Origin of the sequence: Celeribacter sp. (genome assembly GCF_048266405.1) — a bacterium.
Classification (GTDB): domain Bacteria; phylum Pseudomonadota; class Alphaproteobacteria; order Rhodobacterales; family Rhodobacteraceae; genus Celeribacter.
The window spans coordinates 223,055-336,518 of record NZ_JBLWZO010000001.1 but is presented as its reverse complement, the minus strand read 5'-3'; the positions used below and the strand labels follow the sequence as shown (position 1 = coordinate 336,518).

Genomic DNA, 113,464 nt, shown 5'->3' with positions numbered 1-113,464 from the left:
TGCTTGGCGCAAAAGTTTTCGTGTTTCTTGACGCTGTCTTTGGAGATGCCAAACACCAGTGTCCCCGCCGCCGCGAACGCGTCTTTGAGCGCCGTGAAGTCCAAGGCCTCTGTGGTGCAGCCGGGGGTATTGTCTTTGGGGTAGAAATATAAGACGACCTTTTGGCCGCGCAGGTCGGAAAGGGTGACGTTTTCGCCACCATCGCGAGGCAAAGTGAAATCGGGGGCGGTTTGGCCTGTCTCCAACATGTCGTTTTCTTTCTCTTTTGATCTGTTTGGCGTTGCTTGCTGTTGAGGTTTAGTTTTATGCGCAGATCAGACAAGATGAAACCATGCGCGACACATCCTGTGCGCCAAATCCTGAAACTGTCAGGATTGAGTAAGGTAAGGGAGCGATCAGTTCCAACACTATGAGTGACGCACCGGACGACACAGCCAAGGCGAAGACGGACGCCCCGTCTCCCACGCCGCCCCTCGGGGCCGGTGTGGACGATACGCCTGTGCGTCCCAGAGGGCGCAAGCGCAAGCATGCTTTCCGCTTTTTTGTCTGGATGTTCAGTGGCCTGACCATCATTGCCGTGGCCTTGGGGCTTGTCATCCTGTCTCTGACCGAACGCGAGTTGATCGTTCCTGCGGCTCTGACGGAAAAGGTTGAGGCGCGAGTGAACCGTGATCTCGGTGGGGCTAAGGTGTCCATCGGCCAACTGGTGGTGCGCGTCGATGAATACTATGTGCCGCGCATCACCGCCCGCCATGTGGGCATTGTCGATGGCTCTGGCGCGGAACTGGCGCGTCTCAATTCGCTGCGCGCGGTTCTGACCAAAGAGGGCGTGATGGCGGGGGATTTCACCCCGAACACCCTGCGTATGTCAGGGGCGCAGATCACGGTGCGTCGCTCGGTCGATGGCACCTTCGCTCTGGCCTTTGGCGGGGCAGGGGCGGCTGTTGGATCGGCCGCCGAAGTGTTGGAAAATATCGATGCAGTCTTTGCCAAAGAGCCTCTCTCGGAGGTGTCCACGGTGGAAGCGCGCGACATTACCGTCACTTTGGAGGACGCCCGCACAGGACGTATCTGGCAGGCCACTGATGCCATCGTTACGCTCAAAAATAGCGATTCCGCTATTGATATCGCTTTGGATTTCGACCTGTTCAACGGCACCGAAGACCTTGCCTCTGTGCGGTTCCAGTTCCAATCGCGCAAAGGGTCACTGGCCTCGACCATTGCATTGCAAATGACCGACGCTCCAACTCAGGATTTCGCGCTGCAATCGCCCGCCCTGTCGTTTTTGTCACTAGTCAATGCGCCAGTGTCCGCCTCTATGCGGGCCAAGATCGACGGCTCTGGCGTGCTGGCCTCCTATTCAGGCGCTCTGGAGATCGGTGCGGGCGAATTTCGCGGTGGTGCAGGGGCCACGCCGCTGACGTTTGACGGGGCCAAAGGGTATTTTAACTATGATCCTGACGCGGAACGGATCGAGTTTGCCGAGCTTTCGGTTGCCACCGACGCGTTGAATTTCAAAGGACACGGGGCGATGCTATTGCGCGAGTTTGCGGGGAACTGGCCACAGCGCTTTGTCGGGCAATTGCAGGTCGATGAATTGGTCGTCTCCCCTGAGGGGATGTTTGCCGAGCCGCTGCGCTTTGACGAAGGGTCTGTCGATCTGTCGTTTTCCTCGACCCCGTTTGAGGCAAACATCGGTCAAGTGGCCCTGCGACACGGTGATGTGTGGCTGCGTGGGGCAGGATCGGCGCGTGCACTTGAGGATGGGTGGCACGCGGGGTTGGATGCCCATGTCGACAGCCTGACAATCGACGATCTGTTGGCGCTCTGGCCTCAAGGGGCCATCGTCAAGACCCGCGATTGGTTCGTTCAGAATATGACCAAGGCGCGGTTTGACGGTCTTGATCTCGCGCTGCGCTTCTCGCCTGAACGCTCTTTGCCGGATGCCTATCTGGATTGGAGACTTGAAGACTCGACTGTGACTTTTATCAAAGGGTTGCCCCCTGTGACAGGCGGGTCGGGCTACGGCACCATCTCCCATAACGAGATGACCTTTGCCGTTGATGGCGGTGTGATTGCGGCCCCTCAAGGGGGAGATATTGCGGTGGCGGGCACGGTGATGCACATCCCCGACATCACACAGCTTCCCGCGACGATGACTGTCGGTCTTGAAACCGCATCACCCATTGAGGCGGCACTTTCCTTGATGGCGCAAAAGCCGTTTTCCATTCTGCGGGGCGCCAGTTTCGGCCCCGACGTGGCGCAGGGGCGCTCGCAGTTACAGGGGCAAATCGCCTTTCCGCTCAAGAAAAAGGTGTTGATGGAGGATGTGGAGTTTACCCTGACGGGGACCATGTACGATGTGGTGTCTACGAAACTGATGCCGGGGCAGACTTTGAAAGCCGAGGCACTGGACTTGGCGGTGGATGGCACGGGCCTGACGATCAAGGGACCAACCCAAATCGACACGGCGCGCTTTGACGGCCAATGGCGCAAGGATTTCGGCGCTGAACATGCGGGAAAATCCTACATTTCGGGACGCGCGACACTCGATCAAGCCTTCCTCGACACCTTTAAAATCGCGCTGCCCAAGGGCTCCGTGACGGGCGCTGCGGTGGCGGATATGACCGTGGCGCTGCGCAAAGGGCAACCACCCGCCTTTGTGCTGACCTCTGATCTCAAAGGGGCGGGGCTATCCATTGCGCCGCTTGGATGGCGCAAATCGGCAGGGCAAACAGGCAGCTTGCGCGTCGAAGGGACGGCAGGAGATGTGCCCGAGGTTACGGCGCTTTCGGTAGAGGCGGCAGGGCTTGCGGCCACGGGGGGAACGGTCAAACTGCAACGTGGTGGCGGGTTGGATCGTTTGCGGTTTGAGCGGGTCAAGCTCGGCAACTGGCTTGATGTCAGCGCGACGCTTGTCGGGCGTGGCGCAGGGAAACCTGTGGGAATTGAAATTTCGGGCGGATCGCTTGATCTGCGCCGCGCCACTTTTGGCGGGACGGGTGCAGGGGGATCGGGCAATGGCGGACCTATTGTGGCCGTTCTGGATACCCTACGCGTCACTGACGGTCAGCGTCTCACGGGTGTGTCGGCCAAACTGTCACAATCGGGCGGCTTGCGCGGAACCTATGCGGGGCAGCTCAACGGTAAGGCGGCGGTATCTGGGGCGATTGAGCCAGGGCGCTATGGGCCAACAGTGACGCTCACCTCCAAAAACGCAGGCCTCGCGGTGCAAGCCGCAGGGCTGTTGGAGAAGGGGGCGGGTGGCGAATTGACCATGATCCTCGAAAGCCTGCCCGAAAAGGACAGCTATGCGGGAAGCGCGACCATCACCAATATTCGGGCTCAATCGGCTCCAGAATTGGCGGAATTGCTGTCGTTGATTTCTGTTATTGGGCTGCTTGAACAAATGATTGGCGGGGAGGGGATCTTGTTCACTCATTCCGAGGCGAAGTTCACCATCAAACCCGGCCGCGTCCTGATCCATAGCGCCTCTGCGGAGGGACCGTCCCTTGGCATTTCGCTCGATGGCACCTATGACACCACCGCGTCGACAATGGACTTGCAAGGCGTGGTGTCTCCTGTCTATTTCCTCAACGGATTGGGGCAAATCGTGGCTAAAAAGGGCGAAGGGTTGTTTGGTTTTAACTTTACGCTCACAGGGGCTTCGGATGATCCCAAGATCGGGGTGAACCCGCTGTCGATCCTGACGCCGGGGGCCTTGCGCGGCATTTTCCGCACGCGCGGTGCGCCGACGGTCGACGACTAAGACACAGCACGACACAATGAGCGATTTCGAAGCGCAGATCATCGCGCAGACAAGGGTATGGACATGAAACTATCTGACTTCGACTTTGACCTTCCCGAGGCCTTGATTGCCACGCGTCCCGCCAAACCGCGCTCGTCTGCGCGTCTTTTGGTGGCCACGCCCGAGACGATCACCGATGGCGTTGTGACTGATCTGGTGGACTGGTTTCGTGCGGGCGACCGCCTTGTGCTCAACGATACCAAAGTGTTGCCTGCGCGTCTGACGGGCAAACGCGGGCGTGACACCGCTCAGGGCTACCAAGAGGCCAAGATCGAAGTCACATTGTTGGAGCCACAGGCCGACGGCGGCGTCTGGCGCGCGCTGATCAAGCCGCTCAAAAAGGTCAAAGAGGGCGAGGTCATCCGCTTTTCCGACGACCTGTCCGCGACACTCACCGCCAAGGAGGACGGGGCCGCCTATGTCGCCTTTAACCTGACGGGTGAGGATTTCGACCGCGCACTCAACGCCGCAGGCTCCATGCCCTTGCCTCCCTATATTGAGGCCAAGCGCAAGGCCGATGCGCAGGACAAGGAAGACTACCAAACCGTCTGGGCTCGCAATCTCGGGGCTGTCGCAGCCCCGACCGCCTCGTTGCATTTCGATGAGGCGCTTCTCGCGGCTTTGGCGGCCAAGGGCGTCGAGATCACCCATGTGACGCTGCATGTGGGGGCGGGGACGTTCCTGCCTGTCAAAGTGGACAATGTGGATGACCACAAGATGCACGCCGAATGGGGCGAGGTGACACCCGAAGCCGCCGCCGAGATTGCCGCGACCAAAGCTGCGGGCGGGCGCGTGATCCCCGTGGGCACGACCGCGCTACGCCTGATCGAGAGTGCCGCGCGCGAGACAGGGGCCATCGCGGCCTTTCTGGGGGAGACCGATATTTTCATCAAACCCGGTTTCGAGTTTGCTGTGACTGATGCGCTGATGACCAACTTTCACCTGCCCAAATCGACGCTGCTGATGTTGGTGTCCGCCCTGATGGGCGTCGAGCCTATGCGCAGGATATATGATCACGCGGTGGCCGAGAAATACCGCTTCTTTTCCTACGGGGATGCCTCGCTGCTCTTGCCTCATGGTGCCTGATTTAGTCTGAAGATCGCGTGTCAGATTAGGATCATTCACTTTCCCCTGCGCGGCGAATCTGTCAGGGCTGTGGAATGAAACAAGTTCTCTCTTCCTCCTCCGCGCTGCTTTTCGGCGTCTTGCTCCTGATGGTCGGCAACGGCTTGCAAGGCTCTCTCTTGGGCGTGCGCGCAGGGCTTGAGGGGTTTTCGACCTTTCATATCTCGATCATCATGTCGGGCTATTTCGCGGGGTTCTTGGGCGGGTCGCGCACCACGCCGTGGATGATCCGCCGTGTGGGCCATGTGCGGGTCTTTGCGGCACTTGCCTCCTTCATTTCTGCTGCTTTGATCCTGTTCCCCGTGGTGACACATCCCGTGGCGTGGACGGTGCTGCGCGTGGTCTTGGGCTTTTGTTTCTCAGGCGTGTATGTCACGGCGGAAAGCTGGCTTAACAATGCCTCCACCAACGAAGTACGCGGCAAGGCGCTGTCGGCCTATATGGTTGTGCAGATGGTTGGCATTGTCGTGGCACAGGCGATCCTGTCGCAAGGCGATCCATCGGGGTGGGTCTTGTTCATCATCCCCTCCGTACTCGTGTCGGTCTCCTTCGCGCCGATTTTGCTTTCTGTGACACCGACGCCGCCGTTCGAGACCTCCAAGCCGATGACGCTCAAACGTCTGTATGAGGTCTCGCCCTTGGGCTGCGTTGGGATGTTTTTCATGGGCGGGGTATTTGCCGCACAAATGGGGATGGCGGCGGTTTATGCAACTCAGGCGGGCTTTACCCTTGGGCAGATTTCGACCTTTATCGCGGTGATTTATATCGGCGCGGTGATGTTGCAACTGCCCATCGGGTGGATTTCAGACCGCATGGATCGCCGTGTGGTGATCCTTGTTGTGGCGTTTGTCGGTGCAACTTCGGCGCTGGCAGGGGTCGTATTTGGCAGCTCACTCACTGTGGTTCTGATTGCCGCCTTTATGACAGGGGGGATGGCCAACCCGCTGTATTCACTGTTGATTGCTCATACCAATGACTACCTTGATCCCGATGATATGGCGGCGTCTTCAGGTGGGCTGATCTTTATCAATGGGGTCGGGGCCGTGGGCGGTCCTGTGGTTGCGGGCTATCTCATGGGGATGATGGGGCCGCATGGCTATTGGGTCTTGCAGGCGGTCTTGATGTTCTTGGTGGCGGGCTATGCCGCCTATCGCACGACACGTCGCGCCGCAATCCCGATCGAGGAGACCTCGCACTACGTTACGGTTCTGCCATCGACCTCGCCTGTGGCGTCTGAAGTGGCGCAGGAGGTGGCGATTGAATTGGCCGAGGCTGATGATCCGTCAACTGGTGGCGAAACGGGGTCTATTACCCCGTCGGTGTGAGCCTGCGCGGGGCGCCGCGCTCTGCTCCAGACCTGATAAAATGTTTCAAATGCGCAACAATGTTACCGCTGACATGGGGTATGTTTTAATTTACTTGCGTCATGTGGTGGGTTTTGTAACAGTTCTATTAACTGGAGCCAGAGATGGAGTGAGAACATGGCCCCCATTCACGCACAACAGTCCGAAAAGACTCCCGAAGAGATTCTGGCCTTTTGGCTCGACGAGTTGCAACCAAAGGACTGGTACAACAGCAGTGAGGAACTGGATACCCGTATTCGCGAGGAGTTCGAGTTCACATGGCAACGTGCGCAGGAGGGAGCCTATTCGTTGTGGCTGACCTACCCGACGGGGGCGTTGGCCTATATCATTCTGAACGACCAGATGCCGCGCAACATGTTTCGTGGGTCGGGCAAATCCTTTGCCTCCGACCGCACCGCGTTGGCGGCCGCGAAAGCGGTGATCGAAAAGCGGTGGGATATGCGCGTGGATGGGCTTGCGCGGCAATTTTTCTACCTGCCTTTGATGCATTCCGAATGCCAAACCGATCAGGATCGTTGTGTGCGACTGATGTGCGAGCGCTTGAAAGGGCAGGACAACAACCTGCTCCACGCCCGTGTTCACCGTGAAGTGATCCGCATGTTTGGCCGTTTTCCCTATCGTAACGAGGCACTTGGCCGTCGCACCACCGAGGCTGAAGCGCAGTTTATGGCCGAGGGGGGCTATGCCGCCTTGCTCAAGGAGCTTGATAAACTCGCCGCATAAGCATCGAAATTGCGTGGCAGAGGCCAAATGCAGACTGTTGCGCATTGCGCAGCAGGTATGCGCCTAGTGGGTATCAGGATTTCGGCGCTGCAAACGTCAGCGTCGTTGCTCTGATTTTCAAATTAGTTTAGCATCAAACTAATTTGAAAATCTGGAGGACCTCATGGCAGATCAAACCTTCGACATCGTTGTAATCGGTGCCGGCCCTGGCGGCTACGTGGCCGCAATTCGCGCCGCTCAACTTGGCCTGAGTGTGGCCTGTGTCGAGCGTGAGAACCTTGGGGGCATCTGCCTGAACTGGGGCTGTATCCCGACCAAAGCGCTGTTGCGCTCGGCTGAGGTCTATCACAACATGGAGCGGGCCAAGGAATTTGGTCTCTCCGCTGATAAATTCTCCTTTGATCTCGACGCCATTGTGAAGCGTTCGCGCGGCGTGGCCAATCAGATGAACGGCGGTATCAAAACCCTGTTCAAGAAGAACAAAGTGACCTCGATCATGGGCGAGGCCAAAATCGCTGCCAAAGGCAAGGTTGTGGTCAAGACCGAGAAGGGCGAAGAAACGCTATTGGCCAAGAATATCATCGTAGCCACAGGGGCGCGCGCTCGTGAACTTCCCGGTCTTGAGGCCGATGGCGATCTGGTGTGGACCTACCGCCATGCGCTTGTCCCCAAACGGATGCCTAAAAAGCTGCTCGTGATTGGGTCAGGGGCTATCGGTATCGAATTTGCAAGCTTCTTCAACACCTTCGGCGCAGATACCACTGTGGTCGAGGTCATGGATCGCGTGCTGCCCGTCGAGGACAAAGACATCTCGGCCTTTGCGAAAAAGCAGTTCGTAAAACAAGGGATCACCATTCTGGAGAAAACCACGGTCAAGAAACTGGACCGCTCCGCAGGCAAGGTTGTTGCCCATTTTGAGGACGCGAAAGGTACGACCACGCAAGAGTTCGACACAGTGATTTCCGCTGTCGGAATCGTCGGCAATGTTGAGGGGATCGGCCTCGAAGAACTTGGCGTGAAAATCGACCGCACCCATGTCGTAACGGACGAGTATTGCCGCACGGGCGTCGAGGGCGTGTTTGCCATTGGCGACATCGCGGGCGCGCCTTGGCTGGCCCACAAGGCCTCCCACGAAGGTGTTATGGTCGCGGAATTGATCGCGGGCCAGAAACCGCACCCGATCAAACCCAATTCCATCGCGGGCTGCACCTATTGTCACCCACAGGTGGCCTCCGTCGGTCTGACCGAGGAAAAGGCCAAAGAGGCGGGTTACAGCGTCAAGGTTGGCAAATTCCCGTTCATCGGCAACGGCAAAGCGGTCGCCATGGGCGAGGCCGAGGGGCTGGTCAAAACCATTTTCGACGAGAAAACGGGCGAGCTTTTGGGCGCACATATGGTTGGCGCGGAAGTCACCGAGATGATTCAGGGCTTTGTGATCGGCAGGACATTGGAAACCACCGAAGAAGACCTGATGCACACTGTCTTCCCACACCCGACCATGTCGGAAATGATGCACGAATCCGTGTTGGCCGCTTACGGTCGCGCACTCCACATCTAAGTGTTTTATTATAGAACCTGCGAAAGCCCTGCCTTTGGTGGGGCTTTTTGCTGTTGTGGGCCGTGTTATGCGTGAGGGACGATGCGGACATTGACCATATGCGGAAAAACGCAAAGGTGGGCGCGGCCCCTTGTGCGTTTGCGCTCATCTGTTAGCCTATCTCAATGACTGATTGGGATTCTCTTAGATATATACTCGCTGTCGCCCGTGAGGGCGGCTTATCCGGTGCCGCACGTGTGCTTGGGGTGAACCACGCGACCGTGTCACGGCAGTTGGCCAAGGCGGAGGATGTCGCAGGCGTGCGCTTCTTCACCCGCCTAGCCTCTGGTCTTCAGCCGACCGAAGCGGGTCAGGTGGCTATTGCACATGCCGAGGAGGTCGAGGCGCGTATGGTTGCGCTCGATATGGCTTTGGCGTCGCGTGACGAAAACGAACAAGGTGAGTTGAAAATCACCATTCCGCCTTTGCTCGCGGATGATCATTTTGCCTCGGACCTCAAAGAATTCAAGGCCTTGCACCCCGGAATCGAGATTTCGATTTTGGGCGCGACCGAGGTGTTGAACCTGCACCGCCGTGAGGCAGACGTGGCCATTCGCGTCACCCGCAACCCCGAGGAAAGCCTTTGGGGGCGGATGATGACCGCGCAGCGGGCAGGGTGGTTTGCTTCGCCTGCCTTCGTTGAGCGCTACGCAGATGTCCTGAACGGCACCGATGTGGAAACGCGGTTGCCGTTCATTTCCTTTACGCCGGCCGCACAAATATGCCCCTCGACGCTCTTTGCCGATCTACCGTCGTGCCGTGTGGCGATCCATACCGATGATATGGTGTCGGCGCTGTCCTTGGCGCGTCAGGGCGTTGGTATTGTGCGCTGTTCGCATTTCTTGGGCGACCCCGATCCGGGGTTGGTGCGGGTGCCGAATGTGGCGCTCACCGATCATATGCCGATCTGGGTGTTGACCCATCCCGACCTGCGCCATGTGCCGCGGGTCACTGAATTTATGCGCTTTATCGCGGGTCGGTTTTCGGCGCGTCGCAGCCTATATGTCGGGCCAGAAAACGACACTACGGGCAATACCATGCGCCCTGATGGGGCCAAGTTCGAGGGCACATTTACCGAAGTGACCGAACCCGCGGAATGATCCGCCACGCAAAGAAAAGGCGCGTCTCCTCGTTTGGGTGGCGCGCCTTTTTTGTGTTTTGTCCGACATTTAGACGTGTTCGATTTCGCCGCCGCCGTGTGTCCAATCGTACAAGCCACCCAAGTTGTCGACCGTCTCGTGTCCAAACTGGCGCAGCATCCGCGCCGCTCCAGACGAGCGGGCCCCTGAGGCGCAATAGAGCACGATGCGCTTGCCCTGTTTGAACTCGGGCAGGCATTCGGGCGATGACGGGTTGGCCCTCATTTGCAACGCGACCAAGGGTACATTAATCGCGCCCTTTGCCTTGCCAGAGCCGCGTAATTCCAACGTGTCACGCACGTCAACGAGCACGATATCGCCCGCAGCCATGCCCGCTTTGACCTCGTCAACGGAGACCTTTGGCGCAGAGTTAAACAGTCCAAACATGGGTGATTCCTTTGTAATCTTGTGCTTGTGTTGAGGTTGAAATACGAGGTGCGCGGCGGGGCGTCTGTGATGAAATCACCAAAACCATTGGGGCGTAGGCCAAGGAGCGGGCCTTGGAGGCGTGATGGGTGAAAAAGTGGCCTAATGCGCCCAAGTTCACACTTTGTTCTCACTTTTGTGTTGGAAGCCCCGCGCCAACCCACTAGATATGAATGGGCCGTCGAGGCGCGGAAATTCTAAGGGTGTGTAGGGCAGATGGCCGATCTTAAATCAATCGAAGTGCGCGGGGCGCGTGAGCATAACCTCAAAAACATTGATGTGGATATTCCGCGCGACCAATTGGTGGTGATTACGGGGCTGTCGGGGTCAGGCAAATCATCGCTTGCCTTTGATACCGTCTACGCCGAAGGGCAGCGCCGCTATGTCGAGAGCTTGAGCGCCTATGCGCGTCAGTTCCTTGATATGATGGGAAAACCCGATGTTGATCACATCTCCGGCCTGTCGCCCGCCATTTCCATCGAGCAGAAAACCACTTCGAAAAACCCGCGCTCCACGGTGGGCACGGTCACGGAAATCTACGACTATATGCGTCTGCTATTTGCTCGCGCAGGCACGCCCTATTCCCCGACCACGGGAGAGCCGATCGAGGCGCAGCAGGTTCAGGATATGGTCGATATCATCATGGCGATGGAGGAGGGCACACGCGGCTATCTCCTCGCGCCGATTGTGCGCGACAGAAAAGGCGAATACCGCAAGGACTTCCTTGAGTTACGCAAGCAAGGGTTCCAGAGGGTCAAGGTCAACGGCGAATTCTACGAGCTGGATGAACCGCCCACGCTGGACAAGAAATTCCGCCACAACATCGACGTTGTTGTTGACCGTCTGGTGGTGCGCGAGGGGTTGGAGACGCGGCTGGCCGACAGTCTGCGCACGGCTCTTGATCTGGCCGACGGAATTGCCATTCTGGAAACCGCGCCGAGGGACGGCGAAGACCCCGTGCGAACGACCTTCTCGGAGAATTTCGCCTGTCCCGTGAGTGGCTTTACGATCCCCGAGATTGAACCGCGGCTGTTCTCGTTCAACGCGCCGTTCGGGGCCTGTCCGACCTGTGATGGACTTGGCATGGAGCTGTTTTTCGACGAACGCCTCGTGGTGCCTGATCACGCGCTGAAAGTGGCTGACGGGGCGATTGCGCCGTGGCGCAAGGGGAAAACGCCGTTTTTCCTGCAAACCATCGAAGCCCTTGCCAAACACTACGAATTTGACGCCAAGACCCCGTGGAAAGACCTGCCTGCGCATGTCCAACAGGTGTTTCTCTACGGCTCTGGGACGGAAGAAATTCCGTTCCGCTACGACGAGGGAGGGCGCGTCTACGAAGTCACGCGCAGCTTTGAGGGCGTGGTGCCGAACATGGAGCGCCGCTACCGTGAAACGGATAGCAATTGGGTGCGCGAAGAGTTCGAACGCTACCAAAACAACCGCCCCTGTGGAGCTTGTGGCGGCTACCGTCTTCGCGAGGAGGCTTTGGCCGTCAAAATCGGCCCGCTCGGTGGCAAACCCGAGGAATTGCTGCACATCGGTCAAGTGGTCAACATGTCGATCCGTGAGGCCTATGCGTGGATTGATAATGTGATGGGTCAGATGACCCGCCAGAAACAGGACATCGCCCGCGCTATCGTCAAAGAGATCCGTGAGCGCCTCGGATTTCTCAATAATGTCGGTCTTGAATACCTGACAATGAGCCGCAATGCGGGGACCTTATCGGGTGGGGAAAGCCAACGTATCCGTCTGGCGAGCCAGATCGGATCGGGCCTTCAGGGCGTGCTTTACGTGTTGGACGAGCCGTCAATCGGGCTGCACCAACGCGACAATGACCGTCTGATCGGGACGCTGAAAAATCTGCGCGATCAGGGGAACACGGTGATCGTGGTTGAACACGATGAGGATATGATCCGCGAGGCCGATTACGTCTTCGATCTCGGCCCGGGCGCAGGGGTCCACGGTGGTCAGGTGGTTGCCAAAGGGACGCCTGCCGATATTGAGGCTGACCCAGCCTCCCTGACGGGGCAGTACCTCACAGGGACGCGCGAGATTGCCATTCCCGTCAAGCGGCGCAAGGGCAACAAGAAGAAGATCAAAGTGGTCAAGGCCACGGGCAACAACCTCAAGGAGGTCACGGCAGAGTTCCCCTTGGGTCAGTTTGTCTGTGTCTCTGGCGTGTCGGGCGGGGGCAAATCTACGCTCACCATCGAAACCCTGTTCAAGACCGCTTCAATGCGCCTGAACGGTGCGCGGCAAACGCCTGCGCCCTGCGAGACGATCAAAGGGCTGGAACACCTCGACAAGGTGATCGACATCGACCAACGGCCCATCGGGCGCACCCCGCGTTCCAACCCCGCGACTTACACGGGCGCCTTCACCCCGATCCGTGATTGGTTCGCGGGCCTGCCCGAAGCTAAGGCGCGTGGATACAAGCCGGGACGGTTCTCGTTCAACGTCAAAGGTGGGCGGTGTGAGGCCTGTAAAGGCGATGGTGTGATCAAGATCGAGATGCACTTTTTGCCCGATGTCTACGTCGAATGCGAGACCTGTCAGGGCAAGCGCTACAATCGCGAGACACTCGAAATTAAGTTTAAAGGCAAGAGTATAGCCGATGTTCTTGATATGACGGTTGAGGATGCGCAGACCTTCTTTGCCGCTGTGCCGAGCATCCGTGAAAAGATGGATGCGCTGATGCGGGTTGGCCTTGGTTATATCAAGGTTGGCCAACAGGCGACGACGCTTTCGGGCGGTGAGGCGCAGCGGGTGAAGCTCTCGAAAGAACTGGCAAAACGCTCCACGGGGCGCACGCTTTATATCCTTGATGAGCCGACCACGGGTCTGCATTTCGAGGATGTGAAAAAGCTGCTCGAAGTGCTGCACGAGTTGGTGGATCAGGGCAATTCGATGATCGTGATCGAGCACAATCTCGACGTGATCAAAACCGCCGACCACATTATCGACATCGGTCCCGAGGGCGGTGACGGCGGTGGTGAGATCGTGGCCACTGGCACGCCCGAAGAGGTGGCCGAGATCGAAGCCTCCCACACGGGTCGCTATCTCAAGCCGATGCTTGAGAAAAATGCAGCCCGCAAACGAGGCGGGAAATGACGTCACCCAGCCCAAAACTCGGGGCTTTGGCGGTTGTGGTGCGCGACGGCTGCGCGCTTTTGGTGCAACGCAGAAATCCGCCTGACGCGGGGACGTGGGGCTTTGCGGGCGGACATGTGGAGTTTGGCGAGAGTTTTGCCGAGGCGGCGGTGCGTGAATTGACCGAGGAAACAGGCGTCATTGCCACGGCTAATCAACTTATTGATACCGCTGAGTTTATCCATCGAAACGGGCAGGGAGATGTGACCCATCATTTCGTGCTAGGAGCTGTGTTATGCGTCTATGTTTCGGGTGATCCCGTGGCTGCCGATGACGCGCTTGATGCGGCTTGGGTGCCGCTCAATGACATCTATGCCAAACGCCTGCCGATGTCTGACAGGGTTGATGAGGTCGCGCGTCGTGCGGAGGCGTTGCTCACTGTGTCTGGCTGCTAGGTGCGGTGTTCGGCCCATCGTTGTGCGGTGAGTTTGTGTTGGTCGTAGGCCAAATATGTGAGGACGAGGAGTATGCCCGCACCGAGGGCTGCTACACTCGCCACGCCCCAGTGGCTTCCCCAGTTTTGCACCGTGATGGCGATCAGCGCCCAAGCGACGCCTAGCGGGTAAAGCGGCGCATCAGGGCGTAGAACGAGGGTTCCATAGAGGGCGACGATAAAGGCCCCAATCAGACACAGGTAGGCCCAGCCGACTTGGCCCAGCCCAAGACCGTAGCCTGCACCAAGGAGCCCCAATCCCGCAAAGGAGGCGGCGGTGAGCCATCCTGCGTAGAGTGCGATCGGTGCGCGTGCGAACCACGGGTCGGTTCTTGGGACGCGGCCAAGGGCCATGAGCGCGGTGGCGAGCATGGCAAAGATCATGATCACCGCCCATACAGGCGAAACCATCGCCACGGGCAACCATGCGGCTCCGATGACGAGCGAGACGATCAGGGGGCTGCGCATGGCACGCCATTCACGCGCGTCTGCGCGTTTGATGAGCCCGAACCCCGCCGAGACCAGCAACCACAGATAAATCACACCCCAGATCGCAAATGCATAGCCTGCGGGCTGCACGGGCGGGTCGATTTGCGGGATCGGGTAAAGGTCGGGATCAAATCCACCGAAATCGGGCGTCATGAATGGCCCAAGCACAAAGGCGAGGGTCGCGGCGAAGGTGAGCAGAGGTTTTATCTGTGTCATTGGGGGGATACGCGTGGGGTGGAGATGTGGATCACAAAAAGATGAAACGACGCCCCGAAGGGCGCCGTCTTTGTCTGTCTGGAATGGTCGCAGTTACGCGAGGGTGCCCTCGACAGTCAGGGTCAGTTTGCCACCAAGGTAGGGGGCGAGTGCGGCGGGCAAGGTCACCGAGCCATCGGCGTTCTGGCCGTTTTCCAACACCGCAATCAATGTCCGTCCCACGGCCAAACCGGAGCCGTTGAGCGTATGCACGAACTGCGGCTTGCCACCATCTGCGGGTTTGAAACGTGCATTCATGCGGCGGGCCTGAAACGCGCCTGTGGTCGATACGGACGAGATTTCGCGGTAGGCGTCCTGACCTGGCAACCACGCCTCAATATCAAAGGTGCGGCGCGCGCCAAAGCCCATGTCGCCTGTGCAAAGCTCAACGGTGCGATAGGGCACGCCGAGCTTTTCGAGCAATCCTTCGGCACAGCCAAGCATCCGCTTTTGTTCGTCCTCAGAGGCATCAGGATGGGTGATCGAGACCATCTCGACCTTTTCAAACTGGTGTTGGCGCAACATGCCAGAGGTGTCGCGGCCTGCGCTGCCCGCCTCGGAGCGGAAACACAGAGAGTGCGCGGTCATACGGATGGGCAGGGCGGATTCGTCGAGCGTCTCGCCTGCGACCGAGTAGGTCAGCGGCACTTCGGAGGTCGGGATGAGCCACCACCCGTTGGTGGTCTGGTAGCTGTCCTCGCCGAATTTCGGCAGCTTATCAGTGCCATACATCGCCTCGTCGCGCACCAGAACGGGCGTGTTGATCTCCGTGAGACCGTTTTCGTCCACATGGGTGTCGATCATGAATTGCGACAAAGCGCGGTGAATGCGGGCCACGGCCCCTTTGAGCATCACAAACCGTGCGCCAGAGGTTTTGGCCCCCGTGGCGAAGTCCATCGACGCGGCCACGCTTGCCAATTCGAAATGCTCTTTGGGTGCGAAGTCGAATTTCGGCACATCGCCCCAACGTTTGATCTCGACGTTGTCGGCCTCGTCGGCCCCCTCGGGCACGTCGTCGGCGGGGATGTTGGGGATGCGGGCCAACAGGTCGGTGAGTTTGTCGTCCTCGGCCTTGGCCTCGTCATTGAGGCGGGCAACTTCGGCCTTTTTCTCGGCTACGAGGGCGCGCAGGCGCTCGAACTCTGCCTCGTCGCCACGGCCTTTGGCGGCGCCCACTTCTTTGGACGCGCGGTTCTGTTCGGCTTTGGCCTCTTCGGCAGCGCCGATCTTGGCGCGGCGCGACTCGTCGATGGCAAGCACCTGTGCAGAGAGGCCAGACAGCCCACGGCGTGCCATAGCGGCGTCAAAAGCGTCAGGGTTTTCGCGGATGGCCTTGATGTCGTGCATCTGTGGAAGTCCTTACAATACGAGGTCACTTTGACACAGCTTATGCAATAGGGCGCGGGCGGGATCAACGGGGGTCTTGTTCTCCGCTCCACTGTCTTGTTTGTGAATCCTCCAGCTCCTTATGTGAACTACACCTGCCGCCGTGAAAAGGGACGGGTGGTCGACACATATGTGTGATTTGCGGTGCAACTTATGGCCGCCTTATAGAATTGGGCACGTGTTCACACCTGTGCGGTATCACATGCCCGTTAAAAATAGAGCAGGCTTTCTTGCCAAGGTCACAGGCCACAGATAGGGTGCGCGGCGACTTGGGGGGTGTGTCCTCCCGCGACTTCAATCAAAAAGGACGACCAGATGTTCGTAACCCCCGCATATGCACAAGCCGCCGGTGGCGCTGCTGCTAACCCCATCATGCAATTCGCGCCGCTGATCCTGATCTTTGCGATCATGTATTTCCTCATGATCCGCCCACAGCAAAAGAAAGCCAAAGCGCATCAGGCGATGATCGCAGCTGTGCGTCGCGGCGACGAAGTTGTGACCGCGGGCGGCATGTACGGAAAAGTGACCAAAGTGCGCGAAGACGGCACGCTCGACGTCGAAGTGGCCGATGGCGTGAAGGTCCGCATCGTGGGGGCCACCCTCCATAACGTGATCTCGAAAACCGAGCCTGCGTCCTAAGAGGCGCTGCGTTAACGACAAGGCCCGCCCGATAGTGAGCGGGCCTTGTCCGCTTTTGACCACAGACTGCCGCGTCCTGACCAAGGGCGCTCCCTAAAACGGGCTCGTGCCCAAACCGACAGGCAAAGATATTATGCTGCAAATCTCGCTTTGGAAAAAGATTGTGATCTGGGGGCTTGTGGCCCTTGGGCTCTATGCTGCGTTGCCCAATGCGTTTTACGCACGGGTTGAGGGGCACAATGATGCCGTAGCTGCAATCGAGAGCGCGGGCGAGACACCCGAACGGGCCGCAGCCCGTGATGCGTGGCCGTCGTTTTTGCCGTCGAACCTCGTGAACCTCGGGCTTGATTTGCGCGGGGGGGCACATTTGCTCGGTGAGGTTGAGGTCGAAGAAGTCTATGCGGCGCGGATTGATGCGCTGTGGCCTGATGTGCGCGATGCCCTGCGTGACGAGCGCGCCACGGTGGGTACCATTCGCCGCCTTGATGCGCCTGACGGTGTGCTGCGTGTGCGTATTTCCCAAGCGGAGGGGATGGAAGCGGCTCTGGCTGCTGTGCGTAAATTGTCCTCACCTGTGGTCTCTTTGACCGCTGCGGGGCAGAACGATTACGTGGTTTCTGCCACTAATGACGTGCTGACCGTTGAGCTGTCGGAGGCTGAAAAATCCGCCACCGATGCCCGCACCATGCAGCAGTCGCTCGAAATTATCCGCCGTCGTGTGGATGAGGTCGGCACCCGTGAGCCAACCATCCAGCGCCAAGGCGACGACCGTATTCTCATTCAGGTGCCCGGCATTGGGTCGGCTGCCGAATTGAAATCCCTGATAGGCACCACCGCGAAGCTGACGTTCAACCCTGTTGTTGGCCAGACGACGAACCCTGACCAAGCCCCTGGTGCGCGGAACTTCATCGCGCCGTCGCTCGATCAGGCGGGTGTCTATTACATTCTCGAAGAGACCCCAGTTGTGTCTGGCGATGAGTTGACGGACAGCCAACCTGCGTTTGACCAAAACGGACGGCCCGCTGTGACCTTCCGCTTCAATCCATCGGGGGCGCGTAAATTCGGCGAATACACCGCTGCGAATGTCGGTGCGCCATTTGCCATCGTACTTGATAATGAGGTGATTTCCGCGCCGCGTATCAATGAGGCGATCCGTGGCGGTTCCGGCCAGATCACGGGGAATTTCACCGTTGAGGAAAGCACCGAATTGTCCGTGTTGCTGCGCGCAGGGGCGCTTCCAGCAAAGATCAACTTCCTCGAAGAACGCACCATCGGTCCCGAGCTTGGGGCCGATAGTATCGAGGCGGGTAAAATGGCGACGATGGTGGCCTTTGCTGCTGTGCTGATCTTTATGGCTGTGTCCTACGGGTTATTTGGTATCTTTGCCAACATCGCCCTGATCATCAACGTCGGGTTGCTGTTCGGGCTGTTGTCGATGATCGGTGCGACGCTGACCCTTCCTGGTATAGCGGGGATCGTGTTGACGGTCGGTATGGCCGTGGACGCCAACGTGCTGGTGTTTGAACGTATCCGCGAAGAGTTGAGAACCGCCAAAGGGGCAGGGCGTGCGATTGAGTTGGGCTATGAAAAGGCGCTCTCGGCCATCATCGACGCCAATATCACCACCTTCCTCACTGCGGCGATCTTGTTCGTTATGGGGTCGGGGCCTGTCAAAGGCTTTGCCGTGACGCTTGCCCTCGGGATTTTGACCTCCGTGTTTACCGCTATCTATGTGACCCGCGCGATTGTGGTCGTGTGGTATGGCCGCAAAAACCGCAAAGGGTGGACGCTCGGTGGGCTCAAACTTGTGCGCGACAACACGACGGTCGATTTCTTTAAAACGGGCAAGATCACCTTTGGCTTCTCTGGCCTTCTGGTGGTGGTGTCCTTGGTGTCCTTCCTGCTTATGGGGCTCAACTTTGGTATTGATTTCCGTGGCGGGACAACCATTCGGACCCAGTCCGAAACGGCTGTGGACGTAGGCGAATACCGTGCCGCACTCGCGCCTTTGGGCTTTGGCGATGTGTCGATCACCGAAGTGTTCGACCCGAACTTTGCCGAGAACCAACACGTCGCGATGATCCGCATTGAAGCTCAAGACGATGTGGCATCTATTGCGCCAGAGACGATCCAATTGGTTGAGGACACACTCAAGCAGGTGGATGAGAGCATCACATTCCCATCGGTGGAATCGGTCGGGCCAAAGGTGTCGGGCGAGTTGATCAAGACCGCCGTTTACGCCGTGGCCGCCGCTATGGCCGCCGTGTTGTTCTACATCTGGTTGAGGTTCGAATGGCAGTTCGCGCTTGGTGCCGTGGTGGCACTTATCCACGACATCGCCATCACAATCGGGATATTTGCGATCTTCAAAATCCAGTTCGACCTGACCATCATTGCGGCACTGTTGACCATCGTGGGCTACTCGCTCAACGATACGGTGGTGGTGTTCGACCGTGTGCGTGAGAACCTGCGCAAGTATAAGAAAATGGATCTGGCGGGTGTGCTGAACATGTCGATCAACGAGACATTGTCGCGCACGATCATGACCTCTGGAACCACGCTTGTGGCGCTCATCGCGCTGTTGGTTTTGGGCGGCGATGTGATCCGTGGCTTTGTCTTTGCGATGACGCTCGGTATCGTGGTCGGGACTTGGTCCTCTGTCTTTATCGCCTCCAACATCTTGCTGTGGCTCGGTGTGAAACGCGATTGGGAGAAGAAAGACCTCGCCCCCGGCATTCAGGCTGACGGCAGTTCTGTCTAAGGATTTCGACCCGTAACACCGTCCAGGGAGGCGTGCAGATGCAGATCAACGATATGCCATTTGAGGACGCGGTGCCGATTGACGGCTATGGTCCGAACTTCTTTCGGGTGAATGGCGAAGTGCATGAGGGGGCCATGCTCTTGATTGGCCCTACACCTGCGGCGTGGGGCGGCTATGACGATGCCGCCTCGCTCTTGGCGCTTGCGGAGCGGGTCGATTTCATCCTGTTCGGCACAGGGCCGGAGATGGCGCATATTCCAACCGCTCTGCGTCGCCAACTCGACGCCGCAGGGATCGGAGCCGAGGTCATGGCCACGCCCACCGCGTGCCGCAGCTATAACATTCTCGCCTCTGAGGGACGCCGCATTGCTGTGGCTCTTTTGCCTGTTTGATCCGTGTCAGTTCACCTGACGCCGTATCCTCTATAGAGTGGGCGCCATGAGTTTGATTTCAGTTCACAACCTGACTGTCTCGCGCGGCGGGATGCCTGTGCTTGAGGGGCTGTCCTTCGCCGTCTCGGCGGGGGAGGTTCTGGTGTTGCGCGGGCCGAACGGGTCGGGCAAGACCACGCTGTTGCGCACCCTTGCGCGGCTGCAACCGCCCTATGCGGGGCAGGTCGATTGTGATCCAGAAACGGTGGCCTACGCGGCGCACGCTGACGGGTTGAAGACCACATTGACCGTGACCGAGAACCTCGCCTTTTGGGCAGGGGTTTACGGCGGCCATGACATTGAATCCGCACTTGAAAAGTTTGACCTCGACGGGTTGCGCGACCGTCTTGCGGGGAACCTCTCGGCAGGACAAAAGCGCCGCTTGGGCCTTGCCCGTCTGCTTGTGACGGGACGCCCTGTCTGGGTTCTTGACGAGCCGACGGTGTCGCTGGATACGGCGTCTGTCGCGCTGTTCGGGGCGGCCGTGAAAGCCCATGTGGCCGCAGGGGGCGCGGCGGTAATCGCCACGCATATCGACCTCGGGTTTGACGAGACGGTGTTCGATGTGACCCCGTTTAAGGCGCGTCCAGACACTGTGCATAACGATTTCGATGAGGCCTTCTTATGATCCGGTTGCTGTGGCGCGATTTGACGCTCGCAGTGCGGGCAGGGGGCGGGTTCGGTCTTGGCCTTGGGTTCTTTTTGATCCTCGTGACACTGATCCCCTTTGGTGTTGGTCCCAATTCCGAACGTCTTGCCGCGATTGCGCCGGGGATCTTGTGGGTCGGGGCGCTGTTGGCCTGTCTGCTGTCGCTTGATCGCATTTTCGCGCTCGATTTCGAGGATGGCTCGCTCGACCTTTTGGCTACGGCTCCGATCCCGCTTGAGGGCGTTGTCGCGATGAAGGCCTTGGCGCATTGGATCACCACGGGCTTGCCGCTTGTGATTGCGGCCCCTGCGCTCGGGTTCTTGCTGCACCTTGATGGGGCGGCTTACAAATGGCTGATCATTACGCTGTTGATCGGCACGCCCGCGCTGTCCTTTATCGGCGCGTTTGGTGCGGCGATCACGGTCGGATTGAAACGCGGCGGGTTGTTGATGAGCCTTTTGGTTCTCCCGCTCTACATTCCGACACTGATTTTCGGCGCTGAAGTGGTGCGGCGTGGTGCGGAAGGGTTTCTTGTCACCACACCGCTGATGATGCAGGCGGGGATATCGGCGGGTTCGGTGGCCTTGCTGCCCTTTGCCGCAGCCGCAGCCATTCGGATCGCGTTGAGGTGAGTTGAGGCTTAGGGTCGTCTGACATACTGTGGCGGGTGACAAAGGGAGAATGAGATGGCATCAGGTTGGAACGCAATCTGGGAATGGGCGAACCCCCGCAAGTTTATGGGGTGGACGGATAAGGCGCTGCCCGTGGTGGCCGTCTTGGCCGCTGTCGTGTTTGCTGGCGGATTGTTCTGGGGCTTTTTCCTGACGCCTGACGATTATCGCCAAGGGGCCACAGTCAAGATTTTCTACCTCCACGTGCCCTCTGCGATGATGGCGATCAATATCTGGGTGATGATGCTCATCACCTCTCTGATCTGGATTGTGCGCCGTCACCATGTCTCCGCGCTTGCGGCCAAAGCCGCAGCCCCCATCGGCGCGGTAATGACCTTGATCGCACTGGTGACAGGGGCAATCTGGGGTAAGCCGATGTGGGGCACCTATTGGGAATGGGACCCGCGTCTGACGTCGTTTCTTATCTTGCTGCTGTTCTACATTGGCTACATGGCGCTTTGGGAGGCGATTGAGAACCCCGACACCGCCGCCGATCTCACGTCGGTGTTGTGCCTTGTCGGTTCGGTCTTCGCACTGTTGTCGCGCTACGCGGTGCTGTTCTGGAACCAAGGCCTGCACCAAGGGGCCTCGCTGTCGATGGACGCGGAGGAAAACGTGGCCGATGTCTTTTGGTATCCCGCTTTGATGGCAATTGCGGGGTTTGTTCTGTTATTCATTGCGCTTGTTTTGTTGCGGACACGGACCGAAATCCGTCAGCGCCGTCTGCAAGCCATTGAAATGCGCGAAAGGGTTCAAGGCTGATGATGCCCGACCTCGGAAAATACGCAGGCGATGTCTTTGCCGCATATGGCATATCGCTGCTTTTGTTGGCTCTGTTGATCTGGCGTTCTTTGGCGCGATCACGGGCTGTGAAAAAACGTCTCAAAGATGCGGAAGCGCGTAAAGCGGCCCGCACACAAGGACACTGAAATGGCTAAAATCTCTCCTCTTATGGTGGTCCCACCAGTCTTGTTTGCCGTGCTTGCGGGCCTGTTCATCTTTGGCATGGGGCGCGATGATGCGCGTCGGTTGCCTACGGCGCAGGCGGGCAAGGACGCGCCTTCAATTGCGTCGATCACACCGCTTGGTGATTTGCCGCCTCTGACCGATGATCTGCTGGACGCAGAGGGTGTGAAGCTTGTGAACTACTGGGCGTCATGGTGTGCGCCGTGCCGTGCCGAGCATCCGCAACTGGAAGCCATGTCCGCCGAGGGCATCACCATTTACGGCATCAACTACAAAGACGAAGCTCCCGCTGCGCGTGGATTTCTGGATGAGATGGGCAACCCCTATGCGGCGATTGGCCAAGACGAGCCTGGCCGCACAGCGCTCGAATGGGGTGTCTACGGCGTGCCTGAGACCTATGTGATCGACGGGAAGGGACGCATCGCCTATCGCTTTGCGGGGCCGATTACCGTCGAGGTGTTGGACAAATACATCCGTCCAGAGATCGCGAAAGCCGCAGCAGAGTAGAGCGTTCCGCGCTGTGGCAACGAGATATGAAAAAGGCCGCCCTGTTGGGGCGGCCTTTCGCGTGCTTGGGGGGGAGCGCGTTTAGCTCAACGCTTGGTCCAGATCCCAAATCAGGTCTTCGACATCTTCGATCCCGATGGACAGACGCAAGACGTTGCGGCCCACGCCCGCGCTTTCTTGCTCTTCGGGTGTCAACTGGCGGTGGGTGGTCGATGCAGGGTGAATCACCAGCGAGCGCGTGTCGCCAAGGTTGGCCACGTGGCTGAACAGGGTCAGTTTGCTGACGGTGTCGATACAGCCTTCGTAACCGCTCTTGAGCGCGATCGTGAAGAGCGCACCTGCACCGCGTGGACAGATGTGCGTCATGCGGTCGTAGTAGGGCGAGGAGGGCAGACCTGCGTAGGTCACTTCCTCAATACGGTCGTCGCCCTCAAGCCATGTTGCGATTTCGCGCGCGTTTTTGACGTGTTTTTGCATCCGCAGGCTGAGGGTTTCGATCCCCATCAGCGTGTAGTGAGCGGCCTGTGGGTTCATGGTCATGCCCAGATCGCGCAGGCCTACGGCGATGGAGTGGAAGGTGAAGGCCATCGGGCCGAAGGTCTCGGTGAAGGTCAGACCGTGATAGGCAGGCTCAGGAGCGGAGAGAGACGGGAATTTGCCCGAAGCGGCCCAGTCGAATTTGCCGCTGTCGACCACGGCGCCGCCTGTGACGGTGCCGTTGCCCGTTAGGTATTTCGTCGTGGAATGGACGACCAGAGTGGCCCCGTGTTTGATCGGGTTGCACAGGTAGGGAGTCGCAGTGGTGTTGTCGACGACCAGAGGAATACCAGCTTTGTCCGCGATTTTGCCGATGGCGTCGAGGTCGGTGATCACACCGCCGGGGTTGGCGATGGTCTCGCAGAAGATCGCGCGGGTGTCATCGTCGATGGCGTCACGCACTGCGTCGAGATCGTCAAAGTCGATGAATTTTGCGGACCAACCAAAGCGTTTGAAGGTCTGGGCGAACTGCGTGTGGGTGCCGCCGTAGAGACGTGTCGAGGCGATGATGTTGCAGCCGGGCTGCATGAGCGGGAACAGCGCCATGATCTGAGCCGCGTGACCCGAGGAACATGCGATGCCGCCGACACCGCCCTCAAGGGCAACGATGCGATTGGCGAGCGCCATGACGGTGGGGTTGGTGAGACGGGAATAGATGTAGCCCACTTCTTCGAGATTGAAGAGGCGCGCAGCGTGATCCGCGTCTTTGAAAACGTAGGATGTGGTTTGATAGATTGGAACCTGACGTGCGCCTGTTGCGGCGTCAGGTTCGGTGCCTGCATGGACTTGCAGGGTCTCAAAGCTCAGAGTTCTGTCCGACATGGTGTTCTCCCTAGGTAAGGTTCGAGGGGAACTTACGCGCTCACTCTTGTCGGCGCAATGTCACAGCGATCTAATATGCAGGTTATAAAAGGACCAAAACCAAGAGCGGCAAAAGCAGCAGCATCTCGCTCCAAGGGAGAAGCGTTGAGGCCAGACTTCGCGTGGGTGCGTCTGTGGCCTGTGTGTCGATCTGGCCTGTTTCTCGGGCGTGCTGTTCGCGGCAATGATTTGTCATGTTGTGAACCGTAGAGAGGAATGGTTAACAAAAGATGAGGATGCGTCAGAAACGGGTCTTTTTCGGAGCCGCTTTCGCGTTGCGTCCCGCGACGACACGCGCCACACTTGCGCCAACGACAGTCCCCAGACAACAGGTCCAGTTATGGTCACGATCTATCACAATCCACGCTGCTCAAAGTCCCGTGAAACCCTCGCCCTGATCGAAGACGCAGGGTTCACCCCCGAAGTGGTCGCCTATCTGGACACGCCAGTGTCCCGCGCGACGCTCGCCGATTGGGTCGCGCGCTCGGGCCTGCATGCTTCGGCGTTTTTGCGCCCTAAGGAAGCAGAGGCCAAAGCTCTCGGAATCACCGCTTCATCCGACGCCGATGCCATTCTCGACGCCATCGCCGCGCATCCTAAATTGATGGAGCGCCCCGTGGTGGTCGCGGCCAAAGGCGTGGCTTTGGGACGTCCCCCTGAATCTGTAAAAGACATTCTATAAGGCTCTGATATGACTGACCTTCCCGGTGTAAATCTCGATTTTCTTTCCCCGATTGATCCTGCGGAATACTGCACCGCCGATGACGATCACCACGCCCCGCGTTTGCTGGTGTTGTACGGCTCTCTGCGCGAGCGGTCGTTTTCACGTCTGGCGGCCGAAGAAGGCGTGCGGATATTGCGTCACCTCGGCGCCGAAGTGCGGGTGTTTGACCCGCGTGATCTGCCCTTGCCCGACAGTGTCGAACCAGACCATCCCAAAGTGGCCGAACTGCGCGAATTGGCGATGTGGTCGGAGGGTATGGTGTGGTCCTCGCCCGAACGCCACGGTGCGATGACGGGCATTATGAAAACCCAGATTGACTGGTTGCCGCTGAGCTTGGGCGGGGTGCGCCCGACACAGGGAAAAACCCTCGCCGTGATGCAGGTCTGTGGCGGCTCGCAGAGCTTTAATGCCGTCAATCAGATGCGCATTCTGGGCCGTTGGATGCGGATGGTGACGATCCCCAACCAAAGTTCGGTGGCCAAGGCATGGGACGAATTTGACGCACAGGGCCGTATGAAACCCTCTCCCTATCTCAACCGCATTGTCGATGTGATGGAGGAGTTGGTGAAGTTTACTTACATGACCCGTGGCCGCCCCGCGCTGACCGACCGCTATTCCGAGCGGGTCGAGAGCGCAGAAGAGTTGTCCAAACGGGTCAATCAACCCAAACTTTAAAGGGAAACATATGGCTGTTGGATCATGTCTGTGCGGTGCTGTGACCGTGACGTTTGAGGGCGCACTGCCCGCACCTGTGGCCTGTCATTGTACGCTGTGCCGTATCCAGTCGGGGCATGTCTGGGCGAGCGTCAACCTCCCGCGGGCGAACACCACGATTGCGGGTGAGGACCATGTGGCGTGGTTCAGGGCAACACCCGATGTGCGACGCGGGTTTTGCCCGACCTGCGGCACGGTGTTGTTTTTCCATCCAGATGGCGACGATCATATCGCGGTCTCGGCGGGTCTGTTTGCCAACCCTACGGGCATGGTGTTGAAAAAACACATCTTTACCGCCGACAAGGGCGACTATTACGCGATCCCTGAGGGAGAACAACAGGAGTGACGAAGCGCAAAAGCCGCCCCGAGGGACGGCTTTGTGTCTGTGTTGACCTGTGGTCGTCTTACGCGGGCATAGCCGCAAGTGGGGCGGTGCTTGCGTTTTTCTTGCGACGGCGCAGGAGCATCGGCAGCGCAAAGGCCCCTGCCAAAAGCGGCAATGAGGCGGGCAGCGGCACAGCAGGAACGCCGTCCACAATCAGGTTCTCGCCCGTCATTGTGATCTGGTAATTATAGGTGGCCTCAACCGTACCGTTCTGGGGCAGGTCGTTCCAGTTTGCGGTCATGGCATAGAGGTTGCCGTCCACAATCCCTGTGCCGTAATCAAGGCCATTAGCCCCATTGTTTTCGCCCCAAATCCATTGACCAACCACGGCGAAATAATCGCCTGCGGCCAATGTGGTGGACAGATAAGAATCCAGATTATCGGGGTAAGAGATATCGTCATTTTGGGCGATCAGGTCTCGGCTGCTCAGACGGCCATCATCTTCAAAGACATAGATGTAGGGGTCAAACGCATCGTTTTCGGCCTCGACGCCAAACGAAAACCCACCGTCATCGACGCTGAATGAGAACACAGACATTTGTGAATAGATGTCCGTGCTTCCAAGGACCAAGAAGGACCTGGTTTGCGACATGGTTGCGACGGAACCGTCAAAGGTCGTCGAAACCGGGAGCGCATTCGCACCGCTTGCAACCATAGAAATGGCTGTGGCGAGTAGACTGGGAACAAGGACATTACGTTTCATAACTATGGGCTTTCCGTTTGGCGGAGATCGGGTGTGTGATGGGAATTAATGCTTAATAAATGTGGCGCGATTGCGCCTTAACAAAGGATTAACCATGAAACTTGAACGCGGTTATGTGCCCTCGGGCTGGTGCTCACGGGCGCCTAAAACGGCGATGTAGTCCCGCAAAAGAGGCACGCGGCGCGGGCGGAAGCTCTCGTCTGTGCGGCGTGCGTTCTCGATCCGATCCGCGATGAACTTGCGAAAATCCTGGCGCAGACCGCACCATGCGAGGATCATCACGCGATGGTCGAGATAGACAATCGCCAGCGGGTAAATACGTCTTTCGCTCCTGCGCCCCTCCGCGTCGCAATAGGTGATATCGAGCGCGGTTTCCGTCCATGTCGCCTCACGCAACACGGTCATATCGACCTTTGGCACCTCAGGTTCATAGAAGCGATGCACAAGGTTCACGGCATGAGCCGCCTGCCGCTGTTGGCGCTCGTTCAGGGTCGCGGTGATCTTTGTCAGCGCATCCGCCGCCGCCTCCGAGAGTGCCGCATCGCCACGCGACTGCACCTCCGACAATCCCAGAACCAATGCCTCGATTTCCAGTTGCGAGAATGTCTGCGGCGGTAGGGCGGGGTCTTCGGTCATGGTGTAGCCCACACCCGCTTCCCCTTCGATCCGTGCGCCCGCAACCCTCAGAGCCTCAATGTCGCGGTAGATCGTGCGCTCGGATACCTCCATCGCCCCCGCCAGACGCGCAGCGGTCACGGGCGGCGCGAGGCCGCGGATCAGATGGAGCAGGCGAAAGAGGCGGTCGGATTTGGACATGCGGAGATCATCGGCGAATGCTACTGACAGAAATTGACAGGATAACCGTGTCAGTTTGTCCCCGTAACGTCAACTTAGGAGATACCCAGATGCTCACCCTCTACCACGCCCCCAATTCCCGCTCGACCCGCATCGTGAGCCTGATCGACGCGATGGACATCCGCGATCATGTCGAGATCGTCACCGTAACCGTCGCGCGTCAGGATGGCTCGGGCGGCAAAGACCCTGCCAACCCGCACTCCGAGGGCAAGGTGCCGCTGCTTGTCACCGAGGAGGGCGAGCAGATCCGCGAAAGCAATGCGATCATGATCTACCTCACCGACCGTTTCGGCTCCCATGGCCGTGCAGTTGGCGAGAGTGGACGCGGCACCTACCTGTCGTGGATGACGTGGTATGGCAATGTCTTTGAACCCGTCTATGTGCTGGGATTTGCACAGGCCGAACATCCCGTTTTCACCACGACATGGCGCGGCATTCCTGAAGCTGTCGCGGTGCTACAAGAGGCGCTTTCGGACGGGCGTCCGTTCCTCATGGGCGATGACATGACCGCCGCCGACCTGCTCATTTCCTCGACCTATTTCTGGTTCCGCGACGGCGTGCCCGCTGTGCCCGAAATCGCGGCATGGGTAGACCGCTGCGCCGCGCTCGACTGTGTGAATACGGCGACGGCCTTTGATGCAGCGGAGCTGGAAAGGCTTAAGCAAAGCGCCTGACGGTGAAATCGGGCAGCGCGTCTTCTTCGCTGCAACATACTCAAAGAAAAGGCCCCGCCAGATGGCGGGGCCTTTCCCTGTCTTGAACCGAATGTCGTCTTACGACTTGGCGAGATTGCGCAGCACGTAGTGCAGAACGCCGCCGTTTTCGATGTATTCGATCTCAGGCGCCGTATCGATGCGGCACTTGACGGTGATGTCCTTGGTGCTGCCATCTTCATAGGTGATGGTTGCGGTCAACTCTTGCAGAGGTTTCACGCTGTCCAGACCCAGGATGGTCACGGTTTCATTGCCCGTGATGCCCAGAGACTTGCGGTTGTCGCCACCTGTGAATTCGAACGGAACCACACCCATGCCAACGAGGTTGGAACGGTGAATACGCTCGAAGCTTTCGGCGATGACGGCCTTGACGCCCAACAGCGCCGTGCCTTTGGCCGCCCAGTCACGCGAGGAGCCCGCGCCGTACTGTTCGCCCGCAAAGATCACAAGCGGTGTGCCGGCCTCTTGGTAAGCCATGGACGCGTCGTAGATCGCGGCTTGTTCGCCATCTGGACCCTTGGTGTAGCCACCTTCGACCCCGTCGAGCATCTCGTTCTTGATGCGGATGTTGGCAAATGTGCCGCGCATCATGATCTCGTGGTTGCCGCGACGCGAGCCGTAGGAGTTGAACTCACGCGGAGCTACTTGGCGTTCGATGAGATACTTGCCAGCGGGTGTTGTCTGGGCAAAGGAGCCAGCAGGCGAGATGTGGTCGGTAGTGACCATATCGCCCAAGACCGCAAGAACCTTGGCGTCTTTGACGTTGTGGATCGTGCCTTTCTCCGCTGCCATCCCTTGGAAGTAGGGTGGGTTCTGGATGTAGGTCGAGGTTGGTGGCCAATCGTAGGTTTCGCCGCCAGACACTTCGACCGCCTGCCATTTTTCGTCGCCTTTGAACACATCGGCGTATTTTTTGAGGAAGGCTTCGCGGGTCACGGTCTTTTCGACCAGTTCCGCGATTTCGGCATTCGATGGCCAGATGTCTTTGAGGTAGACGTCATTGCCATCTTTGTCCTGACCAAGTGGCTCGGTCGTGATGTCGATGGTCATGTCGCCAGCAAGGGCATAGGCCACTACGAGGGGTGGCGAGGCGAGGTAGTTGGCGCGCACATCGGGGGAGATACGGCCCTCGAAGTTGCGGTTGCCCGACAGCACAGCCGTGGCCACCAGATCACCTTCGGCAATCGCCTCGGAAATCTCGGGCTGGATCGGACCGGAGTTCCCGATACAGGTCGTACAGCCGTAGCCCACGAGGTTGAAGCCGATCGCGTCCAGATCCTCTTGCAGACCTGCGGCCTCCAGATACTCGGTCACAACCTGCGAACCAGGGGCCAGCGAGGTTTTGACCCACGGTTTGCGGTTCAGACCCAGAGCGCGCGCTTTGCGTGCCACGAGACCCGCCCCGATCATCACGTAGGGGTTGGATGTGTTGGTGCACGATGTGATGGAGGCAATCACGACTTTCCCGGAGGTCATGTCGTAGTTTTCGCCCTTCACAGGCACAGCCTTCGCCATGTCGCGTTTGAAGGTCTCGGCCATCTCGTTTGCGAATGCAGATTTCGCCTCGGTGAGCGCCACGTAGTCTTGTGGGCGTTTCGGACCGGAGATCGCAGGGACGATGGTGGCCATGTCGAGTTCGAGCGTCGAGGTGTAGATCGGCGCGTAATCCGCACCACGCCAGAAGCCGTTCTCTTTGGCGTAGGCTTCGACCAGAGCGATACGATCTTCGTCGCGACCTGTTTGCTTGAGGTAGCGCAGGGTCTCGTTGTCGATAGGGAAGAAGCCGCATGTCGCGCCGTATTCGGGTGCCATGTTGGCGATTGTCGCACGCTGTGCCAGTGGCAGGTTGTCGAGGCCGTCGCCGTAGAATTCGACGAATTTGCCAACAACACCGTGGGCGCGCAGCATTTCCACAACTTTGAGCACAAGGTCGGTGCCTGTGGTGCCTTCGACCATTTCGCCTGTCAGTTTGAAACCAACAACCTCAGGGATCAGCATGGAGATCGGCTGACCGAGCATAGCAGCTTCGGCCTCGATGCCGCCAACACCCCAACCAAGAACGGCCATGCCGTTGACCATTGTGGTGTGGCTGTCTGTGCCGACGAGCGTGTCGGGGTAGGCCACTTCAACGCCGTTTTGGTCTTTGTCTGTCCAAACGGTTTGCGCGAGGTATTCCACGTTCACCTGGTGACAGATGCCTGTGCCGGGTGGCACAACGCGGAAGTTTTCAAACGCGGTCTGACCCCATTTGAGGAACTGGTAGCGCTCCATGTTGCGCTCGTATTCACGGTCCACGTTCATCTGGAACGCACGCGGGTTGCCGAACTCGTCGATCATGACCGAGTGGTCAATCACGAGGTCAACGGGAACCAGCGGGTTAATCTTCTTGGCGTCGCCACCGAGGGCTTTGATACCGTCGCGCATCGCGGCGAGGTCAACCACGGCAGGAACACCGGTGAAGTCTTGCATCAGCACGCGGGCAGGGCGGTAGGCAATCTCGCGTGGGTTCTTGCCACCTTTGGCGCCCCACTCGGCGAAGGCCTTGATGTCGTCGGTGGAGACGGAGAAGCCGCCATCCTCGAACCGCAGAATGTTTTCGAGCACCACTTTGAGCGATGCGGGGAGTTTGGAGAAATCACCAAATCCGGCCTCTTGCGCGGCGGGGATTGAGTAATATGCGAGTGTCTTACCGTTTACGTCGAGCGTACGGCGTGTTTTGGCGGTGTCATTACCGACTACAACTGTCATGGGGCTTGGCCTCCCTGGCTGGATGAGGGGTTTCGCTAGCGTGCTTTTGACGGGTTTTGCGAGTCCAATCAAGGGGTCGATTGCGCTTTTGTATACTATTGCACACAAAAAGATGAGAGAGGCGCGAAAAACCGAATGGAGTTTGCGCTAACAGCATCGGAAATTCGTAATCGAGAGGCGTATGGGGGTGTATCAGATGGGACTTGGCAAGCTGTGATTCAGATATTTGATCCGAGGGCGAAACAAAATGGTCCGGATTAATCAGGTGGTAAGACTTCCTGCGCACAATGCTCAAGACTATGAAAGGGAAACGCACATGGTTAAGGCCTTCTCATCGCTATACCGTCTTGCTTTGGCTTTGTTCGCCTCGGTTGCGATCTGTGTCATGGCGGTCCCTTCAATGGCCGCCGAAGAGAATAATGACAACGAATTCGCGCCACATATGACACTCTATATGACGCACACGGTGTCGGAGTGGGTTCATAATCGCATCTTGATTGAGGCCATTCGCGCCCAGAACCTCGTCACCGTCGGTTTGTCGGAGGAAGAGATTATCGCGCTCGATAATGAATGGCGGGCCACAGGACGTACAGGGACGCTTCGCAGTCAGGTTCTCGACGGCGCTGCGGGTGACTTCTTGCGTATGATTGTCGAGGCCTCGGACGAGATGATTACAGAAGTGTTCGTGACCGATGCCCTCGGCCTGAATGTCGCTGCCTCCGTTGCGACCTCCGATTATTGGCAGGGTGACGAAGACAAATTTTCCAAGACCTTCGGGGTCGGTGTCGGTGCGATCCACATCGGGAATATGGAAGTCGACCGATCAACGGGCGCTTATCAAGGGCAGGCCTCAATGACCATTACCGATCCTGATTCCGGCCTTCCTATCGGGTCTGTCACCGTGGGGCTGCTCCCCGACATGTTCTAAGAAACGCTTTCATTCCACTTGGCCGCTTCGGTTCAAGGTACGCGCGCCGAGTTTCCCTCACGGCGCGCGTTTTTTATGGAACGTTGCGTTCCATAATGCCGCGCCAAGTGATTGTAACAGCTTCTCGCAAATGCTTGATTGGCGTGTGTGCCTGCGCTTGGCTAGAACAGGTAGGGAAACGGGAGACTTGGATGCGACAGATTCTGACTGGATTGGCGATGGTAGCCCTCATGACGGGGGGCGCTCAGGCGCAAGAGACGGCACAGCCCTCTCCCCCCCTTGTGGTGATTGAACTGTTCACATCTCAGGGCTGTTCCTCATGTCCGCCCGCCGATGCGCTCATGGCTGAATTGTCCGATCTCGATGGTATTTTGCCGCTGTCACTACATGTGGATTACTGGGATTACATCGGATGGAAAGATGTGTTTGCCCAAGCTCAATTCACCGACCGTCAACGCGCCTATGCCCGTGCCGCAGGGAAGCGGTCGATCTACACGCCGCAAATGATTGTGCAAGGCGTCGACCATGTGGTCGGGTTCAAGCCGATGAAACTGGTTGATCAAATCAAGCGGCGGCAATCTCAACTGTCCCAAATCCCAATATCCCTCAGCGTTATGAAACGAGACGGGATGCTCGAAATTCTGGCGCAGGCAACAGGCGCGTTGCCCCCGCATATGGTCGTGCAACTCGTACGCTTCGATCCCCATGAGCGGGTCGAAATCCGTCGTGGCGAGAATGCGGGGCGCGTGGTCGATTACACAAATATCGTGACCGAATGGATGCCCGTGGCCGATTGGAATGGAAAGGCGCCGCTGCTGATCGAAGTTCCTGTGACAGGTCCGGAACAGACCGCCGTCGTGGTTCAGTCGCGTGACGCCGGAGCGATTGTTGCTGCCGCTTTGGCGCAGTAACGCGGGGTCTTAACGCCTCGCTGTTTCCGATTTCCACCGGTTGTGGATAAAGAAATACTGCTCTGGGCGGGCGCGGGCCTGCCGTTCCAGACTGTCGTTGATTTCTTGCATCATGGTGACGGGATCACTGTGTTCGATGGGCGGTTCAATCACCAATTCATATGTCCCGCGCTGATCAAGGCGGATGCCATAAGTTGGCACCAACAACAGATCGTATTTTAGCGCCATTTCCGCCGCTGACAGGGCGGTTTTGGCGCGTTTGTCGAAGAATTTCAGCACCTTACCTGAGCCGAAATGCACATCCGTCAACATGCCGATCATGCCGCCTTTTTTGAGAAAGCGGATCATATGTTTGAGGCTGGCGCTGTCTTTGCTCGGAATAATGGGCTGTGAAATCGCGCCAATGAGCTTGCGGTAATAGGCGTCGAAAAACGGATTGGTGAAGGGTTTGTAGACAGCCCCCACGGGGAAGTCGCGTTCGGAGAGAACGGCGCGGGGCACATCGTAATTGCCGAAATGACCCGAGACGAAAATCACCCCGCGTTTGTCCGCCATGGCTTGCTCAAGGGCTGCAAGCCCCCCGCCCGTGATCTCAGCCTTGCGGGCACGAGCCTTGAACTCTGGCCCCGAGAAAACTTCGACCAACGTGCGGCCCGCGTTCGCGGGAACGGCGCGCATCAGGTGTTTGACCTCCGCCTCCGTCAGGTCGGGCATCACAAGGGCGAGGTTGTTGCGGACCCGTTTGTCATAGCCTGCAAAGGGCGCGATCAAACGGGAGGTGACGGCCCCGAAAAAACCGAGCCGCTGAGTATAGGGCAAGGTTTTGGCGATGCCGATCAACGCACGAAGCACGAGGTATTGAAGGTAATCGGTTCCCGATCCTTCTATGTCGCCACGTTTGATCTTCATCGGGGGATTGGCCTGACGTTTTGAGTTTAACTTTGGGGCGGCCGTGGGGCCTGTGTTTCGCGGTGCCACACATAAAGGCCCGCCGAGACGATCACAAGTGCGCCGAGGACAGTGTAGGTGTCAGGCCATGCGTCGAAAATCAGCACACTCCAAAGCGATGCTGTGATCAATCCTGCATAGGAAAACGGCGCGACAGCTGAGGCTTCGCCGCTTGAATAGGCTTGGATCATCATCAGCTGCGCGAAGGTGCCGATCACGCCGATCAAGGCGATCAAAGTCCATGCCGTGCCGTCAGGCGAAACCCAGCGGAACGGAATGATGAGGGCCATAACGGCTGTGCCGAAAATTCCGGAATAGAGCAACGCAGTTTGCGGTGGCTCCGATTTGCCGATGTAGCGCGTTGCCAGTGCGTAGCCCGAAAGGCACAGGGCAGACCCGAGCGGCCAAAGGGAGGCAGGGGTAAAGACCGCGCCAGTGGGGCGGATCACGATCAGCGCGCCGACCATGGCCGCGGCAATCCCAAAGGCACGCCGTGGACCGACGCGTTCCTTGAGGATCAGGGCGGCGCCTAAGGTGATCATTACGGGGGCCAAATCCGCCACGGCCGTGGCCTCGGGCAGGCCTACCGATTTGAGCGCGATGAAGAAGCAGGCGGCAGCGGCCAGTTGGAACATGCCGCGTATCCATTGCAGGCGCGGATAGTCCGTGCGCAGTAGCCGTGGAAGGCTGTTCCTGAACAGAACGAGGACAATGATCAATTGCCCTCCGTAGCGGGCAAATAGCACTTGGCTGACATCAATCCGCTGACCGAGCAGCTTTGCAACCGCATCCATAAGCGAGAAACTCGTCACGGAGACGAGCATAAACAAGATGCCTTTGGTGGCATCCGGGAGGCGGGAAAACCAAATCATTCAGGGACGGTAGGCCCGCGCTTCTCGTTTGTCCATATGGTCAAAGGGGCGCAATTTTGCACGGCACGGGGGACGGAAGATCACACCTGAGTGATGGGCGTGCCCTTATTCATCGTCGCCCGTCAAAAGGATGAGGTCGCCGTCGGTTTCCAGATCCCTTATCGTGCTAACCACCGCGTTCATGGCCTCTTCTGCTTCTGTGTCCTTGATTGCGCCGAGGGCGTCCATCTCTTCGCGCAATCCGTCGGCCATCCGTTTGGACATGTTCCCCAAAATGAAATCGCGTGAGGCCTCCGCGTCACCTTTTGCGCCGGCAAGCGCTTTGATCAGCATCTCTTGTTCGACGGCGCGTGTAATCTTGGAGACGTCGCGGGCATCGACGCGGGTGGCGATGTTGGCGAAGGTAAAGATGTTCTTGCGCACTTCCTCTGCGAATTCCTTGTCGCGTTCGTCCAAACCTTCGAGCACGCCATCGCGGGTGGAAGCATTGGAGAAATTGAGGATTGCGCCGACCCGTTCGGTCGGGGCGTCGGAAAAGGCCTTGGGCGGTTGGCTGTCGAGCTGTCCGGCCACCGAAATCCCGATGCGTTGCACCACGCCGGGGGAGACGGAGGCGGTTTTGGAAATGGCGTAGGCCACGCGACGGGCGCGATCTCCGGGGATCATTGACAAAAGGGCAGCGGCCTTGGCCACTTTGAGTTTGGAGAGAATGACGGCACAGACCTCGACGCTTTCGGTCTCCAAGATCGGCAAGAGGCGTTCAGCGTCAATTTCCGCGATGCGTTCCCACGGGTCGCCTGTCAGCGAGAAGCCCGCCTGTTTGCGCAGTTTGGCGGCAGTGTCGGGCGAAATGGTCCCGTCGAGCAGGTTCAATGCCCCCTCAAGACCACCGGGAAAGCTGACGCCAATGGCTTCGAGTTCCTGAAGAAATTCCTCGACCACTGCAACCATCGTGTTACGGTCGATATGGCGCAGATCGGTCATCTGGCGGGCCAGTTCGACCTGCGTTTTTTCGGGGAAGTGGGCGAGGGACAGTTTGACATTTTCCGAGGCAAGAATGCGCACGATCACTGCGGCCTTTGCCTTGCGCGACATCGGCGTTGGCATCCGCGAAACGGTTGAGGGAAATTCCATCCCGTCAATGCCCCCGTCGCCCGAACCGCCCTCCATATCCGGCAGGTCGCTCAGGGCAGGCAGGTCGCCCATATCATCGGAAATTTGCGGTAGCCCGTCCACGCGTCTTGCTCACCATTGTCTACTCGTTGGGCACTGGTGTAGCGCGAGAGCCTTAACGCTTCGCTACTTGTGGTGAGATTTCTTGTCGTTTTGAGCATAAAAAAGCCCCCGCATCCTGATGGGCGCGGGGGCAATTCTTGCTGTGTTTGAACGGTTTATTCGCCGAACACGCGTTTGAAAATCGTATCGACATGTTTGGTGTGGTAGCCCATGTCGAATTTTTCATTGATGGCATCTTCGCCAAGGGCCTTAACCACATCCTCATCGGCGAGAAGCTGTTCGCGGAAATCGACGCGATCTTCCCAAACTTTCAAGGCGTTGCGCTGCACCATCGCATAGGCGTCTTCGCGCGACACACCTGCCTGTGTCAGGGCGAGCAGAACACGCTGTGACATCACGAGGCCCGGGAATTTGTTCATATTGTCGAGCATGTTGTCGGGGAAAATCAACATTTTGTCGATTACACCGGTCAGGCGGTTGAGGGCAAAGTCCAAGGTCACGGTGCTGTCGGGACCAATGGCGCGTTCGACCGACGAGTGCGAAATATCGCGCTCGTGCCAAAGGGCGACGTTTTCCATCGCGGGAATAACAGACATGCGGACCAAGCGGGCCAGACCCGTGAGGTTCTCGGTCAGCACAGGATTTTTCTTGTGCGGCATGGCCGAAGAGCCTTTTTGGCCCATGGAGAAAAACTCTGCGCCTTCAAGCACTTCCGTGCGCTGCATGTGGCGGATCTCGATGGCGACGTTTTCAATCGAGGAGGCAATCACACCAAGCGTGGCAAAGAACATGGCGTGACGATCACGCGGGATGACTTGGGTCGAGATCGGCTCGGGCGAGAGGCCCAGTTGCGCACAGACATGTTCTTCGACGCGGGGGTCGATATTGGCAAATGTGCCAACCGCACCGGAGATGGCGCCCGTCGCGATCTCTTCGCGGGCCTGTTTGAGACGCGTGAGGTTGCGATCCATTTCGGCGTAGAACCGTGCAAAGGTCAGGCCCATTGTGGTGGGTTCGGCGTGGATGCCGTGCGAGCGGCCAACGCGGACGGTGTCCTTATGCTCAAGGGCGCGTTTTTTGAGCGCGGCGAGCAGGGCGGTCACGTCTTTGATCAGGATGTCGGAGGCGCGTACAAGCTGTACGTTGAAGCAAGTGTCCAGAACATCCGACGAGGTCATGCCCTGGTGGACAAAACGCGCTTCCTCGGAGCCGACATGTTCGGCGAGGTGGGTGAGGAAGGCGATGACGTCGTGTTTGGTGACGGCTTCGATTTCGTCGATGCGGGCCACGTCGAACTCGACGTCTTTGGCTTTCCATACAGCTTCGGCGTTTTCACGTGGGATCACACCAAGATCAGCCATCGCATCACAGGCGTGGGCCTCGATCTCGTACCAGATTTTGAATTTGGTGGCGGGTTCCCAGATGTCGACCATCTCTTTACGGGCATAGCGGGGGATCATCGGCGGACCTTTCCGTTTGAGCAGGGATTTCGCTCGCGTCTTTACGCGGGGGGAGGGCAAAGGGCAAGAGTGGCCCTTGCTGTGGGGCGTAGGCGTGGCTATTTTCCCGCCAAAGAGGCGAAGGGGCGCGTGATGCGAAGGCTATCCGACTTTGAGGGCGCGTGGGACATCACCCGTGAGATTACCGATTTTTCGGGCGGGCCGAATGCACACCTCACAGGGCGGTGCGATTTTGTGGCAGAGGGCGCGGGGCTGACACAGACCGAGGTTGGCACGTTGCAGGTCATGGGCAGTTCAACAGCGCTCAAGGCCGAGCGGCGCTACCGATGGCAGGCCCAAGGCGATGAGATCGCCGTGTTCTTTGACGACGGGCGGTTCTTTCACGCCTTTGACCCGCGGGGCGAGGAGGCACAGGCCGAGCATGATTGTCCGCCCGACCGTTATGAGGTGCGCTATACTTTTGGTGTGGGGGAGCTGACTGCATGGACGGTCGAGTGGCGTGTACGCGGCCCGCGCAAGGATTACCTGTCGGTGACGCACTTCTCGCGCGCAGTTGCGCATGGGGTTTGAGGGGCGTGCTGTACGGTTTGCAAATTGCAGGGTTGGCTTTGCATTGAGTTTGCGAATTTTCCCGAAAGTGGTCGGGGATGCCGTCAATGAGCTTGCCCTTGAGGCACGCATGGGGCAAAAACAACGCAACACGATATTCAACGCGGGAAAGGAACGATCCAATGGCGATTGCAATGACTGACAAAGTTCTAGCCGAGGCTTTCGGCGCCACCGAAGGCGCTGCGCTGCGGGCAAAACAAGTGGCGCTCGTCGTCGCTGGCGTGATGATCCTTGCGATCTCCGCAAAAATTGCTGTGCCAATGTGGCCAGTTCCGATCACTATGGGCACATTCGCTGTGCTGTCCTTGGGCGCTGCTTACGGTCCACGCCTTGGCCTTGCCACCATCGCGCTTTACATGCTCGTCGGTGCCGCAGGCTTTGACGTGTTCGCAGGTTCCTCTGCCGAAGCAAACGGTCTTACCTACATGATGGGCGGCACAGGCGGCTACCTCGTCGGTTACGTTCTCGCAACTGTTGCGCTCGGCATGGCCGCACGTGCAGGTTGGGATCGCTCGCCGCTGAAAATGGCGGGCGCTATGCTCCTCGGCAACGCCATCATCTACGTTCCCGGCCTGATCTGGCTCGCTGTTCTTTACGGCGTCGACAAGCCAATCCTCGCATGGGGCCTGACACCCTTCCTCATCGGTGACGCGCTGAAACTTGCACTGGCTGCAATGGTTCTGCCCGCTGCATGGAAGTTCGTTGGCAAAGCCCGCGGCTAAGCCCTTGCGACAAGTCATGTGAGAAGGGCGTCCCGTTTGGGGCGCCCTTTTCGGTTTAGGCGAGAGCCTGGAATGGGGGGGCGCTGCCCCATGCGTCCAAATGTCCTGACGCGACTTGTGCGCACAGCTGTTAACGAGGACCTACAACGGACGCGCGACAGGTCATAATTGTGATGACCGAGACCGCAAGCACACCGCTGGTCGCACTGCGGGCCATTTGGCCTTTGCAATGAGCGCCGCCATTCGTGCTTGACCCTCTCCGCCGCGCGTCGTGTTTTGTACCCCATCTGTGGTTGGCTTTGCGGGCGACGTATTCGTCTTGCTGTCCCGACCGCGCGTAGTTTTTGAACATGACAACGGATTACCGAGGCAATAGTTTCGACCATGAAACCCAAAATTCTCACTACCATGCCCGACTATACCCGCGGGCTATTTCTCCAAGACACCCTCGCAGGCATTACCGTTGCGATGGTGGCCCTGCCGCTGAGCCTTGCGATTGCCATCGCCTCGGGGGCGGACCCGTCCAAAGGTCTGGTCACCGCCATCGTCGCGGGCTTTCTCGTCTCGCTCTTGGGCGGTAGCCGTGTGCAAATCGGGGGGCCGACGGGGGCGTTTATCGTCGTTGTTTTTGGCGTCGTCGCGCAATACGGCTATGATGGCTTGGTTCTGGCGACCCTCATGGCGGGGGTGATCCTGCTCATTGCGGGGTATTTCCGCGCGGGGAACCTGATCCGTCTCATTCCCGAAGCGGTCATCAACGGCTTTACCATCGGGATCGCTATCATCATCGCAACCAGTCAGCTTAAAGACCTGTTCGGGTTGAGCCTTGCTCATGAACCCTCTGAATTCATTGAAAAGGTCGAGGCGCTTTGGTCCGTCAAGGACAGCTTCTCATTGGCGTCATTCCTTGTGGGATTGGCCACGATGGTTCTGATTGTCTTTTTCCGCCGTGCGGCGCCCAAACTGCCCGGTTTGATCGTGGCGATTGCCATCACTTCCGTGATCGCCGCTGTGGCGCATCTGCCCGTCGAGACGATCCACTCGCGGTTTGGCGATTTGCCCAACACCTTGCCGTGGCCCGAGCTGCCCGAGATGAGCGTGTCCCGTATGGTCGAGCTTCTCCCGTCAGCACTGATCATCGCCTTTCTGGCTGCTGTTGAATCGCTGTTGTCTGCGATGGTCGCGGACCGGATGATTGCGGGTAAGCACCGCCCCAATGCCGAACTTCTCGCCCAAGGTGCCGCCAATATAGGCTCCGCGTTTTTTGGTGGGATGCCCGCGACAGGGGCCATCGCGCGGACTGCCACCAATGTGCGGGCAGGGGGCAAGACCCCCGTGGCGGGGATGGTCCATGCGCTGACCATCTTGGTGGTGATGTTGGTGGCTGCTCCGCTCGTGGGCTATATGCCGCTGCCCACTTTGGCAGGGCTGCTTTTGTTGACCGCGTGGAATATGAGCGAGCCACATAAGTGGCGCGGGTACCTTGCCGAGCGTAAATCGGATGTGTTCCTGTTGTTCCTCACGGTGCTGCTGACCGTTGTGGCAGACCTCACCGTCGCCATCGGTGTCGGCGTCGCCCTCGGCCTCGCCTTCCGCCTCCAACGCCGCAACGTGCCTGATTCAAAATGGTCTGATCCCGAGCGGTGAAGGGGCAGGGGATGCGCCGCGTGGTGTCCACAGACGTCACCTGCGACCCGCTTCTCGACCCACGCAAACAAGTCAGAAGGGCGCACTGGTCAGGCGCGCCCTTTTCGTTGGAGCGTAGTGTGAAAAGGCGGCTCGTTTGAGCCCGAAGTGACTGATGATGCGTTTCGCTTTAAGGGGCGCAATGAGACCCATGCGGTATGTGAACGATCAGGGTTTGGTCGTGAACTGTTCGAGCACACGGATCGCATCCATTTCTCTGCCATCGGGTACAAAAAGATGATCGTGGAAAAAACCTGAAACAGGGTTTACCCCCATGTCATGTTTGGCGAGCGCCGTTGTAATCCTTGCCAGAAACCCCACTGCGTCGAGCGATGAATGGATGTTCAGAGTGATCATGTGGCAGGGGAACTCGTAAGCCAGCCCATTTTCTTCTGCCTCTTCTTTCAGCAAAATGAGTGTCATCCCTTCAGCTTCGTGGAACATCATTCTGGGGCGAACTCCAGTCGGAACCACACCATCGGGAACGGTTGCAAACACATATAGACCGTCGACAAGTTCCGCTGCCATACTGCCCAAGAGTGTGTCTAAATTCGTCTCACCTACCATTGTTTTCTTCCTGTTCTTTGGGAGTTTCAAGGCTAACAAGAAACGTGCAGAGTATCAGGCAGGCAAATCCGGCAATGCCCAAAACGCTGATCTTGTTCTCGAAGACTGTGATTACGATAACATCGAACCCGACAGATCCGATGCTAATCCAGATTGGATAGGTGCGCCCTAAAATGCAAGGAGCAGATCGGCCAAATCAAAGCGCGGCAACCTGCGATTATTAAAGCCGTTGTCGCGATGAGTGCGCTAGATCCGAAGCCCTCGGAGCGGGATTATTTTTGACTGGTCCGAATATTTTCCACCCACGCAAAAAAGGGCCACGCAAATGCGCGGCCCTTTCCATTTTGGTCTGACTGCTGCTGATTAGCAGGAGTAGTACATTTTGTACTCGATGGGGTGAGGTGTGTGCTCGTAGGCGTAGACCTCGTCCCATTTGAGATCCATGTAGCCTTCGATCTGGTCCTTGGTGAACACGTCGCCTGCAAGCAGGAAGTCCATGTCTTTTTCAAGCTCGTCGAGGGCTTCACGCAGCGAGGCGCAAACCGTTGGGATGCCAGCCAGTTCTTCGGCGGGGAGATCGTAGAGGTCTTTGTCCGATGCGGGGCCTGGATCGATCTTGTTCTTGATGCCGTCGAGGCCAGCCATCAGCAGGGCAGCGAAGCACAGGTAGGGGTTGGCGGATGGGTCGGGGAAACGAGCCTCGACGCGTTTTGCCTTGGGGGATTCTGCCCATGGAATACGCACACAACCCGAACGGTTCGACGCGGAATAGGCGCGCAGAACGGGGGCTTCAAACCCGGGGATCAAACGCTTGTAGGAGTTTGTCGACGGGTTGGTGAAGGCGTTGAGTGCTTTCGCGTGTTTCAGGATGCCGCCGATGAACCACAGGGCTTCGTCGGAGAGATCAGCGTATTTGTCGCCTGCGAACAATGGTTTGCCATCTTTCCAGATGGACATGTTCACGTGCATGCCTGTGCCGTTGTCGCCTGCGATTGGCTTCGGCATGAAGGTGGCGGTTTTGCCGTAGGCATGTGCCACGTTGTGCACAACGTATTTGTATTTCTGAAGCTCGTCCGCCTGTTTGGTCAGCGAACCAAAGATGAGGCCAAGCTCGTGCTGGCAGGAGGCCACTTCGTGGTGGTGTTTGTCGACCTTCATGCCCATGTCGGCCATTGTGGTCAGCATTTCACCGCGGATGTCTTGGCCGTCGTCGATTGGGTTGACGGGGAAGTAACCGCCTTTGATGCCGGGACGGTGGCCCGTGTTGCCCATTTCATACTCGGTGTCCGAGTTCCACGACGCGTCGATTGCGTCCACTTGGTAGGACACTTTGTTCATTTCAACGGAGAAACGCACGTCGTCGAAGAGGAAGAATTCAGCCTCTGGACCACAGTAGAATACGTCACCGATGCCGGAGGATTTGAGGTAGGCTTCGGCTTTTTCGGCCGTGCCGCGTGGGTCGCGGTCGTAGGCTTCGCCCGTGTCAGGCTCGACAACCGAACAGTGCACGCAGAGGGTTTTCTCGGCGTAGAACGGGTCGATGTAGGCGGAGGCAGGATCAAGGATCAGTTTCATGTCTGATTGATCAATGGACTTCCAGCCTGCGATGGACGAGCCATCGAACATGAAGCCGTCTTCGAAGAAATCTTCGTCCACTTCGGTGTGGCGCAGTGTGACGTGCTGCAGCTTGCCGCGTGGGTCGGTGAAACGGACGTCGACGTATTGTACGTCTTCGTCTTTGATGGTCTTGAGAACGTCCTTGATGCTCATGATGACCTTGTCCCTTTAGTTATGAGTGTTTCGTGTGAAGGTGTGTGGAATGGCGCAGCGGAAAACCGCCGCGTGCCAGTTCCTTAAAGCGCGTCTTCGCCAAACTCGCCTGTACGGATGCGGATCGCCTGTTCGACGGGCGATACGAAAATTTTGCCATCGCCGATTTTGTCGGTTTTGGCGGCTGCAATGATCGCCTCACAGGCGCCATCAACCTGGTCGTCCGAGAGAACGACTTCGATTTTAACTTTTGGCAGGAAGTCCACGACGTATTCCGCACCGCGGTAAAGTTCCGTGTGGCCTTTTTGGCGCCCGAACCCTTTGACTTCGACTACGGAAAGACCCTGTACGCCAATCTCTTGGAGGGCTTCTTTCACTTCGTCGAGTTTGAAAGGCTTGATGATCGCTTCGATCTTTTTCATGGACCTTTGACTCCTAATCAGTGTTCGCAGACCGTCAGACCACTTCTCAAATGCAGCTACAATCGGCTAGGCTTTGGACAAGCGGAGCCGACCATTGGATTTCCTCTGTTTGCCTATTATTTGTGCAAAGTGGATTCTTAATGGGCGGTTTGAAAACTTTTAAGGCGTTTGTAAAATGGATCTCCTCACTTCTGCTCAAATGCGCGCCGTTGAGCGTGCCGCAATCGACGCTGGTGCGGTAACGGGATTGGCGCTTATGGAGCGGGCAGGGCGCGGTGTTGTCGATGCGGTTCTGGCACAGTGGCCCGAGTTGGCACAGACGTCCCACCACGCCGTGGTTTTATGCGGTCCCGGCAATAATGGTGGCGACGGATTTGTTGTCGCGCGGTTGTTGAGGCAACGCGGTTGGGAGGTCGAGGTGTTCCTCTTTGGCGATGCCGACCGATTGCCCGCTGATGCACGTAAGATGCACGATCTTTGGGTGCAAATAGGTGAGGTCAGCGCCATGACGCCCGCTGCGGCGGGGCAGGGACAGCGGCCCGCGTTGCTCGTGGATGCGGTGTTTGGCACGGGGCTGTCGCGCCCCATCCCGCGCGATTGTGCCCTGTCATTTCAAGCTGTCGCCCGTCGCACGGATGAGGCCACAATCCACACGCGTGTTGTCGCGGTGGATGTGCCGTCAGGTATGGATGCCGACAGTGGCGCGGTGCTTTTGCCGCCCTGTCCCGTAGGGGACGCGGAACAGGTCGCGCAGTGGCAGGCGGAGGTGCAGCCCTATATCCTGCCTTGTGATCTCTGCGTGACCTTTCATCGCGCCAAGCCTGCCCATTACCTGACCGAGGTGGGGGAGTGCCGCCCTGTCATCGTGGATATTGGCCTGCCTGAAGGGCGCGCGGTCGAGGATATGTTGCCTTTAAGTAAGTTGGCGGGTGATGGCCGTGTGCGTCTGATCTGTACCGCCACGGAGGCGCAAGGGAGCAATGTGGCCGCATGGCTCAAGAAAACCGCCTACAGCCACCTGCGTGGCGGCCATAAATATGACCGTGGTCATGCGTTGATATTGGGCGGAGGCACGGGGCATGGCGGTGCGGCGCGGCTTGCGGCGCGGGCAGCATTGCGCGTTGGCGCGGGCTTGGCCACGCTTGGTGTGCCGCATGAGGCCTTGGCCGAGAACGCCGCGCAACTCAACGCGATCATGCTGCGCGAAATCGGGGATGCGACAGCGCTGACCAAGACGCTTGAGGACGACCGCCTCACTGCGCTTTGCATAGGGCCAGGATTGGGCGTGGGGCAAGGGCGCGAGCGGGATGTGCGCGATCTCGTCTCAGCGGCTCTTGCGGCGTCTGATCTGCCTCAGGGCAAACGCCGCTACGTTCTCGATGCCGATGCGCTGACCGCGTTTAGGGATGATCCCGAGGCCTTGTTCGCGATGCTGCATGAGGCCTGTGTGTTGACGCCGCATGAGGGGGAGTTCGCGCGGCTGTTCCCCGATCTGGCGGAGCGCAACCGTCATCAAGACTGCTCGACCCCGCCAATGTCCAAAGTCGAGGCCGTCCAGCAGGCCGCCAAGCGGGCGGGCTGCACGATTTTGCTCAAGGGGCCGGCAACGGTTATCGCTTCGCCTGACGGAACGGTCTCCATCCACGCCGCTCTGTATGATCGCCGCGCTGACTGGCTTGGCACCGCGGGGGCGGGTGATGTGCTTGCGGGTATGATAACGGGGTTGATGGCCAATGGCAGGGCGGGCGGCCATATCCACCAAATCGTCGAAGTCGCAACCTATTTGCATGTCGAGGCGGCACGGTCCTTTGGTGCGGGGCTTGTTGCCGAAGATTTGCCTGAGGAACTGCCCAAGGTCTTTCGTGCGATTGGTCTCTAACAGGCACGCCAAAACCGCCCCGTAGCACATACATCGGAGCGGTTCATTTCCTGTCAGGTTGGTCCTGTGTTTACGCGGTGCCGATCATCAGCTCGCGAACACTTTCCCCGTGTCGCTCTGGACCTGAATGCCATCAGCATAAATCACTTCAGTACGATCGAACGTTAGCTGAAAGAGATGCGGTGCGGGTGTATCAATGTTGCGAAGCACCTTCATGCCAGAGCGCGTGATAATGCGATCCCCTGGCTCGAGATACTCGACAGGGAGTGCACCGTCGGAGGTCATGATCGTTGTGCCCTTTGGCAGACCTGCAGTGAAATCGGGTAGAAAATCGGAAATTCGCAACCTTACGGACGGAGTCCGCCCGTGGTCACGACGCGTGTCTTTTTCAGACATGTCGTCCTCGCTCGTTTTTTACTGCCTCATTTTTTTTCCAAGCTTAGGTTAATAAATCATTAACGCCTAAAGGCTTTTGAAGGGCGATTGCATTTTTCTGACGTGGGTTGGCGAAAATGCAACTCCATTTCAGGGGGATGGCCAGCGGACGAGAGGTCATTTTGCAAAGCTGCGGAATTGATCTTGTGCCTTGCCGCATCGCACGGTATTTGTCGCCCAATCGGATGCGGGTGTGGCGGAATTGGTAGACGCACCAGATTTAGGTTCTGGCGCCTTTGGCGTGGGGGTTCGAGTCCCTTCACCCGCACCACTTTGATTTCTTTGGAAAATGTATCGAGTTGCCAGACATGAGAAAAGCGCCGTCCAAAGAGGAGGCGCTTTGGTTTTTTGTCTAGCGGGCGTCGTCTCCGAGAGCGTTATCCGCTTTTGGGAATGATCGCTTTGTCGCAATTGGCGGCGTTGACGGGGATGGACCGTGTGTCGACGCGCTTGTGGCTGGCCGCAGGGCGGGCGGTTTTGCGTGGCAGGGGTGGATTTCCTTTTGGAGCGTCTGCCGTGTGGGGCTTGGCCTCATTGTGAAGGATGTTCGGTAGGTCGGGCAGGGCTTCCCCTGTCATAGGGGTGAGCTTCTTGCAGACCCTTAGGCCGTTTTGGTTGTGAAATTCGATCACGCAAGATGTTCCTGCCTTGGGCAAGTCGCCTTCGGCGTCCATGCAGTCACGAGATTGAACATATGCCAAATCCCCATGATCGCTACACCACACAACCGCTTGCCGCTTTTGCGGGTCCGACCAAAGAACAACACCATACATCGACTACACATCCTATTGAAAAAGCGCTAACCCGACCATCATTGCATGGTGAAATGGGTCACTAAATACGTGATTATGTATCTTTCCCCTAGGTAAAATGACGCTATATAGCGTCAAGGCTTTGGGAAAATATCAACTGTAACTTGTCTTTCACAGCGCTTGCACTAGAAATAGGGAAGTGAATTTTGTTTGGTGCCGATGGGGCTGACGCTAAATGGCGTCAAGTGATCGGGCGTAAAATGGGGGGCTTGCGTCGTCATGCCACAATCAGACCTGGATACTTCGCGATCCTCTGCGCAATCGGAGCCTGCGTATCTGCGCTCGGTGTTCGGGGCAAATCTGCGCGAATTGAGCAAGTCGGCGCCCTCTATTGCGCAACTATGCCGCGATTTGCGGATCAATCGAACGCAATATAATCGCTATTTGTCGGGTGAGGCTTTTCCTCGTCCCGATGTTTTGCATCAAATTTGTACCTTTTTCAAAGTAGACGCACGGATACTGTTGGAGCCCTTGGCCGATATTTCCAACGGGGATGTCACCTATACAGGGGGCGGTTCGCGTATTAGGGCCGCTATAGAGGAAGCGGGCATTGCGCAGGTGGATGCCAAAAAGCTGGTTCCGGGGGCCTATGTGATGATGCGGCGGTCCGCGACGGACCCTGAGTATTTGGTGGTGAGTTTGGTGTCTGTGCGGCAAGAGCCGGATGGGTCCATGCAGATGTTCGGCGTTTTAACGCGGACGCTTGCGGAACGTGTGGGGCTACCCACCTCCATTCGGGAACGGCGGATGAACGGGGTTTTCTTTCAGCATCCGGGCGGTTTTTCGTTTCTCGCAATCGTGCGCAATATGCCGATCTGGGATATGGGGTTTCTTGAAAACGCCTTTATGGGCAATCCGAATTTGTTTTACGGCTACTCAATCGTGACGCAGCGGTTTGTGGCGGGGGGGCGGCTGATTGAGCCTGTCGCCTTCAAGCGGGTCGGGTCGACCATGCGCGATATGATGGCGGTGCGTCACGTAATTGGATACACCCACATCAGTAAAATGTCCCAACCCGTGCAGCAAATTTTCTCAAAAAGCGACGTGACCCCGACCTAAGCCAAGCGGGTGGGCGCACTGTCGAGCAAATGGAAAGCGGGCCTTGCTTGCAAAGCCCGCTTTGGTCGGTCGTGTGACGCACTTGTTGTGCGTGGTGTTTAGTTGTCTGTTCCGCGTCCGAGAGCCGCAACGCCTGTGCGTGCCGTCTCGATCAGGCCAAGGGGCCGCATCAGATCGGCAAAGGCGTCGATCTTCTCGGATGTCCCTGTCATTTCGAACACAAAACTTTTCAGCGTGCTGTCCACCACATTGGCGCGGAAGATCTCCGCCAGACGCAGAGCTTCGATCCGGTCATTGCCCGTGCCCTCGACCTTGAACAGCGCCAATTCGCGTTCAATCGACGGGCCTTCGACGGTGAGGTCATGGACGTCATGGACGGGCACGATGCGACCAAGCTGGGCCTTGATCTGTTCGATTACGTCGCGGGTGCCCGTGGTCACGATGGTAATGCGCGACAGGTGGCTGTCGTGGTTCACTTCGGCCACGGTGAGGCTCTCGATGTTGTAGCCACGGCCCGAGAACAGGCCGATCACACGCGCGAGAACGCCGCTTTCGTTATCGACCAGAACTGCGAGCGTATGTTTCTCGATCACTTCCGCATGATAGTCACGTAGGTCATAGGCGGAGTGGCTGGTCGAGCCTTGTTTAATATGTAGAGCTGCCATTGTGTCTCTCCTTACACCAGAACCGCGCCGTCGGATTTGATAGCGCCTTCGGTGGACGCCTCTCCGAGCAACATTTCATTGTGAGGCTTGCCCGACGGGATCATCGGGAAGCAGTTCTCATGTTTTTCAACCAAGCAATCAAAGATCACAGGGCCATCGTAGTTGATCATCTCCATGATCGCATCGTCCAAATCTTTGGGGTCGGAACATTGGATGCCCTTCGCGCCGAAGGCTTCCGCGAGTTTCACGAAATCGGGCAGGCTTTCGGACCACGAGGCACTATAGCGCTCGCCGTGCAGCAATTCTTGCCACTGACGTACCATGCCGAGGCGCTCGTTGTTGAGGATGAATTGCTTGACGGGGGCGCCGTATTGCATCGCCGTTCCCATTTCCTGCATATTCATCAGCCACGAGGCCTCGCCCGCGATGTTGATCACGAGGCTGTCGGGATGGCCCATCTGCACACCGATCGACGCGGGAAAGCCGTAACCCATCGTGCCAAGGCCGCCCGAGGTCATCCAGCGGTTGGGATCTTCGAAGCCGAGGAATTGCGCAGCCCACATCTGGTGTTGGCCGACTTCGGTGGTGATGTAGCGATCCATGTCTTTGGTCAGCGCCTCAAGGCGTTGCAACGCATACTGCGGTTTGATGATTGTCTCTGAGTTTGTGTAGGTCAGGCAGTTGATGGACCGCCATTGCGCGATCTGGTCGGTCCACGCGCTGATATCGGCGGTTTTGCGGCCGCGTGATTTCCAGACCTTGAGAATGTCCTCAAGAACATGGGCCACATCGCCGATCACGGGCTTGTCGACGCGGATTACCTTGTTGATCGACGAGGGGTCGATGTCGATGTGAATTTTCTTGGAGTGCGGCGAGAAGTCCTGAATGCGGCCGGTAATGCGGTCGTCAAAGCGTGCGCCGATGTTGATCATCAGATCACAGCCGTGCATCGCCATGTTGGCCTCATAGAGACCGTGCATCCCGAGCATTCCGAGCCAATGCTCGCCAGAGGCGGGGTAGGCGCCGAGGCCCATCAAGGTTGATGTGATCGGAAAGCCCGTGGCCTCCACAAGTTCGCGCAGCAGTTGCGACGCGGCAGGGCCTGAGTTGATGACGCCACCACCCGTGTAGAACACGGGTCGCTCGGCCTTTTCGATCATGGCCACAACATCGGTGATATCCTCGATCGAGGCTTTGACCGTCGGTTGATAGTGGCTGATGTTGATCTTTGCGGGGCCTGTGTATTCACCATCAGCGAACTGCACATCTTTTGGCAGGTCGACCAACACGGGACCAGGGCGACCTGATGTGGCCACGTGGAAGGCCTGATGCAGGGTTTCGGCCAGTTTCTCGGTGTCTTTGACGAGCCAGTTATGTTTGGTGCAGGGGCGGGTGATGCCAACGGTGTCGGCCTCTTGGAACCCGTCGGTCCCGATCATAAAGGTGGGAACCTGACCAGAGAGCACAACAATCGGAATACTGTCGAGCAACGCGTCTGTCAGACCTGTCACGGCATTTGTCGCACCAGGGCCAGAGGTCACGAGTGCCACGCCAGGTTTGCCCGTCGAGCGCGCATAACCCTCTGCGGCATGGACGGCAGCTTGCTCGTGACGCACGAGGACGTGCTTGATATCATTTTGCTGAAAAATAGCGTCGTAAATCGGTAGCACGGCACCGCCGGGGTAGCCGAATATCGTGTCGACGCCTTGATCTTTCAGGGCTTGGACGATCATTTGAGCGCCGGTCATCTGACGTGTCATCTCTTTTTCCTCTTACGCGTCTCGTGTCATGGTCGTGGGTGGCAAGCCACCATGCGGGCAATAAAAAAGCCCCCGAATTCGGGGGCGCATGGGAACCGATATGGTCAACCTGATTACAGGCCCATGCGCGTTTTTCCAATAAGTACGACAAGAATGCCAAGCATGGCGTTCGCTCCTTTACTGTGTGAAAGCGAACTTAGGACTGCGATGCGGGGGCGTCAACCGCAAAAATGGCCGCGATTATGAATAAAATGTCGCATCTACCCATTGATTTTGAAATTAAGTTACAAAAATTGGGCTTTGAGGGGCGGATTACAAAATTTTCCCCTGTCATGAAACTTTTGGAAAAGTGAAACATGGCGGTCAAGAAACCTGCTCATACCCACGCGTGACGATGGACCACGCAGGTCCACGATCTGACACAGCCATTTCAGCACGCTTCAGGAGCCAGCTATGAACGACAAGAACACGATTGATTTGTCATGGGACGACTTTGACGAGTTGCGCGATCCGCGCCCCGATAACAATGCCTTTGACGCAGTTGTAGATCGCGCCATGTCGCGCCGCGGCTTCTTGGGCGGTGTTTTGGCATTTGGTTCCGGTGCCGCTGTCATGGGGGCAGGGGTTCTTGGCTCTGTGAAGGGCGCACAGGCGCAGACGTCGCAATTTGCTTTTGCACCGATTGGCATCTCGACCGATTACGACATTCACGTCCCAGACGGGTATGAGTGGAATGTTCTGGCCCGTTGGGGCGATCCGCTGTTCTCCGATGCAAAATCGGCCTATTCGCCAGTGGGCGGTGTGGATGTCTCTATGTCCGACCGTGTGTTCGGTGAGAATACGGACGGTATGGAGCTGTTCACCGATGGCGATAAGGAAATCATCGCGGTGAACTCCGAATACGTGAACCCCAAAATCAACCTGCCCGAAGCCTCCGCAGGGATGCCGCAGTCGGCTGATGAAGTGACGCTGCTCAAGAATATGCAGGGCGTCACGGTGATGGAAGTTGCCAAGACCGCAAAAGGTTACGGCGTTGTCCTCGACAGCCCTTATAACCGCCGCATCACCCATGAGACCGTGATGACGATGGACGGTCCTGTGGCTGGCTCCGATCTGGTAAAAACCAATGCTGACCCGGAGGGTCTGTCGCCCAAGGGCACGATGAACAACTGTGGTTCTGGCCGCACGCTTTGGGGCACCTATCTGACCTGCGAAGAGAACTTCAACGGCTACTTCGGTGCAACCTCCCCTGTGGAAGGGACCGAAGGCAATATCCGTTACGGGATCGGGGGTGAAGGGCGCTATGCCTATGAGAAATTCGATCCGCGCTTTGATCTCGCCGCCGAGCCAAACGAGCCGCACCGCCACGGGTGGGTGACGGAGATCGACCCGCTTGATCCTGCGTCTACACCTGTCAAACACTCTGCTCTGGGACGTTTCAAGCATGAGAACGCCGAGATGGTTCAGGCCAATGACGGGCGCGTTGTGGTCTACATGGGCGACGATGAGCGCGGCGAGTTTATCTACAAATACGTCTCCAACGGCACTTACGTCGAGGGTGGGTCAACCGACGGTTTGCTCTCTGACGGTCAGTTGTATGTCGCCAAGTTCAATGACGATCTGACGGGCGAGTGGTTGCCCCTGACGCCAGAAGCGACGGGCATGACCATTGAAGAGATTTTGGTCTTTGCGCGGATTGCTGGCTCGAAAGTGGGCGCCACCACAATGGACCGCCCCGAATGGATCGCAGCCAACCCGCTCAAATGCGAAGCCTATTGCGCCCTGACCAACAACAAGAACCGCGGCGTGAAGCCGAACGCAGGTGGCGACGACACACCTGCGACTGGCCCCAACCCGCGTGAGACCAACAACTACGGTCAAATCGTGCGCTGGATGCCAACGGGCGAAGACCACGGTGCGCAGACCTTTACGTGGGACTTGTACGTGATGGCGGGGAACCCCGACGTCTATGACAATGCCTATGGCGGCTCTGAAAACATCACTGCTGGCAATATGTTCAACTCGCCTGACGGTATGGCCTTCTCCTCCGATGGCATGCTGTGGATCCAGACGGATGGTGACGACAGCAACGAGGGCGAATTTGAGGGCCAAGGGAACAACCAGATGCTTGTCGGCGATCCTGTCACGGGCGAAATCGCACGCTTCCTGACTGCACCACACGGGGCCGAAGTGACTGGCCTGTGCTGGTCCGCCGACAAAAAGACCGCCTTTGTGGGCATTCAGCACCCTGGTGGAAGCTGGCCAGATGGTGCTGGCAAACCACGCTCATCTGTGATCTCGGTGTGGCGCAAAGACGGCGCTATGATCGGCTAAGCGTTTGCTGCGGGGATGATCCTCGTGCTACTCAACATCGCAAGGAGCGCCTTCGGGCGCTCCTTTTCGGTCAAGCATGTCTGCTGTGATTGACGAGAGCGGGAGAGGGTGATGCGGGCAAGTCTGAGAGAGAAAGTCATTGCAGTGTGCGAGGCTAAAATTGCGCAGAAGGGCGAGGCCGTGGGCCTGTCGTTCTACGCGTTTTTTGCCAATAAGAATGACGATCCGGAATTATTGATGGAAGCCGCCGAATGGTGGATCAAGACACATGAACTGGACCATTTCGAAAAAGCCGTCAAAATCCGCGATATGATGAAGGCGGGCGTTTGAGCGCGGCTTAGAACCGTCCCGTGCCTTGCAACACGCCGTGCTCCAAGGCGTAGCGGGTCAGCCCCGCGGTGGACGAAATACCCAGCTTGCGCTTGATGTTCTTGCGGTGGGTTTCGACCGTGCGCACGGATATATCGAGGGTTTCGGCCACATCGCGGTTGGATTTGCCCTGTGCCAGTTCCAACAGGATGGTTTGCTCGCGCCCCGTGAGTGCCTCGCGCCCGTCGCGGGTTTTCGGGCTCATTGCCGCCTGCGCGCCATCACACAGATATTTCTCGCCGCGCATCACCGTGTCGATGGCATCTTTGACGTCGTCGGTCGGCACATCTTTGAGGACATAGCCCATAGCGCCGTGGCTTAGGGCCGCGCCGATATATTCGGGGCTGTCATGCATCGACAGGATCAAAATGCGGGTCTCGGGGGCGCGCTCCAAGATGATCTCGGTCGCCGTCAGCCCGCCCATCTGTGGCATGTTCAGGTCGAGCAGGATCACATCGGGCGCCAGCTCTGCCAGTTGGTCTACGGCTTCCTGTCCGTTGGTCAGGCATTCCACCACCTCGATATCGTCGAAAGTTTCCAACAGGGCGCGTATGCCTTCGGCCACCATTGGATGATCGTCGACGATCAGGACGCGGGTGTGTGAATGTGTCATTGAACTTCCTTCTTGGGAGGCGTGTTGGAGGCGGGCGGTAACAGGTGTTTGAGCGGTACGGTGGCGTCGATGATCATTCCGGGGTTTCCGTGCGTGATCTTGAACGTGCCGTCAAGCTGTTCCATGCGTTCGGCCATGTTGCGCAGGCCAAGTCCCTGCCCACGAAACGCGGGACTGCGCAGATCGGGGAGGCCGCGGCCATTGTCCATTATCCGCATGGAGGCGCCCGTGCGATGTCCTGCGAGGTGAACTTTGACTTCGGTGGCATGGGCGTGACGTTCGATATTGGTCAATGCCTCTTGGGCAATCCGAAACAGGGCGATTTTGGCCTCTTCATCAAGGCGGTTGCGAAACACCACGGTTTCCAACTCGGTTTGAATGCCTGTGCGTTTTTGAAATTCTTCGGTGAGCGCTTGAAGTGCGGGGCCGAGACCGAGGTCATCCAGAATGCCGGGGCGCAGATCGCGCGAAATGCGGCGCACTTCGGAAATGGCACTGCCGAGCATATCGACACTTTTGTCGAGGCTCTCGGGCGCGCGGTCATCGCCCGTGGCAAGGCGACGACGTGCGAGGTCAAGTGCGTAGCGGACACCGACGAGCATTTGCGAAATCCCGTCGTGCAATTCGCGGGCGACGCGACCGCGTTCTTCCTCTTGTGTGTCGAAAATGCGCTGGGTCAGTTCTTTGAGCTTGGCATCGGCCAGTCGGCGTTCGCGGATGGTGATGGTCACGCCCGACATGAACACCAAAAGCACGGCGGCCAAGGCAATCGCACCGATATAGAAAAAGGTGCGGCGCACGCGGTTTTCCACTTGGGCGCGGGCGGCGGCCACAGAGGTCAGTACATCATCCAGAAACACACCTGTTCCGATGACCCATTGCCAGTCCTGTAGGCCGATCACATAGGAGACCATCTGTGCCTCTTGGCCCGTCGAGGGTTTGGTCCACAGATATTCGTGAAAACCGCCACCTTGTTTGGCCAGTTCAATCAGGCGATCCACAACAGGGGTGCCCGCACTGTCGGTCAGACCCGCCCAGTTGCGGGTGATCAGGTCGGTTTGGCGCGGCGCGACAAGGTTGGTGCCGTCATATTCATAGACAAAGAAATAACCGTCCGTGCCATAGGTCATCGCCGCGAGGCGCTGTGTGACGAGTTTCTTGGCTTCGGCGTCATCGGGCGGGGCAGGGTTGTAGGTGGCCGATACGGCGGCGCGGGCCAATTGCACATAGTTGCGCAACTCGTCTTGTTTGGCGGAGATGAGCTGCGCCTCCAGATCGGCAATCTCGCGTTCGGCCATCGCCCGCGATTGATGCGCCACCAAGACCGCAATCGCCGCCACCGCTAACAGTAGCGGGACGGTGGCGAGCACAAAGAGTTTGTGCGCGTAGCTGATTTGGGTCAGGAGACGTTTCATCCGCGCAGGTGTATTCCTTCGGTGACGGGCAGGGTCGTATCGCACGATAGGGACAGACGCGCGGGCGTCAATCGCGGGCGTGATCATCGGGCGATTTCCACGTAATTTTCTGTCTCAGGCGCAAAAACTGCGTGGAAATATGCGCCTTCTGCGTAGTCTTGGGTATTTATTCGACCCGCCTTGCTCGTTAACGTCCTCGTTACGAGCCGGTCCTTGGTCTGCGCGTATGGGAGGAGATTTGTGTTTCATGTTTCCGCGTTTCACATGTGAAACGTGGCGGACATGTCTCTTCATTTTCCCAATTTCGTGCGGCACAGGGTCCAAATACTGGCCATAGACCACTCTGGGAGGATTAATCTCTATGGATCGTCGTTCATTTTTGAAAACTACCGCACTCGGTGGCGCGTCTGCCGCCGCTGCGTCCACACTTGCTGCCCCCGCTTACGCACAGGGTAAGCGCACATTGACAATGGTGACTACATGGCCCCGTGGCCTCGCAGGCGTGTGGGATAGTGTTGAGCGTTTCGCCAATTCCGTCACCGAAATGACTGACGGCGCAGTGACCGTCGAAGCCAAAGCCGCAGGCGAACTTGTTGGCGGCCTCGAAGTGTTTGACGCTGTGACCGCAGGTCAGGCCGATATGTATCACGGTGCCGACTACTACTTCACCGGTCAGCACCCTGCATGGGCGTATTTCACCACTGTGCCTTTCGGCATGACCGCACCTGAAATGATGGTGTGGTATTACGCCATGGGCGGCATGGAGCTGCACCACAACCTCGGCGAGATCTTCGGCCTGAAATCCTTCATCGCGGGCCAGACAGGCGCCCAAGGTGGCGGTTGGTTCCGTAAGGAAATGAAATCGGCTGCCGACTTCCAAGGTCTCAAGTTCCGTATGCCAGGTCTTGGTGGCGAAGCCGTCTCCAAGATGGGCGCGTCCGTTCAGACCATTGCTGGTGGTGAAATCTATCAGGCCCTGTCCTCCGGCGCTCTCGATGCGACCGAATGGATCGGACCGTGGTCCGATGAGAAACTCGGTCTGCAAGAAGTCTGCGACTATTACTATCCCGCAGGGTTCCACGAACCAGGTGCAGCTTTGTCTGTGGCAACCAACCTCGAAGTCTTCGAGAGCCTCACACCAGCGCAGCAAAAAGTGATCGAAATCGCCGCGGGCGACTCGCATCAGCACAACTACTCGTTGTTCATGGCGAACAACGGTCCTGCACTTCAGCGTCTCATCTCGGGCGGTGTTCAGGTCAAAGAATTCTCAAATGACATTTGGGATGCCTATGGCGCAGCGTCCAAAGAGGTTCTGGACGGTTACATGGACGACGAGATGTTTGCGGAAATCCGCAACTCTGCTGAAGCGGCTATGTCCTCGACGTCCGGTTGGGCGGCGCGTTCCGACAGCGCCTATACCGCACAGCGTGACCGCGTTCTTGCAAACCTGAAATAAGGCTTTGCCTGTCACACATATCGGGATGCGCGCGATTTCGTGCGCATCTCGGCATTCAAAATACACCGTTTTCGCCCTGTAGACACCGAATGTTGCGCGTGTCTATACCGCCAAAACGGTTCGGGAAGGGGACACCTCACACATGGAAGAGCAAGAAAAACTTGGCTTTTTCGGGATCATTTTCGACGCCATCCTAGCATTGTTCGTCAATCTTGGCCTCGGATTCTGGCATATCATCCAAGCAATCCTTCACCCGTCGGCATGGCTCGATTGGTCGAACAAAGAAAGCCTGTTGCGCTTCGTTTACTATGGCGGATCAAAGGAATTGCTCTTCGTTTTCCTCGATATCGTAATTGTTTTGACTGTGATCGGCTTTTTCTATCGTCCGCTGTTGTGGGCGTTGGTGCGGGGGCTAGAGAAAATCAACAACACCGTGGGCCGTGTCGCGGCTTGGGCGGGTTTGTTGATGGTCTTGCAGCAAATCATGGTGGTGTTCCTGCAATCCATTTTCCGCCTCGGAGAGATCACCATCGCGCCCTTTGGTGCGGGATTTACGCAATCCGTCGGGTGGTTTTCTGAAAGTCTCAAGTTCGAGAACGCGCTCGTCGTGTCGCTTTGTGTTTCATACGCCTTTATCCAAGGCAGCCATGTGCGGGTGGACCTTGTTTACGCCGGTGTCAGCCACCGTGTGAAACGCATGATCGACATGTTTGGCGCGCTGTTCTTTATGCTACCCGTGGCGATGCTGACGTGGATGTATGCGTGGTTCTTCCTCTGGCGTCACCTGATCACCCCCAAAGTGTCGGCCTCCGACAAGATTGATCTGATGCTGAAAAAGGCGCGGATCGTGAAATGGAACGTCGAAACCGTGTCCTTTTCGGCCAACGGGTTTAACGGATATTTTCTCTTTAAAGTCCTGATCTTGTCCTTCCTCTGTCTTGTGATTTTGCAAGCGCTCGCGTTCTTCTATCGCTCCTATCTGGAGCTGATCGAAGGTGAAGAGAGTATTGGCAAGTACCTTGATCGTGACACGCTCGGGGAAGGTGAAGAAGTCTACGAGGGAACGCACTAATGAAGGCGCAGGGACAGGGCATGTTGATGTCAGACACGCGGATTACGACCGCAGCCACAAAAACCGCGGCGAAGGAATAGACACATGATTTTCGGACTTGATGGCGTAGAAATCGGCCTCATCATTGTATTCCTCTGCCTGTTCAGCGGAATTCTCACAGGGTTCCCCGTTGCTTTTGCCATCGGCGGGGCGGGGCTTTTGTCCTTTGCGATTATCGCGGCGTTGGACGGTGCGGGCATCCTTGTGCATCAGGCCATTGATACAGGATCGCAAGCCTACCGTGATTTGGTGAATAGCGGGGTCAATCCCGTCAATATTTCGCATTTCAGGTACCCCGATCTGCCCGTCTATCCCGAAGCTCTCTTCCCGGGTGGGTGGGAGCAGGCGATGGATCGCAACCTGTCCTTTATCGTCAACCGGATGAACGAGCGCGTGTTTGCGGGCGCGTCCATCGAGACGCTTTTGGCTGTGTTGATGTTTGTGATGATGGGGATCATCTTGGAGCGCTCCAAGATTGCCAACGATCTCTTGACCACAATGGCCCGCGTTTTTGGCCCGTTGCCCGGTGGTCTGGCCGTGTCGGTTGTGATCGTGGGTGCGTTTCTTGCGGCCTCGACGGGGATCGTCGGAGCGACTGTTGTGACTATGGGGCTGCTGTCCCTGCCAACGATGCTGCGCCACAACTACTCGCCTGAATTGGCGACGGGTGTGATTGCGGCCTCTGGCACATTGGGTCAGATCATTCCGCCGTCCATCGTGATTGTGCTGCTCGGAACGCTTGCGGGCGATCTGTATTCCGCCGCCCAAGAGGCGCGGGCGCAGTCCGTTGGTTGTTCGGATGCGCTGACCTACCTCGGTGAGCCTGCTGTGGTCTCCGTTGGCACCTTGTTCCAAGCGGCGATGTTGCCGGGGATCATGCTTGCGTTCCTCTATGCGGCCTATGCATTCGTCTATGCGATGTTCAATCCGCAAAAGGCCCCGCCTGTGCATCTTGAGCATACATCTCACGACGTTATCCCGCGCCGTGACGCCTTGTTGTGGTTCCTCGCGGTACCTGTGCTGATCATCGGCAGCGTTATCATGTCATCGCAGGTCGGTCTGTCGGGCTCGCAAGTCATCCATGTGAACCAGTTCACCGAGGGTGGGGCTCAGGCGTCCTTGCGCACCAATGTGTCCGAGAGCTGCGAAGCCGCCATGATCGATTTGCACGGCGAAGAGGCATGGGCCACGGCCGTTGCGGAACAAAAAGCCATTGAAGACGCAGGTGGCGCAAAGCTGTCGGTTGAACGCACGGCGGAAGAGATCGAAGCGCTCACACTCGAAGCTGTCGAAACCGCGCCGAAACTCGGTACTGGCTTGCTCGTGGTTATGGCGCTGTTGGGCTTGACCCTCTCTTTGGCGCGCGGTGTTGCGCCAACGGGTGATCCCAAGGGGCTGTTGATCGGTGTCATGGGTATTCTGGCGGTCCTGTTGATCGACGCCACTCTGGTGGGACCGTTGATGAGCCACGGGACGTCGTTCCTGCTGTATCTCATCCCTTTTGCTGCGATTGCCTATGGCATGAAACATGCAGCGATGAACCTCTCCAAAAACGAGTTGTTCCGCGTGGTCTTCCCGCCGCTCGTCTTGATCGTTGCCGTGCTTGGCTCGATCTTGGGCGGTGTGACCAACCCGACGCCCGCGGCGGGCTTGGGGGCAGGTGGGGCGCTGTTGTTGGCGGCTTACCGCAAGCTCGCGGATCAGCACAAAACGAGCAAGATCATCCTCGGTGGGGCCTTTGCGGTAGTCGTCATGATCCTTGTGGGTGCCAACTTTGACCTGCGTATGGGACGCGGCGATGTGCCGTTTGAGGATTGGGTGGCCTATTTGGCCGCTCTGGGCGCGTATTATTATGCGATGTTCGGTATTCTCTACGCCTGCTATGTGCTGTTCAAAGATGGCACACTGGGCATTGTTGTGCGCGAAACGGCGAAAGTGACCTCAATGGTCTTCACCATCCTGATCGGTTCGCAATTGCTTAACCTCGTGGTGATCTCCTTTGGCGGCGAGCATTACATCCAGCAGTTCCTGCGCAGCTTCGACAACGAGTTTACGGTCTTCCTGATCGTGATGGCTGTGCTCTTTGTGTTGGGCTTCGTGCTCGATTTCCTTGAGATCATCTACATCGTGGTGCCCATCGTTGGCCCCGTCATCTACGGCGGCACGATGGACCCGAAATGGGTGACGATCATGATCGCGGTGAACCTTCAGACTTCCTTCCTCACGCCGCCCTTTGGTTTTGCGCTGTTCTATCTGCGCGGTGTGGCACCCAAGGAGGTCACGACGGGTCACATCTATCGCGGCATTATCCCGTTTGTGCTTATTCAGGTTGTGGGTATCGGGACGTTGTGGATGTTCCCGTCGATTGTGACGATTGTCCCCAACCTGATCGGCCACTAAACCCATCACATTACAGATTGGCACGGCCCCGCCTAAATCGCGGGGCCGTTTCTTTTTGACTTGATTTTATATCCGACAAAAACAATAAGAAAAGAAGGGGCGCGCCAAATGCCTCGTTTCGCATAGTAAGCAAAGAGGGTTTTATGTCATTTCAACACAGCCTGTCCGCAGGGGCCGCCACAGTTGGTGCGTTTGATACGTTGCCCGCCGAAGACCGCTTTCTCGTCTCGCTGTTTCGCGGTGTCCCCGAGGCCCGCCGTGACAGTGATGTCGCGCGTATTGCGGGGCAGTTGCTTGCCATGCTGCAATCCCACGGGCGTCGTCCGCTGCTGTCGCATTCGAATGCGTGTAATTGCGTGGGGGCGGATGAGGCGATCTTTGTGCAATTCGTGCGTCTTGCCGCACAGGGGCAGCGCGAAGATGCCACCCTCATGGCGCTCTTGATGATCCGCGCGGAAGTCGCGCCGCTGGCCGTGTCTTTGGCGGAGCAATTGGGTCTGTTGGTGCAGATGCTGGCACGGGTCGATGCGCTACACGTGCCGTATCATTAGAGCTTCAGACCGCAGACAGCGAGCGTCTCAAGTCTCGGACCCGTCTGGAGCGTCCGGTTCAGCGGGGGCATGAAAGACTTCGGGCAGCTCGATCCGCGCCACTTGGCTTGCGATGGGTTCATTGTCGAGCGGATGGAGTTCCGCCGAATAATCCGCATCGGGGGAGAGGGGTTCCCATTCTCCACCGCGATGTACCTCAAGGCCGGAGAAGCGTGCCTTGTAGCCCATTTTCGGTGAACCGGGCACCCAATACCCCAAGTAGACAAAGGGCAATCCTGCCTCGCGGGCGATCTCGATATGATCGAGAATGATATAGGTGCCGATGCTGTCCTTGATGAAGGCGGGATCGTAGAAGGAGTAAACCATCGACAGCCCGTCATCGAGAAGATCGGTCAGGCAGGTCGCCACCAATTCGCGCGGCTGACCGCCCTTTGAGGGGGTGTAATACTCGATCACGCGGGTGCGGATCGGAGTTTCCTCAATCATCGCGGCAAATTCGAACACGTCCATATCGGCCATGCCGCCATCGGCGTGGCGCGTTTCCAGATACTCGCGGAACAGATCGAACTGCGCCTCCGTTGCCCACGGTGCGGTCGAGGCGCGTTTGAGGTAGGCGTTCTTGTTGCTTGCGCGGCGTTGGCTTTTCGATGGTTTGAAATCCGCCACACGGATACGCGCCGACATACAGGCGGCGCAATCGGTACAGGTCGGGCGGTAAAGGACGTTTTGCGAACGCCGAAACCCCTGTTTGGAGAGCGTGTCGTTGAGTTTCTCTGCTGTGTCCCCTTGTAAGGCTGTGAACAGCTTGCGTTCCATACGCCCGTCCAAATAGGGACAGGGTTGCGGAGCCGTCACATAGAACTGTGGCGCAAAGGGCAGAGAGTGACGCATGAGCGAACGATCGTATCTGGGCTAAGGGGCGAAAACTTCGGTCTTATGGTCAGCGTACTCAAAACAAGTCCCAAGGCCAAGCCCCACACTTGCTCAAATCCGAGGCACCTTTTTGCGGTGAGAGCCAAACAGAATAAAAGGCCCGGTGCGCGGAGCATCGGGCCGTGTGATGGTCGGGCGAGCCACAGTGTGCCGCAGAGGCGTTTAGTAGAAGGACGGTTTGTTGATTGCCGCCGTGCCAAGAAGCATATCAGACAGGCCCTGTTTGCGGGCGGTGGTCAGCATCAGTACGATCGACACCACCTGAGCAAAGAAAAAGATGCCCCAGATTGTAAACAGCGTCGTGTGGATCAGCGCGTATTTAAGATCGAACCGCTCGCCTTGCGCAGTGCGAAATTCGATCCCCATCAGCCGCATCCCGAGCGTGGCAGAACCATTTGCAAGGGTTACAACACGGTAGGCGAAGCTCATCACGGTCACGAGAAACGGGAAAAAGAAGATCCCTGTGAAGGCTGTCAGCGGCACGATTAGGGCGGACAGGATCACAATCGCGATCATGTCAAAGATAAAGGCCACAAGGCGCTTGGTCGGCACGCTGTCGTAAAAGGCGGCTTGGGACACGGGGTCTGGCAAGCCCCAGATATCTGTTTCGCTGTGGGTGTTGGGCATTGTTCTGTCTCTCTGGCTCACTCTTGGGTGAGTGTTTTATGTAGGTTTGTCAATTGCCCACCCGCAAGCCCCATAGAGTTGAGGGCTGCGAGTGGGAGGGTCGGGCCACCTCGGGGGACAGGAGGGCGGCCCAACGGTGTCTGTCGGATCGGTGCTTACGCGTCTTCTTTGGCGTTCACATCCGTATCAGTCTCGGAGGTCGCTGTTTTGGCGCGATCATCCATGAACTGATCAAACTCGGCTTTGTCCTTTGCGGCGCGCAGGCGTTCAAGGAAGGCTTCAAAGCTGCCTTGTTCCTCTTCGAGGCGGCGCAGGGTTTCGGCCTTATAGGCGTCAAAGGCAGAGTTGCCCGACGATTTCATGGCGTAGCCCGCATGACGGCGGAAGTTGTGACGTTTGGATTTGTGTTTACAGGCGAACATGTTTTTACCCCAGATCATATATGCGAGAAGTGCGAGGCCCACGGGCCAGACGAAGATGAAGCCGATAACCGTGGCTGCGATCCAGGCGCCTTTGCCTTTATCGTCAAGCCACATTTCGGCGCGGCGCAGCATGTTTGGCGCGGGAGCGGCGGAGTGTGTGGATGCAACGGAGGTCATGTTGGGTCTCTTTCCTTATCGTGTGATGTTAAAGTTAATGTCTTTCACATTACCGATATGGGGAGATGGGGCGTTTGCGACAAGGGGATATGTAAATGTTTTTTACATTAACTTGTTTTATTGTTATTTTTCAAATACTTAATCGGCGATGTTTTTCTCGTCCAAAGCGGGTGGGGCCGTGAATTTGTCCACTTATTGGGTAAAATCACCCGTTTTGGCCCCCGAAATATGCTGTAAATCGGCAGGGGCGATCTCGAATATGTGGCGCGGCGTTCCTGCGGCAGCCCAGACTGTGTCGAATGCCATCAGGCGTGGATCAAAGAAGCTGTGCGGCGGTGACAGGTGCCCCACGGGCGAGACGCCGCCAATGGCAAAGCCTGTCACGGCGCGCACGGTTTTCCCATCGGCCCGCCCCAATGGCTCGCCCACGAGCTGCGCGGCCTTGTCCGCATCCACCATATTGCCGCCTGCGGTGACAAAGAGATAGATGGTGCCGCTGTCCGCGCCTTGGAAAATGATCGACTTGGCGATTTGATCGAGCGCGCAACCTGCTTGCTCTGCGGCTTGCGCGGCGGTGCGGGTCTCGCCATCCATCTCCAGAATGGACGCGGATAGCCCTGCGTCGGTGAGGGCTTGGGTGACGCGTTTAAGGCTTTTGGACATCGGACTCTCTTTGAGGGCAATCGGTTGCGCAAACCTGCCATCCGATTTGATCTTGCACAAGACCGCTGCACATCGTTTGACTACAGTGACGCAAAAGAAGTGAGGCCTCATGTCAACAGTATCCCGTATCACCCGTCTTCCACGCGCCTTTGAGGCTGACCGTGGCGCTGATGCCTGTGCCGCTGTGCCTGCGCTGACGGGCGATTTGGCGCGGCTTGTAGACGGGGCGGCGGGGTCGGCGCCTTATTTGCACGGCTTGGTGTTGCGCGAAACCGAGTGGCTCCCTGCGGCACTGGAGGCGCCTGAACAGGCGGTCAAAGACGAGTTGGCCCGTATCTTGGCGCTGCCCTTTGACAAGATCGACGACGGGCTGCGTCAGGCCAAACGGCGTATCGCGCTGATCGCAGCGCTATGTGACCTTGGCGGCATATGGGCGCTGCATGAGGTCACGGGCGCGCTGACCGATCTGGCCGACGCTGCCACGCATGTCGCTCTACGCGCTCATATCGCCCGTGAGATCACCCGTGGCAAAGTGCCCGGACAGGGTGAGGACGACATCGAAACCTGCGGCGGTGTTGTGGCGCTTGCTATGGGCAAGCACGGGGCAGGGGAATTGAACTATTCCTCCGATATCGACCTGATCTGCCTGTTTGACGAGACGCGCTTTGACTGCTCCGATCAAATGGAGGCCCGTGCCGCCTATATTCGCGCCACGCGCAAGGCGATGGCATCCTTGTCCGACCTGACGGGCGAGGGCTACGTGTTCCGGACCGACCTGCGTTTGCGGCCAGATCCTTCGGTGACGCCCGTGTGTTTCGCGATGGATGCAGCGGAGCGCTATTATGAAAGCGTGGGTCGTACATGGGAGCGTGCCGCCTATATCAAGGCGCGGGCGGCGGCGGGGGATGTGGAGGCGGGAGAGCGGTTCCTCACCCATCTGACCCCCTTCGTATGGCGCAGGCATCTCGATTTCCACGCCATCCAAGAGACCCATGATATGCGGCTGAAAATCCGCGAGCACAAAGGGCTCGGTGGTGCGTTCACGCTTGAAGGCCACAACATGAAACTGGGGCTAGGCGGCATTCGCGAGATCGAGTTTTTTGCTCAGACCCGTCAGTTGATCGCAGGCGGGCGCGATCCTGCGTTGCGGATGCGCGGCACGGTGGAGGCGCTTACGGCCTTGTCGGAAAAGGGGTGGGTCGAAGAGGGTATTGAGCGCACGTTGATCGACGATTACACCGCTCACCGTGAGGTCGAACATAGGTTGCAAATGCTGCGCGACCAACAGACCCATAGCTTGCCGACAACGCCCGAGGAGTTTGACCGTCTGGCGGCTCTTATGGGCACCGATACGGACGCAATGCGGGCCGAGATCACCGCGCGGTGTGAGCGGGTGCATGATCTCACAGAGGAGTTTTTTGCCCCCGCCGACGTGGCCAAAGCCCCCGAATTGTCACAAGAATTGCGCGAGATCACTGCGCGGTGGTCCACCTATCCGTCCCTGCGCTCAGAGCGGGCGCAGACCATTTTCAGCCGTCTTCAACCCGACCTCTTGGCGCGGGTGCAAAAACTGGATCGCCCCGCCGAAGCCCTCACGCATTTTGACGGCTTCCTGAAACAACTGCCCGCAGGGGTTCAGGTGTTTTCGCTGTTCGAGGCCAATCCGCCGCTGATTGATCTGTTCCTCGATATTGTGTCTGTCGCGCCGCATCTGGCGCAATACCTGTCGCGCAACGCTTCGGTTCTGGACGCGGTTATCGGCGGGGATTTCTTTGCGCCGTGGCCCGAACAAGAGGTGTTGGAAGCGGAGCTTACGCGTCAGTTGGCACGGATCGACGACTACGAGGGGCAGCTTGATGCCTCGCGTCGCTGGGCCAAGGAATGGCACTTTCGTATAGGGGTTCATCAGTTGCGCGGCTTGATCTCCGCTGATGAAGCGGGCGGTCAATATGCCGCTTTGGCGCGGGCTTCGGTGGCCGCCCTCTATCCTTTCGTGGTGGCGGAATTTGCGCGTAAACACGGGGAGGCGCCCGGGCGCGGCGCGATGGTTTTGGGCATGGGCTCGCTTGGCGCAGGGCGTCTGACGGCGGCGTCCGATCTGGATATGATCGTGATTTATGATGCCGATGGTGTTGATGCGTCAGAGGGGCGACGGCCTTTGCAATCAAGGACTTATTACGCCCGCTTCACGCAAGCCCTTATCACGGCAATCACCGCGCAAACCGCCGAAGGGCGGCTCTATGAGGTGGACATGCGCCTGCGCCCATCAGGCAAGCAAGGCCCCGTGGCCACCTCGCTTGAGGCGTTCAAAACCTATCAAGACACCCAAGCATGGGTCTGGGAGCATCTTGCCATGACCCGTGCCACACCTGTTGCGGGGGATGCGGGGTTGATGGCGGATGTCGAGGCGTTTCGCAGAGGTCTTTTGGCCGCGCCCAAGGATGAGGCGAAAATTCGTGGCGAGACACAGGACATGCGTCGTCGCTTGGCTGAGGCCAAACCTGGCTCGACGTGGGACCCTAAAAACGGTCGCGGGCGGATGATGGATATCGAATTGGTCGCCGAAGCGGCGGCGCTGTTGTCAGGCGCTCCCGACCAAAACATCTATGCGCAACTCAAGGCAGGGGCGGCATATGGCTGGCTGACCGAGGATGAGGCCTCTGCCCTTTGCGAGGCCTACCGCATGACATGGCGGTTGCAGTCTGCAGCGCGGTTGCTGACGGGGGAGACGCTAGACATGGAGGCCGTGGGCGAGGGCGGTCGCGCGTTTTTGTGCCGTTCTAACGGAGTTGAAACGGTGGAGGAGCTTGCAGGGGCAATTGATGTCACCACTCGTGCCGCTGCCGTGATGCTTGACGCGATCCTTGAGCGGTCCGCGCCATAGGTGGCGCTCCCTTGCCTCGGCTGCCATGTCGCACTATGCCGAGCAGGTAAAGAGAAAGCTGTGCCATGACTGATTTCGCGCCCGCCCCCCCATCCGACCCGATTGTGGTCGATCCGAATCTCGATCCAGGCGGGTTGATCCGCGAGTCTTATCACATTGAGGGCTTGAGCCTCGTTGAGGCGCGGTCGATCTTTCTCGATTGGGCGATTAAACTGGACCCTAAACTGGACCCTGCAATCGCTATTCGCCGTCTGTTGGCTGTCTATGCGGGGCGCGGCATGGCAGATCATCCGATGACGCAGGTGCTCACCGACGGATTGGGCAAGCTGCAAGGCCCGCAGGGGCGGCGCGGCGGCTCACGGGCGCGGCGCGGCGTTTAATCTTACAATTGTGCGCATGTATAATGGTGCAATTAACTGGTGCGAAAGGGTTTGACGTGATCTTGCCCCTTGTCTGAGAGCAAGGGGGCCCGTGACATGAAGATCAAACGCATCAACGGGATGTTCACAATCGCCACGCAGCTCGAGTTGAGCAAAATCGCTCGCTTGGCCGAGCAGGGCTATAAAACCATCATTTGCAACCGCCCTGATGGCGAAAGCATGGATCAACCGCAATTTTCGGAGATCGAAGCCGAGGCGCAGCGTGTCGGCATGAGGGTGTGCTATATCCCCATCAAACGGTCTGGTCCGACGCCGACAAATCACGCGGATTTTGCTAAGGCCATCGACACTCTCCCGCATCCGACAGTGGCATATTGCAGTTCGGGCGCGCGGGCGGCGTTGATGTGGACGCTGTTCGATCAGAGCCGCAACGGAGGCAATGCACATGGGTCCGAGCGCCGCGTTGGTGCTGTTCGGGCGGGTGCGCTTGCGCCAAACCTGCCTCCGCAGTCAGTGCCTTCATTGTCGAAAGCCACGCAACTGTCGTCTGTTTTGGCGGGTGAAACCGATATTCCCAAAGCGGGAACGCAGGTGTTGAAAATCGGTTAGGGCCAATAAGCCGGAGAGATGTCGCGCGGACGGGCAAGGCGTTTCAAAACCGAAAACGGGCACCCGTGAGTGCCCGTTGGTGTTTGGTCTTATTGGTTTGATTGATGGATCAGCGCGACAGGCTCGCGGCCTCGCGGGCCAATTCCTCAATCGCTTTCCAATCGCCTTTGACCACCAGATCGGAGGGGGCAACCCACGAGCCGCCAACGCAGAGCGTGTTGGGCAGGCTCAGGTAGTCATTCGCGTTCTTGAGCGAAATGCCACCTGTGGGGCAGAATTTCATCTGCGGCAGCGGCGCACCGATGCCTTTGAGTGCGGGCGCGCCACCATTGGCTTCGGCGGGGAAGAACTTGGCAACCGTATAGCCGCGCTCAAGCAGGCGCATCACGTCTGATGCTGTGCTTGTGCCCGCCAGAAGTGGCAGGTCGGCGGCTTCGCATGCGTCCAAAAGCGTGTCTGTGGCTCCGGGAGAAACACCGAATGTCGCGCCTGCCTCAACAGCCGCTTTGACATCGGCAGGGGTCAACAGGGTGCCCGCACCAACAACGCCGCCTTCAACCTTTGCCATCTCGCGGATCACGTCGAGCGCGCAAGGCGTGCGCAATGTGACCTCAAGAGCAGGCAGGCCGCCGGCAATCAACGCCTCGGCGAGTGGGCGGGCGTGGGCCACATCGTTGACCACGAGAACGGGAACAACGGGGGCGAGGGCGCAGACTTCTGCGGTTTTCTTGCTGGCTTCCTGCGGCGTCATGGGATGTCCTTTCGCGCGAATGGGGGGTTGTTAGCCCTAACAACCCCAAAGGGGCGGCAGCGTCAAGGGTCAAGAGATCGCACCGACAGGCGGCCCTCACAGGATGGAGGCCGCACCTTCGGTGGCGTTGCCCGCATTCTGGCGGAAAATCTCGAACAATTCGCGCCCGATGCCGAATGCGTTGGCGGACATGTCTGCGGTGGCAGGCTCGCGGGCGTCAAAACCCTCTTCGAGCACCTCGAGCGTGCCGGCTTCGGCATCGACACGCACCATGTCGCCATCGCGCACTTTGGCAATCGCGCCGCCTGTGAGCGCCTCGGGCGAGACGTGGATGCAGGCGGGCACCTTGCCCGATGCGCCCGACATGCGCCCGTCGGTGACAAGCGCCACTTTCAAGCCGCGATCCTGAAGAACGGCGAGGGTCGGGGTGAGGGAGTGCAATTCGGGCATCCCGTTGGCGCGTGGGCCTTGGAAGCGGACGATCACCACCGTGTCTTCGGTGAATTCGCCTGCTTGGAATGCCACTTTGACGTCCTTTTGGTCGTGGAACACGCGGGCTTTTGCTTCGACGATGCGCCGCTCTGGGGCCACAGCCGAGACCTTCATCACGCCGCGTCCGATGTTGCCTTTAAGCTCTTTAAGGCCACCCGATTTTTGGAACGCATCCACAACAGGGCGCAGGATTTTGTCGTTGAGGCTCTCTTTGGTGCCATCCACGAACACAACCTCGTCGTTGATGAGTTTCGGCTCTTTGGTGTAAAGGCCAAGCCCGTCGCCCGCGATGGTTTTCACATCTTCATGCAAGAGACCCGCACCCAACAGCTCGCCAATCATATAGCCAAGTCCGCCTGCCGCGTGGAAGTGGTTCACATCGGCCAGACCGTTTGGATAGACCTTGGCCATGAGCGGCGTGACTTCGGAAATGTCGGAGAAATCTTGCAGGTCGATGATAATCCCCGCAGCGCGCGCCATCGCGGGCAGGTGCAGCACGAGGTTGGTCGAGCCGCCCGTCGCCATCAGGCCGACGAGGCCGTTTACAAAGGCTTTCTCGTCAAGGATGTGACCCGCTGGACGGAAGTCATTGCCAAGGGCGGTGATTTCCATCGCGCGTTTTGCCGCCGCTTTGGTCAGCGCGTCGCGCAGATCGGTTTCGGGGTTTACAAAGGATGCTCCGGGCAGGTGCAGCCCCATGATCTCCATCAGCATTTGGTTGGTGTTGGCCGTGCCGTAGAAGGTGCAGGTGCCAATGCCATGATAAGAGGCCATCTCGGCCTCCATCAGCTTGTCGCGGCCCACTTCGCCCGTGGCAAACTGTTGGCGCACTTTCGATTTTTCGTCATTGGGCAGGCCCGAGGCCATTGGCCCCGCGGGTACAAATACCGAGGGGATGTGGCCGAAGGTAGCGGCGGCCATCACCAATCCGGGGACGATTTTATCGCACACGCCAAGATAGAGCGCGGCGTCAAAGCAGTTGTGCGACAGGCCGACACTTGCGGCCAAGGCAATGGTGTCACGCGAAAAAAGCGACAATTCCATGCCGGGTTGGCCTTGGGTGACGCCATCACACATGGCGGGCACACCACCTGCGACCTGAGCGGTGCCGCCTGCTTCGCGGGCTGCGGCGCGGATCAGATCGGGGAAGCGCTCGAAAGGTTTATGCGCTGACAGCATATCGTTGTAGGCGGTGATGATGCCGAGGTTGGGGGCGCGTCCGCCCGCCAGTGACGCTTTGTCCTCACCCATTGCGGCATAGGCGTGGGCTTGGTTGCCGCAGGTGAGGTGCGCTCGCACAGGTCCGTCCTCGGCCGCTTGGGTCATCCGCGCGAGATAGGCCTCGCGGGTTGGACGGGAACGATCGATGATACGTTGGGTGACTGCTGCGATTGTTGCGTTGAGCGACATGACGTGGCCTTTATGTGCTTTGGGTGTGGGTCGGATCACGGATGCGCACCTGAGAACGGTGAGGCGTGCGAGGCAGGGCGCTGAGATCCTCGTTTGCCCGAGTTTAACACGACAACGCACAATTTGTTAGCGCTAAACTGTCGCGTGTTAGCGCTAACTACTTGGGCGAATCCGAAATGTCCACCCATTTGAAACCCCAAAGGCGCAGGTTTTTTCGTTGGTGTGTGGAGAAGGTTTGCGTTTTGTCGGGGAGTGATGCTGCAGGTGCATAACGGGCATTCGGAACGGTCAGTGGTTATGTCAGATTGCGTGACCTATATTGAACTCAACGGACAAGACGGGATGACGCAAAAGACCCCGCAACAGTCCACATTGAAACAGAGTACCAAAGAGGATTATCCCAATGGACGACCGCACATACGTATCTTTCGCTGACATCGAAGCCCGCGCACACGCGCTCCGCGCAGAAGCCGCTCGCGACATGGGCAAATCTATTGCTGCATGGTTCCGCGCCCGTTTCGCGTCCAAAACCACAGTTGACGGCAAACTGGCCTAAGTCTCTGTTGCGACCCAGACCTGTTGAGTTGGTAAAAATGATAGCGGAATAGGGCAGAGCCCCCTTTCGCAGGTTGATAGACAAAGATAAGAGGGTTGCATGACGCATCCCTCTTCTTCTTTTTCCACCATTCGTCTCAAGCCCAAATCAAACGCGCGTGCCATTCGGCACGGTGCCCCTTGGGTCTATGACAACGAATTGGTGATGGACCGCCGCACAAAAGCCATCCCCGCGGGCACGATTGCCCGTCTTGAGGATGAAGAGCGCCGGTTTCTTGCCCTTGTGGCCGTAAACCCGAATTCGCGCATTGTGGCGCGGGTTCTTGATCGCGATCCTGACGCGCAGATCGACCAAGCGTGGTTCGAATCCCGTCTGACCGCTGCCCTCGTACATCGTGAAACGCTGTTCGATCAGCCGTTCTACCGTTTGGTCCACGCCGAGGCCGATGGCCTGCCTGGTGTGGTGATTGATCGGTTTGGCGATACGGTGGTGGTGCAACCCAATGCCGCGTGGGCCGATGTGATGATCGAGACCTTGTGTGCGGCCCTCGCCAAAGTCGCGGGTCTGAGCACGGTTGTGATGAACGGCACAGGCCGCGCGCGGTCCCTTGAAGGGTTGGAGGAGAAAACCGACATCCTTATGGGTGAGGCTCCTGAGCCGATTGCCGTGCCGATGAACGGGGCCACCTATATGGCCGACATCATGGGCGGTCAGAAAACCGGCCTATTCTATGATCAACGTCCCAATCACGCCTTCACCCAACGCCTCGTCAAAGGCAAGCGCGTCCTTGACGTGTTCTCCCATGTGGGCGGGTTTGCCTTGGCGTCGCTATCTAGTGGCGCGACACAGGCCGTTGCTGTTGATAGTTCTGCCTCTGCACTGGCCTTGGCCGAGCAGGGCGCCGCAGAAATGGGCGCGTCCGACCGCCTGATCATTCGCAAGGGCGACGCCTTTGACATGATGGCCGCACTGCGCGAAGAGGGTGAGTTGTTTGACGTGGTGATCTGTGATCCGCCTGCCTTTGCTCCATCGAAAAACACGCTTGAAAAGGGCTTGCGGGCCTATGAGCGCGTAGCGCGTATGGCGGCCCCCTTGGTCAAAGAGGGCGGATATTTGGGACTGTGTTCGTGTTCGCACGCCGCCGATCTGGAGAAATTCCGCTCCGCATGTAACCGTGGCATTGGCCGCGCGGCCCGTTCCGCGCAACTGATCCACACGGGCTTTGCCGGTGCCGATCACCCGTTGATGCCGCAACTGGCGGAAAGCGGATATCTCAAGGCGCTCTTTTATCGGCTGATGCCGTGAAAGTTTTGCTCGACGCTTGCGTGCTTTACCCCACGGTGATGCGCGAAGTGTTGTTGGCTGTTGCGGCCAAAGGGCATTTCACTCCCCTTTGGTCGGACCGCATTTTGGAAGAATGGGCGCGTGCCGCCCGCAAAATCGGCCCCACGGGCGAGGCGCAAGCCCGCGCCGAAGTGGCTTTGGTCCGTGCGGCATGGCCCAAGGCCAGCGTATCGGATTATCAGGGTATTGAGCGGCGTTTGTACCTGAGTGATGAAAACGACATTCACGTGCTCGCGGCGGCTGTCAAAGGCAACGCAGACGTGCTTATCACCATGAATGCCAAGGATTTTCCTCGTCACGTCCTCGCTGAAGAGGGGCTGACACGTCGTGACCCCGATGGGTTCTTGTGGGAAATCTGGAGCCATCATCCTGAGGACGTGGCCCAAGCGGTCGAGGCTGTGCGCCAAACCGCTGAAACCCTCTCAGGGCAGCCGTGGGAGATGCGCGCATTGCTTAAAAAGGCGCGACTGCCCAAACTTGGCAAGGCGCTCGGCGCTTAAGTCCTATGACTGGCTCCACTTGGCCTCATTGGCTTCGATCGCCTTGATGCGGTCGTCGGATTTTGGGTGGCTTGTGAACCATGCAGGTGTTTTCGCACCTCGCGCACCTGTCAGCGTGTTCAACTTCACAAAGAGCGATTTTTGCGGTGCGGTGCCAAACCCCGCTTTGATCATCAGCGCCGAGGCATAGGCGTCGGCCTCATATTCGTCTTGCCGCGACAGGCGGGCGGACAGGAGCGATGCCACAGCATTTGCGATGTAGGTGCCAATGCCAGGGAGGAACCGTCCCAACACCATCGCCAGTGCCGTGCGGATCGCGTTTTGGCCTGTAAAGTCGATCATGCGACGACGCGAATGGCCCAAGGCGACGTGGCCCAACTCATGCGCAATGACGGATGCCATTTCTTCCGCAGTGATCTCGCCTTGACGGAATTTTTGGTAAAACCCGCGGGTGATGAATACACGTCCATCGGGAGCAGCTAATCCGTTGACGGGTTCAATATCGTAGAGGTGGACTTTGACCTTCGGGATGTCGAGCGCCTCGGCCAAGCGGGCAAAAACGGGGCGCAGTTGCGCATCGGCCAGTTCGGCGGATTTCTCGTTCAACTCACGCGTCGTGCGCCAGACCGAAAACCGGTACATGACGAGCGCATAGAGGATGGCCAAGAGGATCGGTGTGAATTTCAACATATGTTGAATATGGGGGCAGGGCGGGTCAGAGAAAAGGGGCGTTTCACTGGCGTTTGATTTTTTGCGCTTTTAGAACGCCTTTGGCCCAGAACAGTGCGGCTGCGGCGACAACTGTTGCCACCAAGAGGCCGATGACATCGGACATCAGCGTGCTGACCTCGGAGATGTTGTTGGCAAAGGCATACCCCGTCCAGACATAGGCGTTGACCCAGATAAATTCACCCAGAATGTCGGCCACGGTAAAGCGTGCCCACGGCAGTCGGGCAGCGCCCGAGGCGATGTTCACATATGGCCCTAGCGGTGCAACAGCCCATGTCGAGAAAAACACCCCAACGCCGCCGCGCCGCGCGACAAGTGCTTCTGCGCGGGCAATAACCGCCCTGCGAGCTGGCGAACGGGCGCCTAAACGCGCCAGAACCCGTGCGCCACCCGTGCGACCGATAAAGAACCCCGCTTGATCGCCCATAACCGCCCCCGCAAAGGTGGCTATGATGAGCGGAGCAATGTCGATATCGCCCGACGCGGCCAAGGCCCCTGCGGCGAGCATCATCAACGAGGTCGGGATCGGGATCAGCAGGCACGACAGGAAGGACGAAATCATCACGCCCCATACGCCGTAGGCCGTGACAGCCGCAAAGATGCTATCGGTCATTGGCGCTCCCGTTATTGCCCGCATTGCGGTCGGCATGAAAGGCAGTAACGGCGGCTTGGGCGGCGGCAATCACATCGGTGATCGGCACATTGCGATAAGTTGCAATCTCATCCAGACTCATGCGCCCTGCGGGAGGCGGAATCGGCGCGTCAACGGCGTCCAAAATTACCTCGTGCGGCACATTGAAGGCATGTGAAATAAATCCAGGTGTCATCCACGCCTCAATGTCTTTTTCGTGATGATCGCTATTGTGCCATAGCAGCATCGCGACCGAGAGACGGATGACGAAAAACAGCGCAAGCACCGATGCGCCGATCAGGGCGGTGGTGGCAAGCGGGGCAGCGGCCCAGAGGCGTTTGATCTGTGTTATCATGGCGTCGGGTGTCTCATATACAGGTTCAACGTGAGCCTAACGCAGTTCCGTCGCCACTGGCACCCGTTTGTCGCTATTTTCCAAGCAATTTGAAGCCGCGCTCCAACCCGTCGAGCGTCATCGGCACCATACGGTCCTCAAAAATGTCGCGGATCATGTCGATGGATTCGGTGTAGGTCCAATGGCGTTCGGGCACAGGGTTGAGCCATAGATGGTCGGGCCACGTCTCGCGGGCCCGTGCAAGCCATTTAGCACCGGCCTCTTCGTTCCAGTGTTCATTGGCCCCGCCAGGCAGGACGATCTCGTAAGGGGACATTGAGGCATCGCCCACAAAGATCACTTTGTAGTCGCGCCCGAAGGTGTTGAAAATCTCTTGGGTGGGGGTCTGCTCCGACCACCGTCGCGCATTGTCGCGCCACACGCCCTCGTACAGGCAGTTGTGAAAATAGAAATACTCAAGGTGTTTGAACTCTGCGCGGGCAGCGGAAAACAACTCCTCGACCACTTTGATATGACCATCCATCGAGCCGCCGACATCGAAGAACATCAGCACTTTCACAGCGTTGCGCCGCTCGGGGCGGGTTTTCACGTCGAGATAGCCGTGTTCGGCGGTGGCGCGAATGGTGCCGTCGAGGTCAAGCTCCTCATGCGCCCCGTCACGTGCCCATTTGCGCAGGCGTTTCATCGCCATTTTGATGTTGCGGGTGCCAAGCTCGACGTTGTCATCAAGGTTCTTGAAGTCGCGCTTGTCCCAGACCTTGACCGCGCGACCGTGGCGGGAGCGGTCTTGGCCGATGCGGATGCCCTCCGGGTTGGAGCCAAAGGCGCCAAAAGGTGAGGTGCCAGCTGTGCCGACCCATTTGCTACCGCCCTGATGGCGGCCGCTTTGTTCTTTGAGGCGCTGTTTGAGCGTCTCCATCAGCTTGTCGAAACCGCCCAAACGCTCGATTTCGTCGCGTTCTTGCGGGGAGAGAAATTTCTCTGCTTCACGGCGCAGCCAGTCTTCCGGCAGATCAACGGCATTTAAGATGTCGTCTGAACTTAGGCTTTCAAGTCCTTTAAAGGCCTCGGAAAAAGCGCGGTCGAATTTATCAAGGTGTCGCTCGTCTTTGACCATTGCAGCGCGGGAGAAATGGTAAAACCCGTCGATGTCATAGGTCACAAGTCCCGCCTGCATCCCCTCCAGAAACGCGAGGTATTCGCGCAGGCTGACGGGAATGCCTTCGCGCCGCAGTCGCTCGAAGAACGGCAGGAACATCGCGTGCGGCCTTTACAGGAGCCGCTCGAGAAGCACGGTGATAATCAGGCCGACAACGGAAAAGGCCAGACAATAGGCCGCTGCATATTGCAGCTTGTCCAAGCGGTCGCCTTGACGTTTGGCGGCGGTGCGCCATCCCAGAATGGCCCCGATCAGGAAAAAAGCGATTACGATCATGTCTTGCTCCTTGTTGAGCGTGTCTTGGTCCATGTGCGCAGATGTTAGCGCGCGAGGGCCTGTATGTCGGCGATATGTGCATATACATCGCGGTCCGATCCAAACCCATACCGTGCCCATCCCAAACTGTCGAGACGCACCGCTTGGGCCTCACCCGCCCGTCCTATCCGCAACAAGGCTTCGGCTTTGGTAAGCATCAGAGATGACAACAGGGCTGCGTTCTGAGCGCGGGTGGCGGTTGCTATGGCGGGATCGAGGTCGGCCAAGGCGCTTGGATAATCGCCGCGTACCAGATCAATGGCCGCCAGATGCAACGTCGCGTGGGCGGCCGCGATCTCTGTGAGCGACGAGCCAGCAAAGAGGCGGCGGGCCTGTTCGAGATTGGCGCGTGCTGCCTCGGTGTTCTGACCTTGTTGCAACCGTCCGAGCAGGAAATAGGATAGCCCCGCGCGATTATCGCTCCATCCACGGTTTTGGGCGATGGCCACGGCACGGGTGGCCGCAGCACGACGGGCGGACAGTGCACCGCCGTCCATCGCACGGGTCACGTTGGCGATCCAGTCATGGGGGGTGGTGTCGACACGGGCTAAACCTCCGCTGCGCCCTGCGGGGTTGAGACGGTCAAGCAGCGGAACGATCAGGGCGGCGACCTGTTCGCGCGTCAGACCAGAGCGCAATTCGGGCGCATAGGTGGCGCGCAGCATCAGCATGTCGAACCCTGTCAGGACGGAGTGAATGTTGTCGTCGTTGAATACACTGTCGGGCAGGCGAAAGAGGTCGTTGAGGGGGCCGAGCGCTTGGGCCAGTTCCTCGTGCAGGCAATCGCGCACGTCCTGCGGTGTGCCGCCAGTGGGGATGAAGATCGCAGCACGGGTGCGTGTGCGCACGGTGGTCCACGACGCGGCGCGGGCGGCGCGAAATTCGGCCCAACTCGACACATCTGCGGCGGCGATACAGGCGGTGTTGGGCGCGCGTTTGCGGAATGCGGCAGCGGGCACCAACTCAATGGTGATCGCGGCTGGCGATGTGCGCGGCACGAGGGCGATGTCCAGACCTGCCTCGCGTTTGAGACGGTCGAGCAAGTCGCCCAGATCGGCGTTGAGGGTTGTGGGCACCTGTGCGCCGACAACGCGGACCGAAATTGGCCCCTCAAAGCGCGAGAATACAGGTAATGTGGCTCCCGTCTCCAAACGGAATGACAGATCCATGAAATCCTGCGCCATCTGGACATTAGAGCGGCGTGGCGTTGTCTTTGTCGCAGTGGTGAAGCGCTTCATCGGCGGCAGTTCGATGCGTTGGGCGCTGACCGTGAGCAGCTCGGGAGTGCTGTCCTCGCGAGGCGCGCGCATCTCGGGTGCGCCACAGGCCACGAGCGCAAGCAGGCCCAGACCGAGGGCAATCCTGCGCGGGTGGCGCGAACGCGAGGGGGCGGGACGCGGGAGAGATGGGGTCAGGGACATGCTCGGCCTCTTTTGGGCGGTTTTTATGAGTGTAGCAAAGCCGCAGGGATAAAGACCAGTGCGTTCACTTGTCTCAGGCAAGAACGGCCAAGGACACAACCGACAGGATCGAGGTCCAGATGATCACGGGCGCAATCGCATCGGTGCGTATACCGTGCAGCATGGCGAGCGAAAAGGCCATCGCGCCTGACGGACCTGCGGCACCAAGGATAAAGAGCGTGTGCCATTGCTCGGTGACAGCGGGAAAGGCGGTGAGTGCTGCGAAGACTGCGAGCGGAAAGCCGAACAGTTTGAGCGCACTCATCGCCGTCACCGTTGGAGAGGGAAGGAGGGAATGACCTGAAAGGATCACTCCAAGAGCAAATAGTGTCAACGGGGCAGCGGCGGGGCCTGCAAAGTGCATGGCGGTGAGCAGGGGGACGGGGACGCTAATGTTCGCAACATTGACCACAATGCCAATCACAATCGCCAAAAGAACGGGGTTAAGGGAGATGCGTTTGAGCGAGGCCACCGCGGAGGTTCCTCCCGCCATCACATCGGTGGTGATGATGAAAAAGGCGAAAGAGAACAAAGAGAACGCCGTGTCCCACGCTACAATGGCTTTTATCGGTAGTGAGCCGCCTCCCTCGCCATAGATCAGGATCGAAATGGGCAGGATATACAAAAGCGAGTTTACGAAAATAACCGTCATGCCCAAGAGCCACGCCTCTAGGTGGTCACGTTTGAACACATGGAGAGCCACAAGATAGCTGACGACAAACAGCACCGCCTGACACAGGGCATAAAGCGCCATCGTCCTGAAATCGAACTCCGCTATGGAGAGCGCGGCGATCAATGGAAAGATCAATGCGGGTTGCAGCACGATAAAGGCCACACGGTTGACCGCGCGGGCCTCATCAAAGCTGACCTTGTTCAGACGTCCCAACACAAACCCGAGGGCAAGCATGGAAAAGACGGGGAGGATATCGTGGGTTAGGACATGGAGCATCAGGTGGTCCGCACATATTTGATGAAAGAGGTTTTGGCACCGATACGGTCGTAGAGGGCGCGGGCGGTGTGGTTGAACTCTTGCGTCATCCAATAGACGCTGGGCGTGCCATTGGCATCCGCCGCGCCATATACGGCCTCAATGAGAGCGCGGGCCGCCCCTTTGCCGCGAGCCGCCTCGGACACAAAGAGGTCTTGGAGATAGCACACATCGCCTGCCTGCCAGTTGTGTGCATGGAAGATGTAATGGACAAAGCCCACAACCACGCCGTCCAACTCGGCGACGAAGGCCCCGCGCTCTAGGGCCTCGGGGGCGGTGAGCCGTGTAAAGGTGGCATCCGTGACGGCTTGTTCGACGGTGCTTTCATAGAACGACAAATACCCTGCCCATAAGGTTTCCCATGCGACGCGGTCGGCCGTCGTGAGAGGGTGGATCAAAAGCATTAGCGTTGTCCCCGCGCCATAAAGGCGAGGCGTTCAAACAAAGCGACGTCTTGTTCGTTCTTAAGCAGTGCGCCGTGAAGTTTGGGCAGGGCGTTGACCCCGTCACGTTTGAGATCCTCTGGGGTGAGGTCTTCGGCCAAGAGCAATTTGAGCCAATCGAGCACTTCGGAGGTAGATGGTTTTTTCTTGAGCCCTTGGGTGTCGCGAATCTCGTAGAACTGGGTGAGGGCCGTGGCCAAAAGGCGTTCTTTGATCTGTGGGAAATGCACGTTGACGATTTGGCGCATCACGGCCTCATCGGGGAAGCGGATGTAGTGAAAGAAACAGCGGCGCAAAAATGCGTCTGGCAATTCTTTCTCGTTGTTAGAGGTGATGATGATGACGGGGCGATGCTTGGCCCGCACCATCTCGCCCGTCTCGTAGACGTGGAATTCCATCTTGTCGAGTTCTTGGAGTAGGTCGTTCGGAAACTCGATGTCGGCTTTGTCGATCTCGTCGATGAGCAAAACCACGCGCTCGTCGCTCTCGAAGGCCTGCCAGAGTTTGCCCTTGCGGATGTAGTTGGAGATATCGGCAACCCGTGGATCACCCAACTGGCTGTCGCGCAGGCGGGAGACGGCATCGTAGTCGTACAAGCCCTGTTGGGCGCGTGTGGAGGATTTGATCGACCATTCGACCATCTTAAGGCCGAGCGCATCGGCCACTTGGCGGGCCAATTCGGTTTTCCCTGTCCCAGGTTCGCCCTTTACCAGCAACGGTCGTTCCAACGCGATTGCGGCATTGACGGCAACGGTGAGGTCAGGCGGGGCGACATAGCGGTCGGTCGAGGTGAATTTCATCTGGGAAGGGCGCCTTAGAGAGTTGGTTTGCGGAAACAATTCGGATGTGATCATACCATTGGAGCACAAAGCTACAATCGTGCTGACTTCGTGTAGTGACAACCCCAATAAAAGAGGGTAAACGAACGGCGATTAGGAGGTAGCTGGATGACAAATGAGCACAATGAGGCTGTCGCTGGCGATAAAGAGGTAACTAAAATGAAGGCTGAGATTTTCTTGCCTGATGACTATCGTCCCGCCGAGGACGAACCATTTATGAATGACCGCCAACTCGAATATTTTCGTCGCAAACTCGAAGCGTGGCGTTCTGAACTTCTTGATGATGGCCGTCACACAATCGAAGGATTGCAGGATGGCACGCGTAACATTCCCGATGTAGCTGACCGAGCGTCCGAGGAAACCGACCGTGCGTTGGAACTGCGGACACGTGACCGTCAGCGCAAATTAGTGAGCAAAATCGAAGCCGCTTTGCGCCGCATCGAAGATGGCGAATTCGGCTATTGTGAAAAAACGGGTGAGCCTATTTCACTCAAACGACTGGATGCACGCCCCATTGCGACCATGACGCTTGAGGCACAAGAGCGCCACGAGCGCCGCGAGAAAGTCCATCGCGACACCTAAAGCGGCAATTCGTCCGGCTGACATTGATATAAGATTATGACAAACACCGGAGCAGGGCTTCGGTGTTTTTCGTTTGGGCGAGGGCATGAGGTTGAGGCCGCAATGCAAAGGAGACTTGGGATGCTGATCGGTCAAAATATCGCAGTGCTGGGCGCAGGTGTCGCGGGTTTGGCGACTGCACGAGCCTTGGCAATGCGCGGCGCACAAGTCACCGTTTACGAGAAAGCCCCCGAGATCACCGAAGTGGGCGCGGGGTTACAGATTACGCCAAATGGTGTGGCGGTCCTTCGGGCGCTGGGCTTCGATCCTGTCGCCCATGCAATGCGGTCAAGTGGTGTGCGATTGATCGACGGCTATATGGGCGCGCAGATTCTCCATCTCGACTTTGCCAAATACAAACCCGATTCGGACTTTTTACTGTTTCACCGTGCTGACCTGATCGACATGCTGTATGAGGGCGCGCGAGAGAGCGGTGTGCGCATTGCCCTGTCCCACGCGGTTGAGGATATTCGCGGCGACACCGATGGGGTGACGCTGAGCTTTGCGGGTGGGGGAGAGGCCCGCCATGATATCGTGATCGGTGCCGATGGGTTGCATTCCAAATTGCGCCCCATGCTCAATGGCCCTGCCAAGCCGTTTTTCACCGGCCAAACCGCATGGCGGGCAACTGTTCCTGCGCTGGGCGGCGAGGATGCGGCGGCGATGGTGCATATCGCGGCAGGGCGTCACGTGGTCAGCTACCCGTTGCGGGACGGGACATTGATCAACATCGTGGCGGTTGAAGAGCGCGAGGATTGGGCTGAGGAGGGATGGCACCACACGGGCGATCCCACCGAGATGATGACGCATTTCTCCAATTTTTGCCCCGGGGTTAAAGCCCTGTTGTCGCGGGTTGAATCGGTGTCGCGCTGGGGCTTGTTCCGTCACCCCGTTGCCGCGTTGTGGCATTCGGAGCGCACAGCGCTTGTCGGGGATGCGGCGCATCCGACCCTGCCGTTCTTGGCGCAAGGGGCCAATATGGCGCTTGAGGATGCCTGGGTTCTGTCCGACTGCATCGCCAACCTGCCGCTTGATCAGGCGCTACCGGCCTATCAGGCGCGGCGGCGCGCACGGGTGGTCAAAGTGATCGAGGCGGCCAACGCCAATGCGCGGAACTACCACCTCAAGGGCGCGAGCCGCTTCATCGGACATGCAGGTTTGCGTCTCGCAGGACGTGTGGCAGGCAAGCGGATGGTGGACAAGTTCGCATGGCTTTACGATCACGATGTGACGGCGTAGTAGCCGCCTGGACCAGAATGAAAAAAGAAGGCCAAGCGGCCCTCTTTTGTTTTTGATCAATGTGTTGCACGGATTTCTTTAAGCGTTTTGTAGCGCCGTTACGATGCCCGAGAAATCAGCGGCCTTAAGCGATGCGCCCCCGACAAGAGCACCGTCCACGTTGGATGTGGCGAAAATCTCTGCCGCATTCGATGGCTTCACGGAGCCGCCATAGAGCAGCGGGATAGAGGTCGCCCCATCCCCGAACCGAGCGATCAATGTGGTGCGCATGTCGTCGTGAACTTCGGCAATCTGTTCAAGGGTTGGAACCTTGCCCGTGCCAATCGCCCAGACGGGCTCATAAGCGATCACGAGCGTGTCGAGATCGGAGGCATTGGGCAGGGAGCCCGCCAGTTGATGACGTATCACATCAAGCGTTTCGCCCGCTTCGCGCTGTTCCAATGTCTCGCCAACGCAGACAATGGGCGACAGGCCCGCCATGAAAGCCGCGAGTGTTTTTTCAGCCACCATATGGTCGGTTTCGCCATGATCGGCGCGGCGTTCGGAGTGACCGAGGATGACATAGTCCGCGCCCGCATCGACGAGGGCCGCGGCGGAAATGTCACCCGTATGGGCACCAGAAGGTTTGGCATGGCAATCCTGACCGCCGACACGAATCTTGCTCCCCGAAAGTGCCGCAGCCATCGGTGCGATCAGTGTTGCGGGCGGGCAAAGCAAGATGCCGACAGTGGGGGTCGGGAACATCTCTGCTAAGGTTGTCGCCTCGGACAGTGAGGCCTTCACCCCGTTCATTTTCCAGTTCCCTGCCGCCAGTTTACGTGCCTTTGAGTCTGCCATGTGTCATCCCTTCTGATTGGTTGCGCGCATCATTGCAGTCCGCGCCGAACAGTCAAGCGCAGCCTTGACCCGAAGGGGCGCAACCCGCAGTAAGGGCGCAGGACGAATTGAGCCACAGGAGAGCCCCATGAATGCGGTTGTGATCCCCGATATTGACCTTGCCGCTGTCACGGCGCGGGAGCCGCAGGCGCTTGAGGCCTTGCGTGTCGGAGCGCGGGACGTGGGTTTTTTGACTGTGCGCAACACGGGGATGACAGCTCAGGACGTGGAGGCGGTGATGGCTGCTTACCGTGCGTTTTTCAAACAACCCGACGCAGTAAAGTCCGCTGTCGATATGGCCGCTACGGGATCTAACCGTGGCTGGGGAGCGCCAAAATCCGAACAGGTCGATCCCGATGCCAATCCCGATTACAAAGAGGTGTTTGATTGTGGGTATGAGGTCACAGGCAGCGATCTGTCGGTCTATGCGCACAACTTGTGGCCTGCCGCCCCAGAGGGGTTTCGTGACGCGGTGCAAAGCTATTATGCCAAGGCGCTCGACGTGGCGATGGAGGTGCTACGCGGCATTGCCACCGTCATGGGTGAGGATGCGCAATATTTCGATGACAAGTTCGATCAGCCGATGGCGCTGTTGCGCGGCAATTTCTATCCTGCGCGCCCCGATTGGGCGGGTGACAGGGATTTCGGCATCGCCGCCCATACCGACTATGGCTGTGTGACATTACTGGCGACGGACGGCGTGGCGGGGTTGGAAGTCTTGGGTCGAGACGGGGCGTGGCACGCAGTCTCAGCAGCGCCGGGTCGTTTTGTGATCAACTTTGGTGAAATGTTGGAAATGTGGACCGAAGGCCGTGTCAAAGCGACCTTGCACCGTGTGCGCGGCACAGCGCAGGAACGCATCTCCGTGCCGCTGTTTTTCAATCCCAACTATGAGACAAATGTCGCCCCGAAAGGAGCCGCGCCAATTTCAGCTGGGGAGCATCTGACGCGGCGGTTTGAACAAACCTACCTGCATCTCAAGGATAAATCGTAGCTTTAAGTCAGAGCTTCGAGGGCCTTGCGGGCCCAGACACAGGCGGCCTCAGGGTCGTCCAGCGCGCTGTCGGGCAGGGTCCAGTAGTGCATCCCGCGCCCGTCTTCCATGGTGAATTTTTCGGCGCCTTCTTCGGCCATTTCGGCGGCCAAGGCATCTTTGGCCTTGAGATATACGCGACCGTCAGAGGATAGGATGGCAAAGATTTGCCCGTCGCAATAGATCGACGCGCCACCCATCATTTTGCGTTTGGTGATGCCGCCAAGCGGGGCGAAGAGTTCAAGCGCGAAGGCCAGTTCCTCGTCGCTGATGGCCATTATTTGGCGGCCTGTTCCGTCAGGTTCTCGTCGAATTTGATGCTTTCGCCACAGCCACAGGCATCGACCACGTTTGGATTGCGGAATTTGAACCCGCTTTCAAGCAGGGAGACTTCGTAGTCGATTTCCGTGCCGAACAGGAACATCTGCGCCATAGGGGCAATCATCACCCGTGCGCCGTCTTGCTCGACCACTTCGTCAAGCGGATCAATCTCGGAGACGTAATCCATGGTATATTCCATGCCTGCGCAACCGCCCTTTTTGACGCCGATGCGCAAACCTTTGGAGCCGTCTTTCTCCATCAGTTTTGCGATTTGTGCCGCCGCCTTGTCGGTCATCACGACCGCCTGCTTTCCGGGAATGCCAAACATGTATGTCTCCTTCGCCTTTAACCTAAGGTGTGGGGCGCATGATCTCAAGCGGTGGAAGTGCATCACGTAGGGCAATCACGCCAATTGTGATCGCAATCGCCCATCCAAACGAGGCAAGCGTGCCGATAATCACCCATTCGGCCTTTTTGGCGTCCTGCGTGGCCTCGAAGCGCAACACGGATTTGGCCGCGACGAGAAAGCCGATGCCCGCAGGCATGTGACCGATGAGCAAAAGGAAAATCAACCCGCGCTCCAAGACGCCGATCCAGAACCCGCCGTTGGGCAGGCTTGCGCCGTGGCGGGCATCTGTGTCGGAGGATGATGGTGCAAAGGGGCTGTCGCCAAACCGTTGCATCAGCTTGCCCACCGCGAAACCACCCGCGCGGGTGGTGTAGATGAGGCCCGCCACAAGGAGCATGGCATGGGCCAGCCACGCGGGGGCACTTGCCCATAGGCCTGTCGCGTAGAGGTCTGGTGCGAGGAGAGCAATGGCGCCGATGGTGGCCAGGTGTGCAGCCTGATCGACGGCATAGGCGGTGATGCCATCCTCCGCGACCTTGGCCTTTATGCTGTCGATAATGACGTGCGTGAGCGCGAGCAGGTAAATCCACGGGTCCGCGAGCTGCCCTGTCGTAACCATCGCTGTCCCAAGCACGATCAGGAAATGCAGAAACAAGGTCTCCGACTTGGACTTCTGCGCCACCATCCATGCGGATTGAAACACGTAATCGGCAAGGACATGGGCGAGGAACAGGGCGGCGAGGAGGCTAGTCATTGGTATCTATCCACATTTCCATACTCGCCAACGCAAGAGATATCCTCTCGTATTGAGAAGCTTGGATGGTTTTCGTTACGGTTTGACGGGACTTTCCCAATTTAATTGCGGTTTTTGAAAAATTTAGATCGTAATCTGGAGACAGTATTTCGGAAATGGTTGCTGCCTGCACTTTTGTCCATTCGGATGCGTATCCATCAAGTGCAATTGCGAGTGCGTCTTGTGGGGTGGCTCTTTCGTATAGCATTCTGATACCCGTTGAAGACCGCTTTATGTCTTCAAGGGCTTCACCAGACCTCGAAAATGGTGATTTCGTTTCCCCATTCAAATCCGGTCCGATCTCGCCTGCGACATCCCCCTCGGCAATCCCGATATAGGTGTCGAACTCCTCGCCTAGCGCCCGCAATGCGGCGCGAAAGCATAGTGCCGACCTGAGCGCGTATTTCGGTTCGGCCAAGGCTACTTGCCAGCCATCGCCGCGGTGACGGGTGAAGTGGAGGCTTTGGCCATCCATCCAGTCGGCTTGCATATCGGCGCAGGCCTCTAGCGCGTCAAACGCCTGTTCCACCTTCGCGGGGCCCAGCGCGGTGGAGCCGACGAGATCGCCCGTAAGGACGGCTATCTTGCGTGTTTGTGTGGTCATGATGCAGCCAATATAGGTTGCGAATCGAAAAATGCAACCATATTAGGTTGCATGTAGATATGCGCAGCCCAAAAAGGTTGCAAAACGAAAAACGCAGCCGTTTCGGGCTGCGCTTAAATATTCCATCTCAGGTCTTGGGCTATTTACATAAAGCCCAATTCGAGGCGGGCCTCGTCGGACATCATCTCCATCCCCCACGGTGGCTCCCACGTCAGATCGACTTCGACATGTTTCACACCGGGCAAAGGCTCAATTGCGTCGACAAGCCATCCTGGCATTTCGCCCGCCACAGGACAGCCCGCAGCTGTGAGGGTCATGATGATATGGACCTCGTTCTCGGGTGAAATCTCGATGGTGTAGACGAGACCTAGATCGTAAATATTCACGGGAATCTCAGGGTCATACACCGTGCGACAGGCCTCAACGACCGCCTCGTGCAACGGGTGATCCGTGCTCGAGGGTTTGATCAGGGGCGTGCCTTCGACGGGGTTTTCGCTGTCGGTCATATCTACTGCTCTCACGTTATTCCTGAGCAAAGATATAGGTTTTAAGAGGGGCAAGGTCCAGAGGTGTCAGTTGCATTCCTCTGGTGCATTTGGACGCGGGGGCGGATTTTCCCCCACGTCTCTGTTATTAAGATGTTTTCCGTGACTTCCGAGCAGGCACAGGGCGCATCCGTTTCTCGATCATATCGTAGATCAGGCCTGCGATGTTCTTGCCCGTGGCGTTTTCTGCGCCTTCCAGACCTGGTGAGGAATTGACCTCCAACACCTTTGGGCCATCCTCGGCACGGAGCAAATCCACCCCTGCGATGCGCAATCCAAAGGCCTTGGCCGAGCGCAATGCGGCTTCACGTTCGGCTTTGGTGATGCGCACGGGGGTCGCGGTGCCGCCCAAATGCAGGTTGGAGCGGAAATCACCGCCCGATGAGGTGCGCTTGATCGCCACGGCCACTTTCCCATCAATGACGACACAGCGGATGTCTTCGCCCGCGGCTTCCTTGACAAAATGCTGAACGAGGAAGTTGGCTTTGAGCCCACGAAAAGCGGAGATCACCGATTGCGCAGCCTTTTTTGTCTCTGCCAGAACCACGCCGCGCCCTTGGGTGCTTTCCAGTAGCTTGACGATCAACGGGGCTTGCCCCGCCAAAGCGATCAGATTGTCGGTGTCCTTGGGTGAGGCCGCAAAGGCGGTGGTGGGCATCCCGATACGGTAACGGGCCAGCACTTGATGCGCCTGCAATTTATCGCGGGATTGGGTGATGCCTGCCGAGCCGTTGACGCAGAATGTGCCGATGGTCTCGAACTGACGAATGACCGCGGTGCCATAGGACGTGATGGACGCGCCGATGCGCGGGATGACGGCATCATAGCGCGGCAGGCGGGCGCCATCGTAGTAAATCTCGGGTGCCATTGCATTGATCGCCATGTAACAGCGCGTGGTGTCGATCACTTCAACGACATGGCCGCGCAATTCGCCTTCCTCAACGATACGCTTCGTCGAATAGCTGTCGGGTTCACGCGACAGCACTGCGATGCGCAAGGCCCGTGCGGGACCAGAGGCGCGAATGGCGGAGGAGAAATAGACGTTGCTGTCCAGACGTGGCTGGCAAAAGCTCTCGGTCGGGGCGACGACCATCGTTTCGGTGATCGCCTGACGTCCGAGCAACATGCGGTAGGCCATATTGGTGCGGTTGGTGAGCGTGATCTCGATGGGCCATTTGCGGTCCCCGATCCCGATCTCCGTTTCGATAACATAGCGCAATTCGGTCTCGCCGTTGGACGAGGTCACTTCGCGGCGGTCTACGACATTGGCGGAGCAAGAGATCACAACATCTTCGCGCCCGGGCACAGGGTGGACGTTAAAACGCACCTTGGGGGCATCCTCATGGCCGAATGGCTCGATGTCAAAGGCGTGTAAGGCCGAGGTGCGTGCCCCTGTGTCCACTTTGACCTTGAGGGCGGGCAGGCCGAGATCGGGCAGGGAGGCCCATTCTTCCCAACCCAAAGTAAAGGGCGCTGTGTCGGTCATGTCCGTTTCTTTCCAAATTCGCGAAACCAAGTCGTCCCAGTTTCACCTTTGACGGATTCTGACAAGAGATTTGTGACGCAAAGACGAAAATGACGGAACGCATGAACACCGCCCCTCTGGTCCGCGCCGAGATTTGACGGTATTGCTCGCCCATGACACAGAGATTCTCATTTTCCCTCGCCGCCACAGATGGCAAAGCCCGCACGGGCGTTATTTCCACGCCGCGCGGCGACATTCGCACGCCGGCGTTCATGCCTGTCGGCACTGCTGCGACGGTCAAGGCGATGATGCCCGAAAGCGTCGCCGCTACGGGGGCCGATATTTTGCTCGGCAACACCTACCATTTGATGCTGCGCCCCACGGCGGAGCGGATCGACCGACTGGGTGGGCTGCATAAGTTCATGAACTGGGACAAGCCGATCCTCACGGATAGCGGCGGGTTTCAGGTGATGAGCCTCGCCGAGTTGCGCAAGCTGACGGAAAAAGGCGTCACCTTCCGCTCTCATATCGACGGCTCCAAGCACGAGTTGACGCCTGAACGCTCGATGGAAATCCAGCGCTTGCTTGGCTCCGACATCGTGATGGCCTTTGACGAATGCCCCGCGCTGCCCGCCGATCGTGCGCGGCTTGAGGAGAGTATGCGCCTGTCGATGAGATGGGCCGAGCGGTCGCGGGAGGCTTTCGGGGATCGCCCCGGCCACGCGCTGTTCGGCATCCAGCAGGGCGGGTTGGAAGAGGACTTGCGCGCCGAGAGCGCCGAGGCGCTCACCAAGATCGGTTTCGAGGGCTACGCCATCGGTGGTCTGGCCGTGGGCGAGGGGCAGGAGGCAATGTTCGGCTGTCTCGACTTCGCCCCCGAACAGCTCCCGGAGGACAAGCCGCGCTACCTGATGGGCGTGGGTAAGCCCGATGACATCGTTGGCGCGGTCAAGCGCGGGGTCGATATGATGGATTGCGTGCTGCCGTCGCGCTCAGGGCGTACAGGGCAGGCATGGACCCGCCGCGGGCAGGTCAATATTAAAAACGCCCGCCACGCCGACGATCCACGCCCGCTCGACGAACAGTGCACCTGTCCCGCCTGTTCCAAATACTCGCGGGCCTATCTGCACCATGTGTTCCGCGCGAACGAGATGATTTCGGGGATGCTGCTGACATGGCACAACCTGCATTATTATCAAGAGATCATGCAGGGCATGCGCGACGCCATTGCAGTGGGCCAGTTTGCGGCGTGGGAAAAAGAGTTCCACGACACCCGTGCGCTTGGCGATATTGAGCCAGTGTGAGGCTGCGACGATGAAAATGCTGACCGCCTCTGTACTCGCCTTAACGCTTTTCGCTACTCCTACATTGGCGGGGGAAAGCCTGTGCGGTTGGCATGACCAAGAGCGCGTTCTTGCGGCTCTGACGGATCAATCGGCGGGGGATTTTGCAGGCGATCTTTCGGTTCAGATTGAGGCCGAAACGGTCTCGACCACTAAAGCCTTTGAAGATAATCGCGCCACGCTGACGGCGGAGGGCGTGTTGTCGGATGCCTTCCTTGGCGACTTGGTCCGTGACCCGATTGCGCTCACCCTTGGAGCACCGCTTTATGATGTCGATGCCGTGGATGACCTGTTGTGGACGGCGGAGACCGAATGGATCGCTGATGCGGTGTCCATGACGCCCTGCGGTCCCGAGGCGTTGCCGCAACTGTCAGGTGCCTTTGTCGGTGGCGAAGGGCTTGAAGGGCGCGTTACCCTGATCCCTTACTTCACCGATAAGATCGTGATGATTTTTGAAATCGACTACAGCGGTGAGTGGGGGCTGTCCGAGATCACGGGCGCTGCGCTTATGGAGCCTGCACCCAAAGACTAGCGCTGCAAGAAGAACGGCAGGCGCTGCGTGATCCAGTCGTAGGTGTTGTAGACCCACGGACGGGGACGGATGCGGAATTTTCGCCGTTTTTTTCTGCGCGAGGTCTCGGGTGTCGGCGCGGTTTTGGACTGCGGCGCATGTGGGAGCGCACTTGCCGTGGCTGTGGATTGCGGCACATGCGGGAGCGCACTTGCAGTGGCGTCCAAAAGGGCCGTGATCTGATCGGGGCTGACGCCTGCGGGCGGGGTCCAGTCCTCTTGCGTGAGGTCCGCCCGCCATTGTGCCACATCAGGGGCATATCCGCGTGCGGCGGCGAAGGCACCTGATTGCTCTTCCCATTGATCCAAAAGCGCCAGTCGCGCCGCAGGAGGCAATGCGCTCGGTGACGGGTCGTTGTCCGGCGCAGTGGCAAAATAGCCGCGCAAGATCCGTTGGCGCGTCTGAGTGTCGCCTTGCAACATGTTGACAAGGCGAAGGAAATCCGTGCTTTCGCGGCTGTAGCTTTTGTAGGTCGGGGCTGTCACGGCGGGCAGATCCTTGACCGCGTCTACGGGCAGATCGGCGAGCGCACAGAACGCAGGCCACAGTCCTGCGCCCTGACGCGCCGCATCGGAATCCCCTAGCCTGACATTGCGCCCCGTGGCGGCCTCGAACGGTGCGAATTGCGCGGGGAGGTCGAGCAAGGCATCGCCGAAATCTACCAAAAACTCCTCGTAACTCCGTGCGCCCATAGCGCGACCACAGGCGACCCATTCGCGGTAAAAGGATTCCGCGTAGCGCGTCGGCTCGCGGTGAAAGGCCACCACATCCACGGTGCCAAATCCGCTGAACTTATGCATCAAGGCAGCGATCAAGGTGTCGCGGTCGGACGCCGTGGGCATCCCCATATTCTCGCATGAAATGACAACGGTCTGGGTTTTGCTCTTGCGGACTTCGCGCCAAAGGGTCTCCCATGTCTCCTCATCACCCGTACGCAAAGCGAACAAAAGCCCCTGATGCCCGGGCAAGCCCCCTTCGCGAGTGTCAAACTGGTCGTCCTGCGCAAAGCCTGTACGCGGGACCAAGACACCATGCGATTTGAGTGCGTCGCGGTGGGCGACCAGTTGGTGTTGCAGGTAGGTGGAGCCCGTTTTGTGTTGGCCGATATGCAGGACCAGTCGTTTCGCGGGAAACTTTGGCGGGGTAGGCGGCAATGGCGCAGGCTCGGGGGCGCGGCGTTTAAGAACGTTGTGTGCCGTCTTGAAATCGCCGTTACGCATGGCGCGGTGCAATTCGAAAAAATCGACTCGGCGGATTTTGCCGCGTTTCGTGCGCATGCCGATCCGTGAGGTCTTGCGCACCATCGCATCGTCAAACACCGCATTTCCGAAGCTGTCCGTGCCCAGCAGCTCCGAAATGCGTTGGCCCAGTTGGCAGTAAGCCACGTCATAGCGGTTTTCATCAAGCGCACGGATAATATCCATGTCCCAGATGAGCCGCGACACGGTATTGAACAACTCCCGTTTTTCATAGCGTTTGGGCAGAGAATGATCTGCTACGCGGGCCCGTATGAGGGCCATGCATTTTTCGATCAGTTGGACTTGTAACTTGTGCGTCTCGAACCCTTCGGAGGTCACGGAAATGGAGCCTGCGCGACGTCGCCAGACCCGCACGGGGTCACCCAGATAGGCAATGGAGCGGGCGCGGGTGACGCAGTCGAGCACAAATAGACGATCCTCGAATTTGCGCTGTTCGGTGTCGAATGTCAGATCGAATTCCTGCAAAAACGCGCGGCTATAGAGGCTCGACCATGACGAGACGATGAACTGTGCCTCTTCGCCGCCCTTGAGGCCGCGCGTGACGCGTTTTTTGAGGTGGAGTTGCTTGTCGCGCGGCAAAATCTGTGTGTCGGTGCTGCCAGCAAAACCGAGATAGCAACAGGCGTGAACGATGTCGGCATGTGTCTCCATCGCGTAGGAAAACTGCCGCTCCAACCCGCGCGTGGTGTAGTAATCATCGGCGTCGAGAAAACCGATGTAGGTGCCGCTTGCCTCAGCTAGTCCTGTATTGCGCGCCGCCGACAGGCCCATGTTGACCTCATGGTGCAAGATGGTGACATCAAAGCCATCTGTGAGGCGGTCGAGATCGGCCGGGGAATAGGCCTCGGGGTTGTCGTTTACGACGATAATCTCAACGCCATCAATCCGTTGCGCGACGATAGAGGCCAGTGCCGCATGTAAAAACGCCGTTTCGTTGTAAAACGGAACGATGATGGAGAGGGGGGGCATGCTAGAACGTTGTGGGCGTTTTACAGGCTGTCGACTTCTGAGCTGCCACCGTCATCAGGTGTGTCGTCCTCAAGATCGTCCGACCCTGTAAAAATGGCCGCGCCACCGAGCAGGAGAAGAAGAAAAAATGTCAAAGTCGGCATGCGCTCTTTACCCTGCTTTTAAACTAACTTGTTTGTTGTCACGTATTTGTGCTGTGGCGTCAAGTTTGGGGAGGGGTTGTTTGCGTTTCAATGTGTAATTGCTGTGTTTAGCTCTATTTGTTTCCAATATACCGTCATTATGCGCTTGCGAGAGCGGGCATGGACAGGCACACTTCTTTGCAAAGCGACCTGTCGTCACGGTTGAAATGTCGGGTGCATCCCCCAAATATAAATACCGAGACGGAAAAGACCAAAGATTGCCGCTCGAGCGGGATCGGGTCTTTTTGCCAAGATAAGGAAAAAAAATGCACGAGCACAATCAAACGTACCCTGTTCTGCCCCTTCGCGACATTGTGGTGTTCCCCCACATGGTCGTGCCGTTGTTTGTCGGCCGCGACAAATCGGTAAAGGCTCTCGAAGAGGTTATGGCGAACGATCAGCAGATTTTGCTGTCGGCCCAAATGGACCCTGCATTGGATGACCCTGATGCGGACGCAATTTATCGCACTGGCGTATTGGCCAATGTGCTGCAATTGCTCAAGCTGCCCGATGGCACTGTTAAAGTGTTGGTTGAGGGGCAAACGCGCGTCAAAATTACAGATTTCGAGACCAGTGAGCCGTTCTTTCTTGCCAATATCGAACGCCTCGAAGAAGTGCAGGGCGATGATGCCACTGTAACGGCTTTGGTGCGCACGGTGGCCGAGGAATTCGAGCGCTACGCCAAGATCAAGAAAAACATTCCCGAAGAGGCTATGGTGGCCGTCTCGGAAGCGCGCGACAGCGCCAAACTGGCCGATCTTGTATCGGGTCACTTGGGCGTGGATGTCGAACAAAAACAAAAGCTGCTTGAAACTCTCTCGGTTGAGGAGCGTCTTGAGGCGGTTTACGGCATGATGCAGGGCGAGATGTCCGTGCTTCACGTCGAGAAGAAGATCAAAACCCGCGTCAAATCGCAGATGGAGAAAACCCAGCGCGAGTATTATTTGAATGAGCAGATGAAGGCCATTCAGAAGGAACTCGGCGATGGCGAAGAGGGTGCAGGTGAAGTGGCCGAGCTAGAGGCCAAAATCGCTGCGACCAAATTCTCCAAAGAAGCGAAGGAAAAAGCCGAAGCCGAGTTGAAGAAGCTCAAGAATATGAGCCCGATGTCGGCGGAAGCCACGGTTGTGCGCAACTACCTTGACTGGATGTTGTCGATCCCATGGGGCACCAAGTCGCGGGTCAAAAAGGATTTGAATCGCGCTGAGGATATTCTCGACGCCGATCACTATGGTCTTGAAAAAGTCAAAGAGCGCATTGTCGAATATCTTGCCGTGCAGCAACGCAGCCAGAAACTCAAAGGCCCGATCATGTGCCTTGTGGGCCCTCCTGGTGTGGGTAAAACAAGCTTGGGTAAATCGGTCGCCAAGGCCACGGGGCGCGAGTTTATTCGCATCTCTTTGGGCGGCGTACGCGACGAGTCCGAGATCCGCGGACACCGTCGCACTTACATCGGCTCCATGCCCGGCAAGATTATTCAGGCGTTGAAAAAGGCCAAAACCACGAACCCGCTCATCCTGCTCGACGAGATCGACAAGATGGGTCAGGACATGCGTGGCGATCCGGCGTCGGCTATGCTCGAAGTGCTTGATCCGGAACAGAACTCCACCTTCGTGGATCACTATCTGGAGGTCGAATATGACCTCTCCAACGTGATGTTCCTGACCACCTCGAACAGCTACAACATGCCTGGACCTCTTTTGGACCGCATGGAGATCATTCCGCTGTCGGGCTACACTGAGGACGAAAAGTTCGAGATTGCCAAACAGCACCTGATCCCCAAGCAGATCAAGAACCACGGCCTCAAGGCCAAGGAATTCTCGATCTCCGATGAGGGGCTTGTGGATGTGATCCGCTATTACACCCGTGAGGCGGGGGTGCGGAATCTCGAGCGTGAGTTTTCCAAGATCGCCCGTAAGGCGGTGACGAAGATTATCAAGAAAGAGGTCGAGAGCGTTCACGTGACGTCTGACAACCTCGAAGAGTTCTTGGGCGTCAAACGTTTCCGTCATGGGTTGGCCGAAAAAGACGATCAAATCGGAGTTGTCACAGGGCTGGCCTACACTTCTGTGGGCGGTGATCTGTTGCAGATCGAGGCTCTGAAACTGCCTGGCAAAGGGCGGATGAAGACCACAGGGAAACTCGGCGATGTGATGAAAGAGAGCATCGAGGCAGCAAGCTCCTATGTGCGCTCTATCGCTCCTTCAATCGGGGTGAAACCGCCACTGTTTGACACGATGGATATCCACGTTCACGTGCCGGATGGGGCAACGCCGAAAGATGGACCAAGTGCGGGCCTGGCGATGGTTACAACCATTGTCTCCGTGCTGACGCAAATTCCGGTGCGCAAGGATATTGCCATGACGGGTGAGGTGTCGCTGCGCGGCAATGCCACAGCAATCGGCGGCCTCAAGGAAAAACTCCTCGCAGCCTTGCGGGGTGGTATCAAGACCGTGTTGATCCCTGAGGAAAACGTCAAAGACCTCGCGGACATTCCGGACAATGTGAAAGAAGGGTTGGAAATCATCCCCGTCAGCCATGTGTCCGAAGTGCTTAAACACGCTCTGGTGCGTCAACCTGAGCCGGTTGAATGGGATGATGCCGCCGAAGAGGCTGCACGTCTGGCCAAAGTCACGGCGGGACCAGATGCGTCTCAGACAGCTGTCGCGCATTAATCCTTGATCCGTACAGAATGGCCTGACGATCAAACACTGAAAAGGGCGCCCCTCGCGGGTGCCCTTTTTCCGTGTATTTGTCTGTTGTGTCAGATTTGTCTGGTTGGCGCGTGAAATATCCATTGGCGTTCATGGAACTTTAGTTTCGCGCCAATACAGGATAGAGTGGGGATAACGTTTATTATGAGTGAGTTATGCATCATGGCCAAGAGCCCTACGACGACATCAAAAGACAAACCCGCAAAGACCAAAGAGACAGTTGCGAAATCTGCTGCGGCCAAAGCGGCCAAGCCAACCGTTGTCGCTGCGAGCGCCGTGGATGTGCCTGTTCCCGACGTGGTCACAGAATTGGGCAAGAAGGATTTTCTTGACCGCGTGGCGAATGCGTCGGGTGTCAAACGCGGCATCGCGAAAAAGATCGTGGACGCGGTTTTGATGGAGTTGGGGGATACCTTGCAGCGGGGCGAAAACGTCAATTTGCCACCTCTTGGAAAACTGTCGGTCAACCGCATGAAAGAGGCACCCAACGCCCATGTCATGATCACTAAAATCCGTCGCTCCAAGTCGATGGTCGAAGCTGCCAAGACGCCTGCTGCGGCCCCTGAATTTACCGACGAAAAGCACGACTGATTTTTAAGTCTTTCGTGCTTGCATCACCAAACCCGTGGCGTTAAATACCGCGCCACGGCGGGTGATTAGCTCAGTGGTAGAGCGCTTCGTTCACATCGAAGATGTCAGGAGTTCAAATCTCTTATCACCCACCATTTTACCAATCGGATCGAGCGCCCTCTGCGGGCGCTTTTTGTTTTTGGGGCTCTGGCTGTCTCGCGTGACAAACTCACAGACAGGTCGAGACTGATCCACCATACTTTTGGGATGAAATTTATAGATTCCCTCCCGCTTTTTTCACTGGTTTTGATTTGCCTCACGCTCGGGCTTGCGCCCTTCGTGCCTGAGCCGCATGTCTGGGAAAAGCTCAAGATGCTTGTGGCGGGCGATTTGACCCGACCCATCGACATTTTTGACTTCGCATTCCATGGGCTACCGTGGGTGCTGCTCGTGCTCAAACTGTCGCGCATGTCGCGGTGAGACGCCGAATAACGACAAGCGGTTAACGGTCTGAAAGACGTGCTAGAGCCGCCTCCAACATTGTGTCCTTGCCCCGCGCAAATCCTTCTGCGTCAACGGCATAGGGCACATCTGGCGGAATGCCCGCGCCCTCGAAGGCTTCACCATGCACAGAGGTGTAGACCTGATGGGGCAGGGTGAAATGCCATTTGTTGGGCAGGCTCCGCACCATGAGGTCCGAGAGCGATCCCGTGGTGTTCTCGCCCATCACAGTGACTTGCGGTAGCTCGCGCACCGCCATGACGTAAATCTCGGCGGCCGATACTGTTTCGGAACTGGTGAGCACCACCACGGGCGCTGTAATCGGCGCGGGCGCGCCATGGCCCGAAAACGGCGTGTCGCCAGTCATATATCCTTTTAGGATCTGCGTTGTCTTGGACCCTGCGGGCCAATCAGTGGCGGAAAACAGGCCTGCGTAGGTCAGCGCGACAGGGTCGGAACCTCCTGAGTTTGTGCGCAGATCGACGATCACGCCCTTGGCCTCCGCATAAGTTTGCGACAGTTGTGCGACGACACGTTCGGCTTCATCGACCATCGCTTGACCAAGGGGCGGTTCGGTTTCCATGTGGTGCATGCCAATATAGGCAATCCTGTTCTCAAGCCATCCGTGGCGGATGCCACTTGTCTCGATGAACTGGCGCTCGCTCACCAGATAGCTGTCAGTGACTTGCCAGAACGTGCGCTGATCCTTGTCCCACGGGGCAGGGGCCAGTGGCGAAAAATCCCCTGAAGGTGTCATCAGATTCACATGCGCATCCTCAAGGCCGCGCACAGAGTTGGCCATCACATCCGAGAGGTGTTTCGGGTCGAAATTGTCCGCAAGCGCCTCTAGGGCTTCGGCGCGTCGCGTGTCCCAATCCACGCCGTAGAGCTCAAAGTTCGGGTAATGGGTGTCAAAGGTGCGCCAGAATACGTCGAAGGTTTCAAGCGGTCCGGCCATTTTCCCGTGGAGGCATTGATCGGGGAGGGCGTCCACGCGGTAGGCGCGTATGTCGTCGATTACATCCGCCACGCCCACCGTCAGATCGTCGCCTTGAACGTCAAAGCTGTAGCCCGCCAGACGCCGCGCCAAGCCGATATGCGCGGGCAATTTTTGTGAGGGTAAACAGGACACGGGGGTAATCTCGTGGAGCGCGATGGTGAAGGGCGTGATCTGGACCACCAAGCCGTAGCCATTGGTGATCCAGATGCCTTGCAAGTCTTTGGACGGTTTGCCCGTCCACCACAGCACGCCGAATGCGAACCCTGTCACTAAAAGAGCCGCGCCAATCAGGCGCAGGACGCGAAGGATCATGTCTGACAGGGTCACAGGGTTTAGCCTTTGGTTTGGGTGCTAACGGCGTCGAGAATGCGCGCCCAAGAACGGATGCCTTTGTGGAAGCACTCGAGGTCGTATTTCTCGTTTGGACTATGGATCGCATCGTCATCGCGGCCAAAGCCTGCGAGCAGGGCGTCCACGCCGACGATCTTTTTGAAATAGCCCGCGATCGGGATGGAGCCGCCGCAGCCGACAAAGGCGGCCTCATTGGGCCATTCGTCAGAGAGTGCGTTGCGGGCAGCTTCAAAAGCGGGGTGTGATGTTTCCATCACCGACGCGGGAGAGGCCCCGTGGGGGTGGAACTCGACGGTGCAATCGGCGGGCAGGTTGGCCTCGACGTAAGCGCGTAGACTTTCGCGGATTTTATGGGGGTCTTGTGTGCCGACAAGGCGGGCGGAGACCTTGGCCGAGGCTTGTGCAGGCAGCACGGTTTTGAACCCGTCGCCCGTGTAACCGCCTGTAATTCCGTTGAATTCCATCGTCGGGCGTGACCAGATCATTTCCAGAGCGCTGCGGTCTTTCTCCCCCGCAGGCAGGTTCAAATCCACCTCGCCCAAAAAGGCCTCGTGATCGAACCCCAAGGCCTCCCATTGCGCCGCGACATCGGCGGGCAGTTCGGGCACACCGTCATAAAAGCCGTCAAGCGTCACGCGGCCTTGGTCATCGTGCAGTCCTGCGAGGATGCGGGTCAAAACGCGGATCGGGTTTTGCGCAGGCCCGCCATACATGCCCGAATGCAGGTCTTTGTCGGCGGCCTTGATGACGATCTCTTCGCCCATCAACCCGCGCAGCATGGTGACGATGGCGGGGGTGTCGTGGCCAAACAGCCCCGTGTCACAGATCAGCGCGACATCGCCTTTGAGGCGGTCTTTATATTCTTTCATAAAGGGTACGAGCGAGGGCGAACCGCTCTCTTCCTCCCCCTCGAAGAAGAAAGTGATTTCGCAAGGCAGTTGTCCGTGTTCGGCGACCCATGCGCGGCAGGCCTCAACAAAGGTCATCAACTGCCCTTTGTCGTCGGACGAGCCGCGTCCACGGATCACCTTGCCTTTCGCGGTGGCCTCGACTGCGGGGGCAAAGGGGTCATTGTTCCAAAGAGAGAGCGGGTCTACGGGTTGCACATCGTAATGGCCGTAGAACACAAGATGTGGGGTGTCTTGTCCTGCGGGGCCGTCCACATGGCCCATGACCATCGGATGACCGGGGGTTGCGATGGTTTCGGCCTTGACCCCGATGGTGGCCAGATCGGCCACGAGCCAGTCCGCCGCGCGGGCGCAATCGGCCTTGTAAGCGGGGTCAGTAGAGATCGAGGGAATCGCGAGCAAATCGAGCAGACGCGCGACCGCGTCGTCGAGCGTTGAGTCGATGCGATTAAGGACGGGAGAGAGACGTGTGGCCATGATCGGAAACCTTTCCATTTATGCGGGCGCTTTTGCCGCACAGTAACGGGCTGAAATGCAGTGTCCAGAGATTGGAGACGGGTTGACATGGATCATACTAAAACGAATTTTAGATCAGCTAAGACTAGTAGCGATAATAATGATCGGTTTGACCACCTGCGACGACAGGTAGCGATTTATGAATACGAGTCGCTTTTTGAAAGTCAGGTTGCTAAAAGGGTCGAACGAAAGACGCGCGAAAGGACTACCAGTGGATTATTCAGCGAAACTTGACGGAGCGTTGAAGCGCCTTCATGACGAGGGGCGGTACCGCACCTTTATCGACATTGAACGCAAGTGCGGCAATTATCCCCACGCGACGTGGAAAAAAGCTGATGGGTCCGAAGCGCCAGTCACCGTCTGGTGTGGCAATGATTACCTCGGCATGGGGCAACATCCCGTTGTGCTTGAAGCGATGAAAGAAGCCGTGGATGCAACGGGTGCCGGCTCTGGCGGCACGCGCAACATTTCCGGCACCACAGTGTATCACAAACGTCTTGAGGCTGAGCTGGCCGATCTTCACGGCAAAGAGGCCGCGCTGGTCTTCTCTTCGGCCTATATCGCCAATGACGCGACGCTTTCGACGCTGCCGACCCTGTTTCCGGGCCTCATCATCTATTCCGACGAGTTGAACCACGCCTCCATGATTGAGGGCATTCGCCGCAATGGCGGGGCTAAACGGATTTTCCGCCACAACGATCTCGACCACCTGCGCGAACTTCTGGCCGCCGATGATCCGGACGCGCCGAAGCTGATTGCGTTTGAGTCGGTCTATTCGATGGATGGTGATTTCGCGCCGATCAAAGAAATTTGCGATCTGGCCGAAGAATTCAACGCGCTGACCTATCTCGATGAGGTCCATGCCGTGGGCATGTACGGCGCGCACGGCGGTGGCGTGGCTGAGCGCGACGGTCTGATGGACCGTCTCGACATCATCAACGGCACGTTGGGCAAAGCCTTTGGCGTGTTCGGTGGCTATATTGCTGCGTCCGAGAAAATGTGTGATGCGGTGCGCTCCTATGCGCCGGGCTTCATCTTTACCACGTCCATTCCACCCGCTGTGGCCGCAGGCGCGGCAGCGTCGATTGCCTACCTCAAAGGTGAGGGCGGGGCAGCTTTGCGCGAAGAGCATCAGACGCAGGCGAAAATTCTCAAGACCCGCCTCAAAGGGTTGGGCCTTCCGATCACAGATCACGGCTCGCACATTGTGCCGCTAATCGTCGGCGATCCCAAGCACACCAAATTGATGTCCGATATGTTGCTTGAGCAATATGGCATTTACGTCCAGCCGGTGAACTTCCCCACAGTGCCGCGCGGCACGGAACGTTTGCGCTTTACCCCGTCGCCTGTTCATGGACCGCGTGAAATGGATGCACTTATTCAGGGATTGGACGCACTTTGGAGCCATTGTGCGCTGAATCGTGCCGAACTCGCAGGGTAATTTCGTTTCCCTCTGTGCGACGCTAATTTTGCTGTGGTAAGGCTTTTTATAACGCTCAAAGCGATTCGAGCGGGCGTCGGGGACAAAGAGTAGGGACAGTTCGCATGATAGGACGGTGGAGCAAACCACCCGTCGAAGAGGTAAATGAACCTCGCGGCTTTGACGATTTCGAGCTCAAACTCGGAGACGTTATGCGTGGGGAACGTGCAACTCAATCCAAATCACTTTTGGATGTTCAGCGTGAACTCAAGATCAAAGCCACCTACATTGCCGCGATTGAAAATGCCGATCCGAGCGTGTTTGAAACCCAAGGGTTCATTGCGGGATATGTGCGTTCCTATGCGCGTTATCTCGGTCTTGATCCCGATTGGGCCTTCACGCGTTTTTGTGCAGAGAGTGGTTTTGCCGTTGCACATGGCATGGCTCCCGAAGCCTCGGTCAAACGCAAGAATGCTGCGCCCGTTGCTGCTACATCAGGCGTGAAGAAAGATCCCTTTGCCGATCCCAATGCGAGTTTCGTGCCGCGTGGCGAGAGTTTCTTGGCCAAGGTGGAACCCGGAGCAATCGGTTCGACCGCCGTTTTGTTGCTGCTTGTCGGCGTGATCGGCTTTGGTGCGTGGTCTGTTCTCAAAGAAATTCAAAAGGTGCAACTGGCCCCCGTGGATCAGGTTCCCGGTGTTGTGGCCGACATTGCTCCCGTACAATCATCACAACAGACGGTGATTGCCGCGCTTGACGAAGAGGTTGGCATTGCCGAGCCTTCTGCCGATGCATTTAACCGTTTGTACCGTCCACAAGCCCTCGACGTGCCTGTTCTCGTCCCACGTGACGGTCCGATTGCGACTCTTGATCCGCGTTCTGTTGGCGCTTTGGGAGAAGAGAGCGCCGAGGAACGTCTGAACGCCATGTCAAACCAGATCGCCGATGCGGTGCTGAGTGACGAGTTTGGAGAGGCTCCGATCCAAGTGGTCGAAGCTGATGCACCCGAACTGGCGCTCGTTGCGGTCAATGCCACTTGGGTGCGGGTCAGTGCCGCTGATGGCTCCATTCTGTTCGAGAAAATCCTTAACGCAGGTGAGCGCTACGTGCTGCCCGCCACCGAGGATGCGCCACTTTTGCGCACGGGCAATGCTGGCGGTGTCTACTTTGCCGTCAATGGTCAGGCCTATGGCCCCGCAGGTGGATCAGGCTCCGTGGTCAAGAATATCCCGCTTTCAGTCGCGGCGGTTTCCGAGACCTTTGCCCCTGTCGATCTCGCCGCCAACGAAGGCGTGGCCGAGATGTTCCGCGTGGCGCAAAACGACGTGACGCTCGCGCCCGAAGCGCAGTAGGCCGCTCCCTTCGATATCCTGATCTGGCGCGTCTGACGCTTCACCTCCACGCGATCATGCGGTCCGGTGCTTGCGTGCGCGAACCGTGCGTCCTATCAAGGGCGTGACTTAGATCCCTGCTGCAAGGACCGCACCCCATGTCCCATAATCCGATCCGCCCTTGGCGTAATATCGAGCGCCGTGTCAGCCGCAAAATCTGGGTGGGCAACGTGCCCGTGGGTGGTGATGCGCCGATTTCGGTGCAAACCATGACCAACACCGATAGCGGCGATGTCAAAGCGACCTTGGACCAAGTGATCCGTGCCGCTGATGCAGGGGCCGATATTGTCCGCATCTCCGCCCCTGACGTGGCGGCGACCACGGCGCTCAAGGAAATTTGCCGTGAAAGTCCCGTGCCCATCGTGGCCGACATTCACTTCCACTACAAACGCGCCATTGAAGCTGCCGAAGCGGGGGCGGCCTGTCTGCGTATCAATCCCGGTAACATCGGAGATGAAAAGCGCGTCAAAGAGGTGATCAAAGCGGCGAAGGACCATAATTGCTCCATTCGCATTGGTGTGAATGCGGGGTCTCTAGAGAAGCATCTGCTTGATAAATATGCGGAACCTTGCCCTGACGCTATGGTTGAGAGTGGCTTGGATCACATCAAAATTCTCGAAGACAACGATTTCCATAACTTCAAAATCTCTGTGAAGGCGTCGGACGTGTTTCTTGCGTCTGCGGCTTATCAACAACTGGCCGATGCCACCGACGCGCCGATCCACCTTGGGATCACCGAGGCAGGTGGCTTGATGTCGGGGACGATCAAATCGGCCATCGGCATGGGGCAACTGTTGTGGATGGGCATTGGCGATACCATCCGTGTGAGCCTCTCGGCGGACCCCGTTGAGGAGGTCAAGGTTGGCTATGAAATCCTCAAATCCCTCGGTTTGCGTCACCGCGGCGTAAATATTATTTCCTGTCCGTCCTGTGCGCGTCAGGGCTTTGATGTGATCAAAACGGTGGAGGCCTTGGAACAACGCCTTGAGCATATCAAAACGCCGATGTCGCTGTCGATTATCGGCTGTGTCGTCAATGGTCCGGGTGAAGCGCTGATGACAGATGTCGGTTGGACCGGCGGCGGCGCAGGGCACGGCATGGTTTATCTGGGCGGCAAGCAAAGCCACAAGATGGACAATGACCGCATGGTTGACCACATCGTTGAGCAGGTCGAAGCCAAAGCTGCCGAACTCGCCGCCAAAGCTGATACTGATACTGATACTGAGGTTGATGCGGCAGAGTGATCTCTACGCTTGGACATTGAATAGAAAAAGCCCCGCCAGTGATCTGCGGGGCTTGTCTTTTGGTGCGTTGCGCGGTGACGTGAGGGATTATCCCTTGTCGCGTAGTTCTGCGACAATCTCGGTCATCGCGTCGAATGGCACATAGCCACGAACAAGCTGACCACCCATCACGAATGTTGGTGTGCCCGATATCTGGAAAATCTGGCCGAGCTGTTGGTTGCGGCCCAAGATCGTATTGACCTCGTCGCTGTCGAGTGCGGCCATGACGGCGTCGACATCCACATCTTGGTCGAGGTCATTCACCATCCGTTTCAAACTGCCTTCGGTCACGTTGCTGCGTGCGGTCATCAAGGCGTCGTGGATCGCATGATAGGCCTCTTCGCCGCTCACGGCACGGACAGCCAGCGCAAAGCGGGCGGCCAATACGCTTTCTTCACCAAGGATGGGGAATTCCTTGACGATGAGTTTGATGTTGCCGTCTTTTTCCAACAGCGCTTTGACATCGGGGTAGGCTTTTTTGCAGTAGCCACAGCGGTAGTCGGAGAACTCGACAAAGATCAAATCGGCGTCAGGGTTGCCGTAGACCAGATCTCCCTCAGCCTCGTACAGATCAGCAGCGTGGGCGGCGATTAGATCGGCTTCGCCTGCTTCCTGTGCGGCTTGTTGGCGTTGATTGTAGACGTCAACGGCTTCCATCAGCACTTCGGGGTTTTCCAATAGGTAGGCGCGGATTTCGGCGCCAAAGGCCGCGCGTTCCGCATCGGACATGTTGGTGAGGTCAAGGGCATGTGCCCCAAAGGCCGTCGTGGTCGCCAAAAGGGCAGCGGTGCCAAGGCGGGTCAAAAAGCGGGGCAGAGCCATGAGATATCTCTCCGTTAAAAAACTGTTCCTTATGCGTTTAGCACATCACCTGCGCGGGTCCACCCAACAGTTGCGTGACCGCAAGTCGCACCTGTGGTGTTTTGGCGCGAGATTTGTGGTGCAGGCGTTGCAATTTCACGCGCCAACTGGCATCGGTTGGACCATTCCAGATCAAGAGGCCCCATGATGAAAACGTCCCGCCGCAGCAATGTTGACCCCTTTATTGTCATGGATGTGATGGAGGCCGCGCGCGCCGCCGAGGATGCGGGCCGTCACGTGATCCATATGGAGGTGGGACAGCCCTCGACAGGTGCGCCCGCCAAAGCCCGTGCCAAACTGGCCGCCGCGATGGAAGAGGGGCCATTGGGCTATACCGTGGCGCTTGGGCTCCCCGAGTTGCGCCGTGCCATCGCGGGGCTTTATGCCGATTGGTATGGGGTCACGGTTGATCCGTCGCGTGTGGTTGTCACGTCTGGCTCGTCTGGCGCGTTTATCCTCGCCTTTACCGCGTTGTTCGACGCAGGGGACAAAGTTGCCTTGGGTGAGCCGGGGTACCCGTCTTATCGCCAGATTCTCAGCGCGCTCGACCTTGACCCCGTGGGCATTCAATCGACGCCAGAGAACCGCTTGCAACCTGTTCCGTCACAGATACCCGACGATGTGGACGGGTTGATTGTTGCCTCTCCGGGAAATCCGTCGGGGACGATGCTGGACCGTGCGGCGATGGCAGGTCTGATCGAGACCTGTGCAGCGAAGGGTATCTCGTTCATTTCCGACGAGATTTACCACGGTGTGCAATATGACAAACGGGCGGTGACGGCGCTTGAGGTCAGTGATGATGTCTATGTCATCAATTCCTTTTCCAAATATTTCTCCATGACGGGATGGCGCGTCGGGTGGATGGTCGTGCCTGAGGATCATGTGCGGGTGATTGAACGTTTGGCGCAAAACCTGTTCATCTGTCCTCCTCACGCCGCCCAGATCGCCGCCCTTGGCGCCTTGCAAGGGCGTGAGGAATGCGACGCCCATGTCGAGGTCTACGCCGAGAACCGCCGTCTGATGATGGAAGAATTGCCCAAAATTGGTTTTGACAAGATCGCACCGCCTGATGGCGCGTTCTATATCTATGCCGATGTGTCGGAGTTGACCGACGACAGCCGTGCCTTTTGCGCCGAAATTCTGGATCAGGTCGGGGTGGCGGTCACGCCCGGTCTGGATTTCGATCCCGTGCGCGGGGCGCAGACGATGCGGTTTTCCTATGCCCGATCGACTGCCGATATCCGCGAGGGACTTGCGCGGCTTCACGAGTTTATGAGTAAACGCGCCAAGGGCTAGGATCGCGCGGGCGGTCTGGTTAGGATGCGGAAAACCAACGAGTAGGGTGCGGGTGTGATCGGGGCAATGAGACGAGTATTATCAGCGGCGCGGCAGTGTTTTGCGCGAGCGGTTTTGTGTTTGGCGCTCGCCCTCTGCCCGTTAGCCGCCTCGGCGCAAAGCGGGTTTAACGCGCTGACGCCTGCGGCCAATGCGGGATCTTTCCTGCGCGAAGAGGGCACGACGACGTGGCTGCATCTGCGTATGGGGCAGCCCGTGCCGTTTCGTATTTTTACGCTGCGGGATCCGATGCGCCTCGTGATCGATCTCTCCGAGGTTGATTGGACGGGATTTGACACGGAGGCCTTTGACGCCTCCGAGGCCGTGACGGGCTTGCGTGTCGGCTTGTTCCGCCCCGGTTGGTCGCGCATGGTGATCGACCTTGATCGTCCATTGAAAATTGAAATGGCGGAGATGACGCGGGATGATGAGGGCGCGATGTTGCGCTTGGCGATGGAGCCTACAGATGCCGCGACATTTGAGGCAGGAGCCGGTGCGCCCGCAGCGGCGAAGTTCGAGCGCACGAACAAAGCGGTTTCCTTGCCCGCGCAGTCCAAGCCTGACGGTGGCCCGTTGGTTGTCGTGCTTGATCCGGGGCATGGCGGCATTGATCCGGGCGCGGAGCGCGATGGTGTCAAAGAGGCCGACGTGATGCTGACCTTCGCCCAAGAGTTGCGCGATACTTTGGTGCGGGCAGGGGGCTTTGAGGTGGTTTTGACGCGTGAGGACGATAGTTTTGTTCCGCTTGAATCCCGCATCACACGGGCCCATGAGGCGGGCGCGGATGTGTTCCTGTCGCTGCATGCTGACGCCATTTCCGAAGGCCGTGCCGAGGGTGCGACAGTCTATACGCTCGCGGATCGGGCCTCTGATGAAGCCTCGCGCAAATTGGCCGAACGCCATGATCGGGCTGATATTTTGTCGGGCGTGGACCTGTCCGACCAAGACGATGTGATTGTCAGAGTGTTGTTGGACATGGCCCGCACAGAGACTCAACCGCGCACCGATGCTTTGGCTGATGCCTTGGTCGAGGCGCTTACCCAAAGCGTGGGGATGCATAAGCGTCCACGCCTTGAGGCGGGGTTTTCGGTGCTGAAATCTGCGGATATTCCGTCGGTTTTGTTGGAGCTTGGTTTTCTGTCCTCGAAAAAGGACCGCGCAAAGTTGGTCGATGCGGCGTGGCGGGCCAAAGCGGCATGGGCGATCCGTGACGCATTGGTGGCATGGCACGAGAGTGACCGCGATGCGGCGCGTAATTTGCGCAAATGACGCAAGGAAACTCGCGCAACAGGCGAAGCCTCGCGCACATGCAGTCACATTTTCGCGGGTTCGTTTTGACCACGGGCCGTGGGATGTATAAGTAAGGCCAAAGGTCGGATCGGGCGAGTCACTTGCACACGCGCGCGCCGACGGTGGGAAAGGCAATACGCGTGCTTCGGTTTACACTCTCTTTTTTCGGGGCGATTTTTTCGCTCGTGACCACGGGCCTCGTTTTGCTCGCTTTGGTTATTGGCGGCGTGCTGTGGATGTACAGCCGCGATTTGCCCAATCACGAAACCTTGGCGCAATACCAACCGCCCACGATTTCGCGCGTCTATAGCGGCGAAGGCAAGATTATTGACGAGTTCGCCCGTGAACGCCGTCTGTATACGCCGCCTTCGGAAATTCCCGATTTGGTGAAATTCGCCTTTATTTCTGCCGAGGATAAGAATTTTTACAACCACCCCGGTTATGACATTCGCGGCATGATTGCTGCGGCTCTGTCCGCGGCACAGGGCGGACGGTTGCGCGGTGCATCGACCATTACACAGCAGGTGATGAAGAACTTCCTGCTGTCCTCTGACCGCTCTGCCGAGCGCAAGATCAAAGAGATCATTCTTGCCTCCCGACTTGAGCAAACTCTGAGCAAAGATGAGATTCTGGGCCTGTATCTCAACGAGATCGACCTTGGCGCGCGATCGTTTGGTGTGACCGCTGCGGCACAGACCTATTTCAACAAGACCCTGAGCGAGCTGTCTCCCGAAGAGGCGGCCTTCCTCGCGATCCATCCAAAGGCGCCGTATTCCTATCATCCTGTGAAAAACTATGACGCAGCCCTCGAGCGCCGCAACTTCGTTCTGCGCGAGATGTATGAGAACGGCTATCTGGAGCAGGCGGAATATGAACGCGCCCGTCTCGAGCCGATCCGTTCGGTGCAAAACGGCGACTACGAAGGCTTTCGCGAGCAACTGCCGCCACGCGATTACTTCACAGATGAAATTCGCCGCCAATTGTCGCAAGACTTTGGCGAAGAAGAGTTTTTTGAGGGTGGGCTGTCTATTCGGGCGACCATTGATCCCGAACTGCAAACGGTGGCTCGCCATGCCCTTGAGAGCCGTCTGGAGACCCTTGACCGTCAGCGCGGCGAATGGCGCGGTACGGGGAAAACCATCGACCCTGCCACGATTGATGCGGGCACATGGGAAGAGGCGCTTGGTGAGGTTCGAGTGGCGCGAGACATCACGCTTGATGGCGGATGGTTCGTTGGTGTGGTCGATCAGGTCGGCACGCAAAGCATGACGGTATTGGTGGAAAACACGGGCGAAGTGAGCGTTCCGCGCGAGGATATCAAATGGATGCGTGGCGGGTTCTCGGATAATTTCGAGCGTGGCGACGTGGTTCATATCCGCCGCATGACAACAGGCGACAATGGCACGGGCGATCTGATCCGCTGGACCCTGCGCCAAGTTCCCGGAGTTCAGGGCGGCTTTGTCGCGATGGACGTCAACACGGGGCGCGTGATCGCCATGCAGGGTGGGTTCTCTTACCAGAACTCGGTGTTTAACCGCGCCACGCAGGCCACACGCCAACCGGGGTCGTCGTTCAAACCGTTCGTTTATGCCGCAGCTCTCGACAGCGGGTTCACACCTGCGACCATCGTTGTTGACGCGCCGATCGAGATCAACACACCCCAAGGGGTCTGGCGTCCGAAAAATGCCTCGCGTCAGTTTTATGGCCCCACACCGCTGCGTACAGGGATCGAGCAATCGCGGAACCTGATGACCATCCGTCTGGCCCAAGAGGTCGGTATGGATGTGGTTGCAAGCTACGCCGAGCGCTTTGGTGTCTATGACCGCATGGGTCAGTATCTCGCGTCTTCCTTGGGCGCCGAAGAGACAACGCTGTATAAAATGGTGTCGGCCTATGCGATGTTTGCCAATGGCGGCGAACGGGTGGAGCCGACGCTTGTTGACCGTGTCCAAGACCGGTTCGGGCGCACCGTTTACAGGCATGACCAACGTGATTGTCTTGAGTGCGAGGAGGCCGCGCTCGAGCCTGGTCTTGCGCCCACAATCGTGTCGAACCGCGAACGCGTTATGGATGCGATCACCGCCTACCAACTGACTTCGATGATGCAGGGGGTTGTCTCGCGCGGGACCGCGCGTGGTCGTGTCAATCTGCCTGTGCCTGTTGCCGGTAAAACGGGGACGACCAATGACGGGAAAGACGCATGGTTTGTGGGCTTTACCTCGAATATCGTGGCAGGGTGCTACATCGGTTTCGATACACCGCGCTCTATGCCCGGGGCGTCTGGCGGCGGGTTCTGTGGCCCTGTGTTCAACGAGTTTATGCAAGAGGCTGTGGCCAAGTTTGGCGGCGGGAAATTCCGCGTTCCACCCGGTGGCCACTTTATCAAAATCGACCGTTTCACAGGGGCGCGCCTGTCCGATAGCGCCTCGGGGCCAAACGTTGTGGCCGAGTATTTCCGCGATGGTGAAGAGCCCGTGTTCGGCCTGATGTTCGACGGTGGTTTTGCAATGGGGTCCGATCTGCCGATGTTTGATGCGGGCCAGGTCGATAGCGGCGAACGGGCGGTTGAAACCCAATCCGGCAAGACCATCAAAATCCCGAAAAAGGCGACGTTCAATTCGCTGTCCTCGGGCGGGCTCTACTAGCGGGCTGTCAGGTTTGGAGATTGTAAAAAAGGCCGCGCAGAGCGCGGCCTTTTGCGTCGGCTAACTGTCGGACTTCTGTCGGGCAAGGGGGCTGGACGGTCATTTCCTGCGCTGCCCCTCTGGATTTAGTCGCTTCCTTCCCGCGCCTGTCTCGCGAAAACTCTGCGATCAACCTTGTATAAGGGGCGCGTGGTGGGTAAGTGTTTCGACCAGAAAAGACGTGGCTTCGAGGCCCCCCAAGACAAGGTATTCCCCTGTGCGCGCAGAGATCGAAAACACAGTCGAGAAAATTCGCAAATCCATCGCGTTGTTGAAACAGCGACTGGATTGGGACACTGCGCCGCATCGGTTGGAGGAATTCAACGCGATGATCGAGGACCCGACCCTGTGGAACGATCCTGAGCGGGCGCAAAAGCTGATGCGTGAACGTCAGGCGCTAATGGATGCCTTGGAAACGGCGACCCGTATCGAGACGGATATGAACGACAACATCGAGCTTATCGAAATGGGCGAGATGGAAGAGGACCAAGAGGTCATCATCGAGGCCGAAGAGGCGCTCAAAGCGCTCGAAGTGACTGCCGCCGAGAAAGAGCTTGAGGCGTTGCTTGATGGCGAGGCCGATGCGAACGACACATTCTTGGAGATCAACTCGGGCGCGGGCGGCACGGAGAGCTGTGACTGGGCGTCGATGTTGGCGCGGATGTATGTCCGTTGGGCCGAAAGAAAAGGTTACAAGGTCGAGCTGCAATCGGAGAGCCCGGGCGAAGAGGCGGGGATCAAATCCGCCGCTTATAAAATCTCGGGTCACAACGCCTATGGCTGGCTGAAATCGGAAAGCGGTGTGCATCGCCTCGTGCGGATTTCGCCCTTTGACAGTGCCGCCAAACGTCACACGTCCTTTACCTCGGTGAAGGTCTATCCCGTGGTGGATGATAATATCGAGATCGAGGTCAATCCCGCCGACATCCGTATCGACACCTATCGCTCCTCAGGGGCGGGTGGTCAGCACGTGAACACCACCGACTCGGCTGTGCGCATCACGCACTTTCCTACGGGGATCGTGGTGACAAGTTCCGAGAAATCGCAGCACCAGAACCGCGACATCGCGATGAAGGCCCTCAAAAGCCGTCTGTATCAGATGGAGTTGGACAAGCGGTCTGCGCTTGTGAACGAAGCGCACGAAAATGCGGGCGATGCGGGGTGGGGCAACCAGATCCGTTCCTACGTGTTGCAGCCCTATCAGATGGTCAAAGACCTGCGGACCAACTACGAGACCTCTGACACCAAAGGCGTTTTGGATGGCGATCTCGACGGGTTTATGGCCGCGACCTTGGCGCAAAACGTATCGGGCAAGTCCCGCGCGGATGCGCAGGGCGAGTGAGCCTACGGGTGTAATCCCAGTTATACCGCAATTTAGAAGGCGCCACGGCATGCCGTTGGCGCCTTTGTTCTGTGCGATGTGTGACCGTTTAGAGGTAGCGACATTGACGCGCTCCATAGACATATAGCAAAAATTGCATTTTATGTGACAAACTCACCGACGACCCGCGTAGGGTTGAGTAGATTAAGGCCAATCAAAGCGCGCAAAGCGCAACGACGAAGGAAACGCACATGACCCATCTGGCACTTACATTGCCCTCCCTGAATGCGGGGACTGGCCTATGATAACCGAATTTACCCCTTGGGCGTCGCTGATTGGCGGCATTCTCATCGGCCTGTCCGCTGTCTTTTTGATGGCCTTTCAAGGCCGCGTCTTTGGCGCAACGGGCGTCTTGGCGGGTTTTATGACACCGCAAAGCTCGTCTGACTGGACGTGGCGTACATGGCTGTTGGCCGGCATGGTGTCCGGTCCGCTCGTCTACCGTTTGTTTGCAGGCGAGATGCCTGCGATTGACGTACCTGTGTCCAACATTGGACTGATCGTCGGCGGGATCATTGTGGGGCTCGGTGTGACCTTCGGGTCGGGTTGCACGTCTGGTCACGGGGTCTGCGGCATGGCGCGTCTGTCGCCTCGCTCGATCGCCGCGACTGTCACATTTATGATTTTTACCGCGATTACAGTGTTCGTGGTGCGCCATGTATTGGGAGGGGTTTGAGCATGAAACATCTTTTGACCTACCTCACTGGCCTGATGTTCGGCGTCGGCATTTCCATGTCTGGCATGGCCAACCCCGCCAAGGTGATAAACTTTTTCGACGTGTTCGGCACATGGGATCCATCGCTCGCCTTCGTCATGGGCGGCGCTGTTGTGGTGACGTTCTTTGGCTACCGTGCCGTGTTCAAACGCTATGCGACCCCTGCTTTTGAGCCTGCGTTCAACGTGCCGACAAGCCGTGTGATCGACGCCAAACTGATTGGCGGCTCGGCGGTGTTCGGCATTGGTTGGGGCATTGCGGGTTTTTGTCCCGGCGGGGCGCTGCCTGCGGTTGGCACGCTGAAGCCTGAGGTGCTGATCTTTTTCGTTGCCCTCGTCGTCGGCATCTTTGCCGCCAAATTCATGATGCAGTTTAGCGCCCGTCGGGCCGCAAGCCGCAGTACCTAACCCCCTGCGCCTGTGTCGCGCAGATGAGATACTTGAGGAGAGAGATATGACTGCCACCTATCCCGTTGATATGTCCGTGACACCAGAGGTCAAAGCCTTCTTTGACCCCGCCACATGGACCATTTCCTATGTGGTCAAAGATCCTGCCTCGAATGCCTGCGCGGTGGTCGATAGCGTGATGGATATTGATTACGCTGCGGGGCGTATCTCTTATGAGAGCGCCGACGAGATCATCAAGTATGTGCAGGACAACGACCTCAAGGTCGAATGGCTGCTCGAGACCCACGTCCACGCCGACCACCTGTCGGCAGCGCCTTACCTCCAAGATAATCTGGGTGGTAAAATCGGCATCGGTGAAAACATCACCATCGTGCAGGACGTCTTTGGCAAGGTGTTCAACGAGGGCACCGAGTTCCAGCGTGACGGGTCGCAGTTCGACCGCCTGTTCAAGGATGGTGACACCTACAAGGTGGGCGAGATGGACTGTTTCGCCATGCACACGCCTGGTCACACGCCCGCCTGTATGACGCATACGATGGGCAACGCGACCTTCACGGGTGATACGCTGTTTATGCCCGATGGCGGTTCGGCGCGGGCCGATTTCCCCGGTGGCGATGCGGCGACGCTTTACGACAGCATCCAGAAGGTGTTGGCGCTGCCCGACGACATGCGTCTGTTCATGTGCCACGATTACGGCCCCAACGGGCGCGATATCGCGTGGGAGACCACGGTGGGTGAGGAACGTCTCCACAACATTCACGTTGGTGGCAACAGAACAAAGGCCGATTTCGTCAAATTCCGTGAGGAACGGGACGCTCAACTCGACATGCCACGTCTGATTATTCCTTCTTTGCAGGTGAATATGCGTGCAGGTGAGTTGCCGCCCGCCGATCAAGATGGCAAAACCTTTCTGAAGGTGCCGGTCAACGGTCTGTAATCACGTCTCAACCGATGTGTGAGGGATCGCCCGCGCCACCGATTTGCCAAGGTTAGGGCAGGTTGGTCCCACGCACATCAGGAGAGACAGACATGGAATTCAATAAGGTCAACGACGGGCTCACAGTCAGCGGACAAATCACGGTGGAGGAGGTTCAAATCCTTGCCGAGAAGGGATTCCGCACCCTGATCGACAACCGCCCCGATGAGGAAATCGAAGGCGCATTACAATCAGAGGCGATGGAGGCCGCAGCAAAGGCCGCAGGATTGAATTTCCTCTATCTTCCGATCTACCCGGGTCAATTCACGGGGGAACTGATTGAGGAAACGGGACGGGCCTTTGCCGAGTTGGAAGGGCCAGTTTACGCCTACTGCCGTTCGGGCACCCGCTCGACCACGGCATGGGCCTTGTCCCAAGCGGGTGATCAGCCTGCGCAGGACATTTTGGAACAAGCGGCGGGTGCAGGGTATGACCTGAGCGCGATCGCGGGATATTTGTCGGGACGATAGGGACCACACGCACTCCCGCGTCTCCCCGCCGCCGCTGACGATCTTGCCCCGAAACGGGGACACGTTTGGCTTATGATCACAGATGGAGGTGGTCGGCGGCAGTTAGTTGCGAGGAGACGCACATATGGATCTTAAGAAAATTTCGGACGGGCTTACCGTTTCGGGCCAGATACAACTCGACGATTTGACCAAACTGGCGCGACGCGGGTTCCGCTCGGTGGTGTGCAACCGCCCCGATGGCGAGGCCGCAGACCAACCGACCCATGAGGAAATCGAAAAAGCCGCTAAAGAGGCAGGGCTGGAATTTCGCTATCTGCCCGTCACTCCGGGGATCGTGACCGAGGAAACCGCTGAGCAATTCCGCGTCGCCCTCACCGAATTGCCCGGCCCCGTGTTCGGCTATTGCCGCACAGGTACGCGCACCACGACCCTGTGGTCTTTGGCAATGGCCAATGAGAAATCCGTGGTCGATATCCTCGCCGCGACCAAGGCCGCAGGCTACGACATGACGGGCGTGGCGCGTCGCATTGCCAACGGGGGCGTGACGCCGACCGATAGCGTTGAGGACGCAAGCTATGACGTTGTGATCGTAGGGGCAGGGGCCGCAGGGGTGGCCGTGGCGTCCTCGCTCAAATCCCGCAAATCCGATCTTGAGATCGCGATCATCGACCCTGCCGACATTCACTATTACCAACCCGGTTGGACGATGGTGGGCGCAGGCGTATTCGATGCGCAGACGACCGCCAAGACGATGGGCTCGCTCATCCCGCGCGGGGTGCATTGGATCAAATCCGCCGTGGCGGCTTTCGAGCCTGCCAATGATGCGCTCGTCCTCGACGGGTGCCGCGTGGTGAAATACAAACGCCTCATTGTTTGTCCCGGTTTGAAACTCGACTGGGGCAAGGTGAAAGGGTTGGAAGAGACGCTCGGCAAGAACGGCGTGACCTCCAACTACCGCTATGATCTGGCGCCCTACACGTGGAAACTCGTACAAGAGCAAAAGGGCGGACGCGCGATCTTCACCCAGCCGCCAATGCCGATCAAATGCGCAGGCGCGCCGCAAAAGGCCATGTACCTGTCCGCCTCCGAATGGGAAAAACAAGGTAAGCTCGGCAAGATGGACATTCAGTTCATGAATGCAGGCGGCGTGCTGTTCGGGGTCAAAGACTACGTTCCGGCACTTGAGGAATACGTCAAGCGCTACGACGCCAAGCTCAATTTCTTCCATAACCTTATTGCCGTGGACGGTCCGAACAAAACGGCGACGTTTGAGGTCAAGAAGCCTGATGCCGAGCCTGAAACGGTGACGGTCGAATTTGACATGCTGCACGTTTGCCCGCCCCAAACCGCGCCGGATTTCATCCGTGTGTCGCCGTTGGTGGATGAAAGCGGTTGGGTCGATGTGGATCAGGTTACATTGCGCCATAAGACCTATGAGAACATCTGGTCGCTCGGTGATGCGATGAACGCGCCGAATGCCAAAACCGCTGCTGCCGCGCGGATGCAAGCGCCCGTTGTGGCCATTAACGTTGCCGCAGATATCGACGGAAAAGGCCCGCAAGCCGCCTATAACGGCTATGGCTCATGTCCGCTCACCGTTGAGAAGGGAAAGATCGTTCTGGCCGAGTTTGGCTACGGCGGTGTGCTGTTGCCCTCCTTCCCGAAATGGCTGCTCAACGGCACCAAGGCCACGCGACTGGCATGGATTTTGAAAGAGCAAATCCTGCCGCCCATCTATTGGAAAGCCATGCTGCGGGGCAAGGAATGGCTCATCAAGCCTGAAAAAGTTACCGCGAAGTAACACGTTTTCCACATCATTTTGGCAGGCCGTCTTTGAGACAGGCCTGTCACTCCTCCCAAACCGAAAGGTCCGCCACCGTGTCGTTCAATCCGCGCAGCCTGCGCCGCTATTTCCCCATTCTCGATTGGGGATCGAAATACAATATGGACACTTTCACCAATGACGGCGTTGCCGCAGTGATCGTGACCATCATGTTGATCCCGCAGTCTTTGGCCTATGCGCTTCTCGCGGGGCTTCCTGCGGAAATGGGGCTTTATGCGTCCATTCTGCCGCTTGTGGCCTATGCCATTTTCGGCACCTCGCG

108 protein-coding genes, 2 tRNA genes and 1 pseudogene (2 of these 111 cut by a window edge) are annotated in these 113,464 nt (G+C 58.0%); 63 read left to right on the top strand and 48 right to left on the bottom strand.

The window, feature by feature from the left end; all coding sequences use genetic code 11:
* On the bottom strand, nt 1-248 hold the 5' portion of the coding sequence (gene bcp / locus ACN0TS_RS01700) for a thioredoxin-dependent thiol peroxidase (protein WP_417257583.1). The gene continues 211 nt to the left of window position 1, outside the view; 248 of the gene's 459 nt are visible here — the first part of the coding sequence; its start codon is at nt 246-248; the stop codon falls past the left edge of the window.
* A 161-nt stretch (nt 249-409) separates the two neighbouring features.
* On the opposite strand from bcp, the gene ACN0TS_RS01695 reads away from it, so the two are divergent.
* The 6 genes from ACN0TS_RS01695 to ACN0TS_RS01670 all read left to right on the top strand — a co-directional run bounded on the left by ACN0TS_RS01695 (nt 410) and on the right by ACN0TS_RS01670 (nt 9,717).
* Nucleotides 410-3,769: an AsmA-like C-terminal region-containing protein gene (locus ACN0TS_RS01695; RefSeq protein ID WP_417257582.1), complete on the top strand. Its 3,360-nt coding sequence runs from the start codon at nt 410-412 to the stop codon at nt 3,767-3,769.
* A 63-nt stretch (nt 3,770-3,832) separates the two neighbouring features.
* Nucleotides 3,833-4,894, top strand: coding sequence for a tRNA preQ1(34) S-adenosylmethionine ribosyltransferase-isomerase QueA (queA, locus tag ACN0TS_RS01690; protein ID WP_417257581.1), 1,062 nt, complete (start codon nt 3,833-3,835; stop codon nt 4,892-4,894).
* A 74-nt stretch (nt 4,895-4,968) separates the two neighbouring features.
* Nucleotides 4,969-6,258 (top strand): MFS transporter, encoded by a 1,290-nt coding sequence (locus ACN0TS_RS01685; protein ID WP_417257580.1) that lies wholly within the window; start codon nt 4,969-4,971, stop codon nt 6,256-6,258.
* Between the two features lie 156 nt (nt 6,259-6,414).
* A complete protein-coding gene (locus ACN0TS_RS01680; protein WP_417257579.1) occupies nt 6,415-7,020 on the top strand; it encodes a DUF924 family protein in 606 nt (201 codons plus the stop codon).
* 163 nt (nt 7,021-7,183) lie between these two features.
* A complete protein-coding gene (lpdA, locus tag ACN0TS_RS01675; protein ID WP_417257578.1) occupies nt 7,184-8,578 on the top strand; it encodes a dihydrolipoyl dehydrogenase in 1,395 nt (464 codons plus the stop codon).
* A 164-nt stretch (nt 8,579-8,742) separates the two neighbouring features.
* Nucleotides 8,743-9,717 carry a LysR family transcriptional regulator gene (locus ACN0TS_RS01670; RefSeq protein WP_417257577.1) on the top strand — a complete coding sequence of 325 codons (975 nt, stop codon included), beginning with the start codon at nt 8,743-8,745 and terminating at the stop codon, nt 9,715-9,717.
* 69 nt (nt 9,718-9,786) lie between these two features.
* Here ACN0TS_RS01670 and ACN0TS_RS01665 read toward each other — a convergent pair whose 3' ends face one another.
* A complete protein-coding gene (locus tag ACN0TS_RS01665) occupies nt 9,787-10,143 on the bottom strand; it encodes a rhodanese-like domain-containing protein (RefSeq protein ID WP_417257576.1) in 357 nt (118 codons plus the stop codon).
* Nucleotides 10,144-10,398: 255 nt separating this feature from the next.
* Between ACN0TS_RS01665 and uvrA the strand changes: the two genes are divergently transcribed.
* Together uvrA and ACN0TS_RS01655 are read left to right on the top strand one after the other, a co-directional pair.
* Complete coding sequence (gene uvrA / locus ACN0TS_RS01660) at nt 10,399-13,293, top strand: excinuclease ABC subunit UvrA (RefSeq protein WP_417257575.1); 2,895 nt, start codon at nt 10,399-10,401, stop codon at nt 13,291-13,293.
* Nucleotides 13,290-13,727 carry an NUDIX hydrolase gene (locus tag ACN0TS_RS01655; RefSeq protein WP_417257574.1) on the top strand — a complete coding sequence of 146 codons (438 nt, stop codon included), beginning with the start codon at nt 13,290-13,292 and terminating at the stop codon, nt 13,725-13,727. The genes uvrA and ACN0TS_RS01655 overlap by 4 nt, the downstream gene beginning before the upstream one ends.
* On the opposite strand, the gene ACN0TS_RS01650 is transcribed toward ACN0TS_RS01655, so the two are convergent.
* Both ACN0TS_RS01650 and serS read right to left on the bottom strand, forming a co-directional pair.
* The gene (locus tag ACN0TS_RS01650) at nt 13,724-14,470 is read right to left on the bottom strand and encodes a hypothetical protein (RefSeq protein WP_417257573.1); all 747 of its coding nucleotides are present in this window, start codon (nt 14,468-14,470) and stop codon (nt 13,724-13,726) included. The two genes, ACN0TS_RS01655 and ACN0TS_RS01650, sit on opposite strands and share 4 nt — an antisense overlap.
* A gap of 93 nt (nt 14,471-14,563) precedes the next feature.
* Nucleotides 14,564-15,856, bottom strand: coding sequence for a serine--tRNA ligase (gene serS, locus ACN0TS_RS01645; protein WP_417257572.1), 1,293 nt, complete (start codon nt 15,854-15,856; stop codon nt 14,564-14,566).
* A 354-nt stretch (nt 15,857-16,210) separates the two neighbouring features.
* On the opposite strand from serS, the gene yajC reads away from it, so the two are divergent.
* From yajC to ACN0TS_RS01605, 8 genes are all read left to right on the top strand, one after another.
* A complete protein-coding gene (gene yajC, locus ACN0TS_RS01640; RefSeq protein WP_417257571.1) occupies nt 16,211-16,534 on the top strand; it encodes a preprotein translocase subunit YajC in 324 nt (107 codons plus the stop codon).
* A gap of 133 nt (nt 16,535-16,667) precedes the next feature.
* Complete coding sequence (secD, locus tag ACN0TS_RS01635) at nt 16,668-19,295, top strand: protein translocase subunit SecD (protein WP_417258166.1); 2,628 nt, start codon at nt 16,668-16,670, stop codon at nt 19,293-19,295.
* 38 nt (nt 19,296-19,333) lie between these two features.
* On the top strand, nt 19,334-19,687 hold the full coding sequence (locus ACN0TS_RS01630) for an Mth938-like domain-containing protein (protein ID WP_417257570.1): 354 nt from the start codon (nt 19,334-19,336) through the stop codon (nt 19,685-19,687).
* A gap of 46 nt (nt 19,688-19,733) precedes the next feature.
* Entirely contained in the window at nt 19,734-20,354 is a 621-nt protein-coding gene (gene ccmA, locus ACN0TS_RS01625) for a heme ABC exporter ATP-binding protein CcmA (RefSeq protein WP_417257569.1), read from the top strand.
* Nucleotides 20,351-21,007 carry a heme exporter protein CcmB gene (ccmB, locus tag ACN0TS_RS01620; RefSeq protein ID WP_417257568.1) on the top strand — a complete coding sequence of 219 codons (657 nt, stop codon included), beginning with the start codon at nt 20,351-20,353 and terminating at the stop codon, nt 21,005-21,007. The genes ccmA and ccmB overlap by 4 nt, the downstream gene beginning before the upstream one ends.
* Before the next feature lie 54 nt (nt 21,008-21,061).
* Nucleotides 21,062-21,808: a heme ABC transporter permease gene (locus ACN0TS_RS01615; protein WP_417257567.1), complete on the top strand. Its 747-nt coding sequence runs from the start codon at nt 21,062-21,064 to the stop codon at nt 21,806-21,808.
* The gene (ccmD, locus tag ACN0TS_RS01610) at nt 21,808-21,975 is read left to right on the top strand and encodes a heme exporter protein CcmD (protein WP_417257566.1); all 168 of its coding nucleotides are present in this window, start codon (nt 21,808-21,810) and stop codon (nt 21,973-21,975) included. Before ACN0TS_RS01615 ends, ccmD begins: the two co-directional genes overlap by 1 nt.
* A gap of 1 nt (nt 21,976) precedes the next feature.
* Nucleotides 21,977-22,519 (top strand): DsbE family thiol:disulfide interchange protein, encoded by a 543-nt coding sequence (locus ACN0TS_RS01605; protein ID WP_417257565.1) that lies wholly within the window; start codon nt 21,977-21,979, stop codon nt 22,517-22,519.
* A gap of 81 nt (nt 22,520-22,600) precedes the next feature.
* On the opposite strand, the gene ACN0TS_RS01600 is transcribed toward ACN0TS_RS01605, so the two are convergent.
* A complete protein-coding gene (locus ACN0TS_RS01600) occupies nt 22,601-23,878 on the bottom strand; it encodes an O-acetylhomoserine aminocarboxypropyltransferase/cysteine synthase family protein (protein ID WP_417257564.1) in 1,278 nt (425 codons plus the stop codon).
* 82 nt (nt 23,879-23,960) lie between these two features.
* Nucleotides 23,961-24,113, bottom strand: coding sequence for a hypothetical protein (locus ACN0TS_RS01595; RefSeq protein ID WP_417257563.1), 153 nt, complete (start codon nt 24,111-24,113; stop codon nt 23,961-23,963).
* 144 nt (nt 24,114-24,257) lie between these two features.
* Between ACN0TS_RS01595 and arsC the strand changes: the two genes are divergently transcribed.
* Genes arsC through ACN0TS_RS01580 form a run of 3 tightly spaced genes read left to right on the top strand, consistent with a single transcriptional unit; the run spans nt 24,258 to nt 25,701 of the window.
* The gene (arsC, locus tag ACN0TS_RS01590) at nt 24,258-24,599 is read left to right on the top strand and encodes an arsenate reductase (glutaredoxin) (RefSeq protein ID WP_417257562.1); all 342 of its coding nucleotides are present in this window, start codon (nt 24,258-24,260) and stop codon (nt 24,597-24,599) included.
* A gap of 9 nt (nt 24,600-24,608) precedes the next feature.
* A complete protein-coding gene (arsH, locus tag ACN0TS_RS01585) occupies nt 24,609-25,316 on the top strand; it encodes an arsenical resistance protein ArsH (protein ID WP_417257561.1) in 708 nt (235 codons plus the stop codon).
* Between the two features lie 10 nt (nt 25,317-25,326).
* A complete protein-coding gene (locus ACN0TS_RS01580) occupies nt 25,327-25,701 on the top strand; it encodes a GFA family protein (RefSeq protein ID WP_417257560.1) in 375 nt (124 codons plus the stop codon).
* A 58-nt stretch (nt 25,702-25,759) separates the two neighbouring features.
* On the opposite strand, the gene ACN0TS_RS01575 is transcribed toward ACN0TS_RS01580, so the two are convergent.
* Entirely contained in the window at nt 25,760-26,443 is a 684-nt protein-coding gene (locus ACN0TS_RS01575; RefSeq protein WP_417257559.1) for a DVUA0089 family protein, read from the bottom strand.
* Between the two features lie 111 nt (nt 26,444-26,554).
* Nucleotides 26,555-27,259 carry a helix-turn-helix transcriptional regulator gene (locus ACN0TS_RS01570; RefSeq protein WP_417257558.1) on the bottom strand — a complete coding sequence of 235 codons (705 nt, stop codon included), beginning with the start codon at nt 27,257-27,259 and terminating at the stop codon, nt 26,555-26,557.
* A gap of 89 nt (nt 27,260-27,348) precedes the next feature.
* On the opposite strand from ACN0TS_RS01570, the gene ACN0TS_RS01565 reads away from it, so the two are divergent.
* Nucleotides 27,349-27,972 (top strand): glutathione S-transferase family protein, encoded by a 624-nt coding sequence (locus ACN0TS_RS01565; protein WP_417257557.1) that lies wholly within the window; start codon nt 27,349-27,351, stop codon nt 27,970-27,972.
* Between the two features lie 99 nt (nt 27,973-28,071).
* Here ACN0TS_RS01565 and acnA read toward each other — a convergent pair whose 3' ends face one another.
* Nucleotides 28,072-30,759 carry an aconitate hydratase AcnA gene (gene acnA / locus ACN0TS_RS01560; RefSeq protein WP_417257556.1) on the bottom strand — a complete coding sequence of 896 codons (2,688 nt, stop codon included), beginning with the start codon at nt 30,757-30,759 and terminating at the stop codon, nt 28,072-28,074.
* Nucleotides 30,760-31,075: 316 nt separating this feature from the next.
* On the opposite strand from acnA, the gene ACN0TS_RS01555 reads away from it, so the two are divergent.
* Nucleotides 31,076-31,687 carry a hypothetical protein gene (locus ACN0TS_RS01555; protein ID WP_417257555.1) on the top strand — a complete coding sequence of 204 codons (612 nt, stop codon included), beginning with the start codon at nt 31,076-31,078 and terminating at the stop codon, nt 31,685-31,687.
* 191 nt (nt 31,688-31,878) lie between these two features.
* Entirely contained in the window at nt 31,879-32,598 is a 720-nt protein-coding gene (locus ACN0TS_RS01550) for a DUF1223 domain-containing protein (RefSeq protein WP_417257554.1), read from the top strand.
* Between the two features lie 9 nt (nt 32,599-32,607).
* On the opposite strand, the gene ACN0TS_RS01545 is transcribed toward ACN0TS_RS01550, so the two are convergent.
* From ACN0TS_RS01545 to purB, 4 genes are all read right to left on the bottom strand, one after another.
* The gene (locus tag ACN0TS_RS01545; RefSeq protein ID WP_417257553.1) at nt 32,608-33,507 is read right to left on the bottom strand and encodes a lysophospholipid acyltransferase family protein; all 900 of its coding nucleotides are present in this window, start codon (nt 33,505-33,507) and stop codon (nt 32,608-32,610) included.
* 26 nt (nt 33,508-33,533) lie between these two features.
* Complete coding sequence (locus ACN0TS_RS01540; protein WP_417257552.1) at nt 33,534-34,418, bottom strand: DMT family transporter; 885 nt, start codon at nt 34,416-34,418, stop codon at nt 33,534-33,536.
* Between the two features lie 105 nt (nt 34,419-34,523).
* Complete coding sequence (locus tag ACN0TS_RS01535; RefSeq protein WP_417257551.1) at nt 34,524-35,654, bottom strand: flagellar motor switch protein FliG; 1,131 nt, start codon at nt 35,652-35,654, stop codon at nt 34,524-34,526.
* A gap of 155 nt (nt 35,655-35,809) precedes the next feature.
* Nucleotides 35,810-37,114, bottom strand: a complete 1,305-nt coding sequence (purB, locus tag ACN0TS_RS01530) for an adenylosuccinate lyase (RefSeq protein WP_417257550.1) — start codon at nt 37,112-37,114, stop codon at nt 35,810-35,812.
* Nucleotides 37,115-37,246: 132 nt separating this feature from the next.
* Between purB and ACN0TS_RS01525 the strand changes: the two genes are divergently transcribed.
* The 3 genes from ACN0TS_RS01525 (at nt 37,247) to ACN0TS_RS01515 (ending at nt 40,092) form a co-directional block, all read left to right on the top strand.
* Nucleotides 37,247-37,684, top strand: a complete 438-nt coding sequence (locus ACN0TS_RS01525; RefSeq protein ID WP_417257549.1) for a DUF6314 family protein — start codon at nt 37,247-37,249, stop codon at nt 37,682-37,684.
* A 161-nt stretch (nt 37,685-37,845) separates the two neighbouring features.
* A complete protein-coding gene (locus ACN0TS_RS01520; RefSeq protein WP_417257548.1) occupies nt 37,846-38,445 on the top strand; it encodes a biotin transporter BioY in 600 nt (199 codons plus the stop codon).
* 384 nt (nt 38,446-38,829) lie between these two features.
* Entirely contained in the window at nt 38,830-40,092 is a 1,263-nt protein-coding gene (locus tag ACN0TS_RS01515) for a SulP family inorganic anion transporter (protein ID WP_417257547.1), read from the top strand.
* 207 nt (nt 40,093-40,299) lie between these two features.
* Here the strand turns inward: ACN0TS_RS01515 and ACN0TS_RS01510 are convergent, their stop codons facing one another.
* The 3 genes from ACN0TS_RS01510 to ACN0TS_RS01500 form a co-directional block, all read right to left on the bottom strand.
* A complete protein-coding gene (locus ACN0TS_RS01510; protein ID WP_417257546.1) occupies nt 40,300-40,698 on the bottom strand; it encodes an ACT domain-containing protein in 399 nt (132 codons plus the stop codon).
* A gap of 363 nt (nt 40,699-41,061) precedes the next feature.
* Entirely contained in the window at nt 41,062-42,468 is a 1,407-nt protein-coding gene (gene glnA, locus ACN0TS_RS01505) for a type I glutamate--ammonia ligase (RefSeq protein WP_417257545.1), read from the bottom strand.
* 83 nt (nt 42,469-42,551) lie between these two features.
* Complete coding sequence (locus ACN0TS_RS01500; protein ID WP_417257544.1) at nt 42,552-42,890, bottom strand: P-II family nitrogen regulator; 339 nt, start codon at nt 42,888-42,890, stop codon at nt 42,552-42,554.
* Between the two features lie 175 nt (nt 42,891-43,065).
* Here ACN0TS_RS01500 and ACN0TS_RS01495 point away from each other — a divergent pair, with 175 nt between their 5' ends.
* Nucleotides 43,066-44,769: an NAD(P)H-hydrate dehydratase gene (locus ACN0TS_RS01495; protein ID WP_417257543.1), complete on the top strand. Its 1,704-nt coding sequence runs from the start codon at nt 43,066-43,068 to the stop codon at nt 44,767-44,769.
* A gap of 87 nt (nt 44,770-44,856) precedes the next feature.
* Here ACN0TS_RS01495 and ACN0TS_RS01490 read toward each other — a convergent pair whose 3' ends face one another.
* Nucleotides 44,857-45,165 carry a hypothetical protein gene (locus ACN0TS_RS01490; RefSeq protein WP_417257542.1) on the bottom strand — a complete coding sequence of 103 codons (309 nt, stop codon included), beginning with the start codon at nt 45,163-45,165 and terminating at the stop codon, nt 44,857-44,859.
* 226 nt (nt 45,166-45,391) lie between these two features.
* On the opposite strand from ACN0TS_RS01490, the gene ACN0TS_RS01485 reads away from it, so the two are divergent.
* Nucleotides 45,392-45,475 (top strand) — tRNA-Leu (locus tag ACN0TS_RS01485).
* A gap of 106 nt (nt 45,476-45,581) precedes the next feature.
* Here ACN0TS_RS01485 and ACN0TS_RS01480 read toward each other — a convergent pair.
* The gene (locus tag ACN0TS_RS01480) at nt 45,582-45,977 is read right to left on the bottom strand and encodes a hypothetical protein (RefSeq protein ID WP_417257541.1); all 396 of its coding nucleotides are present in this window, start codon (nt 45,975-45,977) and stop codon (nt 45,582-45,584) included.
* Between the two features lie 258 nt (nt 45,978-46,235).
* Here ACN0TS_RS01480 and ACN0TS_RS01475 point away from each other — a divergent pair, with 258 nt between their 5' ends.
* Nucleotides 46,236-47,075: a hypothetical protein gene (locus ACN0TS_RS01475; RefSeq protein ID WP_417257540.1), complete on the top strand. Its 840-nt coding sequence runs from the start codon at nt 46,236-46,238 to the stop codon at nt 47,073-47,075.
* Between the two features lie 98 nt (nt 47,076-47,173).
* Here ACN0TS_RS01475 and ilvN read toward each other — a convergent pair whose 3' ends face one another.
* A complete protein-coding gene (gene ilvN / locus ACN0TS_RS01470; RefSeq protein WP_417257539.1) occupies nt 47,174-47,740 on the bottom strand; it encodes an acetolactate synthase small subunit in 567 nt (188 codons plus the stop codon).
* A gap of 11 nt (nt 47,741-47,751) precedes the next feature.
* The gene (locus tag ACN0TS_RS01465) at nt 47,752-49,500 is read right to left on the bottom strand and encodes an acetolactate synthase 3 large subunit (RefSeq protein ID WP_417257538.1); all 1,749 of its coding nucleotides are present in this window, start codon (nt 49,498-49,500) and stop codon (nt 47,752-47,754) included.
* Nucleotides 49,501-49,953: 453 nt separating this feature from the next.
* On the opposite strand from ACN0TS_RS01465, the gene ACN0TS_RS01460 reads away from it, so the two are divergent.
* Nucleotides 49,954-51,834 carry a PhoX family protein gene (locus ACN0TS_RS01460; protein ID WP_417257537.1) on the top strand — a complete coding sequence of 627 codons (1,881 nt, stop codon included), beginning with the start codon at nt 49,954-49,956 and terminating at the stop codon, nt 51,832-51,834.
* Nucleotides 51,835-51,945: 111 nt separating this feature from the next.
* Nucleotides 51,946-52,164, top strand: coding sequence for a DUF6500 family protein (locus ACN0TS_RS01455; protein WP_417257536.1), 219 nt, complete (start codon nt 51,946-51,948; stop codon nt 52,162-52,164).
* Nucleotides 52,165-52,171: 7 nt separating this feature from the next.
* On the opposite strand, the gene ACN0TS_RS01450 is transcribed toward ACN0TS_RS01455, so the two are convergent.
* On the bottom strand, nt 52,172-52,816 hold the full coding sequence (locus ACN0TS_RS01450) for a response regulator transcription factor (RefSeq protein WP_417257535.1): 645 nt from the start codon (nt 52,814-52,816) through the stop codon (nt 52,172-52,174).
* Nucleotides 52,813-54,231 carry a cache domain-containing protein gene (locus ACN0TS_RS01445; protein WP_417257534.1) on the bottom strand — a complete coding sequence of 473 codons (1,419 nt, stop codon included), beginning with the start codon at nt 54,229-54,231 and terminating at the stop codon, nt 52,813-52,815. Before ACN0TS_RS01445 ends, ACN0TS_RS01450 begins: the two co-directional genes overlap by 4 nt.
* A gap of 361 nt (nt 54,232-54,592) precedes the next feature.
* On the opposite strand from ACN0TS_RS01445, the gene ACN0TS_RS01440 reads away from it, so the two are divergent.
* The 4 genes from ACN0TS_RS01440 (at nt 54,593) to ACN0TS_RS01425 (ending at nt 59,749) form a co-directional block, all read left to right on the top strand.
* Nucleotides 54,593-55,687: a TRAP transporter substrate-binding protein gene (locus ACN0TS_RS01440; RefSeq protein ID WP_417257533.1), complete on the top strand. Its 1,095-nt coding sequence runs from the start codon at nt 54,593-54,595 to the stop codon at nt 55,685-55,687.
* A 142-nt stretch (nt 55,688-55,829) separates the two neighbouring features.
* Nucleotides 55,830-56,759: a TRAP transporter small permease subunit gene (locus ACN0TS_RS01435; protein WP_417257532.1), complete on the top strand. Its 930-nt coding sequence runs from the start codon at nt 55,830-55,832 to the stop codon at nt 56,757-56,759.
* 84 nt (nt 56,760-56,843) lie between these two features.
* On the top strand, nt 56,844-59,198 hold the full coding sequence (locus tag ACN0TS_RS01430; protein WP_417257531.1) for a TRAP transporter large permease: 2,355 nt from the start codon (nt 56,844-56,846) through the stop codon (nt 59,196-59,198).
* Nucleotides 59,199-59,341: 143 nt separating this feature from the next.
* Complete coding sequence (locus tag ACN0TS_RS01425; RefSeq protein ID WP_417257530.1) at nt 59,342-59,749, top strand: hypothetical protein; 408 nt, start codon at nt 59,342-59,344, stop codon at nt 59,747-59,749.
* 27 nt (nt 59,750-59,776) lie between these two features.
* Here ACN0TS_RS01425 and ACN0TS_RS01420 read toward each other — a convergent pair whose 3' ends face one another.
* From ACN0TS_RS01420 to ACN0TS_RS01405, 4 genes are all read right to left on the bottom strand, one after another.
* Nucleotides 59,777-60,640, bottom strand: a complete 864-nt coding sequence (locus ACN0TS_RS01420) for an arginyltransferase (RefSeq protein WP_417257529.1) — start codon at nt 60,638-60,640, stop codon at nt 59,777-59,779.
* Between the two features lie 204 nt (nt 60,641-60,844).
* Complete coding sequence (locus ACN0TS_RS01415) at nt 60,845-61,309, bottom strand: RDD family protein (protein WP_417257528.1); 465 nt, start codon at nt 61,307-61,309, stop codon at nt 60,845-60,847.
* 155 nt (nt 61,310-61,464) lie between these two features.
* Nucleotides 61,465-61,908 (bottom strand): DUF2852 domain-containing protein, encoded by a 444-nt coding sequence (locus ACN0TS_RS01410; protein ID WP_417257527.1) that lies wholly within the window; start codon nt 61,906-61,908, stop codon nt 61,465-61,467.
* Nucleotides 61,909-62,100: 192 nt separating this feature from the next.
* Complete coding sequence (locus ACN0TS_RS01405) at nt 62,101-62,571, bottom strand: YbaK/EbsC family protein (protein ID WP_417257526.1); 471 nt, start codon at nt 62,569-62,571, stop codon at nt 62,101-62,103.
* Nucleotides 62,572-62,680: 109 nt separating this feature from the next.
* Between ACN0TS_RS01405 and ACN0TS_RS01400 the strand changes: the two genes are divergently transcribed.
* The 3 genes from ACN0TS_RS01400 (at nt 62,681) to ACN0TS_RS01390 (ending at nt 66,444) form a co-directional block, all read left to right on the top strand.
* Nucleotides 62,681-65,455, top strand: coding sequence for a glutamine-synthetase adenylyltransferase (locus ACN0TS_RS01400; protein WP_417257525.1), 2,775 nt, complete (start codon nt 62,681-62,683; stop codon nt 65,453-65,455).
* A gap of 65 nt (nt 65,456-65,520) precedes the next feature.
* Nucleotides 65,521-65,835, top strand: coding sequence for a hypothetical protein (locus tag ACN0TS_RS01395; RefSeq protein ID WP_417257524.1), 315 nt, complete (start codon nt 65,521-65,523; stop codon nt 65,833-65,835).
* A gap of 96 nt (nt 65,836-65,931) precedes the next feature.
* Nucleotides 65,932-66,444 (top strand): TIGR01244 family sulfur transferase, encoded by a 513-nt coding sequence (locus tag ACN0TS_RS01390; protein WP_417257523.1) that lies wholly within the window; start codon nt 65,932-65,934, stop codon nt 66,442-66,444.
* A gap of 109 nt (nt 66,445-66,553) precedes the next feature.
* Here ACN0TS_RS01390 and eda read toward each other — a convergent pair whose 3' ends face one another.
* The gene (gene eda / locus ACN0TS_RS01385) at nt 66,554-67,195 is read right to left on the bottom strand and encodes a bifunctional 4-hydroxy-2-oxoglutarate aldolase/2-dehydro-3-deoxy-phosphogluconate aldolase (RefSeq protein ID WP_417257522.1); all 642 of its coding nucleotides are present in this window, start codon (nt 67,193-67,195) and stop codon (nt 66,554-66,556) included.
* Nucleotides 67,196-67,291: 96 nt separating this feature from the next.
* Entirely contained in the window at nt 67,292-69,097 is a 1,806-nt protein-coding gene (edd, locus tag ACN0TS_RS01380; RefSeq protein WP_417258165.1) for a phosphogluconate dehydratase, read from the bottom strand.
* Nucleotides 69,098-69,500: 403 nt separating this feature from the next.
* On the opposite strand from edd, the gene ACN0TS_RS01375 reads away from it, so the two are divergent.
* The 3 genes from ACN0TS_RS01375 (at nt 69,501) to ACN0TS_RS01365 (ending at nt 71,497) form a co-directional block, all read left to right on the top strand.
* Entirely contained in the window at nt 69,501-69,653 is a 153-nt protein-coding gene (locus ACN0TS_RS01375) for an RSP_7527 family protein (RefSeq protein WP_417257521.1), read from the top strand.
* 99 nt (nt 69,654-69,752) lie between these two features.
* Nucleotides 69,753-70,958: an RSP_2647 family RNA methyltransferase gene (locus ACN0TS_RS01370; protein ID WP_417257520.1), complete on the top strand. Its 1,206-nt coding sequence runs from the start codon at nt 69,753-69,755 to the stop codon at nt 70,956-70,958.
* Nucleotides 70,955-71,497, top strand: coding sequence for an RSP_2648 family PIN domain-containing protein (locus ACN0TS_RS01365; RefSeq protein ID WP_417257519.1), 543 nt, complete (start codon nt 70,955-70,957; stop codon nt 71,495-71,497). Before ACN0TS_RS01370 ends, ACN0TS_RS01365 begins: the two co-directional genes overlap by 4 nt.
* 3 nt (nt 71,498-71,500) lie before the next feature.
* Here ACN0TS_RS01365 and ACN0TS_RS01360 read toward each other — a convergent pair whose 3' ends face one another.
* The 9 genes from ACN0TS_RS01360 to ACN0TS_RS01320 all read right to left on the bottom strand — a co-directional run bounded on the left by ACN0TS_RS01360 (nt 71,501) and on the right by ACN0TS_RS01320 (nt 78,377).
* On the bottom strand, nt 71,501-72,187 hold the full coding sequence (locus tag ACN0TS_RS01360) for a M48 family metallopeptidase (RefSeq protein WP_417257518.1): 687 nt from the start codon (nt 72,185-72,187) through the stop codon (nt 71,501-71,503).
* A gap of 43 nt (nt 72,188-72,230) precedes the next feature.
* Entirely contained in the window at nt 72,231-72,839 is a 609-nt protein-coding gene (locus ACN0TS_RS01355; RefSeq protein WP_417257517.1) for a DedA family protein, read from the bottom strand.
* On the bottom strand, nt 72,829-73,212 hold the full coding sequence (locus ACN0TS_RS01350) for a hypothetical protein (protein WP_417257516.1): 384 nt from the start codon (nt 73,210-73,212) through the stop codon (nt 72,829-72,831). The genes ACN0TS_RS01355 and ACN0TS_RS01350 overlap by 11 nt, the downstream gene beginning before the upstream one ends.
* A 73-nt stretch (nt 73,213-73,285) precedes the next feature.
* Entirely contained in the window at nt 73,286-74,470 is a 1,185-nt protein-coding gene (locus ACN0TS_RS01345; RefSeq protein WP_417257515.1) for a vWA domain-containing protein, read from the bottom strand.
* A 12-nt stretch (nt 74,471-74,482) separates the two neighbouring features.
* Nucleotides 74,483-74,647, bottom strand: a complete 165-nt coding sequence (locus ACN0TS_RS01340) for an apolipoprotein acyltransferase (RefSeq protein ID WP_417257514.1) — start codon at nt 74,645-74,647, stop codon at nt 74,483-74,485.
* Between the two features lie 44 nt (nt 74,648-74,691).
* Nucleotides 74,692-76,107, bottom strand: a complete 1,416-nt coding sequence (locus ACN0TS_RS01335) for a DUF2927 domain-containing protein (RefSeq protein WP_417257513.1) — start codon at nt 76,105-76,107, stop codon at nt 74,692-74,694.
* 73 nt (nt 76,108-76,180) lie between these two features.
* Nucleotides 76,181-77,095 (bottom strand): AEC family transporter, encoded by a 915-nt coding sequence (locus ACN0TS_RS01330; protein WP_417257512.1) that lies wholly within the window; start codon nt 77,093-77,095, stop codon nt 76,181-76,183.
* Nucleotides 77,095-77,538: a GNAT family N-acetyltransferase gene (locus ACN0TS_RS01325; protein WP_417257511.1), complete on the bottom strand. Its 444-nt coding sequence runs from the start codon at nt 77,536-77,538 to the stop codon at nt 77,095-77,097. Before ACN0TS_RS01325 ends, ACN0TS_RS01330 begins: the two co-directional genes overlap by 1 nt.
* A complete protein-coding gene (locus ACN0TS_RS01320) occupies nt 77,538-78,377 on the bottom strand; it encodes an AAA family ATPase (RefSeq protein ID WP_417257510.1) in 840 nt (279 codons plus the stop codon). Before ACN0TS_RS01320 ends, ACN0TS_RS01325 begins: the two co-directional genes overlap by 1 nt.
* Nucleotides 78,378-78,575: 198 nt before the next feature.
* On the opposite strand from ACN0TS_RS01320, the gene dksA reads away from it, so the two are divergent.
* The gene (dksA, locus tag ACN0TS_RS01315) at nt 78,576-78,998 is read left to right on the top strand and encodes an RNA polymerase-binding protein DksA (protein ID WP_417258164.1); all 423 of its coding nucleotides are present in this window, start codon (nt 78,576-78,578) and stop codon (nt 78,996-78,998) included.
* A 120-nt stretch (nt 78,999-79,118) separates the two neighbouring features.
* The gene (locus ACN0TS_RS01310) at nt 79,119-80,276 is read left to right on the top strand and encodes an FAD-dependent oxidoreductase (RefSeq protein WP_417257509.1); all 1,158 of its coding nucleotides are present in this window, start codon (nt 79,119-79,121) and stop codon (nt 80,274-80,276) included.
* Between the two features lie 78 nt (nt 80,277-80,354).
* On the opposite strand, the gene tpiA is transcribed toward ACN0TS_RS01310, so the two are convergent.
* On the bottom strand, nt 80,355-81,113 hold the full coding sequence (tpiA, locus tag ACN0TS_RS01305; protein WP_417257508.1) for a triose-phosphate isomerase: 759 nt from the start codon (nt 81,111-81,113) through the stop codon (nt 80,355-80,357).
* Nucleotides 81,114-81,240: 127 nt separating this feature from the next.
* On the opposite strand from tpiA, the gene ACN0TS_RS01300 reads away from it, so the two are divergent.
* On the top strand, nt 81,241-82,146 hold the full coding sequence (locus ACN0TS_RS01300; RefSeq protein WP_417257507.1) for an isopenicillin N synthase family dioxygenase: 906 nt from the start codon (nt 81,241-81,243) through the stop codon (nt 82,144-82,146).
* Nucleotides 82,147-82,148: 2 nt separating this feature from the next.
* On the opposite strand, the gene ACN0TS_RS01295 is transcribed toward ACN0TS_RS01300, so the two are convergent.
* The 6 genes from ACN0TS_RS01295 to rimK all read right to left on the bottom strand — a co-directional run bounded on the left by ACN0TS_RS01295 (nt 82,149) and on the right by rimK (nt 86,283).
* On the bottom strand, nt 82,149-82,463 hold the full coding sequence (locus ACN0TS_RS01295) for a TfoX/Sxy family protein (RefSeq protein WP_417257506.1): 315 nt from the start codon (nt 82,461-82,463) through the stop codon (nt 82,149-82,151).
* Nucleotides 82,463-82,834, bottom strand: coding sequence for a HesB/IscA family protein (locus tag ACN0TS_RS01290; protein ID WP_417257505.1), 372 nt, complete (start codon nt 82,832-82,834; stop codon nt 82,463-82,465). The genes ACN0TS_RS01295 and ACN0TS_RS01290 overlap by 1 nt, the downstream gene beginning before the upstream one ends.
* Nucleotides 82,835-82,856: 22 nt before the next feature.
* A complete protein-coding gene (locus tag ACN0TS_RS01285) occupies nt 82,857-83,609 on the bottom strand; it encodes a DUF3307 domain-containing protein (RefSeq protein ID WP_417257504.1) in 753 nt (250 codons plus the stop codon).
* Nucleotides 83,602-84,252, bottom strand: a complete 651-nt coding sequence (locus ACN0TS_RS01280) for a hypothetical protein (protein WP_417257503.1) — start codon at nt 84,250-84,252, stop codon at nt 83,602-83,604. Before ACN0TS_RS01280 ends, ACN0TS_RS01285 begins: the two co-directional genes overlap by 8 nt.
* Before the next feature lie 143 nt (nt 84,253-84,395).
* Entirely contained in the window at nt 84,396-84,758 is a 363-nt protein-coding gene (locus ACN0TS_RS01275; RefSeq protein WP_417257502.1) for an SUF system Fe-S cluster assembly protein, read from the bottom strand.
* A 127-nt stretch (nt 84,759-84,885) separates the two neighbouring features.
* Entirely contained in the window at nt 84,886-86,283 is a 1,398-nt protein-coding gene (rimK, locus tag ACN0TS_RS01270) for a 30S ribosomal protein S6--L-glutamate ligase (RefSeq protein WP_417257501.1), read from the bottom strand.
* A 152-nt stretch (nt 86,284-86,435) separates the two neighbouring features.
* Between rimK and tgt the strand changes: the two genes are divergently transcribed.
* Nucleotides 86,436-87,566, top strand: a complete 1,131-nt coding sequence (tgt, locus tag ACN0TS_RS01265; protein ID WP_417257500.1) for a tRNA guanosine(34) transglycosylase Tgt — start codon at nt 86,436-86,438, stop codon at nt 87,564-87,566.
* 10 nt (nt 87,567-87,576) lie between these two features.
* Entirely contained in the window at nt 87,577-88,137 is a 561-nt protein-coding gene (locus ACN0TS_RS01260) for a hypothetical protein (RefSeq protein WP_417257499.1), read from the top strand.
* Here ACN0TS_RS01260 and ACN0TS_RS01255 read toward each other — a convergent pair.
* The gene (locus ACN0TS_RS01255; protein ID WP_417257498.1) at nt 88,134-90,404 is read right to left on the bottom strand and encodes a glycosyltransferase family 2 protein; all 2,271 of its coding nucleotides are present in this window, start codon (nt 90,402-90,404) and stop codon (nt 88,134-88,136) included. The genes ACN0TS_RS01260 and ACN0TS_RS01255 overlap by 4 nt on opposite strands.
* Before the next feature lie 448 nt (nt 90,405-90,852).
* Between ACN0TS_RS01255 and lon the strand changes: the two genes are divergently transcribed.
* The 4 genes from lon to ACN0TS_RS01235 all read left to right on the top strand — a co-directional run bounded on the left by lon (nt 90,853) and on the right by ACN0TS_RS01235 (nt 94,350).
* A complete protein-coding gene (gene lon / locus ACN0TS_RS01250) occupies nt 90,853-93,261 on the top strand; it encodes an endopeptidase La (RefSeq protein ID WP_417257497.1) in 2,409 nt (802 codons plus the stop codon).
* Between the two features lie 201 nt (nt 93,262-93,462).
* On the top strand, nt 93,463-93,891 hold the full coding sequence (locus tag ACN0TS_RS01245; RefSeq protein WP_417257496.1) for an HU family DNA-binding protein: 429 nt from the start codon (nt 93,463-93,465) through the stop codon (nt 93,889-93,891).
* A gap of 59 nt (nt 93,892-93,950) precedes the next feature.
* Nucleotides 93,951-94,025: transfer RNA gene (locus ACN0TS_RS01240), tRNA-Val, on the top strand.
* Nucleotides 94,026-94,137: 112 nt separating this feature from the next.
* A complete protein-coding gene (locus ACN0TS_RS01235; protein ID WP_417257495.1) occupies nt 94,138-94,350 on the top strand; it encodes an RND transporter in 213 nt (70 codons plus the stop codon).
* A 22-nt stretch (nt 94,351-94,372) separates the two neighbouring features.
* On the opposite strand, the gene ACN0TS_RS01230 is transcribed toward ACN0TS_RS01235, so the two are convergent.
* Both ACN0TS_RS01230 and ACN0TS_RS01225 read right to left on the bottom strand, forming a co-directional pair.
* Nucleotides 94,373-95,698, bottom strand: a complete 1,326-nt coding sequence (locus ACN0TS_RS01230) for a S41 family peptidase (RefSeq protein ID WP_417257494.1) — start codon at nt 95,696-95,698, stop codon at nt 94,373-94,375.
* A gap of 5 nt (nt 95,699-95,703) precedes the next feature.
* The gene (locus ACN0TS_RS01225) at nt 95,704-97,107 is read right to left on the bottom strand and encodes a M20/M25/M40 family metallo-hydrolase (RefSeq protein WP_417257493.1); all 1,404 of its coding nucleotides are present in this window, start codon (nt 97,105-97,107) and stop codon (nt 95,704-95,706) included.
* A 250-nt stretch (nt 97,108-97,357) separates the two neighbouring features.
* On the opposite strand from ACN0TS_RS01225, the gene hemA reads away from it, so the two are divergent.
* From hemA to ispG, 4 genes and pseudogenes are all read left to right on the top strand, one after another.
* The gene (gene hemA, locus ACN0TS_RS01220; RefSeq protein ID WP_417257492.1) at nt 97,358-98,587 is read left to right on the top strand and encodes a 5-aminolevulinate synthase; all 1,230 of its coding nucleotides are present in this window, start codon (nt 97,358-97,360) and stop codon (nt 98,585-98,587) included.
* 104 nt (nt 98,588-98,691) lie between these two features.
* Nucleotides 98,692-98,943, top strand: a pseudogene (locus ACN0TS_RS01215) (helix-turn-helix domain-containing protein); the annotation flags it as partial.
* Nucleotides 98,944-99,006: 63 nt separating this feature from the next.
* The gene (locus tag ACN0TS_RS01210; protein ID WP_417258163.1) at nt 99,007-99,918 is read left to right on the top strand and encodes a DUF4115 domain-containing protein; all 912 of its coding nucleotides are present in this window, start codon (nt 99,007-99,009) and stop codon (nt 99,916-99,918) included.
* Nucleotides 99,919-100,055: 137 nt separating this feature from the next.
* Nucleotides 100,056-101,201, top strand: a complete 1,146-nt coding sequence (gene ispG / locus ACN0TS_RS01205) for a flavodoxin-dependent (E)-4-hydroxy-3-methylbut-2-enyl-diphosphate synthase (protein WP_417257491.1) — start codon at nt 100,056-100,058, stop codon at nt 101,199-101,201.
* Between the two features lie 87 nt (nt 101,202-101,288).
* On the opposite strand, the gene ACN0TS_RS01200 is transcribed toward ispG, so the two are convergent.
* Complete coding sequence (locus tag ACN0TS_RS01200; RefSeq protein WP_417257490.1) at nt 101,289-102,062, bottom strand: DsbA family protein; 774 nt, start codon at nt 102,060-102,062, stop codon at nt 101,289-101,291.
* 186 nt (nt 102,063-102,248) lie between these two features.
* Here ACN0TS_RS01200 and ACN0TS_RS01195 point away from each other — a divergent pair, with 186 nt between their 5' ends.
* The 10 genes from ACN0TS_RS01195 to ACN0TS_RS01150 form a co-directional block, all read left to right on the top strand.
* On the top strand, nt 102,249-103,397 hold the full coding sequence (locus tag ACN0TS_RS01195; protein ID WP_417258162.1) for a pyridoxal phosphate-dependent aminotransferase: 1,149 nt from the start codon (nt 102,249-102,251) through the stop codon (nt 103,395-103,397).
* Nucleotides 103,398-103,517: 120 nt separating this feature from the next.
* Nucleotides 103,518-104,705, top strand: a complete 1,188-nt coding sequence (locus ACN0TS_RS01190; protein WP_417257489.1) for an N-acetylmuramoyl-L-alanine amidase — start codon at nt 103,518-103,520, stop codon at nt 104,703-104,705.
* A 161-nt stretch (nt 104,706-104,866) separates the two neighbouring features.
* Entirely contained in the window at nt 104,867-107,371 is a 2,505-nt protein-coding gene (locus ACN0TS_RS01185; RefSeq protein ID WP_417257488.1) for a penicillin-binding protein 1A, read from the top strand.
* 256 nt (nt 107,372-107,627) lie between these two features.
* Nucleotides 107,628-108,752 carry a peptide chain release factor 2 gene (gene prfB / locus ACN0TS_RS01180; RefSeq protein WP_417257487.1) on the top strand — a complete coding sequence of 375 codons (1,125 nt, stop codon included), beginning with the start codon at nt 107,628-107,630 and terminating at the stop codon, nt 108,750-108,752.
* Nucleotides 108,753-109,032: 280 nt separating this feature from the next.
* Entirely contained in the window at nt 109,033-109,467 is a 435-nt protein-coding gene (locus ACN0TS_RS01175; RefSeq protein ID WP_417257486.1) for a YeeE/YedE family protein, read from the top strand.
* Nucleotides 109,468-109,469: 2 nt separating this feature from the next.
* Nucleotides 109,470-109,913: a DUF6691 family protein gene (locus ACN0TS_RS01170; RefSeq protein WP_417257485.1), complete on the top strand. Its 444-nt coding sequence runs from the start codon at nt 109,470-109,472 to the stop codon at nt 109,911-109,913.
* Between the two features lie 46 nt (nt 109,914-109,959).
* Entirely contained in the window at nt 109,960-110,850 is an 891-nt protein-coding gene (locus ACN0TS_RS01165; protein ID WP_417257484.1) for an MBL fold metallo-hydrolase, read from the top strand.
* A gap of 92 nt (nt 110,851-110,942) precedes the next feature.
* Entirely contained in the window at nt 110,943-111,359 is a 417-nt protein-coding gene (locus ACN0TS_RS01160) for a TIGR01244 family sulfur transferase (protein ID WP_417257483.1), read from the top strand.
* A gap of 124 nt (nt 111,360-111,483) precedes the next feature.
* A complete protein-coding gene (locus ACN0TS_RS01155; RefSeq protein WP_417257482.1) occupies nt 111,484-113,160 on the top strand; it encodes a TIGR01244 family sulfur transferase in 1,677 nt (558 codons plus the stop codon).
* Nucleotides 113,161-113,237: 77 nt separating this feature from the next.
* On the top strand, nt 113,238-113,464 hold the beginning of the coding sequence (locus ACN0TS_RS01150; RefSeq protein ID WP_417257481.1) for a SulP family inorganic anion transporter. The gene runs 1,531 nt beyond the window's last position; only the first 227 of its 1,758 coding nucleotides appear in the window; it begins with the start codon at nt 113,238-113,240; its stop codon lies beyond the right edge, outside the window.

Bases quoted from the DNA above. Each gene is read 5' to 3' on its own strand.
- ACN0TS_RS01695 (WP_417257582.1), top strand. From the start codon at position 410: ATGAGTGACGCACCGGACGACACAGCCAAGGCGAAGACGGACGCCCCG.
- queA (WP_417257581.1), top strand. From the start codon at position 3,833: ATGAAACTATCTGACTTCGACTTTGACCTTCCCGAGGCCTTGATTGCC.
- ACN0TS_RS01685 (WP_417257580.1), top strand. From the start codon at position 4,969: ATGAAACAAGTTCTCTCTTCCTCCTCCGCGCTGCTTTTCGGCGTCTTG.
- ACN0TS_RS01680 (WP_417257579.1), top strand. From the start codon at position 6,415: ATGGCCCCCATTCACGCACAACAGTCCGAAAAGACTCCCGAAGAGATT.
- lpdA (WP_417257578.1), top strand. From the start codon at position 7,184: ATGGCAGATCAAACCTTCGACATCGTTGTAATCGGTGCCGGCCCTGGC.
- ACN0TS_RS01670 (WP_417257577.1), top strand. From the start codon at position 8,743: ATGACTGATTGGGATTCTCTTAGATATATACTCGCTGTCGCCCGTGAG.
- ACN0TS_RS01665 (WP_417257576.1), bottom strand. From the start codon at position 10,143: ATGTTTGGACTGTTTAACTCTGCGCCAAAGGTCTCCGTTGACGAGGTC.
- uvrA (WP_417257575.1), top strand. From the start codon at position 10,399: ATGGCCGATCTTAAATCAATCGAAGTGCGCGGGGCGCGTGAGCATAAC.
- ACN0TS_RS01655 (WP_417257574.1), top strand. From the start codon at position 13,290: ATGACGTCACCCAGCCCAAAACTCGGGGCTTTGGCGGTTGTGGTGCGC.
- ACN0TS_RS01650 (WP_417257573.1), bottom strand. From the start codon at position 14,470: ATGACACAGATAAAACCTCTGCTCACCTTCGCCGCGACCCTCGCCTTT.
- serS (WP_417257572.1), bottom strand. From the start codon at position 15,856: ATGCACGACATCAAGGCCATCCGCGAAAACCCTGACGCTTTTGACGCC.
- yajC (WP_417257571.1), top strand. From the start codon at position 16,211: ATGTTCGTAACCCCCGCATATGCACAAGCCGCCGGTGGCGCTGCTGCT.
- secD (WP_417258166.1), top strand. From the start codon at position 16,668: ATGCTGCAAATCTCGCTTTGGAAAAAGATTGTGATCTGGGGGCTTGTG.
- ACN0TS_RS01630 (WP_417257570.1), top strand. From the start codon at position 19,334: ATGCAGATCAACGATATGCCATTTGAGGACGCGGTGCCGATTGACGGC.
- ccmA (WP_417257569.1), top strand. From the start codon at position 19,734: ATGAGTTTGATTTCAGTTCACAACCTGACTGTCTCGCGCGGCGGGATG.
- ccmB (WP_417257568.1), top strand. From the start codon at position 20,351: ATGATCCGGTTGCTGTGGCGCGATTTGACGCTCGCAGTGCGGGCAGGG.
- ACN0TS_RS01615 (WP_417257567.1), top strand. From the start codon at position 21,062: ATGGCATCAGGTTGGAACGCAATCTGGGAATGGGCGAACCCCCGCAAG.
- ccmD (WP_417257566.1), top strand. From the start codon at position 21,808: ATGATGCCCGACCTCGGAAAATACGCAGGCGATGTCTTTGCCGCATAT.
- ACN0TS_RS01605 (WP_417257565.1), top strand. From the start codon at position 21,977: ATGGCTAAAATCTCTCCTCTTATGGTGGTCCCACCAGTCTTGTTTGCC.
- ACN0TS_RS01600 (WP_417257564.1), bottom strand. From the start codon at position 23,878: ATGTCGGACAGAACTCTGAGCTTTGAGACCCTGCAAGTCCATGCAGGC.
- ACN0TS_RS01595 (WP_417257563.1), bottom strand. From the start codon at position 24,113: ATGACAAATCATTGCCGCGAACAGCACGCCCGAGAAACAGGCCAGATC.
- arsC (WP_417257562.1), top strand. From the start codon at position 24,258: ATGGTCACGATCTATCACAATCCACGCTGCTCAAAGTCCCGTGAAACC.
- arsH (WP_417257561.1), top strand. From the start codon at position 24,609: ATGACTGACCTTCCCGGTGTAAATCTCGATTTTCTTTCCCCGATTGAT.
- ACN0TS_RS01580 (WP_417257560.1), top strand. From the start codon at position 25,327: ATGGCTGTTGGATCATGTCTGTGCGGTGCTGTGACCGTGACGTTTGAG.
- ACN0TS_RS01575 (WP_417257559.1), bottom strand. From the start codon at position 26,443: ATGAAACGTAATGTCCTTGTTCCCAGTCTACTCGCCACAGCCATTTCT.
- ACN0TS_RS01570 (WP_417257558.1), bottom strand. From the start codon at position 27,259: ATGTCCAAATCCGACCGCCTCTTTCGCCTGCTCCATCTGATCCGCGGC.
- ACN0TS_RS01565 (WP_417257557.1), top strand. From the start codon at position 27,349: ATGCTCACCCTCTACCACGCCCCCAATTCCCGCTCGACCCGCATCGTG.
- acnA (WP_417257556.1), bottom strand. From the start codon at position 30,759: ATGACAGTTGTAGTCGGTAATGACACCGCCAAAACACGCCGTACGCTC.
- ACN0TS_RS01555 (WP_417257555.1), top strand. From the start codon at position 31,076: ATGGTTAAGGCCTTCTCATCGCTATACCGTCTTGCTTTGGCTTTGTTC.
- ACN0TS_RS01550 (WP_417257554.1), top strand. From the start codon at position 31,879: ATGCGACAGATTCTGACTGGATTGGCGATGGTAGCCCTCATGACGGGG.
- ACN0TS_RS01545 (WP_417257553.1), bottom strand. From the start codon at position 33,507: ATGAAGATCAAACGTGGCGACATAGAAGGATCGGGAACCGATTACCTT.
- ACN0TS_RS01540 (WP_417257552.1), bottom strand. From the start codon at position 34,418: ATGATTTGGTTTTCCCGCCTCCCGGATGCCACCAAAGGCATCTTGTTT.
- purB (WP_417257550.1), bottom strand. From the start codon at position 37,114: ATGATCCCCCGCTATGCCCGTAAAGAGATGGTCGACATCTGGGAACCC.
- ACN0TS_RS01525 (WP_417257549.1), top strand. From the start codon at position 37,247: ATGCGAAGGCTATCCGACTTTGAGGGCGCGTGGGACATCACCCGTGAG.
- ACN0TS_RS01520 (WP_417257548.1), top strand. From the start codon at position 37,846: ATGGCGATTGCAATGACTGACAAAGTTCTAGCCGAGGCTTTCGGCGCC.
- ACN0TS_RS01515 (WP_417257547.1), top strand. From the start codon at position 38,830: ATGAAACCCAAAATTCTCACTACCATGCCCGACTATACCCGCGGGCTA.
- ACN0TS_RS01510 (WP_417257546.1), bottom strand. From the start codon at position 40,698: ATGGTAGGTGAGACGAATTTAGACACACTCTTGGGCAGTATGGCAGCG.
- glnA (WP_417257545.1), bottom strand. From the start codon at position 42,468: ATGAGCATCAAGGACGTTCTCAAGACCATCAAAGACGAAGACGTACAA.
- ACN0TS_RS01500 (WP_417257544.1), bottom strand. From the start codon at position 42,890: ATGAAAAAGATCGAAGCGATCATCAAGCCTTTCAAACTCGACGAAGTG.
- ACN0TS_RS01495 (WP_417257543.1), top strand. From the start codon at position 43,066: ATGGATCTCCTCACTTCTGCTCAAATGCGCGCCGTTGAGCGTGCCGCA.
- ACN0TS_RS01490 (WP_417257542.1), bottom strand. From the start codon at position 45,165: ATGTCTGAAAAAGACACGCGTCGTGACCACGGGCGGACTCCGTCCGTA.
- ACN0TS_RS01480 (WP_417257541.1), bottom strand. From the start codon at position 45,977: ATGTATGGTGTTGTTCTTTGGTCGGACCCGCAAAAGCGGCAAGCGGTT.
- ACN0TS_RS01475 (WP_417257540.1), top strand. From the start codon at position 46,236: ATGCCACAATCAGACCTGGATACTTCGCGATCCTCTGCGCAATCGGAG.
- ilvN (WP_417257539.1), bottom strand. From the start codon at position 47,740: ATGGCAGCTCTACATATTAAACAAGGCTCGACCAGCCACTCCGCCTAT.
- ACN0TS_RS01465 (WP_417257538.1), bottom strand. From the start codon at position 49,500: ATGACACGTCAGATGACCGGCGCTCAAATGATCGTCCAAGCCCTGAAA.
- ACN0TS_RS01460 (WP_417257537.1), top strand. From the start codon at position 49,954: ATGAACGACAAGAACACGATTGATTTGTCATGGGACGACTTTGACGAG.
- ACN0TS_RS01455 (WP_417257536.1), top strand. From the start codon at position 51,946: ATGCGGGCAAGTCTGAGAGAGAAAGTCATTGCAGTGTGCGAGGCTAAA.
- ACN0TS_RS01450 (WP_417257535.1), bottom strand. From the start codon at position 52,816: ATGACACATTCACACACCCGCGTCCTGATCGTCGACGATCATCCAATG.
- ACN0TS_RS01445 (WP_417257534.1), bottom strand. From the start codon at position 54,231: ATGAAACGTCTCCTGACCCAAATCAGCTACGCGCACAAACTCTTTGTG.
- ACN0TS_RS01440 (WP_417257533.1), top strand. From the start codon at position 54,593: ATGGATCGTCGTTCATTTTTGAAAACTACCGCACTCGGTGGCGCGTCT.
- ACN0TS_RS01435 (WP_417257532.1), top strand. From the start codon at position 55,830: ATGGAAGAGCAAGAAAAACTTGGCTTTTTCGGGATCATTTTCGACGCC.
- ACN0TS_RS01430 (WP_417257531.1), top strand. From the start codon at position 56,844: ATGATTTTCGGACTTGATGGCGTAGAAATCGGCCTCATCATTGTATTC.
- ACN0TS_RS01425 (WP_417257530.1), top strand. From the start codon at position 59,342: ATGTCATTTCAACACAGCCTGTCCGCAGGGGCCGCCACAGTTGGTGCG.
- ACN0TS_RS01420 (WP_417257529.1), bottom strand. From the start codon at position 60,640: ATGCGTCACTCTCTGCCCTTTGCGCCACAGTTCTATGTGACGGCTCCG.
- ACN0TS_RS01415 (WP_417257528.1), bottom strand. From the start codon at position 61,309: ATGCCCAACACCCACAGCGAAACAGATATCTGGGGCTTGCCAGACCCC.
- ACN0TS_RS01410 (WP_417257527.1), bottom strand. From the start codon at position 61,908: ATGACCTCCGTTGCATCCACACACTCCGCCGCTCCCGCGCCAAACATG.
- ACN0TS_RS01405 (WP_417257526.1), bottom strand. From the start codon at position 62,571: ATGTCCAAAAGCCTTAAACGCGTCACCCAAGCCCTCACCGACGCAGGG.
- ACN0TS_RS01400 (WP_417257525.1), top strand. From the start codon at position 62,681: ATGTCAACAGTATCCCGTATCACCCGTCTTCCACGCGCCTTTGAGGCT.
- ACN0TS_RS01395 (WP_417257524.1), top strand. From the start codon at position 65,521: ATGACTGATTTCGCGCCCGCCCCCCCATCCGACCCGATTGTGGTCGAT.
- ACN0TS_RS01390 (WP_417257523.1), top strand. From the start codon at position 65,932: ATGAAGATCAAACGCATCAACGGGATGTTCACAATCGCCACGCAGCTC.
- eda (WP_417257522.1), bottom strand. From the start codon at position 67,195: ATGACGCCGCAGGAAGCCAGCAAGAAAACCGCAGAAGTCTGCGCCCTC.
- edd (WP_417258165.1), bottom strand. From the start codon at position 69,097: ATGTCGCTCAACGCAACAATCGCAGCAGTCACCCAACGTATCATCGAT.
- ACN0TS_RS01375 (WP_417257521.1), top strand. From the start codon at position 69,501: ATGGACGACCGCACATACGTATCTTTCGCTGACATCGAAGCCCGCGCA.
- ACN0TS_RS01370 (WP_417257520.1), top strand. From the start codon at position 69,753: ATGACGCATCCCTCTTCTTCTTTTTCCACCATTCGTCTCAAGCCCAAA.
- ACN0TS_RS01360 (WP_417257518.1), bottom strand. From the start codon at position 72,187: ATGTTGAAATTCACACCGATCCTCTTGGCCATCCTCTATGCGCTCGTC.
- ACN0TS_RS01355 (WP_417257517.1), bottom strand. From the start codon at position 72,839: ATGACCGATAGCATCTTTGCGGCTGTCACGGCCTACGGCGTATGGGGC.
- ACN0TS_RS01350 (WP_417257516.1), bottom strand. From the start codon at position 73,212: ATGATAACACAGATCAAACGCCTCTGGGCCGCTGCCCCGCTTGCCACC.
- ACN0TS_RS01345 (WP_417257515.1), bottom strand. From the start codon at position 74,470: ATGTTCCTGCCGTTCTTCGAGCGACTGCGGCGCGAAGGCATTCCCGTC.
- ACN0TS_RS01340 (WP_417257514.1), bottom strand. From the start codon at position 74,647: ATGATCGTAATCGCTTTTTTCCTGATCGGGGCCATTCTGGGATGGCGC.
- ACN0TS_RS01335 (WP_417257513.1), bottom strand. From the start codon at position 76,107: ATGTCCCTGACCCCATCTCTCCCGCGTCCCGCCCCCTCGCGTTCGCGC.
- ACN0TS_RS01330 (WP_417257512.1), bottom strand. From the start codon at position 77,095: ATGCTCCATGTCCTAACCCACGATATCCTCCCCGTCTTTTCCATGCTT.
- ACN0TS_RS01325 (WP_417257511.1), bottom strand. From the start codon at position 77,538: ATGCTTTTGATCCACCCTCTCACGACGGCCGACCGCGTCGCATGGGAA.
- ACN0TS_RS01320 (WP_417257510.1), bottom strand. From the start codon at position 78,377: ATGAAATTCACCTCGACCGACCGCTATGTCGCCCCGCCTGACCTCACC.
- dksA (WP_417258164.1), top strand. From the start codon at position 78,576: ATGAAGGCTGAGATTTTCTTGCCTGATGACTATCGTCCCGCCGAGGAC.
- ACN0TS_RS01310 (WP_417257509.1), top strand. From the start codon at position 79,119: ATGCTGATCGGTCAAAATATCGCAGTGCTGGGCGCAGGTGTCGCGGGT.
- tpiA (WP_417257508.1), bottom strand. From the start codon at position 81,113: ATGGCAGACTCAAAGGCACGTAAACTGGCGGCAGGGAACTGGAAAATG.
- ACN0TS_RS01300 (WP_417257507.1), top strand. From the start codon at position 81,241: ATGAATGCGGTTGTGATCCCCGATATTGACCTTGCCGCTGTCACGGCG.
- ACN0TS_RS01295 (WP_417257506.1), bottom strand. From the start codon at position 82,463: ATGGCCATCAGCGACGAGGAACTGGCCTTCGCGCTTGAACTCTTCGCC.
- ACN0TS_RS01290 (WP_417257505.1), bottom strand. From the start codon at position 82,834: ATGTTTGGCATTCCCGGAAAGCAGGCGGTCGTGATGACCGACAAGGCG.
- ACN0TS_RS01285 (WP_417257504.1), bottom strand. From the start codon at position 83,609: ATGACTAGCCTCCTCGCCGCCCTGTTCCTCGCCCATGTCCTTGCCGAT.
- ACN0TS_RS01280 (WP_417257503.1), bottom strand. From the start codon at position 84,252: ATGACCACACAAACACGCAAGATAGCCGTCCTTACGGGCGATCTCGTC.
- ACN0TS_RS01275 (WP_417257502.1), bottom strand. From the start codon at position 84,758: ATGACCGACAGCGAAAACCCCGTCGAAGGCACGCCCCTGATCAAACCC.
- rimK (WP_417257501.1), bottom strand. From the start codon at position 86,283: ATGACCGACACAGCGCCCTTTACTTTGGGTTGGGAAGAATGGGCCTCC.
- tgt (WP_417257500.1), top strand. From the start codon at position 86,436: ATGACACAGAGATTCTCATTTTCCCTCGCCGCCACAGATGGCAAAGCC.
- ACN0TS_RS01260 (WP_417257499.1), top strand. From the start codon at position 87,577: ATGAAAATGCTGACCGCCTCTGTACTCGCCTTAACGCTTTTCGCTACT.
- ACN0TS_RS01255 (WP_417257498.1), bottom strand. From the start codon at position 90,404: ATGCCCCCCCTCTCCATCATCGTTCCGTTTTACAACGAAACGGCGTTT.
- lon (WP_417257497.1), top strand. From the start codon at position 90,853: ATGCACGAGCACAATCAAACGTACCCTGTTCTGCCCCTTCGCGACATT.
- ACN0TS_RS01245 (WP_417257496.1), top strand. From the start codon at position 93,463: ATGGCCAAGAGCCCTACGACGACATCAAAAGACAAACCCGCAAAGACC.
- ACN0TS_RS01235 (WP_417257495.1), top strand. From the start codon at position 94,138: ATGAAATTTATAGATTCCCTCCCGCTTTTTTCACTGGTTTTGATTTGC.
- ACN0TS_RS01225 (WP_417257493.1), bottom strand. From the start codon at position 97,107: ATGGCCACACGTCTCTCTCCCGTCCTTAATCGCATCGACTCAACGCTC.
- ACN0TS_RS01210 (WP_417258163.1), top strand. From the start codon at position 99,007: ATGGCTCCCGAAGCCTCGGTCAAACGCAAGAATGCTGCGCCCGTTGCT.
- ispG (WP_417257491.1), top strand. From the start codon at position 100,056: ATGTCCCATAATCCGATCCGCCCTTGGCGTAATATCGAGCGCCGTGTC.
- ACN0TS_RS01200 (WP_417257490.1), bottom strand. From the start codon at position 102,062: ATGGCTCTGCCCCGCTTTTTGACCCGCCTTGGCACCGCTGCCCTTTTG.
- ACN0TS_RS01195 (WP_417258162.1), top strand. From the start codon at position 102,249: ATGAAAACGTCCCGCCGCAGCAATGTTGACCCCTTTATTGTCATGGAT.
- ACN0TS_RS01175 (WP_417257486.1), top strand. From the start codon at position 109,033: ATGATAACCGAATTTACCCCTTGGGCGTCGCTGATTGGCGGCATTCTC.
- ACN0TS_RS01170 (WP_417257485.1), top strand. From the start codon at position 109,470: ATGAAACATCTTTTGACCTACCTCACTGGCCTGATGTTCGGCGTCGGC.
- ACN0TS_RS01165 (WP_417257484.1), top strand. From the start codon at position 109,960: ATGACTGCCACCTATCCCGTTGATATGTCCGTGACACCAGAGGTCAAA.
- ACN0TS_RS01160 (WP_417257483.1), top strand. From the start codon at position 110,943: ATGGAATTCAATAAGGTCAACGACGGGCTCACAGTCAGCGGACAAATC.
- ACN0TS_RS01155 (WP_417257482.1), top strand. From the start codon at position 111,484: ATGGATCTTAAGAAAATTTCGGACGGGCTTACCGTTTCGGGCCAGATA.